Genomic DNA, 95,504 nt, shown 5'->3' on the forward strand with positions numbered 1-95,504 from the left:
TGAAATTCCGTCAACGCGATACTGCAACACTTAGCTCTTGTTCCCTGTGAAATGCTTCAAAGAAAACTCGGTGCAATAAAGCTAAGCCGGATCAATAATCGAGCCAGAAATCGCGGTTCGTCTCGATCGACAGCTGGCCGGTGGTGGGCATGACCGGCAATCGGTGCTGCGCGCAGGCGGCGTCTGCATGCCGGCGCTGGAAATCTGCGATACCCGCTATCGCGAGTATGTATTCAAAGCAGTCGACAATATTGCCGACAACAGTTCCAGTGCGCGCTATGTACTCGGCGCGCCGCACCCAATCAGCAGCGTTGGCGACTTTCGGCGCATTCAGGTTGAACTGTGGGCTGACGGCAAGCTGCTCGACCAGGGATGGGGCAGCAATGCAATGGATGACCCGCTGATTGCCGTTGCCTGGCTTGCCAACAGACTCAATCGTGATGGAGCGCAACTCAATGCAGGAGATATTGTCTTAACCGGCGGCTTAACACGCGGTTATCGCGCACAGCGTAACCAAATGTTTAAAGCGTCTTTCGGCGCGCTCGGTGACGTCACATTGTATTTCAGGTAAATCTCTGCAAAAATGAAATTATCGGTTTTGCAGTCCGCATGTCGGATGAGCAAACAGTATTTTCCAGAAATTATTATTTATTGTATCGTAGGAAAAGCAATATGAGCTGCGATGATCACACATTACAATATCTTTCTACGGTTAAAAATAACCGCAACAACATTGCAAATCAAAAATGAGGCAGTTAAGTGGCAAAGAAAAATGGTACTGTTAATCGAAAAGAAAGCGCCGCGTCTAGCGCTCAAACCGGGCGCCAGCCGCCAGCGCGTTATTGGGAATTGATCCGCGCGGCCGGCAAGCTGTTCGAGGAAAAAGGCTATCAGGGGGCCAGTGTGCGCGATATTGCGGATGCGGTTGGCATGACGTCCGGCAGCTTTTTTTATCATTTCGCCACCAAGGAAGATGTGCTGTTCGCAGTAATGGAGGGCGCCATGCGTCAGGGTTTGGACGTAGTGACAAAAAAACTGGAGGAAGCATGCAGCGCACGCGAACAATTACGCGCTCTGGTATTGGGTCATTTGGAAGGCTTGCACTCGGAATACGGCTACGCGCACAAAGTATGGTTGCGTGAATGGTGCCAGATATCACCTGAAAAACGTGCACCGCTGGAGGCACTTAGTCAGACTTATCGAGATACTTGGCTACAGGTGCTGGCAAAAGTGAAGAATGAAGGCTTGATTGCGGCCGACATTGCGCTATTTCGCAGAATGACGGTAGGCGCTCTCAACTGGACGGTACATTGGGTCCACAATCCGACACCCGAGCAACTGCAGGCCTTGGCGGTCGATTTTGTTCGTGCCTTCCTGAACGAACCAAAGCCGGAAGGTGCGACGGTGACAGAATTTAAAGCACGAAAGTGCAAGGTCAATGATTCATGCTCCGTCGGATAGGTGCTGTTTCCCCAGAATAATAGGAGTACACGATGGCCGGGCCATTACAAGGATTAAAGATCGTCGAAGTCGCCGGCATCGGCCCCGGACCATTTTGCGCAATGATGCTCGCTGACATGGGTGCAGAAGTCTTGCGTATTGATCGCCTGGATGCGGTTGGCAAGGACCGTGAAGTTGGATTCATGAGACCAGGCCGCAACAGTATTCTCAACCGCGGCCGCCGTTCGGTGGCACTCGATCTCAAGTCCGCAGACGGTGTAGAGACATTCCTGGAATTGATCGATTCAGCCGACGCCTTGATTGAGGGTTTTCGACCTGGCGTAATGGAGCGCTTAGGCATTGGCCCCGAGGTTTGCCACGTGCGCAATCCGCGTCTGGTGTACGGCCGTATTACCGGCTGGGGGCAGGACGGTCCGCTTCATCAGGCTGCCGGACACGATATCAATTACATTGCCATTAGCGGCGCATTGCATACGATTGGGCGTGCCGACGGCGGGCCGGTGGCGCCGCCTGCGATGATCGGGGATATAGGCGGGGGGGCCATGATGCTCGCATTCGGGATTGTGAGCGCTCTGCTGGAGGCTCGACAATCAGGGCGCGGACAAGTGGTTGATGCTGCGATTACTGATGGTGCGGCATTGATGGCATCGATCGTGTATGAATTCAAGGCAATGGGGCTGTGGAGTAACGAACGACAAACCAATTTGCTAGACGGCGGCGCGCATTTTTATGACACCTATCAGTGCGCGGACGGTAAATGGATTTCAATCGGTGCGATCGAGCCGCAGTTCTATTCACTCTTAATCGAAAAGCTCGAGATTGATGACCCGGAATTCAGCCGCCAGCTCGATCCCGCAGCTTGGCCAACATTGAAACAAAAGCTTGCCACAAAATTCCGTACCAAGACCCGCGATGAATGGTGTGCAGTAATGGAAGGTACTGATGCTTGCTTTGCGCCAGTGCTCAGTCTGGACGAGGCGCGCCACCATCCACACAATGTAGCGCGCAATACATTTATCGAACGCGGCGGCGTGACCCAACCTGCACCGGCACCGCGCTTTAGCCGCACCACTGCAGAAATCAGTATGCCAGCCCCGTACGCCGGCGAACACAATGATAAAGCGCTTGCCGATTGGGGAGTTGACCGCAGTGCCTTATCGCATCCAAACGGAACTATACTGTCGGGGTAGCAGGCGAAGTGACGCGGCCATTTGCCTCCCATTGGCGAACTGTTTGGTGTCGTCTACGTTGGCAATCATAGCAGTGGGATAACTAACCCTTACAAGCCTTAGCTGCTGCAAGCGCTTCTCGACACCGGATGGTTCGCTGGACAATTCTCCTCCGGACCGACAGGCAGGGTAGCCGGGGCAAGCTCATCAACTGCACCAGCCATTTTGGCGGAAGATAAATTTGTGCGTCTTTAACACGTGAGCATGCCTTGCTGCGCTACACGTGCTCAGTGCTGTCGACATACGCGTCGGATATGTTCTTGGCATGGCTTTGGTGCTGCGACACGAACGTACCCGCGTTTCTGCAAAACGATGCTGGTGCAGCTGCAGAAAGCGCGACGCGTAGTGTGAAGCAGCGAGCGACGCCGCGGAAAAGTCTACGAGCGCCTTGCACACAAAAAATCTGATACTCCGAATCAGTTCGCCATCCTGTCCGGCCAACGCTACACCGGCGCATTGCACCAGCATTTTTTTAACCGACCTTCTGACACAGAATTTCTGACACTACCTCTAGCGGTACATTGTTGAAAGTGGCGTAAGGCGGCCTATAGTGAGAGCAGGAGGTGTTCTACCATGACTGCCCGTCGTCCTTGCCCACCTGCACCGGGGCCGCTCGAAGACTTCGCTTTGCAATTCGATCCGCTCTGGGCGTCCCGGGCACAGCGTGCCCACTTCCGCATCTATCTCAACGGCTTGTTACTGCCGCGTGACCGCGCCAAGACCCTCACAGGGCTGGCCGGTGCGGAACCGGTGGTGCAAGCGCAGGCCGCCCCGGTGCAACGCCTGCAATTCTTTGTGTCCGAATCCGATTGGGATGCGGAAGCGATCAACCGGCGCCGCCTGGAATTACTGATGGCCGACCCTGCGACTGCGGCGACCAGCCAGGGCGTATTGGCAATCGATGACACGGGCGACCGCAAAGAGGGAAATGCCATTGATCACGTCGCGCGCCAGTATCTGGGTTCGGTTGGCAAGGTCGACAATGGCATTGTGGCTGTGACGAGCTTGTGGGCCGATGAGCGCTGTTATTATCCGCTGCATGTCATGCCGTACACGCCGGAATGCCGTCTGGCCGCTGGCAAGCGGGACCCCGCATTTCGCACCAAGCCGAAAATTGCGCTGGAACTTATTGCCCAGGCCGAGGCGGCCGGCGTTCCGTTCAAGGCGATCGTGGCCGACTGTGCCTATGGAGACAATGTCGATTTCGAGGAGGCGCTGGACGAGCACGATCGGCCTTACGTGCTGGCTCAGCGCGGGCACGTGGGTCACTGGGCGCCAGTGCAGGCAGCGCATTCGTTCGAAGAGGCCGCGCATGACGTGCCGCTGTCGGCCTGGACACAGGTCGTGCGCCGCTTTCGCGACGGGCATACCGAACGCTGGTGGGCAACCGACCTGACGCTGCTGGGCTATGGTCCGGACCGGGCGGTGCGCGCCATCTGCGCCACCACCGACCGCCGCAAGCTACCCAACCTGTCCACCTGGTACCTGACCACCAACCTGGGTGTTAAGCAGGCGCCATTAGACGAGATTGTGCGGTTGTATGGCCTGAGGAATTGGATCGAGCAAAGCTACAAGCAAACCAAGGATGAACTCGGCTGGGCCGATTTCATGGTTCGCAGCGACCGTGCGATCCGGCGCCACTGGATCCTGGTGTATTGTGCGTTTAGCTTTTGCTGGTGGCATGAAACCAACCGGGTGCGCGTCATTGACCGATCGGTGCAACCTGCTTCGCCGCCTGCGCCGCCGCCCGCGCGAAAAAAAAATCGGCTACCTCAACCCGTACCCGTGTTGGACAACGACGTTGCGCTCGGTACGCGCCTGGCTAGTCCCGGTGCACTGGCTCACGTGTTGTTGGCGCGCGTTCGTCGACCGGCCCCCGCCATGCGAGCTGGCTATACTCGTTGATAGGATGATGAAACAGGGCGGAATCAACCTCTATCTCTAATATCAACAATGTACCGNCGTCGACCGGCCCCCGCCATGCGAGCTGGCTATACTCGTTGATAGGATGATGAAACAGGGCGGAATCAACCTCTATCTCTAATATCAACAATGTACCGCTAGGGCTCAGCAGTAAACAAGCTGGTCGTATTCATCGATCGTGCAAGGACGTGGATGGATCGTATAACTCCATGCCGGGCAAACGTCATGAGGAGTAATGCTTAACCTTGCCATCTCCTCGTTCGAGACACGTTCGCCTGTCTCATTACCGCCGCGTTTAAGATACGCTTTCACTTGCAGTCCGCTCTCAGTTTCGGTTCCCTCGATATATCGAAGCATCGTATCGAACGAGCGTAGTGGGATGCCTGCCCAGTTGATGCTGATATGGCTGAACAGGCGATGTTCAATGGGATTCCATTTCGAACAGCCTGGCGGGTAGTGGCATACCGTAATGCATAGCTCAGAGATATCACTCAATTCTTGCAATTGTGCTTTCCATACCCTGGACCGACAACTATTGGACCCACCGGCATCCGCCAGAATTAATAAGCGATTGGCTTTACGATAGTGTTTTTGCCCATCACATATCCACCAGTCCCGAATGGCATCGACGGCAAAGCGCGGGGTATCGAAGCAATCGCCAACGAACATATAACCGGTGTTGGAAGTGATTTCAAAGACGCCATAGGGTACGGCCTGAGCAATCGCATCCTGTGGCCAGTCATGGACCAGCACACGGTCAGCTTCCTTGCACCAGGTTCGCCCAGCATTCTTGAAATTGCCGATCATTTCTTTTTTTTCGTATCAACGCTGATGATAGGGTCGCCTGTGGCTTTAAACTGGGTGCGTTGCTCGCTAATATGCTCAAACTGCTCGTTGCGTTCTTTAGGTGATGCGCCTCTTGCTTCGGTACGGCGCGCATTGGCCTTGGGAGAGAACTCCGATTTGTGCAGCAATTTAGCAACCGTCATGCGGCTTGTCGGGTGTCCTTGTGCCGTGAGTGCCTGGCTTAAATGTCGCAGCGAACTGCGCTTGGCCTTGGCGCGGCGCCCCATGGGATCGCCAGCGGTTTCAGATTCGAGCAGTTTGAGCAGTGCCGCTTCAAGTCCAGGGTCCTGGTCTTCAGCGGCGGGCCGGCCTCCACCTGCCGCACGCAAGTGAACCTCAGGAGCCTGAGTTAAATCAGACTCGAGTTCCACGCATCCACGCAGAATTGTCGTTGGACTCATGCCAGTGATCCGTGCCAGCAAACGCTTACCACCATGCCCAATATGTAACGCCTCCACCGCAGCGAACCAGCGCCGCTGTGGCTCGCTGAGCCGGCTCATGAGGACATTAATGTGATGATGATAGGCCCGGTCGGGATGCTGTTTCCCAGATCGACAGCGCCGGCAGGTGCAATGATGAATCGATAACTTTGCCATGGCAGCCTCCTCATCAACGACTGACGCCATGACATTCATTCTGCTCCTGTTCTTACTACTTTACTATGTTGTTTTTGGACAAGTCCCTAGCGCTAGTTTGTTGAAAGAGGATAAATGGTGCCTATACTGGTAGCAGGAGGTCTGCTGCCATGACGACCCGTCGCCCTTGTCCACCGGCACCCGGTCCACTGGAAGACTATGCGCTGCAGTTTGATTCCCTGTTTCATTCACTTGCTCAGCGCCATAACTTCCGCACTTATCTGGCCGGCCTGCTGGCACCACGCCAGCGCAACAAGACCTTAACGGCGTTGGCCGGCACTGAACCGCTGGTGCAGGCGCACGCCGCGCCAGCACAGCAACTGCAATTCTTTTTGTCCGAGTCGAATTGGGATGCCAACGCGATTACCGCTCGCACGTTGCAATTGCTGTGCAGCGATGCCCTGACCGCACCGACTGCCGACGGCGTGTTGGTCGTCGACGATACCGGCGACCGCAAGCAAGGCTGCGCAACGGACCATGTGGCACGCCAGTACCTCGGTTCAGTTGGCAAGATTGATAACGGCATCGTGGCGGTCACGTCGTTGTGGGCCAACGAGCAGCGCTACTATCCTCTGCATGTGGCCCCTTATACACCGGAAGGTCGTCTGCCCGGCGGCAAGCAGGATCCGGCTTTCCACAGCAAACCACAGATTGCGCTGGGGTTGGTCGAGCAAGCCATTGCTGCGGGTGTTGCCTTCAAGGCCATCGTGGCCGACTGCTTTTATGGCGATCACCGCGAACTGGCGGCCACTTTGCTGCAACGGCAATTGCCCTTTGTGCTGTCGCATCGCGGCACGGTCGGACGTGGCTGGGCGCCTGTCGAGGTTGCGCACTCCTTTAACGAGGCCATTGACGATGTGCGTCTTCGTGACTGGCACAAGGTGACACGGCACTTTCGAGACGGCCATGTCGAACACTGGTGGGCAATTGAACTGACATTCCTTGGCTATGGCGCTAACAAACCGGTGCGCGCCATTTGCGCCACCACCGACCGCCGCACTTTGCCTGGCTTGTCGACCTGGTACCTGACGACCAATCTGCCGGTAGATTCAGCGCCGTTAGTCGAAGTCGTGCGCCTGTATGGATTGCGGCACTGGATTGAACAGGGTTACAAGCAGATGAAGGATGAGCTTGGCTGGGCTGACTTTATGGTACGTAACGACCGAGCAATTCGCCGTCATTGGGTACTCGTTTGCTGTGCCTTCGCCTTTTGCTGGTGGCAGGAAGCCAGAGAAGCGCGCATGCATCGTGATGACAGTCCACCTGTGCCGAAAAAAAAACCAACCGGTACGACTGCCAATGCGATGCCGCTGGCCGCGGCTGCTGCGCTCGGTCCGGGCATGGCTGACCCCGCTGGACTGGCTGACGCGTTGCTGGCGCGCCTGCTTCGACAGGGGCCCACCGACCGCACTGGTCACGCTTCTGCAATTCGTGGTGACCGGACACGGCATCAGCCTTCATCTCCGCATTTAACAAACTAGCGCTAGAGCATTTTTGTGTTGAGCTGCACCATTAAAGGTGGTGAACCTACAGCGGGACCAAGGCGTCAGATTGTCACGTCCGGTGAAGCGGAGGCTGTTATGACATGGCATCTTGGTCAAGCCTATGGGCAAGATTTACGGGATCGCGTACTGCACGCCGAGGGTAGTATCCGAGAAGTTGCTGCTCGCTTTGGCGTGAGTCATTCGTACGTGGCGCGAGCGCGTTCCCGGCGACGGCGCCTCGGAGAAGACACGCCCGGCGTGCAGTGCAGTCACAGGCAGCTCAAACTGACCGGTTTCGAACAGGTGCTCATCGACAAGGTCAATGCCGTCAACGATCTCACCCTCAAGCAGCTCTGCGCCTGGCTCGAAGCTGAGCATGGTATGCGGGTCGGGATTTCTACGCTCTGGAAGACACTGGCTCGGCTGGGCATCAGCCTGAAAAAAAGTCGCTCCATGCATCCGAACAAACGCGCCCGGACGTAGCGCTGGCCCGACAGACATGGCAGGCAGAACAACCTCAACTGGACGTCGAGCATCTGGTGTTCTTGGATGAAACCTGGGCCAGCACCAATATGACGCCGACCCGGGGACGTTCACCGATTGGTACACGCTGTCTTGGGCATGCTCCTTATGGACATTGGAAAACAACAACAGTCGTGTGCGGCTTGCGCTGCGATGGCTTGGTGGCACCCTGGGTGATCGATGGTCCGATCAACGGTCAGACGTTCCGCACCTGGGTCGAACAAGTGCTGGTGCCGGTGCTGCACCCAGGCGACATCGTGGTGCTGGACAACCTGGGTTCACACAAGGTGGCCGGCATTGAAGAAGCGATGGTGGCAGCTGGCGTGCAATTGCGTTACCTGCCGCCTTACAGTCCAGACTTCAATCCCATTGAACAGGTCTTCTCCAAGATGAAAACATCTCTGCGAGCGGCAGCCAAACGCACCATCGAGGACCTCTGGTCGGTCATTGGAAAGTTAATGGACGACTTCACTCCAGATGAGTGTGAGCGATATATCCGCCATGCCGGCTATGGCCAGTCAACGTGAAAATGCTCTAGCGGTACTTTGTTAAATCCGGAGATAGAGGTTAATTCCGCAGCCTGACGTGAGGAAGGCCAACAGTGCGGCGATCTCGGGCGGAGGGGGCTTGTCGGAACAAGCCTCCCAGCAGGACATGAGCCAACGTGCCGGGGTCATCCATGCCCGAACGGACCGCAGCAGCCGCGGCCAGCAGCATCGCGTTCGAGGTCGGTCTTGCCTGTTTTTTTTCCACCGCCTTTGGCGTGACTTCCTCGTGCACATGGACTTCATGGGCTTCCTGCCACCAACAGAAGGCAAACGCACAGCAGACCAAGGTCCAATGCCGGCGAATGGCAAGATCGGACCGCACCATGAAGTCAGCCCAGCCAAGCTCATCCTTCATTTGCTTGTAGCTTTGTTCGATCCAATTGCGCAATCCGTACAAACGCACGACTTCCGCCAGCGGTGCCTTTTCCTCGGATAGGGTCGTCGTGAGATACCAGGTAGTGAGATCCGGGAGAGTGCGGCGGTCAGTCGTGGCGCAGATGGCTCGTATCGGTCCGTGCGGTCCATACTTAAACAACGTCAACTCGGCTGCCCACCAGCGTTGCGTATGGCCATCACGGAAGCGGCGCACAATGCGTTGCCATGACCGCAGCGGCAGTTCACGCGCCGCATCTTCAAAGCTATGGGCGAGATGCGATGGTGCCCAGCCGCGACCGATTTTGCCACTGTGCGCTAGCACATAGGGCAAGTGGCGTGCGTTGAGTACACGCACAAAGGGACGGTTATCGCCATAAGCGCTGTCAGCCACTATGGCCTCGAAAGCAATGCCAGTTGCCTTGGCGCGTTCGACCAGGTCGAGAGCCAAGCGTGGCTTGGTATGGAATGCCGGGTCTTGCTTGCCGCCCGGCAGACGGCATTGCGGCGTGTAGGGAACCACGTGTAATGGGTAATAACGTTGCTCGTTAGCCCACAGCGTGGTGACGGCGACAATGCCATTGTCGATCTTGCCCACCGAGCCGAGATACTGGCGAGCCACGTGATCGGTGGCACAGCCATCCTTACGGTCGCCGGTGTCATCGATGACGAGCACGCCATCAGTCGTCGGCGCAATGACCGGCTCGGCCAGCAGCAGTTGCAAGGTGCGCTGGGCAATCCGATTGGCATCCCAATTCGATTCGGAAAGGAAGAATTGCATTTGCTGTACCGGCGCGGACTGTGCTTGTACTACCGGTTCGGCGCCAGCTAAGGCGTTAAGTGTCTTGGCCCTGTCGCGTGGTGCTAACAGTCCAGCCAGATAAGTGCGGAAGCAACGGCGTTGCGCTAGCGAATGAAATAAGGAATCAAACTGTACCGCATAGTCCTCGAGTGGGCCGGGTGCAGCTGGACAGGGACGACGAGCAGTCATGGCAGCAGACCTCCTGCTACCAGCATAAACCTTCAATAATCCACTTTCAACAAAGTACCGCTAGCGGTAGTTTTTTAAAGTCAGAAATACACATTAATACCGACTCCTTTCCTTAACGTATCAAAGAGCATATCGAATTCGCACGGCGGGGGCCGGGTGACGAACGCGCGCCAGCAGTGCATGAGCCAATGCACTGGGACTAGCCAAGCCCGCACCGAACGCAAGGCTTTCGTCCAGCTGGGTAGGCACAACGGTATGGCTAGACCGGTTTTTTTTTCCGATCCTCGTTCTGGTTCGAAGGTAACGCTGGTTGCTGTGCGCGGTCCAACAGGCGTACGCGGTTACCTTCATGCCACCAGCAAAAGCTAAAAGCACAATACACCAGGATCCAGTGACGGCGAATTGCTCGATCACTGCGCACCATGAAATCAGCCCAGCCTAATTCATCCTTGGTTTGCTTGTAGCTTTGTTCAACCCAATTCCTTAATCCATACAAGCGCACGATCTCTTCCAAGGGCCCTTGCGTGATCGTTAGGTTGGTCGTCAGATACCAGGTGGACTTCTCGGGTAGCGTACGGCGATCGCTGGTGGCACAAACGGCACGCACATCCTGTTCTGGACCATACCCTAACAATGACAATTCCGTTGCCCACCAAAGTTCAGTATGCCCATCACGAAACCGACGCACTACCCGCGTCCAGCCTGACAGCGGTACTGCATGCGCCGCCTGCTGGAATGAATGCGCAGCCCGAGCCGGTGCCCAGTACTCGACGCGACCACGCTGGGCCAACACAAAGGGCCAGCCGTGCTTCTCAAGCGCGGCCTCGAACTCGACGTTAGCGCCATAGGCACAATCGGCCACGATGGCCTGGAATCGGATGCCGATGTCCCGCGCCTGTGCGATGAGAGCAAGTGCGATCTTGGGCTTGGTGAGAAACGCCGGATCCTGTCGCCCGCCGGCCAGCCTGCAGGCGGGTGTGTAGGGCGTCACATGCAAAGGATAATAACAACGCTCATCGGCCCACAGGCTAGTGACAGCGACGATACCATGGTCGATCTTACCGACCGAGCCGAGATACTGATGGGCGACATGGTCAGTCGCATCCCCCTCTTTACGATCGCCGGTGTCATCGATTACCAGTACGCCGTCATTGGTGGGAGCGGTCGCAGGATCGGCCATGAGCAATTGCAGGCGGCGCTGGTTGATGGCTTCGGCATTCCAGTCGGATTCAGACAGGAAGAATTGCAAGCGTTGCACTGGGGCCGCCTGTGCTTGCACCAGCGGTTCGGCGCCAGCGAGCGCGGTAAGCGTCTTGGCACGATCACGCGGCAATAATAAGCCATTGAGATAGGTGCGGAAGTGGGCGCGTTGAGCTCGGGAGGACCAGAGCGGATCAAATTGTAGGGCAAAATCTTCCAGCGGCCCTGGTGCTGGTGTACAAGGGCGACGGGCAGTCATGACAGCAGACCTCCTACAGCCACTATAGCCCGTCCTACACTTATTTCAACAAACTACCGCTAATAGCGTATTGCGGGTGCCAATGCTGTTATGCCGATCCGTTTCCAGAAAGACCAAGAAATCGCTCACCGTATCAGCCGTGAAATCTTCCAAATCGAGCCGTTCAGCGCGTTTTTGCTGGCGCCCAACCAGGAATTGCAGCAGCAGTACTAGGCTGTCGCGATACCCTTCGATCGTTCGCGGGCTCAAACCGCGCAATGCCGGCAGGTACTCGTGAAAGAATTGGCTGAGGCCCAATCCCAGCGCATTCGGGCGAGCGGCATTCATGGGGCACCTCCTTGTATCACATGTCCGAACTGCGCACCGAAGCGGACGCTGGCGGCTTCGGCGAGCGGCGGGACAAAGCGTAGGTAATACGCAGTCGAAGCAATTGAGACATGACCCATGTAGAGGGCAAGTCTGGGAAGCATGGCCTGAACATCGACGCCTTCACGATACCAGCGCAGCAATGCCTCAATCGCAAAAACGTGGCGAAAGTCATGGACCCGCGGGACCCGTCCGTGTACATCACGGATGCCGACCTGTTCGATCAGCGTGTGCAAACTGTCGCGCAGACCGCCGCCGCTATAGGCGCGAAGGCGGCCTCCGCGACGTTGGTGTCCCAGCAGCGGTTCGTCCGGGTCCGGGCGGGATGGTGACGCGAGCAGCATGCGTTGCCTGAGATAGCAGTTCAGTTCGTCACAGGCATCAGCTGACAAGGGCACGAAGCGGGACTTGTGGAACTTGGAGTCCCGGATGCGCAGCACACCGGACTGCGCGTCGACATCATGCAAGGTCAAGCGCGCCAATTCCCTGCGACGCAACCCTGCGGTATACAGCAGCACGATCGACAGGCGCATGACCTGCGCGCGCAGCGGCGAGTAAGGATGTGGCTCAAGCGCACTGGCCGCCGCCAGCAATCTCTTTACCGCATCCGGCCCGAACAGGACTGGGATCGCATGAGGCTGGCGCGCTGGCACGCACAGGACGTCAGGGACAAAGCAAGTCGATTCAAAGCGCTGGCGGTAGCGGCAGAGATCCCTAACCATCTGCTGTCGCTGATGCCGCGAGCTTGCGCTGAGATGCTGCTGCGTCTGGCACCAGGCATCGAACAGCGCCGTGTTGATTTCGTCGGCATGATGGACGGCCGCGAAGCGGGAGAGCGTGCGCAGCACCCATGCCGCTTCCTTGCAGCTGCGTCCGAGTGCGCGCTGATGCGCGATATAGCGAGTGATCCACGTGTCCAGCGGAGTGCATGGGGTATCCATGTGAGCCTCCTATGCTGCGCAATGACCGCGACGTGGTAGCGGCAGTCCGACACACCGGAGTGCCTCCACATCCAGCCGCAGATAGACGCAGGTGCTGCGCAGGCTGTGATGCCCAAGCAGATCACCGATGGTCTTGACATTAACGCCGCGCTCCAGCAGTCGCATGGCAAAGCTGTGACGCAGGCTGTAGGGAGCGGTGGTGTTGATGGACAAACCGCTGCGTTTGACGCGGCTCGCGAAGATCGTGCCGACTTCCGAAGCGCTGATGGGGCCTTGCGGGAAAAGTGCGCGCAAGAACAGATGGGCTAGATCGCTCTGCGGGCGGCCGTTGCGCAGATAAGTACGCAACACATGGCAAACGGCCTTGCTCAATGGCAGCACCAGTTGCGAGCGGGTCTTGCGCTGCTCCACGCGAAGCGTTGCTGTGTGCCAGTCGATCGACTCCAGACGCAGTGCGACGACCTCGGAGGGACGCAGCCCCAAATGGGACATCAGAAAGAGGATCGTATAGTCGCGCTGCCCGGTCTTGTCGGATCGGTCAACCGAGCGCAACAACGCCTCGACCAGCGGCCAGTCGATTGCGCGCGGCATGGACTCATCGCGATAGATTCGTGGACAATCAATGGCATCCAGCCGCCGCTCAGTCAGGCCCTGGTCATGACAGAAACGCAGGAACGAGCGCAGCTGGGTGATGATCTGTTGCAAGCTTGGCCGTGCAAGCCTGGGACTGACCGATTCCAGGTAGCGTTCGACCGCCTCGGAGGAGAGCCCATGCAAACTGGCGTCATCAGATGCTTCTCGGGCCAAAAAATCGTGCGCAATGGCAAGACGCTTGTGGACGGTATGAGCGGCCAGTCCACGCATTTGCGCCAGGTGCCGCTCGTAGCGCGCCAGCATATCCGTAAAAGGGCCGTGCTCCTCGTCCAGAGCCCACTGACCTCGTGCTTTGAGGTGCTGTTTGAAGAGCGTGGCGGTTGCCCGCAGTGGTCGAGGCTGGCCGGAAACTGCGGAGAATGCGCGATCCAGTTCCGCGGATGACCACTGCTGTGGCACAGATTGGAGCGCCGCAAGAACACGCTTCAAGCGCTGCACGTGGCCCTGTGTTGCAAGACGCGAATACCCGGTATCGATCAGCCAGGCAGCGAACTGTTCCAAAACGGGCGCTGCGGCGCCGATTTGATATTGGGCGTGGCGAACTGGGAATAGATGTTCGAGCATTTGGGGCCTCCGACAGTCATGGTGGAAACCCTACTATGGCTCAAAAGATGCGCCGTATTATGTGAAGTGAAGCCACCAGCCAGGCCAATCCAGCGGGGCGTTCTCGCCGTCACTCCACATAACAACGTACTCAACCTAAAACCCGATGGATACGTTATGGGGACAAGGCAAGGATGCAATTTGCGCGAATAAGCAGTTCGCCTCAATCGACGAACAGGTCGCAGCGTTCATCGACCACCTTAATGGGCTATCGAACCAAGAAGCACTGCAAACATCAGGCGTGCGATCACGCAAATTCTGGCTCAGGCGCACAGTGATTTGTACACCTGCTTAGCATTTCGCGCGCAATAAGGCCATAAACTATCCCACACCGCTTCGTTTGGTATTCTCTTGTATGCCGGGTATGTATTACACGGAAATCCCCAAACCGCTCCGGCAAAATCACGCCAGGGTATGCCCGCCCGTTACCGGTACAGCACCGCTTCAACAAACAGGCGGTTGTCTTTGGCCGTCCTGCCAACATGCCCGTCCCGTCCGGGCAGCCAATCCTTGATCCGCTCCCACTGGTCGTCCCGTAATCCATAACGTCTTGTCATCACTGCTCGGCGCGCTCCACGTGGCGATCATTGCACACACCGTGCAAATGACCGAACAAGCAGCCTTGAGTTCGGTTACTTTCTTCCGGCTTAGTAAGTCCGGAAAGGCCCGTGTTCAGAAGGGGAGGTGAGCCACTAATTTCGTTCCTCAAGCCACACGACTGCTTGTGTGAGATCGTTATAGAAGACGCGGTAAGTACCCTCTCCAAACTGACCAAAGGCGAGCCGCGCCAGAAATGCAATTCGAGTATTGGGGACCAAAATCGCGCGTCGCAAAGGTATCGGGCCATACTTCTTCCATGCATCTGAGTCCATGTTTTGTTGCAAGATGGCGAGCTGAACTCCGGGATCTTCCATCTCAAGTGCGTCGTACAATACCTTGACTTGCTGCGTATCCTTGACCAGTTCGACGACACGGTCCTGACACTCCCTCAGTATCTCCTCGGTACACTTTCCACGGATGCGCGCCGTAATGATACGGCCTACCGGCTCTACCCAAAGCTGCTGATGATTCATATGGAGACCTACTGTATCTTGTCACTGTGATCATAAGTGTAACAGATGTACCGGTGTCACCAGGGATGCTGTGGAACTGTCCATTTACTGTCCCGTGGCTGCGGGGTGCGACAAAGCTTGCTTTGTGGTCTCTAGCTGCTGTTCCAGTATTGTCCGCTCCTGAGTCCAGGCAAGCTTTTCCTGGGCGAGCACGTCAATCTGCAAGAGCGCGATGTGAAGCTGATCTGCCCTGATTTTGCTTTCGCGTTCATGTGACGATTCAACCAAACGATATTCCAGGACCGACTGCTCCAATTGCTTTATCTGGGAATTGGCATCGTCTCGCGCGCGTGTTGTCTCCTGCAGCTGCTCCGCCAGGCGATCGCGGGCGAACCGCATCGTTTGAGTCTGTTCACGAAGGATGCCCAACTCGTTGCGCAAGCTGTCATGTTCAATGGTCAGAGAGGAGAGAGCAGAGTCTCGTTGCGCCAACGTAGCCTGCAATCCAGCAACCTCTCTGTTGGCTACTATTAGATCATGTTCGTGCCGCGCAATGCGCTGCTCGTAATTCCTTCTTTCGGCCTCACGCTGCGCGGCCGTCGCCTCCTGGTAGTGCGCGAACTGTTCGCGTGTTTCAGACAACTGATTATTGAGCGTCGCAATCTCAGTCGCCCGGTCCGTTAGTCGTTGCTGCAAACCGGCTTGCTCCGCCTGCAAGGCGGCCATGGCGACGTTCTGCGCGTGAAATCGCTCCTGCAATTCCGCCAGTGCCTGTCTGGTACTCACCAGCTCTTCTTGCACGACGAGGTTCTCTGCCAGCGCCTTGTCTTTGTCAGCCTGCAGCTGCTTGGTTTGAACTTGCAATGCCTGTATGGCCTCACTGTGCTTCTGCTCGAGGGATTCACGCTGCTGCGAGAACTCTGCCTGCATATGCTCATGCAAGCCCCGTACGGCACTGAGCAAGGGCGCAGGCAAAGTGACCTCGGCGACAGCCGTGTCTTCCTGCTCGGCTCGCCAGCGTTTCAGAAATGGCGCAAGGGTGCTCTTGCTGCCGGTGCCGCCCAGGGCTTCGCGGACGCTGTCGACGGTCGGGCTTTTGCCGGCGGCAATGAGGTGGGCCGCCGCGCGGGCGACATCGGAATATTGAATGCCGGTTCGTGCCATGACTAACACCCTAAATAGTGTAGTGTATTACGTTCAACGTAATAGTACATGAAATTACGCCGCGCCGATTCGTCGATTCCGTTCAAATTAGGGTGTGATAAATGGGTTTATCGCAACCAATGGTTGTTTTGAAGGTGTTATGCTCGGTATTGGCCGGTACAAACCCGAAAAACCGCGTGAAAAAGTGAATCAGACCCTCCCGACTCTTCCTGACGATCCACAAGACGATACTGGCGTCCCACCTATGTTGCGTACCGCCGGTACATCATTGAATGCGGAACTGACGCGTCAGCATCAGCAGTTGCTTACGGCAGCGACTTCTGACAATACGCGTCGGGCGTACCGCTCCAGCGTCGGTCATTTCCTAAGTTGGGGCGGCAGACTGCCTTCCGATGAATCAATGATAATTCGGTATCTGCTCGCCTATGCCCAGTCGCTCAACCCGCGCACGTTGGCATTGCGCCTGACGGCACTCTCCCAGTGGCATCTTCACCAAGGCTTTCCGAACCCGGCCGCGACGCCGACCGTCCGAAAAACCTTGTCCGGCATCCTGCGCACCCATGGCAAACCCAAGGCCAAGGCCAAAGCCTTGCCAGTGGAAGACCTGGAATTGATCGTCTCGGCGCTGGCACGTCAGCCGACGCTGAGTGCGATCCGGGATAGCGCGCTGCTGCAAATCGGGTTTTTTGGTGGCTACCGCCGTAGCGAACTGGTGCAGCTCAAGGTGGACAACCTGGCGTGGGATCGCGAAGGCCTTGTGATTACTTTGCCACGGTCGAAGACCGATCAGGAAGGGCAGGGAATCGTCAAGGCGATTCCATACGGGGATGATTCATTCTGCCCGGTCAAGGCGCTCAGGACATGGCTGCAGGCGGCCGGCATCGACTCCGGACCACTGTTCCGCCCGATCAACAAGTCAGGCATCGTTGCAGCGGTTGCGCTGCATCCGGCAAGCGTCAATGACATCCTCGAACGAGGCGCCAAGCTTGCCGGACTCGATTACGTGCCGATGCTGTCGAGTCACAGTCTTCGCCGCGGCATGGCCACCAGCGCGTATCGTGCCGGCGCCAGTCCACGAGACATCAAGCGTCAAGGCGGCTGGCGCCACAACGGCACGGTGCAGGGCTATATCGATGAGGCAAGCCAGTTCGCCGAAAATGCTGCGGCCGCGCTTTTGCGCCGCAAGCGAACGCCGTAAGGCGCCTGTCAGCAAGGAATGAAATGCCGGCTGGCGCATCCGGATTCACTCAGCTTCCAGGCTAGGCGCTGGACAGGTGACGGCAATCGCATGCCAGTGGGAACCGCATAGCCATCGGTTTTGCTCAAATTTTAAGCAGAGGGCGGCAAAGTGGCTTCTGCGTTGGGATCAAGAGGAGGGATTGAATCTTTCCCACAAGGTTATCCACTGTTTCTGTGCAGAGTCTGGACCAACAATCTCCATTGGCCGAAGTGTCTGAATATTTCCGTCGGCCTTCTCCGTTGCGTCGGATAGTCGTGTTGGCATTGGAAGATTGGACCGGACAAGGTCGTGTTCACGTCGTGGACGCGCCAACACCACCCTGCACACGTCGTTTTTTCATGGCGTACATTCTGGCATCAGCGGCGGCGATCATCGTGTCGAGATCCGGCAGTCGGTGGCCTTCATAGGAGACCAACCCCAAGCTGCATCCCAGAGGATAGCCACGCGGAGTCAGGTTCGCAAACGCGGAGAACTCCTTTTCGACTCTGACCATCGCGGCGTCAATGGTAGCCGGGTCGGCATTGGTTAGCATCACCACGAATTCATCCCCGCCCAGGCGTGCCAGCACATCGGAACTGCGAAACGTCGAACGCAGGATGCCGGCAAACTGCCTGAGCACATAGTCGCCCTCAAGATGCCCGAACCCGTCATTGATGGATTTGAACCGGTCAAGGTCGCAATACAGCATGGCCACGGGAGTTTGTGTGTGCCGACAAAGTTCAAGCGTCTACCCTGCCACCGCATGGAAGCCCCGCCGGTTCAACAGGCCCGTCAAATCGTCGGTGATCGCGGCGGCGACCGAACGCAGTTCCTGGACCGTGATTGTTCCAAGATCGTGCAGCAGCTGGATATCGCCCGGAGTTAGGTAGCGCGGTACCGTATCGATCACGCACAGCGTACCGATTTGGATGCCGTCTGCCATTTTCAGAGGATAGCCGGCGTAAAAGCGATGCCGGGGCCGCCGGTCACCAGCGGGTTGTCTGCGAAACGCACGTCCTGCTTCGCATCCGGCACCAGCGGAATCTCCTCGCCCAGGATCGCGTGTCCACAAAAGGAGATATCTCGCGGCGTTTCGGAAACGTCGACGCCAATACATGACTTGAACCATTGACGGTCACTGTCAATGAGGCTGACCAGCGCGATCGGGACATCGAACACGCGCCCGGCAATGCGGGTCACCCGGTCGAACCGCTCCTCTGGGGCTGTGTCCAGAAGCGCAAGGCTGCGAAGCGTCGACACGCGGATGTGTTCGTTGGCAGGGAGGGGAGGCGAAATCATGATGAACAGCGACTTTGAGAACGGAAGCGGGTACGAAACCCGTCCATAAGGAAGACCCTGCATCATGCCAAATTTAGTGCCCTATGACAACATTTACAGGAGGTGTGAGACGGCGCAGCCTCGTCTTGAGCAGTTGCGTGACGAGTGGCTCTAGGGCGCGCCTATTTCTTGGATGGAAATGGCCATTGCTGTGGATGATTAATCCGTCCAAACCAAAGCCGAAGGACGAGCGGCATGCCGAAAAGGGCGGCAGCCGGCCACCTGCCGTAAACAGTTTGTCCGCAGTCCTGTATCGGTGCATGGGCGAATCCGGCGTGTTCCTGTGTACTAGAGGTCGTCTCAGAAAACGGAAAATAAAGCACACTAAGCCCTTACCTGGTATCTACCTGGGCGACGGCGTAGCTCAATACCAGCTAAGTTTGCCTGCGTATTGGCCATTGCGGGATGGATCGCGGGCAGACCGTCGGAGACCGCCTTGTTCGTAGCGGACAAGGCATGCTCACCCGTGTCGCACATCGATTCGGCGGCGACATTCGCCAACGCCGTGATCTTTGCGTAGCGTGGGCGGCCGTTTCGGCGGTCGTCGACACCGCCGCCACGAAGGACTGCTTGTTCGGCCTCGAAACGCCGCGCCGGCCAGGGCGTTCGCCGCCCAACACGGCATTGTCGATCGGCTATGGCCGTCATCAGCTTGTACTTGACCAACCAAGCGGTCGGGTAGGAGACGCCAAGCTGGCGCTTCAGGCTCAGCGCCGAATTCCGGTTGCGCCGACGCTCGCCTTGCGTGCCACAAAGTGCTCAATATATAATAAGCAATGCTTACTATTTCGGTGCTTGGACATGGAGCGTGACAGTCTCGGTTTTCTTCTGGCGGACGTCTTTCGCCTGTTTCGGCAGAGCTTTCGGCGGCGCCTTGAAGGGAGTTCTCTTACCCTGGCGCAGGCGCGGGCGCTCGTTTACCTGTCTCGCCATGAAGGTGTTCGCCAAGTCGATTTGGCGGAAATGTTGGAAGTGCAACCCATCACGCTCGCCCGGTTAGTCGATCAACTGGCGGATGCCGGATTGGTCGAACGTCGCGCCGATCCCGCAGATCGGCGGGCATATCAGATGTTCTTGACGCCTGCCGCCGCTTCCCACCTGGCCGCAATCAGGCAGGTCGCTGCGGCGATCCAGGTCGATGCCCTGCGCGATCTCAACAAACAACAAGCCGCCATGCTCTTCGTCGCACTGCGCAAGATGCGCGACAACCTTGGCTCGCGGTGACAACCCGCGAAACAACGCTATTCCTGGAGTCACCCGTTCATGAGCAATGCATTGATCGACAACGAAACAACCATCGCCGAAGTTGTACGACCACCCAAGCGCCGCTTGAAACGGCTGATCCTGCTGGTTGTGGTTCCATTGATCGCCGCGCTTGCAGTCGGAGTTGTGTACCTCAAGGGCGGGCGCTACGTCGAAACCGACAATGCTTATATCAAGGCGGACAAGGTTCCCGTCAGCGCCGAGGTGTCCGGCACGGTCACGGACGTGCTGGTTGATGAAAACCAATCCGTCAATGCCGGCCAGCCGTTGTTCCGGCTCGATCCTGCGCCGTTTCAGGTAGCCGTAGCCAAAGCCGAAGCCAAATTGGCGCAGGTGCGCACCGATCTGGCAGCGCTTAAAGCGAGTTACCGCGAGAAACAGGCGGAAATCGCGCTGGCGCGAACCAAATACGCCTTCTCCCAGAAAGACCAGCGACGCCAAGCCGATTTGGTGGCCAGGAATTTCATTTCCGCTTCCAAGTTCGACGATGCGAAGCAAAGCACCGACCTCGCCGAGCAGCAAATCAGCGTATTGGACCAGGACCTGAAGCGCATTGCGGAAACCTTGGGCGGCAGTGTCGATTCACCAGTGGAGCGCCACCCAAGCTATCGCGTCGCGCTGGCTGAACTGGAGCAAGCCAAGCTTGATCTGGCGCGGGCCGAGGTACGCGCCCCGCTGCCCGGCATCGTGAGCAAGCCACCCAAGCCTGGGCAGTATGTCGCCGCCGGTTCCATAGCGTTGGCCTTGGTGGTCAGCGGCAACTTGTGGGTCGATGCCAATTTCACCGAGACCGATCTCACCTACGTTCATCCGGGCCAACCGGTCACCATCCGTGTCGATACCTACCCCGATGCGGCATGGAAGGGCGTGGTGGAAAGCCTGAGTCCCGCCACAGGGGCGGAGTTCTCGGTTATCCCGGCACAGAATGCCACCGGCAACTGGGTCAAGATCGCGCAAAGGGTGCCCGTGCGGATCAAGATCGAAGCCGCTCCGACCATGCCGCAACTACGCGCAGGGCTGAGCACCATCGTGGAAATCGACACCGGCCATCGCCGTCGCGTGCTCGGTTTCTCGCTCTGAGATCAAGCAATGACTGCCGCCACAGCCGCAAACCCGGAAAGCGCACATCGTGGCTTGGTCACCGGGTCGGTCATGCTGGCGACCATCATGCAGGCTTTGGACACCACGATCGCCAACGTTGCGCTGCCGCACATGCAGGGGACTATGGGCGCGACCCAGGATCAGATTACCTGGGTACTGACCTCCTACATCGTGGCGGCGGCGATCTTCATGCCCCTGACCGGTTTCCTCTCGGCGCGCTGGGGACGCAAGCGCGTTTTCATGTGGTCGGTGGTCGGCTTTACGGTGGCCTCGATGCTGTGCGGCGCGGCGCAAAGCCTGAACCAGATTGTGCTGTTTCGTCTGCTGCAAGGGGTATTCGGCGCGAGCCTCGTGCCGCTGTCGCAGTCTGTGCTCCTCGATACCTATCCGCGCGAGCGCCATGGATCGGCGATGGCGATGTGGGGCGTGGGCGTGATGGTGGGGCCGATTCTCGGCCCCTCGCTCGGCGGCTGGCTAACCGAGTATTACAACTGGCGCTGGGTGTTCTATATCAACCTGCCGTTTGGTGTGCTGGCCTGGCTCGGACTGGCAGCGTTCGTGCGTGAAACGCCGATCGACCGCACGCGACGCTTCGACCTGCTCGGCTTCGCGCTGCTGAGCCTCGGTATCGGCGCGCTGCAGATGATGCTGGATCGCGGCGAATCGCTCGACTGGTTTACCAACCCGGAAGTGGTGATCGAGGCCATGCTCTCCGGCCTGGCGCTCTATCTCTTCATCGCTCACATGTTCACGCACGAGCATCCGTTCATCGAACCCGGGCTGTTCAAGGACCGCAACTTCAGCGTCGGCCTGCTGTTCATCTTCATTGTGGGCGTCATCCTGCTCGCCACCATGGCCTTGCTGCCACCGTTCATGCAAGGCCTGCTGGGCTACCCTGTGATCAATGTCGGCTTTCTGCTGGCCCCGCGCGGCGTGGGCACCATGATCGCCATGATCGCCGTGGGTAAGTTATCCGGCAAGGTGGACGTGCGCTACATGATTTTACTGGGCCTCATGCTGACCAGCCTGTCCCTGTGGGAGATGACCAATTTCAACACGGATATCGACGGCTGGGACATCGTAAAGACAGGCATTACACAGGGGGTGGGGCTGGGGTTTATCTTCGTGCCGCTATCCACCATCACCTTCGCTACCCTGGCGCCGCATTACCGCACTGAGGGCACGGCGCTGTTCAGCCTGATGCGCAACATCGGCAGCAGCATCGGCATCTCGGTGGTGATGACCTACCTGGCGCAACGCACGCAGGCCAATCATGCCGCGTTCGCCGACTACATCAATCCCTTCAATCTGGCGCTGAGGCAGGCGGTTGAGGCCGGCGCCTACAACCTGAGCACGCCTCAGGGGCTCACGGCAATCAACGGCGAGGTGACGCGCCAGGCCGCCACGCTGGCCTATTTGCAGGACTTCCGGCTGATGATGTGGATCACTTTGGCCGCCATCCCGCTGATAATTCTGTTGCGGGCATCGCCGAAGAAAGCTGCAGTGAACGAGGTGCACGCGGCGATGGAGTAACGGCAGCACTGCCGAATGTGCGACTGTAAACGCCTGCTAAATCGCCGACATACTTGTAACGCTATCGGAGGACAATGCGCATGTTTCAGACTATCGTTTTCGCCTATGATGGCAGCGCCGAGTGCCGGGATGCGCTCGAGGAGGGGATCGCACTTGCAAGCCGCTTCAACGCTCGCTGTCACTTGCTCGCGGTCGTGCCGCCACTGTCCCCCTACATCCTGGCCGCCGGCCCGCTGTCTGAAGACCTGTCGGAAAAAGACCGGGCCTACTTCAGCGCCGTCCTCGAGAAAGGCCTCGTACGCCTGCGCGAGGCGGGATTGGACACCGCCGGCTCCATCAGTATGTGGGAAGATCCGGCCGAGGCCATTGGCGCCTTCGCTGGCAAGGTCGAAGCCGACCTCGTTATTGTTGGGCACCACCGCCGCTCAGCCCTTGATCGCTGGTGGCGCGGATCGGTAGGCCATTCCCTCATCGACCAACTGCCGTGCAGCCTGTTCGTTTCCATGCCGCGCGAAGCGGCAAACCACTCTTCTTGACCATTTCTCGTAGAGAGTCGTAATCGAGCGCATCAGTCGATTTACGGTAATCGGAACAGAGCATGATCAAGAAGACCCGCCGCGCGCGTTCCTGCAATCGTCGGAGCAAACCGGGCAGCGGTAGCCTTCCGGCCAGCGCATCGCCATCACGACCGCTTCGCATTGGTCCTCGGTTCCATAGCGCTTCTGAAACTCCGGCATCGACATTCCTGCTTGCATTTGTACTCGGTTGATTCCCACGCCTCCTCAAGAAAATGCGCCTATTTTCAAGGCCCTACTCGCTCACCACGTGAGCCAGCGGAGCTTCGTTGCTAATCAGGCAAAATTGCGTTACTCAAACAACTCGGCATGTGTGCCTGTGCGCACGAAGACAATCAAACCGGTTTTGCCGCTGTCATCAAGCTTATAGGCCAACAGGAAGTCTCCGCCGATGTGACATTCCCGGTGTCCATCCCAATCGCCACCTACTGAGCGTTCACTCTATAGTTGACATCAGATCGTCAAGCCGGATTGCTTCCAGAACGCTGCGATCAAGTTGACACGTCGCTGCATGGATTTGAGTCGCCTGCTAACAAATGCCCGTACTTCGCCAATCGTGTCGCGGCACAGGTTCCCTAACTCACGTTGTTTCATATAAGCCCAGATGTATTCGGAAGGATTGAGCTCGGGCGCATAACCAGGCAAGTACTCGACGATGATATTGCCCCGCGATGAGCGCAGATAGTCGGAGACCAGCCTGCTGCGGTGCTGCGGCAGGCCATCCCAGACGATCATCAGCTTTTGGCCAATCGTCCTGTGCAGCGTGCGCAGGAAGCGCACCAGGTCAGGCTTCTGGATCGGGCCATACACGAATCGGAAATAGAAACGGCGTGCGCCAAGGGCAGCAATCACCGTCAGCTGCTTCCAGTTAAAGCTGTAGCGCAACACCGGCGTGCATCCTTTCGGCGCCCAGGTCTTGATTCGGGTCGGCCGCTCGCTCAAGCCGCTCTCGTCGATGAAGAGGATGATTCTTCGCTCGCGGCGCGCTTTTTTTTAAGCAGTGGCCAGCGTTGAAGCCGCCACTGTTGTATCGCTTGTTCGTTACGCTGGCCGGCGCGGCCGGTGGGACATTGACTGGAAAAGCCCATTGCCCGCAATACCAGCCACACACTCGTCTTGCAATACGAAATGCCAAACTCGCTCTCGATGAGCTGTGCAATCCGGCGCAATGTCCAGACGTCGGTGTCGAATCCATTGGCCTGCGCACCACGCAGCAGCATCCGGCATAGCCGCTTGCGTTGCGTGTCGTTAAGAGCTGGACGGTACCCGAGCGGCTTGCGATGCCACGCCTGTCTGTCAGCCTCTAGCGCTTTGGCCCATACCGACACGCTTTGTCGGCTCACACCCAGTGTGCGGGCAATCTCTGCCTGCCTCATTCCTCTAGCCAATAACTGAGCCGCTTGCTTGCGCCGTTGTTCCAGCGCAGTGAAATCACGACGATATCGCTTCGTTGCCATGACATAACCTCCATCCGTCGCAGGTCATGTCTGAGTTATACCTCAAATTCTTGTCAGGTATAGGCTAAACGCTCAGTAGGAGTCTGCGCGGCAGAAGCCGGTTTGTAAACGAATGGCGATGTTCATGCGTTACTGAGTGATGACGATAAGCTACCTACCCTATGAGCCCAACCAATTGAGGCTCATGCCTGATGCGCTGCAAGATTGGTTGCCGGAAGGCCATCTGGCGTACTTCATCAGCGACGCGGTCGACCAGCTCGATTTGAGCGCATTTCATAGGCGTTACGCGAAAGGCGGACCGCGCAACCAACCATTTCATCCGGCGATGATGGTCAAGGTGCTGGTGTACGGCTATGCCACTGGTGTGTTCAGCTCGCGCAAGATCGCACGGCGGCTGCATGAGGATGTGGCGTTTCGCATGCTGGGGGCGGAGAACTTTCCTGCGCATCGCACGATCTGCGACTTCCGGGCACTGCACCTGGAGGAACTGGGCGGGCTGTTCGTGCAAGTGGTCAAGCTGGCGCGCGAGATGGGTTTGGTCAAGTTGGGCACCGTGGCGGTGGACGGCACCAAGATCAAAGCCAACGCGTCCCGCCACAAGGCGATGAGCTACGAGCGCATGCTCAAAGCCGAAGCCGAATTGCAGGAGCAGATTCGGGCGTTGCTCGACAAGGCCAAGGCGGCCGACGAGGCAGAGAAGAGCCAGCCCGAGGTGGATCTGCCGGCTGAGATCAAGAGCAGGGAAGACCGGCTTAAAGCCATCGCTGCGGCCAAGGCCCGGCTGGAACAGCGCCAGCGCGAAGCCGACACGGCGCGCGGGCGGCGCGAAGGGGACGAGCGAAAACCACGCGACAAGGACGGCAAGCCCAAGGGTGGCCGCTACAAACGCGAATTCGGCATTCCCAAGGAGGATGCGCAGGAAAGCTTCACCGACAGCGACAGCCGCATCATGAAGCGTGCCGGCGGCGGCTTCGATCAAAGCTACAACGCGCAAACGGCAGTCGATGAGCATGCGCATATCATCGTCGCCGCCGAGGTGACCAACGTGGCGGCCGACAGCGGACAGTTGCCCGTCATGCTCGCCGCGATCCAAGTCAATCTGGATGCTCAGCCCGAGCAAGCGTTGGCCGACGCGGGGTACCGCAGCGAGGCGGTATTCGAGCAGTTGAGCACATCGAAGACCGAGGTGATTGTCGCGCTGGGACGGGAAGGAAAAGACGGCGTCCGCTCCGACGCCGACAAATGTCCGCACACGGTGGCCATGCACGACAAGCTGCAAGGCGCCGACGGCCGGCAAGCCTACCGCAAACGCAAGTGGATCGTCGAGCCGCCCAATGCCTGGATCAAGGCCATCCTGGGCTTCCGCCAATTCAGCATGCGTGGTTTGACCAAGGTGCAAGCCGAGTTCAAGCTCGTCTGCATGGCCTTGAACCTGCGTCGGATGGGGGCAATGCGAAGCGCATAAGGGCATTCAAGGCCAGAAACGGCTGGAAAATCGCGACGTGGCGCTCTTGCTTGACCGCCGCGCGGGGTGTGCCGCAACCAAGGCGTGGCCATCCAGCGCATCGGGCGCGATCGAACCGCTTGCTCTGCGCCGGATTGTCAGTCAACAACCGTCTGCCGCGCAGACTCCTAGTGGATGATCCATCCCGTGCTTTGTGGCTACGGTTGGTGTCCAACTGAGCTATACCTTGCTGCATTAACCGCAGCCAATCCTCTCGCCGATCCACCGAAGTCCATCTCGCTAACGGATCCAGGAGCTTCCTGGACGGCCACTGCGGGCCCTGCCTTCTTTGCCTATTCAACTAATTATCTGGTCGATGTAAAGGCCGGCATCATTGTCGATGTTGAGCCATCATCAACCAACCATGGTGCACAAGCACAGGCGACACGTATCATGATCGACCGAGTCGAGCAGCGATTCCAACTGAAGCCGCAACGGTTGATCGGCGACACAGGCTACGGGTCTGCCTCCATGCTTGGCTGGCTAGTTAAACAGAAGGGAATTGAGCCACACGTGTCGGTATGGGACATGTCAGCACGCAAGGATGGAACCTTTGCTGCAAGTGACTTCATCTGGGACGCCACTGCGAACGAATACCGCTGCCTGGGTGGGCAGGTATTGCGCAGTCAATGGCGGGCATTTACCAATCCACGGTCCCACATTACCAAAGCTGACACGATTCTCTATCACTCCAGTAAGCGAGACTGCCAACACTGCAGTCTGAAACCGCAATGCTGTCCCAATACGCCAACCCGCAAGATTGCGCGTAGCATCCACGAAGATGCGCGGGACCTGGCCCGCAGCATTATGGACACACCGCAGTATCAGCAGTCCCGATGCGAGCGCAAGAAGGTGGAGATGCTGTTTGCCCATCTCAAACGCATTGTGAAGCTGGACCGCTTACTCATTAATCAGGAAATAAGTCGACATTTGGGGGAATTTAAAGTTTCAGGTGTTGTCCGACTTTGCATGAAGAAAGATGGACGCAAACTGGATCTAATGGCGGTACAGCGGGTGCGCGAAGGCGAAAGTGCCAGCACGGTGATCGCCAGCTATGGCATGAATCGCACCACGATCCACAAATGGCTCAAGCAGGCTAACGGCAAGGGGGCGGGGATGCGCCGGCTGCAGGCGCGCAAGGCAACGGGCCGACCGCGCACCCTGACTGGGCGTCAGGAACGACAGGTTTTCCGCTGGATCAACGGCAACAATCCGCTGCAGTACGGATTGGACTTCGGGCTGTGGACACGGCAGATTGTGCGGGACCTGGTGGAGCGGGAATTCGGCCACAGGCTGAGCYTGGCATCGATTGGAGCTCTGCTCGCGCGGCTGAACCTGTCCCCGCAAAAGCCGCTGCAACGCGCCTACCAGCGCGATCCCGAGGCAATCGAACGCTGGCAGCGCGAGACCTATCCGGCCATTGCGCGGCGTGCGAAGGCGCAACGGGCCGACATTTACTTCTGGGACGAAGCCGGCTTTCGTGCCGATGCGGTGCAGGGCACGACCTGGGGCGTGAAGGGACAAACACCGGTGGTGCAAGTGCCCGGACAACGGCAAAGCATCAGCGCGGCTTCAGCTGTCAGCGCCAAGGGCGCATTCTGGTTTGCCACCTATGAGGGAGGCTTGACGGGAGAGTCGTTTGTGGCCTTGCTTGACAGGTTGATGCATCGGCGCAAAAAGCCGCTGCATCTGATCCTTGATTCGCTGCCGGCGCACAAGACGAGTGCGGTGAAAGACTATGTCGCGAGCAAGCAAGGCAAACTGACACTGCATTATTTGCCGGGCTATGCGCCGGACCTGAATCCGGACGAACTGGTATGGAGCCATGCCAAGCGCACCGGTGTCGCACGCCGGCCACTGCAAGCAGGGGAAAAACTCGAAGAGCGCGTGACTGCCCAGCTCACCGATATTGCAAACAGGCCCTCATNCCAAGCGCACCGGTGTCGCACGCCGGCCACTGCAAGCAGGGGAAAAACTCGAAGAGCGCGTGACTGCCCAGCTCACCGATATTGCAAACAGGCCCTCATCGGTACGCTCGTTCTTCAAACACCCAAGTGTCGCCTATATTTCTGACTCATGAGGATCGCTACACTCGTCACTGGCATCTTGAAAAACTGGGCTTCCGATTACCCTACGAAGCCCGTCAGGCTTATGCCATGCAAAAGGCCACCTGAGTTGCAAAACCGTGTCCGGACAATCCGAGCCGGTACATCGACGATTACCGATGAGGTGCTCGCCGAAGTCGAGCAATGCCACAGACTGTGCCTGCACCATTCATACAAGAGACAGCTCGCTTACCTGGCAATGGTGAATGAATAGTTGCAGCCTGGCTGACAGATATTTTTTCCTGTGGTAAATAATATAAAACTGACGCGTGAGCTCGGGCAGCGGCGTATCGAGTACTGCAAGCCTTCTACAGGCAAGCTGATCCTGGATTGCCCAGTGTGACAGGCAGCTTAGACCCAAACCGTGCACCGCGCCGCGCTTGAGCGCCTCGGCGCTTCCAAAAACCGTTCCCTCGTTGAGATAGTGCAGATGAGGTAACAGCATCTCCTCAACCACTTCCCGTGTGCCGGAGCCTCTTTCCCGGAGCAGCCAGTCTGCCTTTTGCAACTCCTCTATCGGAATCTTTTGATTCGGATACCGGCGTGTTACCGGGTGGTTGGAGGAGCTCACGATCACAAGTTTATCTAGCATCCAGGTTATCGTTTTGAGTTCCGGCTCATGGCATGGCCCCTCGATGAAACCGACGTCGACGTCGAAATTGGTGACCGCGTTGGCGATCTCGTTGATGTCGCTGATCCGGACCGCCACATGCGTAGCGGGTTGCTGCTCACGAAAGCCTGCAACCAGCGCCGGCATAATGTAGTGACCAATGGTCGCGCTGGTTCCCACCTTGAGCAGCGATGCCGCAGGCCCGCCGCGCGAAGAAAATTCCCTTTCTATGGTTTCCGCGCCATCGACGATCAGGCTTGCCTGTGGCATCAGCATGCGGCCGTTGTCGTTGAGAGCCAGTCGATTGCCTACCCGGTCGAACAATCGCGTATCCAGGCAGGTCTCCAGTTCATGGAGAGCTGCGCTGACTGCGGACTGCGACAACGATATGTTTTCGGCGGCCGAGGTCGTGCTCCCGGTCCTCCCGATCGCGATGAAGATCTGCAGCTGGCGTAGCGTGAAACGCATTTTGCTTATCCCCAACTATCAACAAATTAGGTAGTCATTATAAAGACTATTCATTTCACCACTAGTTACATAAAGGATATGCTGTTAGTAATTGGCCGTATTCATCTAACCTGTAAGGGAACAATATGAAGGAAAATGAGACATTTTATTCCATTCCTTGGGAAGACCTTCCGCCGACTCACTATGTGGACAATCGAATTTTTTGCGACCAAAAAATTTTCGATATCGAGCAGCGCGCCATTTTCTCCAAGGTATGGAAATTCGTTTGCTGCGAATCCGAACTCGCTGGCACAAATGACTTCCGTACCACCACGGTAGCGGGCGTTCCGCTTCTTATTGTACGCGGACCGGATGCGAAGATTCGCGCGATGGTGAATTCCTGCTCGCATCGCGGAGTAAAGCTGGTCGAAGAGCCCGCGGGCAACGCGCGCAAGTTTGAATGCCTGTTCCATCGCTGGACCTATGATGCCCGCGGCAGATGCATCGATATTCCGCGCGAAGAGGGTTATGCATGCGTCAAAATTGACAAGGCGCAATGCGGTCTCAAGCAGGTCCGATGCGAATCCACGCGCGGCTTGGTGTTCGTGAACCTCGACGATGATGCGGCCCCGCTCGAGGACTACTTGGCGGGATGCCTTTCCGTGTTTGACGATGTCTTCGGCCAAGTGGAGCTTGAAGTCTTTCATTTCCATGAGCAGGTGCTCGATACCGATTGGAAGCATTGGCAGGAGACGAACATGGAGCTCTACCATGAATATCTGCATGTGCTCAATCGGAAGACCGGCATGATCGATCCTGCCTATTTCAATAGAACTTGGCATGCGTTTGAAAACGGCCATATGGCGGTCGATCCGCTCATCATCCAGTACGAGAAAATGCAGGGCGGCGCCTCCCGCGAACAGCATACGCTGCCCGGATTGAAGCCGAATGAATTTCGCCTTCTGGATATTTTCCCCGACGTCATGCTCAACTGCCGCGCTTCCGTCCTGCGGATCGACACGCAGATTCCGCTAGCGGCAGGAAAGACCTTGGTCCAATTCCGCGGTCTGGGTGTCAAAGGCGAACCGGAACAGATGAGACGCCAGCGCATCCGGGACCACGCCGAATTCTGGGGGCCATTCGGCAGGAATCTGCCCGAAGATGCCCTGGCGACGGAGAGGCAGAAGGAAACCATGGGAAAAGCCTCCAAATACTCTCTGATGGCCAGGGAGGAAAACCGCTTGACTCAGGATGACTTCCCAGTTCGCGAGTTCTATCGCCAGTGGGAACGTCTTACAGGTTTGCGCGCGGCTTCCGCTTCGATGCTCCCTGAATAGCTGACACGAACCTCTGCAGGAGACGATATGGTACAAACTCACGCAATACCACCGGTCCGGATAACTGAAGCGCCACTTTCCACAGAACCGTTGGAGGCGATACGACGGGTCATCGAACGAGGCTGCCAATTGCTCGACGCCGAAAATTATTTCGAATGGCTGGCCACTTGTGCGGATGACCTCGAGTACTCCATCCGCGCATATAGCCCTGAAATCCGTAATGAAGTCACCTGGCTCGAAAAAGACTATAAGGGGTTGGAGGTGCTCTTCAAGCAGCTGCCCATGCACGAAAGGTACAAGGGCCAGTTCAGGAGAATACTTGGCTGGACTGGCTGGGCCGGCCACGACCCGGAAAATCGGATATTCGCCGTGGAAAGCAGTTTGTGCGTCTACCACACCGACCTGCATGGCGCATCAGTGCTCTACTGCACCGCAAAATACCGGGACAATTTCTGCCTTGAGTCCGGCGTGCCCGTCATGTGCTCAAGGATGGTGCTGATGGACACGCGCAGATTACCCTTCGGATCCCATATTCCGATTTAGGGCTGCTGTCGCGTCAACGCTGTTGCATCAACACACATAGACCGAAAAGACAATTTTGTGACAAAGGAGACAATATGTACACAACGATACTCAAACAACCGATTGCGGGCTTTTTCCTGACCGTGCGTACGCGCCGGAATTCCCTATTGGGCCTGCTGGCAATATCATTCGCGGCATGGAGCGCCAGCGCGGCCGCCGAAACCGTATTGCGCCTTTATACCTATCCGCAAGGAGCCTATGGCCAGGTTGCCGGGGTCACGCTGCAGAAGCTGATTGCGAGAAACAGCAAGTCGCTGCGCATTGAGTCTCTGCCTGCCGCCGGACGGGAACAGTATGCGGACTATGCGGATGCATCGCCCGAGAAGCGCAAACTCATGATCCTGACCATGAGCCATATCGAGCCTGTTCTTGGCGAAAAAGGCCAGATACCTTGGAGCAAGCCGGTGCCGCGCATGAAAGCGTTGATAACCTTTGCGCCGAATAGCGCCGTAGCCATGTACACAAATGACCCGTCGGTCAAGACCATCTATGATCTCGCCGGCAAAAAAGTGGATCTGGGCCTGCCCGGATCCTATGTCTACAACTCGCAGGCTCCACTGTTCACCGCGGCCGGCCTCATGCAAAAAATCCAGCTATTACCCAGCGTAAGCATCAATCAGGGCTGGCAGCGGCTCGGGGACAAGGTGGTCGACGCAACCGGCGCAGGCATCATCAATATGCGTCTTCTGCCGCCCGGTCCATCGGATATTGTAAGGAAAAACAAGATATATCAGGTCCATGTGCCGCAAGAGTTGTTTAAGAAGGCCCAGGACACGACCGGTGTGCCGCTGTTGCCGCTTTCGGTAAAGAAGGGCGCATTCAAGGAAAGCTATGCGCTTGATTATGAAGTCGGGCGCGAGGACTCCGGCACGCTGGCACCGGCCTTCACGCCGGGATTCTGGGCGTCCGCGGACATGCCGGATGAGATTGCCTATGAAATCGTCAAAACTGCACTGAAAAATATTGATCAGTTCGGAAACGACCACGCGCTGGGCAAGCTGCTCAAGGAACAAATCGGGCACATGACTGTTCCGCAGGCCGAATTCCATCCGGGCGCGCGGCGCGCATACCAGGAACTGGGGTTCAGCTATGGACTGGAGGGCATCAAAGCACACACCAAGCAGTGAAATGCAGGGTGCCTGTTCCGGATTCGTCCACAATTCTTTAAACAAGGGCCGGCACACAAGAGCTAAGGAGACATTTAATGAAGAATTTGAAATTGACGATTGCGGAATTGAAATGGACCGAGAAGGCATTGGCGGCGTTAGCTCTTGTCTATGTGGGATTTCATTTCTTGAACCTGTTCATGACTTTCGGGCCGATGGGCTCGAAAGTCATTCACATCTCCATGGGCATCGGCGTGCTGACGCTTGACCTGCTGCGCCGGCATTCAGGCCGGTCCATGAAGATCGTCGCGGCCTTTGCATGGGTGTCCGTGCTCGCGGCATCCGCTTACTTTCTGTCCGATCAGATCGGCGTATTGACCCGATATGGCTTCGCCTCTCCTCCCGACATGCTGGCCGGAGCGGTTCTCGTATTCTGGATGTTTTTCCTGACCGGGCTTTACTTCGGCGCTCCTTTTGCGGTGGTCGGCATTGTTTTTTTCGTCTATGCCTATCTGGGAAGCTATTTGCCTGCGCCTTTGACCGCGCCTGCGTCAGACTTGCTGAGGGTGACTTCAAAGCTGACGGTAGGCGCGTTGGGGGACGTCGTTGAGTTAAGCGTCACAATCATTTTTTTGCTATTAGTCTTCGGAACCTTTCTACAGGCGTCCGGCGCAGGTGCATTCATCTGGCGGGTCGCAGGCAATTTGGCACGCCGCATTGGCGGCGGGACCGGAGCACTTACGGTGGTATCTAGCGGCCTGGTGGCCAGCTTTACTGGTGTTGGCGCGGCCAATGTCGGCATTACGGGGCCGATTGCGATCCCGCTGATGAAACGCGATGGCTATACGTCCGAGCAGGCCGCCGCAATCGAAGCAATAGCGTCTACCGGCGGGCAGATCACGCCGCCGATCCTAGGAATGGTGGCGTTCCTGATGGCCGATTTCATCGGCGTGCCCTACGCCAGGGTTGTTCTGGCAGCCATTATTCCTGCGGCGCTTTTTTATATGGGGCTGCTGCTTTTCGTAGTCTTGATTTATCGCAGGAATGGCGGACAAGGGCAAATTCAAGGAGAAGTCCATGCCGGCCCGGCGCATGGATGGATCAAGGTTAGCATCAGTTTTCTTTTTCCGATCGCGGTGATCGTCGCCCTCATCATCGCTGGCATGTCGGTCCAGCTGGCGGTGTTCTGGTCTATCGTCGCTATCGCGGTGCTGGCGCTCATATTCCGCCTCGAGCGCGATCCGAAGGTTTGGCTGCATGCCGTATTAGAGGCAGCCATCAATGGAGCGGCGCTTGGAATGGCTTCCGGTGTGCTCGATGTCGTGATGGCCTCGCTGGACATTACACAGCTCGGGATGATCGTCGGTTTTATTGTTAGCCAGATCGGCGGCGCCAGCGTGCTGGCGAATTTCCTCCTGGTGCTGGTGGCCGCGTATGTGATGGGTATGGGCATGCCGGGCGTTGCGGTGTATACGGTACTGGCCGTCACCTTGGCTCCGGTGTTGATCGGCCTCGGGGCTGAGCCATTGATGGCGCATTTCCTGATCATGTACATGACCATTCTTTCCAACTTCACGCCGCCGGTCGCGCCAACGCTGATGCTTACGGCGCGGATCGCGGGAGCGAATTATATGCGCGCGGGTCTGGAGGCCATGAAGGCTGGAGCAGGGTCAATGCTGTTGCCTTTCTTCCTCTTTTCCTATCCGGCTCTCCTGTTGCATGACGCATCGCTGGGAGCTGTTCTGGAAGCGGTAATAGTTACGTCGGTAAGCATTTTCCTGTTGACGGTAAGTTTGCTGGGATGGCTGGGGCGCCCGATATCCATGTTCGAAAGGGTACTGCTTGCCTTGCCGCCGATAATCGCATGGAGCGCGGGATTTGCCGGTATAAGGTCGACATACTGGGCCGCGGTAGCCGTATGCCTTGCAGCCTTCATCTGGTCGGTTTTTGCCGGGTATCGTACGCGGCAAAAAACGATTGCTGCACGAGCCATGGAGGTGGAGCGCATATGAAAAAGGAGATTGCGCTGCCGAACTGCCGCCCCGATCGTGCTCGCGCCACGGTCCCGGTCACGCTCGAAACGGAGCATAACTCATATAAGGTGGATGTTGCGGCAGGTGACCTGATTCTCCACGAGGCCTTGCGTGCCGGGATTCCATTGGCGTATTCGTGCGCGAGCGGGACCTGCGGAACCTGCGTGGCGCAGGTGATGGAAGGCGCGCTGGAGAATCGCTGGCCAGACGCGCCCGGCCTTTCAGCAAGGATGCGTCAAGGCGGCCGGGTTCTGTTGTGCCAGTCTGCCGCATCCGTTCCGACCCGGTTGCGTACGGCGGAAAGCGCAGTTAACAGACACGGTCCGTTGCACACGCCGGATTATTGCTCCGCACACGTGCTAAACAAATCCTGGCTTGCGCCGGGCGTCACCGAGCTGCAGCTGCAGCTCGATCGCGGCCTGCTTTTTACGCCCGGGCAATTCATTCTGGTCTGGTTTCAAGGTTTGAACGGGCCGCGCGCGCTCTCGATTTCAAATACCGATCACTCCCCTGTAGACCAGGTTCGCCTGCTAGCAAAACCCCGAAAAGGAAGCGAGCTCGATGCGTTGCTGGGGTCTGATAGCGTGATAGGCATGCCGCTACGGCTATTCGGCCCTCTGGGATCAGCATGTCTTGAAGATGGCGCGGCTTACGATGACATCACCTGCATCGCTGGAAGTACCGGGATAGCGCCTATGCTTCCAATCATGTTCGAGTGGGCGCGTCAGGGTGCGCCTGGTTCCATGCAGCTTATCTACGCGGCGCGCACGCGCGAAGACGTGTTCCTGCTGGAGGAGATTGAGCACATAGTGAAACGTTCCGGCGGCCATTTGAAGGCGATCATTGCTTTATCCGAGCCGCGCGACGACGACGTTGATGTTCTGCGCGAGCAAGTCCGCGGCTTTGCACAGGTATTTGCCGGCTATGCGCACGACGCGGTTCGCGAGCTGGCAAGCGCCAGGCCACTGGGCGGCATTGCGTTTGTCTCCGGGTCGAAACCGATGGTGCAGGCGACGGTTAAAGCGCTGATCTTGCACGGCAAGTTGAGCCCAACAGCAATTCGTTCCGATGATTTTTGTTGAAAGGATAAATGCAATGTCTTGGAAGAAAGTTTGTTCTCTTAATGAACTTGAGCAGAATCAGATCATGGAATTTGATGTGGACGGAACGCCCGTGGCGGTAGTCCGCGGCGACAACCAGACGGTAGTGATTCCTCCGATGTGCCCGCATTTGGAGGAACCGCTATGCCAAGGAATCTGCGATGGTCAGACACTGACGTGCCACAAACATTTATGGCAGTGGAATCTCGAGACCGGCGAGCCGTTGGGGCTGGCGCAAAAACCGCTGAAACGCTACGACAGCAAGGTTGAGGGGGAGCTGCTTTTTGCGTTGATAGATCATGAAATTCTATACGATTATGAATGAGCCAACATTGCTGAAGAGGCGGGCTGTGATCGTCCGTAATCGCAGGCCTTGCGATTAACTTCAGAACTCGCCGACATGAAGCGCTTACCAGCAATTGATAGCGGGGCAGGGGCGACAAACTGCCGTCATGCGATCCGACTGCTGCAGACGGGCGAAGCCTATGTTTGCAGTAGTGCGGAGACATTGTTGCAGGGTATGGCACGGCTTGGCAAAAAGGGCATCCCGGTTGGGTGCCTGAACGGCGGCTGCGGCGTGTGCAAGGTTGTGATTCGCTGCGGCACCGTCCGCAAAGCCGGTGCGATGAGCCGTGCACATATTTCCGAGGAAGAGGAGGGTCAGGGAATAGTGCTGGCCTGCCGCGTCATGCCCGTCAGTGCGATCGACCTGGATGTCATCGGCAAGATGAAGAAGGCGGTCACCCGAACCCTTTGGGGAGGAAACGCGGTTTGAAGTGAAGCATGAAGCAGGCCACGGCGGTTTTCGCGCAAGAGCCGGTGTGATGCCGTGGATCGATGGTAGATAGATACAAGTAACCAGGAGACTGAAATGGGTGTAATGAGAATAGGCCACATTAGCATCAAGGTGATGGACATGGATGCGGCGGTGCGGCATTACGAAAAGGTCATTGGCATGAAAACCACGCACAAGGATGCCAAAGGCAATGTCTATTTGAAGTGTTGGGATGAGTGGGACAAATACTCGCTGGTCCTGACGCCGTCGGAACAGGCGGGTATGAACCATGTCGCGTACAAGGTTGAGAAGGAAGCCGACCTCGATATGCTGAAACAGCGGATCGAGGCTTACGGCATCAAGACGGAAATGCTGGAAGCGGAGAGCCTGCCCTTTGTCGGCCGCATGCTGCAGTTTGCGCTGCCCAGCGGCCACGACATGCGCTTGTATGCAAAAAAGGAATGTGTCGGCACCGATGTCGGTTCCACCAACCCGGACCCATGGCCAGACGATCTGCGCGGTGCTGGCGCGCACTGGCTTGATCACTGCCTGTTGATGTGCGAGCTGAATCCGGGAAAAGGCATCAACAAGGTTGCCGAAAATACCAGGTTCTTCATGGAAGCGCTCGATTTCTTCCAGACCGAGCAAATCGTCGTCGGTCCGGGCGGGGTGATCCAGCTGGCCTCATTCCTGTCGCACTCGAGCAAGCCGCACGACATTGCCTTCGTCGGCGGCGACCGGCCGGGCATGCATCACTTATCATTCTTCCTCGATTCCTGGCACGACATTCTAAAGGCAGGCGACATCATGGCCAAGAACAAAGTGCGCATCGACGTCTCGCCGACCCGGCACGGCATCACGCGCGGCGAGACCATCTATTTCTTCGATCCGTCTGGTAACCGCAATGAGACCTTTGCCGGGTTGGGCTACCAGGCGCAGCGAGACAAACCGGTGATCACCTGGACCGAGGATCAGGCTGCGCGCGGCATCTTCTACCACACCGGCGTGCTGGCAGAAACCTTCACCACCGTATACACCTGATCGGCAGCCAGCTCAACAGGTTTTGCTCTCCCGCCAGCGACGCAGCGTCCGGCGACCACGGACCCATCCATGTCGCCAGGGATGGGGCGGGAGGAGTGTCCGCCACGTGGGGTGGGCAGCACGCGACGCTGGGCCGGGGCCGGAGTGGGACCTCGGCATGACTATCCAGGAGAGTGAGCATGAATCAAGAAATCGGTCAGCCGCAGCTGACCTGGCAGACGGCGCACCAGGCAATAGAAGCTGCGGTGCGCCAGGCGCTGGAGCTGGGTGTCAGAATCAACGTATCGGTGGTCGACGCTGGGGGTGTTCCATTGGCCTTTCTTCGCATGCATGGCGCGCCGCTGCATTCGATTGAAATCAGTGAAGACAAGGCCTACACCGCGGTCAGTTTTGGTCTGGCGACCAGCCAATGGACCGACGCGCTCAAGACGCATTCGGAAGCGGTCAGGCAAGGCTTGCCGCTGCGTCCGCGCTTTGTAATGTTCGGCGGCGGGTTGCCGATGCGATGTGGCAGCGAGCTGATCGGCGGTATTGGCGTGTCAGGCGGCTCCGAGCAGCAAGATGAACAGTGCGCAAAGGCCGGTTTGGCCGCAATAGGATTGCAGCAATAGCGGACATTTAAGGAACAGCAATGAAAGAGATCAGAAACTTTATCAATGGCGAGTATGTCAGTACCGGCGACTGGTTCGACAAGTTCACGCCATATGATGGCCGCTTAATCGCCCGCGTCGCCGAGGCCGGCCGTGCAGAAGTCGATGCTGCGGTGCGTGCGGCGCGCGAAGCCTTGCATGGTCCATGGAGCCGGCTGGCGGTTGCCGACCGCTCCGACCTGTTGTATGCAGTGGCCGATGAAATCAACCGGCGCTTCGATGATTTTGTCGAAGCTGAAATAACCGACATGGGACAGCCGGAGCAATTCGTGCGCCATGTGGATGTGCCGCGTGGCGCTGCAAACTTCAAGGTATTTGCCGACATCGTCAAGAATGTGCCGAACGAATTTTTTGAGATGGCCACGCCGGATGGGCGCGGCGCACTGAATTACTCGCTACGCCGCCCGGTCGGCGTGGTGGCGGTGGTCTGCCCCTGGAACCTGCCATTTTTACTGATGACATGGAAGTTGAGCCCGGCCATGGCATGTGGCAACACAGTGGTGGTGAAGCCGTCGGAAGAGACGCCGCAGGCAGCCGCATTGCTGGGCGAAGTGATGAACAAGGTCGGCATCCCCAAAGGAGTTTTCAATGTCGTGCAGGGGTTTGGCCCGGATNGAAGAGACGCCGCAGGCAGCCGCATTGCTGGGCGAAGTGATGAACAAGGTCGGCATCCCCAAAGGAGTTTTCAATGTCGTGCAGGGGTTTGGCCCGGATGCTGCCGGTGAATTTTTAACCACCCATCCGCAGGTGGCTGCAATTACATTTACCGGCGAGACTCGCACTGGCGCCGCAATCATGAAGGCGGCTGCCGATGGCGCGCGTCCCGTCTCACTCGAAATGGGAGGCAAAAATGCGGCAATCGTGTTTGCCGATTGCGATATGGATGAAGCGATTGCCGGCACGATTCGCTCGACTTTTGCCAACTGCGGACAGGTATGCCTGGGCACCGAGCGGATCTATGTCGAGCGCCCGGTCTTCGAGGAATTCGTCACCCGTTTGAAGAATGCGGTTGAAAAAATGAAGCCCGGCGCGCCAACCGATCCGGAAAGCGGCATGGGCCCACTGATTTCGCAGGAACACCGCAACAAGGTACTGTCCTATTATCAAAAGGCAGTGGAAGAAGGCGCCACAGTGGTGACCGGCGGCGGCATCCCGGAAATGCCCGATGCTCTCAAGGGCGGCTCSTGGGTGCAGCCGACTATTTGGACCGGGCTGCCAGACACGGCCGCGGTCGTGCGTGATGAGATTTTCGGCCCATGCTGTCATATCGCACCGTTCGACACCGAGGAAGAGGTGATCCGCCGCGCCAATGACAATCCCTATGGCCTGGCTTSTGCCATCTGGACCTCGAAGCTGCAGCGTGGCCACCGGGTCGCAGCAGCGATCGAGGCTGGCATTGTATGGGTCAATTCCTGGTTCCTGCGCGACTTGCGTACGCCGTTTGGCGGCGCAAAGCAGTCCGGCATCGGCCGGGAAGGCGGAGTGCACTCGCTCGAGTTTTATACCGAACTAAAAAACGTTTGCATCAAACTGTGACCATGGAAAAAACATTGATTAACGCCCTTGGCGATGAGTTGTATCAGGCCTTGACCACCCGTGCCACGATCGAGCCGCTCACCAATCGCTATGCCGACATGACAATAGAAAATGCCTACCATATCCAGCAGCGCATGATCGAGCGCCGCATACAAGCTGGCGAAAAAATCATCGGCAAGAAAATTGGCGTCACCTCAGCTGCGGTGATGAACATGCTGGGCGTCTATCAACCAGACTTTGGCTACATGCTAGACGGCATGATTTATAACGAAGGCGAATCGATTGACATTGCCTCGCTCATTCAACCCAAAGCCGAAGGCGAAATCGCCTTCGTCCTCAAAAAGGATTTGATGGGCCCGGGGATATCGAATGCCGACGTCTTGGCCGCAACCGAGTGCGTAATGCCCTGCTTCGAGATTGTAGATTCGCGCATCCGCGACTGGAAGATCAAGATTTGCGACACGGTCGCAGACAATGCATCGTGCGGGGTATTCGTGCTGGGCGACCAGGCAGTTGATCCACGCAAAGTCGATCTGTCGCTATGCGGCATGGTACTCGAGAAAAATGGCGAAATCATTGCCACCGGCGCCGGCGCAGCAGCCCTGGGTTCGCCGGTCAATGCCATGACTTGGCTTGCCAATACCATGGGCCGCCTAGGTATCCCATTGAAAGCCGGCGAGGTGATCTTGTCGGGCGCACTGGCAGCAATGTTTCCGGCGAAGGCCGGCGACAATTTTCGAGTCAGTATCGGAGGACTGGGCAGCTGCTCGGTCCGATTCAACTGAGTCACACGACCGTTTAAAGGATAACGTCACCATGGAAAAAATTAAATGCGCAGTGATTGGGCCCGGCAATATTGGCACTGATTTGCTGGCCAAGCTGAAACGAAGTGCCGTGCTGGAACCGGTATGGATGGTCGGCATCGACCCGGCCTCGGACGGTTTAACGCGTGCGCGCGAAATGGGTATCAAGACCACCGCCGATGGTGTCGATGGCCTGCTGCCGCACGTGAAGGATGACCGGATTCAGATTGCATTCGATGCCACTTCGGCGTATGTGCACAAGGAAAACTCGCGCAAGCTAACTGCTTTGGGCGTACTGATGATCGACTTGACACCGGCCGCCGTGGGTCCTTATTGCGTACCGCCGGTCAATCTGCAGCAGCATGTCGGCCAGCGGCAGATGAATGTGAATATGGTCACTTGCGGTGGCCAAGCCACCATCCCGATGGTGGCGGCTGTCTCGCGCGTACAGCCGGTAGCCTACGGTGAAATCGTGGCAACCGTATCATCACGTTCGGCTGGTCCCGGCACGCGACGCAATATTGATGAATTTACTCGCACCACCGCCGGTGCTGTCCGGAAGGTCGGCGGCGCCAAGGAAGGCAAGGCCATCATCATCATCAATCCGGCCGAGCCAGCGATCATCATGCGCGACACCGTGCACTGCCTAACCGAATCGGAGCCCGATCGCGATGCAATCACCGCATCGGTGCATGCCATGATTAAGGAAGTGCAGAAATATGTGCCGGGCTATAAGCTGGTCAATGGCCCGGTATTCGATGGCAATCGCGTGTCGATATTTCTCGAAGTCGAAGGACTCGGTGACTATTTGCCGAAATATGCCGGCAATCTCGACATCATGACTGCAGCTGCCGCCCGCACTGCAGAAATGTTCGCGGAACAAATTATGAATGGCAAGTTCACGCCCGAACCGGTGGAGGCATAAATCATGACACTCAAAGGTAAGCAGGTTACCGTGCACGACATGACGTTACGTGACGGCATGCACCCGAAGCGGCACCAAATGTCGCTCGACCAAATGAAAAGCGTAGCCAAAGGCTTGGATGATGCTGGCGTGCCGCTGATCGAGGTCACGCACGGCGATGGGCTGGGCGGTTCATCAGTCAATTATGGCTTTCCCGCGCATAGCGACGCAGAATATTTAGGCGCAGTCATCCCGTTGATGAAGCAAGCCAAGGTTTCAGCACTGCTGTTGCCCGGTATCGGCACCGTTGACCACTTGCAGATGGCACGTGATCTGGGGGTGCATACCATTCGCGTCGCCACCCATTGCACCGAAGCCGATGTGTCGGAGCAGCATATTGCGACTGCCCGCAAGATGGATTTGGACACTGTCGGCTTTCTGATGATGAGCCATATGGCGCCGCCCGAGAAAATCCTCGAGCAAGCCAGGCTGATGGAGAGCTATGGCGCCAACTGCATCTATTGCACCGATTCGGCGGGCTACATGCTGCCGGAAGATGTGAAGGCCCGCATTGGCCTGTTGCGCGACAAGCTAAAGCCGGATACCGAACTCGGCTTTCATGGTCACCATAATCTGGCCATGGGCGTGGCCAACTCGATTACTGCAGTCGAGTATGGTGCCAACCGCATCGACGCAGCCGCGGCCGGGCTGGGCGCGGGCGCAGGCAATACCCCGATGGAAGTGTTCGTCGCCGTATGCGCGCGCATGGGCATCGAAACCAACGTCGATGTATTCAAGATCGCCGATGTCGCCGAAGACTTGGTGGTGCCAATGATGGATCATTTGATCCGCATCGACCGCGATTCTCTCACGCTCGGCTACGCCGGCGTCTACTCATCGTTCCTGCTGTTTGCCAAGCGGGCCGAGGCCAAATACAAGATACCGGCGCGCGAACTGCTGATCGAGCTGGGACGCCTGGGCATGGTCGGCGGTCAGGAAGATATGATCGAAGACACGGCGATGACGATGGCGCGTACGCGCGGTTTGATGTAAAGGATGCAATTATGAACCTCGATCAGACTACTATCGCCAGGCTCGCCGCGCATCTTGAAAGCTGCGAACTGGATGCGCAGGATACACTGAAAATCACGGATGAGCATCCTGGCATGGATTGGGACGATGCATACGCTATCCAAGATGAAATCCGCCAACGCAAGATTGCGCGGGGCAGCAAGATCATCGGCTTGAAAGCCGGACTGACGTCGCATGCTAAGATGAAACAGATGGGGGTGGAAACGCCAGTGTTCGGCTTCCTGGCCGACTACTATGCGGTCCCGGAAGGCGGCGAATGCAAGGTGTCCGGCCTGATTCATCCGAAAGTTGAACCGGAGATTGCATTCGTCACCAAACGCGCATTGAAAGGGCCGGGATGCCACATCGGTGCCGTGCTGGCGGCAACCGATTTCGTGCTTCCTGGGATCGAAGTGATCGATTCGCGATACCGAGACTTTAAGTTTGATCTGAAAAGCGTTATCGCCGATAACACTTCGGCTGCCCGGTTCGTGATCGGCGGCCAGGCGCTGCCGGTGAGCGGGCTTGATTTGCGCACCGTCGGCATTGTGCTGGAAAAAAATGGCAAGCCGGTAGCGTTTGGTGCCGGTGCGGCGGTGCTGGGCCATCCGGCGGCAGCGATTGCCATGCTGGCCAACCATCTGGGCGCGCGAGGAGAGGAAATTCCGGCCGGAACATTGATCTTGTCAGGTGGCATTACCGAAGCGGTTGCTGTGGAAGCGGGCGACGCGGTCACGTTGCGGGTGCAAGGCATGGGTAGCGTTAGCATGCGCTTTGTTTGATATTGACTATTGAAAGGAATCACCATGCCATTTGCACAACTGTATTTGTTGGAAGGACGCACGGAAGCGCAAAAGCGCGCCGTGATCGAAAAAGTGACCCAGGCACTGGTTGAATCGCTGGGCGCACCCAAGGAGAATGTCCGGGTCTGGATTCACGATGTGCCCAAGGAAAACTGGGGTATCGCCGGCGTCAGTGCGGCGGTGCTGGGCCATCCGGCGGCAGCGATTGCCATGCTGGCCAACCATCTGGGCGCGCGAGGAGAGGAAATTCCGGCCGGAACATTGATCTTGTCAGGCGGCATTACCGAAGCGGTTGCTGTGGAAGCGGGCGACGCGGTCACTTTGCGGGTGCAAGGCATGGGCAGCGTTAGCATGCGCTTTGTTTGATATCGACTATTGAAAGGAATCGCCATGCCGTTTGCACAACTGTATTTGTTGGAAGGACGCACGGAAGCGCAAAAGCGCGCCGTGATCGAAAAAGTGACCCAGGCACTGGTTGAATCGCTGGGCGCACCCAAGGAGAATGTCCGGGTCTGGATTCACGATGTGCCCAAGGAAAACTGGGGTATCGCCGGCGTCAGTGCCAAAGATTTAGGACGCTGATAAAACACTCGCCAAGACCGGGCGCAGCATGGTTTTTCGAAAACAAAGGACTGCTGTGAAAAGAATGAAGGCAACGCCCTGGTGTTCCTGTAGTCACCCACATCCAGAAAACCCGTTCGTTCATCTTTTATCGAGCCTCAAGGCTCTTGCTCCAGGCGTAGCGCTCGGTGCCGTCGTCGCCCTAGCCGCTTCATTTGTGGCATCCACATATGGTGGCCCACATCTTTTGTACGCGCTGTTCTTCGGACTTGGATTTCATTTTCTCTCGCGGAACCGGAAATGCAGGCCCGGAATTGAGTTCTCGAGTAAAACTCTCCTTCGCACAGGTGTCGCCCTTCTGGGCGTAAAGATATCCGCCGTACAGGTCATCGCGCTCGGGTGGCAGACGCTAGCTGTGGCGATCCTGGTCGTACCCGTAACGATTGGCTTCGGTTTGCTGCTGGCGCGGATTTTGCGAAGAACTACTGTTGAAGGAGTTATTTCAGCTAGTTCGGTCGGAATTTGCGGCGCATCGGCGGCCCTTGCAGTAGCCGCCGCGCTGCCGCAATCGAAGGAAAATGAAAGATTTACACTGCTGACGGTCATCGGCGTCACCAGCCTTTCGACACTAGCGATGATCGTATATCCGCTCATCGTCACGATTCTCGAACTGGATCCTACGGCAGCCGGAATTTTTATCGGTGGCACTATCCATGACGTCGCCCAGGTCGTAGGCGCGGGATATCTCATCTCGCCTCACACAGGCGACACCGCCACGTTGGTAAAGTTGACGCGTGTCGCATGTCTCGTGCCCGTAGTCCTCCTTGTTTCAGCTATCTTCAAAGTTCCGGGAAACGACGCGGATGATTCGAAGATGCCGCTGCCCATGCCCACGTTTCTGCTCGGCTTTGTGATATTGGTCGGGGCGAACAGCCTCAATATCATCCCGCCCGTCGCCGTTGAGTGGGCCGCTACTGCTTCGCGGTATTGTCTGGTTATTGCGATCGCCGCCCTAGGTATCAAAACCTCATTGGGGTCATTGCGCTCGTTGGGGTGGGCGCCCCTGGTAATGCTTTTGGCAGACACCTTGTGGATCGCCACGATCGTGTTGGCCGTAATTCTCTTCGCATGACTATGCGGCGCGCGTACCCGCCTTGAAAAGGGTACCGACCTTGATAAAGGTACGGCCTTGATTGTTGACGAGCGCGCAAAATTGACCCAAGGGGGATGCGGACATTTTCTTGGACTGGTTTATGTTGTTAATCCCAGGCTTTCACGGTACTCGATTGGGCTCAAATAGCCAAGCGAACTCTTGATTCGCTTTTCGTTATACCAGCGAATGTAGTCATCGAGCGCTTCCACGAACTGCGCGATCGTCGCCGACCGCCAGTCCCTTGGATAGAACATCTCCGTCTTTAGCCTGCCGAAGAATCCTTCGCATGCCGCATTGTCCGGCGAGCACGCCTTACGCGACATTGATCGGGTCAGCTTTGCATCAGCAACGCGTGATATCCAGCCTGGTGTACCGGCTCGCATTGTCTGGACACGGTTTTGCAACTCAGGCTGCCTTTTGCATGCCATAAGCCTGACGGGCTTCGTAGGGTGTTCTGAAGCCCGGTTTTTCAAGACGCCAATGACGATTGTAGCGATCCTTGAACGCGGTAACTGCCAAGCGCACTTCCTCGACATTGTTGAAGACGCGACCATGGATGGCCTGCTCCTTCAGGGTCCGGTTGAACCGTTCGGCCACGCCGTTGGTTTGTGGCTCGGCGACGAAGGCAAAGCTGGGGGCGATGCCCCAGAACCTGACCTGATTGAGGAAGTCGTCGGCGGTATATTGCGTGCCGTGATCCATGCGTAGCGTCAGGCCGCGACCGGCATCCGCGCCGGTGACGCCAAATTCGGCCTGGAGCCCCTGCGCAATGGGCTGCAGCGCGGCGAACCGATTGCCGGTCTTGACGGCATGGATGCCGACACAGCAGGCATCGAAATGATCAACGGCGGCAAAGACCCAGACCCAGCCTTCATCTACCGTCTCAATCCGGATGCCGTCCGTGCCCCACATCTCGTTCGGGCGGTTCGTTTGCAATGAGCCGTCATGCGACACCGGGTTGCCTTGGGGCCGGCGATGTGGGGAGAGCAAGGCATGCGCGCGCATCAAGCGTAGCACCCGGGCGCGGGAGACGCGCATGTCGTGCAGGATGCGCAGCCGCGCCCACACCTTACGGTGCCCCTCGCCGGTAAAGGGCGAGGTTTCCAGATCGGCGCGGATGGCCACCAGGAGCTCGGCATCCGACACCGTCGGCTTCGGCCCGCGCCGCATCGGGTGCAACGGTGCCACCCTGGTCGATTCCCGAGCCTGCTGTTCGTAGAGTGTCGAGCGGGGAAAGTCGAGTACCCGACAGACCCGCTTCAAACCGTAAGGCTTGCCAGCGCCTTCAGAGATCGCGCGGCTCATCGCGACGACCTCCGGCCGACCAAAGGGCGCTTCGCCCGCCTTTCCTTTTGCAGGATCTCGACTTCCATGACCAATTCGCCAATGCGCCGGTTGGCGTCATCGAGTTGGCTGATGACCGGGTCGTTCTCGCGCTCCTTGAGACCGGCATCTATCCCGGCCAGCGCCCGATCCCGCCACTGTTCGAGCTTGTAGATTGGCACGGCGACTTCCCGGGAGACAGCATCGACCGGCTCGCCGCGCAGCAGACGCAGGACCACTTCCTTCTTCCGGGCGGCCGACCAGCGCTTGACTTCGGCGCGCGCGCCGGGTTCCCCTCCCGTCGCGCTCCGCGCTCCTTCCGCAGACCCCGGCGCAACTCCTCCAGCACTCTTCTCGTTCAGCATTTCCAGCTCCTTATCTCAGACACGGTTTTACCCCAAATTCGTGTCCAGATAAATCGGGGCCAGTTCACGAATATGCCGGATCAGTTTTATCTTGATTGGATTCAGATTGCCAAGGAGGAGGCGTGTCATTTTGGCATGCTACACGCACACCTGAAGTTGTTAAAAAGCGACTATGGGATATTCACTGCGCATAATGGCTTGTGGGATATGGCAGAAAAAACCAAAGGTGATATTTTGGCGCGCCTTGCATTGGTTCCGCGCACTCTCGAGGCGAGAGGCCTTGATGTTTCGCCCAGTCTGCGGGATAAACTTCCATGACGACCCGTCGCCCTTGTCCACCGGCACCCGGTCCACTGGAAGACTATGCGCTGCAGTTTGATGCCCTGTTTCATTCACTTGCTCAGCGCCATAACTTCCGCACCTATCTGGCCGGTCTGCTGGCACCACGCCAGCGTAACAAGACCTTAACGGCTTTGGCCGGCACCGAACCGCTGGTGCAGGCGCAGACCGCGCCAGCACAGCAACTGCAATTCTTTTTGTCCGAGTCGAACTGGGATGCCAACGCGATTACCGCCCGCACGTTGCAATTGCTGTGCAGCGATGCCATGACGACACCGACTGTCGAGGGCGTGTTGGTCATCGACGACACCGGCGACCGCAAGCAAGGCTACGCAACCGACCATGTGGCGCGCCAGTACCTCGGTTCAGTCGGCAAGATTGATAACGGCATCGTAGCGGTCACGTCGTTGTGGGCCAACGAGCAGCGCTACTATCCTCTACATGTGGCCCCTTATACACCGGAAGGTCGTCTGCCCGGCGGCAAGCAAGATCCGGCTTTCCACAGCAAACCACAGATTGCGCTGGCGCTGGTCGAGCAAGCCATTGCTGCGGGCATTGCCTTCAAGGCCATCGTGGCCGACTGCTTTTATGGCGATCATCGCGAACTGGCTGCGACCTTGCTGCACCGCCAACTGCCCTTTGTGCTCTCACATCGCGGCACGATCGGACGTGGATGGGCACCTGTCGAGGTTGCGCACTCCTTTAACGAGGCCATCGACGATATGCGTCTTCGTGACTGGCACAAGGTGACACGGCACTTCCGAGACGGCCATGTCGAACACTGGTGGGCAGTTGAACTGACATTCCTCGGCTATGGCGCTAACAAACCGGTGCGTGCCATTTGCGCCACCACCGACCGCCGCACTTTGCCTGGCCTGTCGACCTGGTACCTGACGACCAATCTGCCGGTAGATTCAGCGCCGTTAGTCGAAGTTGTGCGCCTGTATGGATTGCGGCACTGGATTGAACAGGGTTACAAGCAGATGAAGGATGAGCTTGGCTGGGCTGACTTTATGGTGCGTAACGACCGCGCAATTCGCCGTCATTGGGGACTCGTTTGCTGTGCCTTCGCCTTTTGCTGGTGGCAGGAAGCCAGGCAAGCGCGTATGCATCATGGTAACAACCCACCAGTGCCGAAAAAAAACCAACCGGTACGGCTACCAATGCGATGTCGCTGGCCGCGGCTGCTACGCTCGGTCCGGGCATGGCTGACCCCGCTGGACTGGCTGATACGTTGCTGGCGCGCCTGCTTCGACAGGGGCCCACCGACCGCATTGGTCACGCTCATGCAATTCGTGGCGACCGGACACGGCATCGACCTTCAACTCCGCATTTAACAAACTAGCGTTATGGGCTCAGCAGTAAACAACTTGGTCGTATTCATCGACCCAACACGGCCGCGGACTGAGTGTATAACTCCATGCCGGGCAGATGTCATGAGGGCTGATTATCAACTTTTCCCATTCTTCATTAGTGACTCTCTCGCCCGTTTCATTGCCGCCGCGTTTTAGACATGCCTTCACATGCAGTCCGCTTTCGGTTTGCGTTCCTTCTATATATCGAAGCATCGTATCGAAGGAACGTAGGGGTATGCCTGCCCAGTTGATGCTGATATGACTGAACAGCCGGTGCTCAATCGGGTTCCATTTTGAGCATCCCGGTGGGTAGTGACATACCGTAATCGGCAGTTGCGTGATATCGCTCAGTTCTTGCAATTGTGCTTTCCATACCCTGGACCGGTAACCATTTGAGCCGCCCCCATCGGCAAGAATCAGCAAGCGATGCGCATGGCGATAGCGCTTCTGTCCATCACCGAACCACCAGTCGGTGATAGCATCGACCGCAAAGCGAGGCGTGTCGAAGCAGTCTCCAACATACATGTAGCCTCTGTTGGAAGTAACCTCATAGACACCGTAGGGTACCGCTTGAGCGACTGCATCCTGTGGCCAGTCATGCACCAGCACACGGTCAGCTTCTTTGCACCAGGTTCGCCCTGCATTCTTGAAGTTGCCGATCAATTCTTTTTTTTGGTATCCACGCTGATAATGGGGTCTCCCGTCGCTTTGAATTGGTTACGCTGCTCGCCTATATGGTCGAACTGTTCGTTGCGCTCTTTGGGCGAGGCACCCCTTGCTTCGGTACGGCGTGCATTGGCCTTGGGAGAGTACTTCAATTTGTGCAGCAGTTTGGCTACCGTCATTCGACTTGCACGATGTCCTTCTTCCGCAAGTGCCTGACTCAAATGCCGCAGCGAGCTTTGCTTGGCTTTGGCACGGCGCCCCATCGGGTCTCCGGCAGTTTCCGAGGCCAGCACGTTAAGAAGTGCTTCTTCAAGTTCAGGATCCTTGTCCTCAACGGTTGGGCGGCCTCCGCCTGGAGCGCGCAAGTGGGCCTTGGTGCATTCGGTCAAGTCAGAGTCCAGTTCCACGCAGCCGCGTAAAATCGTCGTCGGACTCATGCCAGTGATCCGTGCCATTAATCTCTTACCGCCATAACCGATATGGTGCGCTTCGACGGCAGCGAACCAACGTCGCTGGGGCTCGCTAAGCCGGCTCATCAGTACATTAATGTGATGATGATAGGCCCGGTCAGGATGCGGCTGATTTGACCTGCAAATTGGACAGGTGCACTGATGAATCGATGACTTTGCCATGGCAGCCTCCTCATCAACGAATGACGCCATGAACCTATTCTGCTCTTATTCTTAGCGCTTTACTACGTTGTTTTTGGACAAGTCCTATACCAATCCCACCGTTAACCGAACCACGCTTGGCGCTGCAGGTCTGAAGAAGACAAGGTTCTGTCTTGGAGGCGACCATGTTGACGCCAGATGCATTGCAGCGACTGCAACAGTACAACTTTGATTTGCTGGCCAGGGAAGAACGCAATGGCCGACGACGGCTGCGCTATATCGCCCTGGCGCACTTGAAGGATGGCAAGAGCTATACTGAGGTGGCCGCCGCCCTGCGTACCACCCGTCATACCGTCGCACGCTGGGAGAAATGGTTCGAACGCGATGGCCTCAAGGGTTTGGGTAGTAAGCCCCGCTACTGGTGTAATCAGCGATTGCCAAGGGAACAGGAAGAAGCGTTTCGGGTGGCCATTGAACAGCTGCAGCAGGAACGTGCTGGCGGTCGCATCCGCGGCGAAGACATCCGTCAATTGCTGACGCAGCAGTTTGACGTGGCCTACTCGCTCAACGGCGTCTACGAATTGTTCAAGCGACTGGGCATTGTGTGGATCTCGGCACGCTCAAGAAGCCCGTATGCCGATCCAGTCAGACAAGCGGATTTCCAAAAAAAAAACTTATCCAGGAAGTGCAAGCAGTCCTGCCCGCTGAAGTCAGCCTGGATCAAGTCGACATCTGGTTCCAGGACGAGATGCGCATTGGCCAGCGTGGTACACAAACACGCCTTTGGGCCCGAAAGGGAACACGGCCGAGAGTCGTACGGCAACAGCAATCGGAGTCAGCGTATATCTTTGGTGCTGTCTGTGCCGAGCGCGATACCGCCGTCGGGCTGGTACTGCCACACGCTGACACGCAAACCATGGCACATCACTTACACGCCATCAGTGCCGCCGTTCCCGAGGGGCGTCATGCGATCGTGTTGCTTGACCGTGCTGGCTGACATACGACAACCAAGCTGCCGCACTTGCCCAAATTGACGCTGTTGCTGCTTCCCACCGGCTCGCCTGAGCTCAATCCCACCGAACAAGTGTGGCAGCAGCTGCGTGATCGCAGCTTAGCCAACCGATGTTACGACAGCTATGAGCAGATCGTCGATGCTTGCTGTGATGCCTGGAATGCCTTTACCGAGATACCCGGTGCGATCCGTTCGTTATGCACCCGCACTTGGGCCAATCTCGGTGTCACCGACGGCATGTTATGACTTGGGATTGGTATTAAGCCGCTGGCCTCTATGGAATTCGCTGACGACTACCCCATTTCTAACGCGAGCTCGAAGCTCATCGCCTTTATCGGGTTTGGGTCGCCCCGGTCTCACCTGTTTGCCATCGCTTGTTTCTTACCTGCGCAACCGATTGACGTGCCTTACTTCGTATTTCTCCTTCAAACCGTGCTGACTTGCCGACCGCTTGCGGTGGGCAAGTCAGCACGGAATTCGCTGCCATGAACCAGCATCTGTGAACCGACAAAATTTAGTGACACAAGCGCTTCTTAAAAATCAGCCACTTACCTGGTTCAGCCATCGCCAGTATCTCTGCCAAATACTGACACAACCAACGCTACTCTCAAATTCGGTGCCAACTTTGCGACAAAAATTATTGATCCGGCATCGGTTTGTCTAATTAAGCATAGTTCATGAGGCATACTTGACGGGGTCGTGCTGGAAGTATTTCTTCACACGATCAGGTGATTTGCTAATCTTGCGCAAATGACGAATCACCGTAAGTCCCCCTTATGGCGCGTCGGCGCCTGTTTCGTAATCGCCTGCTTCAAGTCTGCGTTGAGCAGTTCATCCGGGTTGAGCTCTGGACTGTAGGACGGCAGATAGAACACTTCAATACGGTCTCGATGTCGTTCCAACCAGGCCACCACCGAAGGGCCATGGTGTGCCGGCAGATTGTCCAGGACCAGAAATACCTTGCGTCGTGCATCGCGCGCCAGGCGCTGCAGAAACTTGATTAGNGGCCACCACCGAAGGGCCATGGTGTGCCGGCAGATTGTCCAGGACCAGAAATACCTTGCGTCGTGCATCGCGCGCCAGGCGCTGCAGAAACTTGATTAGTAGCGCCGGATTCATCGCCTGCTTGAGAAGCATCCAACGCACGGTGCCACGATTGGTCACGGCCGACATCAATCCTACGTTCTCTCGCTTGTGGCAAGGCCGTACTACTGGCGCACCACGCGGGGCGTAACTGCGCCCGCGCACGTCATCACTACGCAGGCCGGTCTCGTCACCCCAATAAATCTCGCCACCTTCGGCCTTGGCGCGATGCGCGCCACCACCGAAGGGCCATGGTGTGCCGGCAGATTGTCCAGGACCAGAAATACCTTGCGTCGTGCATCGCGCGCCAGGCGCTGCAGAAACTTGATTAGCAGCGCCGGATTCATCGCCTGCTTGAGAAGCATCCAACGCACGGTGCCACGATTGGTCACGGCCGACATCAATCCTACGTTCTCTCGGTTGTGGCAAGGCCGTACTACTGGCGTATCACCACGCGGGGCGTAACTGCGCCCGCGCACGTCATCACTACGCAGGCCGGTCTCGTCACCCCAATAAATCTCGCCACCTTCGGCCTTGGCGCGATGCGCGATGGCGGGATACTCCTTGTCAAGCCAGGCGCGCACCGCGGTCGGGTTTTGCTCGTATGCACGGTCGAGCGGCCGTTGTGGCGTGAAGCCCCAGCGCTGCAGGTAGCTGCCCATGGTGCGTACCGGCAGCGTCATCCCATATTCCTTCTCGACTAGTGCACTCACCGCTGCACGACTCCATAATGCAAACGGCAGGCCCAATCATCGGGCGTATGGGCATGAATCAAGCCCCGAATCGCTTGTTGTCGCTCTGCATTGAGAATGCAGCCTTCTCCTTTTTGCGGGCCGCGGTGCAGCTGCGCTGGAACCGCCTCCCAGCCCCCGCGTTGGTAAGCCTTGATGACGGCAATGACGGTGGCCCTGGCCAGTTCTGCCAATGTGCATACCTGGGTAATGGTCATCCCACTCAAGCGCAGCATGACGGCACGTCGCCGGCGTTCATTCAGCACGGCAACCGGCAGTCGTCTGGAATCGGTCCACTCCATGGTCGCCTCCATATCGTCAGCCTGTTTCGATTAAGAGAGAAGTACCCTGCCTGAAATTCCGTCAACGCGATACTGCAACACTTAGCTCTTGTTCCCTGTGAAATGCTTCAAAGAAAACTCGGTGCAATAAAGCTAAGCCGGATCAATAATNTGCATACCTGGGTAATGGTCATCCCACTCAAGCGCAGCATGACGGCACGTCGCCGGCGTTCATTCAGCACGGCAACCGGCAGTCGTCTGGAATCGGTCCGCTCCATGGTCGCCTCCATATCGTCAGCCTGTTTCGATTAAGAGAGGAGTACCCTGCCTGAAATTCCGTCAACGCGATACTGCAACACTTAGCTCTTGTTCCCTGTGAAATGCTTCAAAGAAAACTCGGTGCAATAAAGCTAAGCCGGATCAATAATGCAACGGAACCCATAATGCCGCCCAAGGCATGATCCGATCCATCGTCTGCAGAAATTCGTCACGCCGCGTCGGCTTGCGGTATTGCTCGAATCCTCGGTCCTGGGCCATCGTCAGGGTCTGCTGCTTCATCTTCATTCTTACGTATTGAACTCAATAGGGTATTAACGCTTGGCAAAAAATCTCGTTTACCTGTTCAGCGAAGCCTTAGTTCGTTCTTAAATTGTCGCCTAAATTCGGGACTCCTGAGTAATGTCCGCTGGGTTGCTCTTCTCGGTAGAACGCTAATTAGTAATGCGTAACACACGCGTATATCGAAACAGCATGCTCAACCTTGCAAAACAATTTAGCACTCTGAGCAACTGGCGGCCAACCAATACTATCTACGGTACGCTCGTCAAAGCGCGGGAAGATAACGGCAAAAACATGATTGACAAGGGTAAGGGCCGCGAACATAATTGACCGGCGAGTAGAATGAATGTACAATAAGTAAAACATTTTTCCAAGAGGTCGAATGGCGGCGATAAAAGTGCTCCGGAAAGCCTGACGGCATATGGCCCGCATCGATCACTACAACAAGGCGCCGCGAGGCCCCATTCAAAGGAGATATGATGTCCGATACTTCCGCAGTCTTCCTAAGCGAACAGGAAGTCATGATCCGAGACTCCGCGAGAAAGGTGGCCAACGAAGTTGTGGCGACTACCGCGGCCGCGCGCGATCAGTCGCAAGCTTGGCCACATGACGAGCTGAAATCTGTTGGGGCGCTCGGCTTTATGGGGATGTTGGTGCCAGAAGAATATGGCGGGTCGGGCGCAAGCTTTGTCGAATACTGTCTGGCCATTGAAGAGTTCGCGGCGGCGGATGCTGGATTTGCGACTATCGTCCATGTCCACAACAGCCTGGGTCTGACGCTGATGTGGTCGGCAAGCGAAGAACAGAAGCGTAAACACTTGCCAAAGCTTGCCAGCGGTGAACACATTGGCGCCTTCTTGCTTACCGAGCCTCACGCTGGATCCGACACCGCGGCATTTCGCACCTCCGCGCGACGAGATGGCACTGAATATGTCCTGAACGGCAGCAAGCAATTCATTTCCAACGGCAGCGAGGCGGGCTTGGCGATCGTGCTTGCGGTCACCGATCCAACCGCCGGCAAGCGCGGGAAAAGCTTGTTCCTGATCGACCCGAAGCAGCCCGGATATGAGGTCGCTCGGGTTGAAAGTAAATATGGTCAGCACACTGCCCATATCGCGCAGATTGAATTGAAAGATTGTCGTGTGCCAGCCCAAAATCTCATTGGTGTAGAAGGCGCAGGCTACCAGCAAACGATGGCATTACTGTCGCACGGACGCGTCGCAATTGCGGCGCAGGCCGTCGGGGTGGCTCGTGCTGCGCTGGAGGCGGCCTTGCGGTATGCCAAGGACCGGGAAGCGTATGGCGCCCCGATCATCAACTTGCAGGCGGTCAGCTTCGACTTAGCAGACATGGCGATGCACGTAGAAATCGCGCACCAGTATGTTTTGCATGCCGCACGCTTGGTCGATGCAAACGTTCCGTGTGCGAAGGAGGCGTCGATGGCAAAGCTGTTCGCTAGCGAGATGGCTGAGAAGGTGTGCTCTACTGCGCTACAACTCCATGGTGGGTACGGCTACCTCAAGGATTTCCCCGTCGAACGCTATTGCCGGGACGTTCGTGTTTGCAAGATCTATGAAGGCACGAGCCATATTCAGAAGCTCATCATTGCACGTAGCCTGGCCTAGGTCCACCATGAACGCTGAAGACAAAGACAGCGCTGCTGCCAAGCCAGGCTTGATCTATCCGTGTGGGGCGGTTCCCGAGGTGGGAGCCGCCAAGGAAATCGCGCAGGGGGTACAGTGGATACGTATGCCTCTGCCGTTCCAACTCGACCATATCAACATGTGGGCAATCCGTGACGGTGCCGGCTGGGCGCTGGTGGATACCGGCATCTGGTCGTCCGATACGGTGGCAGCTTGGCGCCGGTTATTTTCTGGCGCGCTTGGCGATCCTGTGACGCGTGTCTTTGTCACCCATATGCATCCAGACCATATCGGCATGGCGGGCTGGCTGACCCGGAAGTTTGACTGCAAGCTATGGATTAGTCGTTTGGAGTACCTAAGCTGTTGCGTGCTAGGCGGCGATACCGGTCGTGAAGCGCCGGAGGACGCCGTGCAGTTCTATCGTCGGGCCGGTTGGAATGACGAAGAAATCGATAATTACCGCACGCGGTTCGGTGGTTTCGGCAAAATGATCTATGCTCTGCCCGACAGTTATCGGCGTCTTCGGAGTGGCGAGGAGCTTCATATTGGCGGGCGGCACTGGCGTGTCGTGGTGGGCACTGGCCATTCGCCAGAGCACGCTTGCCTGTACTGCCCCGAGCTAAAGCTGTTGATCTCCGGCGACCAGATATTGCCGCGCATATCGTCCAACGTCTCGGTATTTCCAAGTGAGCCGGAAGCAAACCCACTCTCGGACTGGCTGGATTCGCTTGAGAAATTGAGGTGCGAGGTGCCGGACGACGTGCTGGTGCTTCCTTCACATAATGAGCCATTTCATGGCTTGCACCACCGGATCGACTCTCTTCTGCAGAGCCAGCACCGGGCGCTCCAACGGCTGCGGCAAGCTCTGTGCGAACCGCGGCGTGTGATTGACGTATACGGGGCACTGTTCGCCAGGGCCATCACCTCGGACCACCATTTGATGAGCATGGCGACGGGAGAAAGTCTGGCTCATCTCAACTATCTTGTGGCCCGGGGTGAAGCATCGGTCCGAATCGAGGGCGACGGCTGCGCTTGGTATCAGCTGGCCGCCGCCTAGTAGCCATTCGCTAAGTACCACTCTTGCGATCTACCACCAGTACGGTTTCCGCTGCCAGAGCATCGACCGCCAGCCATTCGATGTGATCGGGCTTGAGACGGGACAGGATCTGGAATTCTTGGGCCACCGTCTGCGCCAGAGCATCACGTCGTGCCGAGGGTTCGACTGCCAAGCGTAGTGTGACCTCCTCGCGGTTCCCGGGACAGGTGATCACCGCCTGAGCGGCGCGCACGCCGGGAACGCGGATGGCCAACTCCTCCAGTTGGCGAGGATAAATGAAAATCTCCCTGGCCTTGACCGCCTGCCCGACTCGTCCCTGTATGAGGCCGAGTCTGCTAACGCATCCATCATCATCGGTTTCGAGCGCGCAGGCGACGTCGCCGGTGCCGAAACGAATCAGTGGCCAGCCTGGCGAAAGCGTGGTAACGACGATCTGACCTGGCGTGCCATCGACCACTGGCAAGCCGGTGACTGGGTCGCAAATCTGCACCAAGCGGTCATCGTGTACTGCATAACCTTCTTGGCCTTCCTGTTCGTAGCCAATCAATCCAAAATCGCCGGTGGCGTAAGCAGAGAAGGTTCGAATGCCGTAGCGTTCCTCGAGGCGGCGGCGCTTGCCGATCCAGTCTCCCATCTCGCCGCCCAGTAGAGCAGACCGGACTTTCCAAGCTCGTGGCAGGTCGTGCCCGACGCCTTCCAATGTCTCGACCAAGGTCATGAAAAAAGCCGTGGAAGCGCAGATGCACGTGACACCCAGGTCGAGCACAATCTTCGCCTGCAATTCAGCGCCGCCGGTCCCGGCAGGAATGACGGTGGCGCCGCAGGCGACAATGCCCTGGTCGAGCAGAAGGCCGGCGGGAACGAGGTGATAGGACCAGGTGTTCAGAACGCGGTCACCCGGGCCTACACCGGCAGCCTGAAACACCCGTGCAAAACCATGCCCATCCCGGTCGGAGTGCAGGTGCGGTTCGTTCAGGGGGCCGGGCGAGACAAAGATGTGCGCGATATCCTCTTCCCGAGCGGCGAGGAACCCGCCGAACGGTGGATGCGATTGCTGAAGCGCTAGCAGTTCGTCCTTGCTGGTGACCGGCAGACGCGTCAGATCCCGAACAGTGCGCAGGTCTACTGGCGTCATCCCGGCTCTTTCATAGATTGCCCGTATGGCTGGTGCCATCTGCCAAGCGGTTTCCTGCGTGGCACGCAGACGGGCGAAGCGGTCGATGGGTGTCATGGTCTCTCTCCTTGCAGACAGGCGTTCCTAGCGACCGGTGAACACCGGCGCTCTTTTTTCGTTAAATGCGGCCAAGCCTTCCTTCATGTCCGCGCTATGGGCATGCACCTCGGAAGCCAGCAGTTCCAGCCGCAAGGCCGATTCGATCGGCTGGGCCATTCCATCATCAACCAGTGCCTTCATTCGGCGCAAGCCGAGAGGGCTCTTCCGGGCTAGCGTGGCAACCAGCTTGCCGGTAGCGGAAAGCAGCTCTGCATCTTCCACCACCTGGTTCACCAGGCCGGCCGCCAGCAATTCCTCGGCCGGCAGGAATTCTCCCGTATAGAGCAGATACTTCGCACGAGTCGGTCCAATCTTTCGCGGCAGTCGTACCGATCCGCCGCCGCCCGGAAGCAAGCCGTAGTTGGAGTGCGCGTCGCCCAGCTTGGCCGAGCGGGCCGCGATTACCAAATCACAGCACAGTACCAGCTCAAGGCCGCCGGCGAGCGCCAAGCCGTTAATTGCGGCAATGACCGGCATCGGAAAGCTCTCCACGCGGTTCATCAGGGCCAGTACCTCGCTCAGGAAGTGCCGTGTTCCATTGTCAGTGTCCCCGACCTGGCTTTGCACGTACTTCAAATCGGCGCCGGCGCAGAAAGCGCGTCCATTTCCGGTCAGCACCACGGCACGTACGCCGTTAGTGTGCTGCGCCTGATCCAAGGCTCGGGAAATTCCGGCCAGCACCCGTGGCGTCAATGAGTTCATTGCTTCAGGGCGGTTTAGGGTGATCCACATGGCGCCGTCGCGCACCTCGGAAATGATCTTTTCCTCATTCATGGGCTGTCTCCTCTGGTTTGGATTGAGTATCTTATCTTGAACTATTTTCTTCCAATTGGAAAGCCAAATAATTATGTGGTAATTTATTTTACCGGGCGGTAGAATTAAAACTCGAATTCTCTGACATGCTGTGGAGTTCACGAGTTCGGATCGGTGGCTTTTTTGTTTCGCATGAGAGGAAAGCAATGATTCTCCCGCTTGAAGGCATACGTGTTCTTACCCTGGCCGAACAGTATCCCGGACCGTTCGCCACTCTGGTGGCCGCCGATCTCGGCGCCGAGGTAATCATCGTTGAACGAAGCTCCGGAGACCCGGCGCGCCAATATCCTGGCTTTCACGCGTCACTGAACCGGAACAAGAAGTCGGTGGTGTTGGATCTGAAGACGGAGCAGGGCAAGGAAAGTCTGCGTAATCTGATACGTGGCGCCGACGTCCTGATGGAGGGATATCGGCCCGGGACTATGGCTCGCCTCGGATTCGATTACGCCGCCACAGCCACAATCAATCCGCGCATGGTCTATCTGTCTATCTCGGGGTTCGGGCAAACCGGCCCTTATCGCGATCGGCCGGCGCACGACTTGTCATATCAGGCGCTGGCCGGCCTCCTGTTTCGCCAAGTGGAAAACGGCCGAATCGAAGCACCGCCGGACCTTGCGATCGGCGACCTATCGTCCGCAATGTTCGCATTGACCGGCATGCTGTCGGCCCTGCTGCGACGCGAGCGCACCGGCCAGGGTACATATGTTGACGTTTCCATGACGGACTGCTTGGTTTCATTGATGACTGCCATGCTGGCGCCGCGCATGAACGGCATGAATGAGGGTTTCGTCAACGATGAGCCAGGTTACGGCACGTTCGAATGCGCGGATGGAAAGTTGCTGACGCTGTCAATCGCGCATGAGGACTGGTTCTGGCAACCGCTGTGCCCGCTGTTGGGTATGGACGACGTGGCCACGTTGCAGCATTCGGAGCGCGTCGCTGAGCAGGCCGTATTGCGAGCGCGAATCGCAGCCGCTTTGAAGCACCGAACGCGAGAAGAATGGGGCGCCGAGTTGGACCGGGCTGGTATTCCGTGGGGGCCGGTCAATTCCCTGGAGGAAGTGGTCGCCGACGAGCATTTCCGGCATCGCGGTATGTTCAGGCAAGTGGCGCGTAACGACGGTGGCTCTTCTTGGCACGTGGCACAGCCGTTGGTATTCGGTGGCTTCCACCCCGGACCGCTGACCGACGTTTCTCCCTTGGGAGCGGACACAGAGGCCGTGCTGACCAACCGCAGAAACTAACCGACAAGTAAATTCTACTTACCCGTTAGATACACAATTTACTATGCGATAACATTTGTGTATCGTGTCTGCAAGACCGTTGTGCAGACAAAGAAAACAATTTGGATGATGGAGGAGTGACACATGGAACCGATTTATGTGGTGGGCGTTGGCATGACGCCGTTTGGACGCTACCTGGATGTCAGCATGAAGGCCCTGACCCGACAGGCGGTCGAAGCAGCGTTGGCCGATGCGGGGCTTGGCAAGGAGGCGCTGGAAGCGGCTTTCTTCGCCAATGCGTCGCAGGGCCACATGGAAGGCCAACACATGATTCGCGGTCAGGTGGCACTACGGGCGATGGGGTTGGGTGGCATCCCGGTTGTCAACGTGGAGAATGCGTGCGCCAGCGGAAGCAGCGCTTTCACTCTTGCGGTTAACCACCTGCGCGCCGGAGCCGCCGATGTGGCGCTGGCAGTCGGCACTGAAAAGATGTACTCAGCGGACCGCGACCGCATGTTCTCGGTGTTTGACAGCGCCTGGGACGTGCACGAGGCCGAGCAGATCCGCGAGCGCTTGCTGCAACTAGGTGAGGGTGTCGCAGTCCCAGAGGGAAGCGTCTCGTCCAAGCCGTACAGTGTTTTCATGGATGTGTATGCTGCGTTCTCCCGCACGCACATGAAGCGCTTCGGCACAACGCAAAGACAGCTTGCCGCGGTGTCAGCTAAGAATCACGCTCACTCCGTTCACAACCCCCTCTCACAATATCGCAATTCATATACGGCCGACGAGGTTCTGGCAGCCCCTCCAATTACCTATCCGCTGACCTTGCCGATGTGCTCGCCGATTTCCGACGGATCTGCCGCTGCCATCGTTTGCACCGCAGCGGGCCTGAAGCGCTGGAATATCGACCCGTCGCGCGCGATCCGTGTACTGGTCTCGATCGTCCATACCGGGTCAGACCGTGACGATGCCGAATACCGCAATCACTGCACCGCTCTGGCTGCGCGCCGCGCATACGAGCTGGCCGGCGTAGGGCCGCGCGACATCTCGGTGGCCGAAGTTCATGACGCCACCGCGATGGGAGAAATCATTCAGATCGAGAATCTCGGTTTCTGCGAGTTCGGTGAAGGCGGCCCATTTTCGGAGCGCGGTGAAACCAGCATTGGCGGTCGGATTCCGGTCAATCCCTCCGGTGGCTTGGAGTCCAAGGGACACCCTGTAGGCGCCACTGGTATCGCCCAGGTGCATGAGTTGGTGACCCAGTTACGCAACGAGGCTGGCGTCCGGCAGGTGGCCGGCGCGCGACTGGCGCTGGCTGAAAACGGTGGTGGGCTTCAGGGCATCGAAGAGGCGGTCGCCTGCGTCACCATCCTGGGTCGCTAAAACATCGATCGCAAGCTGCAAGCTGGCGCAGACCAGCGACGCAGCTTTGACGAGGAGACGACAATTGCGTTTAGCAGATTATTTCGACGCGGCCGCGGCGAACTTTCCGCGGCATGAGGCCTTCTTGGATGGGCAAACGCGCCTAATCTACAGAGAGGCACAGGAAATGGTGCACGCCACGGCGCACGCTCTGGCCCGTGAGCCGGGTCTACGTGACGGTGCTCATATCGCGATTTACGCACCAAACGATTACCGCATCAGCTTGCTTCAGATTGCGGTCAATCGGGCGGAGATGGTTTGGGTCGCGCTACATACGCGCAATTCACCAGCCACCAATCTGGCGATGCTGCGATACGCCGACTGTGACCTGATTTTTTTCCACAGCAGCTTCGAGCATCTCGTGCCGTCCTGGAAGGCTGACCTGCCGCAAGTGCAGCGCTTCATATGCATCGATCGGCCGTCCGAGCACGGGGAGTTCCTGTACACCTGGTTGGCCGCACATCGCGAGCCGTACGTTGCCATGCCGGAAGACCCTCAGCGAGCGACAGTATTACAGCCGACCGGTGGCACGACTGGCCCGTCAAAGGGTGCGCTACATTCCCACCGCTCGCTGGAAATGACGCTGATTTCCATCTTCGATATGCTGAAGATTGACTGGGGCTCTCGTATTCTGGCCGTCGCGCCTCTGACGCATGCCGCCGCTATGATCACCTTGGCCGGCGCCACCCGCGGCGCTTGCACGGTGGTGCTGCCCGGCTTCGACGCGCAAGCGGTTCTGGCCACGATCGAGCGCGAGCGCATCACCCATCTATTCATGCCGCCTACCGTCGTGTACGCCCTGTTCGCGACGCCGCAAGTCGCGATGACGGATCTAAGCTCGCTACGTTGCCTGGCAGTCGGCGCCGCCCCAATTGCGCCGGAAAAGCTCAAGGAAGCGGTGAGGGTGTTCGGGCCAGTGATTTATGAGGTGTACGGCCAGAGTGAATGCCTGTTCCCGGTAGTAGCCAAGCAGCCGGAGGACTACATCCGTGCAGACGGCAGCTTCGATGAGGAGGCGCTACGCTCAGCCGGACGCGCCGTTCCCTATGCCCGCGTCGGAATCATGGACGACGACGGCAAGTTGCTCGCTCCCGGCGAAAAGGGCGAGATCGTGGTGCGATCTTCCATGGTGATGAAGGCCTATTACAAGAAGCCGGAGGAAACGGCGGAAGTGTCTGGATTCGGCTGGCATCACACCACTGACATCGGCATCAAGGATGCGCGCGGGCTAATCACCATTGTCGACCGTAAGAAAGACATGATCGTCAGTGGAGGGTTCAACGTCTTTCCGAGCGAGATCGAAGCCGTGCTCAACACTCATCTTGCTGTTCTGGACTGCGCCGTCGTCGGCGTGCCCGACGAGAAATGGGGCGAGGCGGTGAAGGCGGTAATCCAGCTGAAACCGGGCCATCAGGCTAGCAGCGATGATCTCATTTCGCTCTGCAAGCGCGAACTCGGCAGCGTCAAAACACCAAAAAGCATTGAATTCTGGGACGAACTACCACGCAGCGCTGTCGGCAAAGTGCTCAAGCGCGACATACGGGAAAAGTACTGGCAGGGCCAGTGGCGTTCAGTGTGACCGATCGAGCACCGCGTCGGTAGGAAGGGGCGGTCGACCCGAGCGGTCGTTTCATAGACATCTACCTAAGACAAAAAGGAAATTAGTACATGAACGTCAACAACAAAGTCGCCGTCGTCACGGGAGCCGCATCCGGCCTGGGATTGGCCACTTGCAAGGCCTTGTCCGCAGCGGGGGCCAAGGTGGTGGGCTTCGATCTGGATGGTGAGGCAGTGCAGGCCGCGCTGGGTCCGGATATCAAAGGACTGGCGGTTGATGTCGCCAATGAGGGCGATATAAAGACTGGCATCGACACCGTTCTGGAACTGCACGGCGCCATCCATATCGTGGTCAATTGCGCCGGCATCCTCGGCCCTTGCAAAACATTGTCGAAAGGCCAGATGTTCCCGACCGAATTGTGGGAACGCGTTATCGCTGTGAACCTGAGCGGCACCTTCAATATGGTCCGCCATGCGGCGCTTGCCATGTCGCGCAACGAGTCGGACGAGAGCGGCGACCGCGGAATCTTCGTCAATACTGCCTCCGGCGCCGCCTGGCAGGGGCAGATGGGGCAGGCCGCATACAGCGCCAGCAAGGCCGGCATCATCGGCATGACCCTACCAATCGCGCGCGACCTGGCCGAGCACGGCATCCGCGTGGTCGCGATCGCACCTGGGCTGTTCGATACTGGCATGGCGGCGGGCATGCCGCCCAAGGTGGCGGATAAGCTCATCAATAACATGGTGCTGTACCCAGCTCGCATGGGTCAGCCGGAAGAGTTCGCTGGCTTGGTGCGCCATATCGTGGAAAACCCTTATATCAACGCCACCACCATCAGTATCGATGGAGGCGGTCGGGTGGGCACGCGCTAGCGAACGTACTGAGATGGGCGCAGAATGAACGCTGGCCGCAGCGAATCCTTGGTGCAGGAGCCATGAGCCGGCGCAGCGCAAGAAAAACGACAGGAGACGAGATGAGACAAGGTATCCACGCAGCCGGGGGCGGCGTGAGCGCGCCCCGGGTTGCGGCGCAAGACGCGCCCGTGGTGCTGGCGGCGGAGGGAATTCGCATGGCATTCGGCGGCATCGTCGCGCTCGACAATGTGTCGGTCGAAGTCCGCGCCGACGAGCTGTTCGCCATCATCGGCCCGAACGGCGCCGGCAAGACTTCCCTAATGAATTGCCTGAGCGGATTCTATCGCCCGCAGCAGGGCCGCATCCTGCTCAAACAGCAGGACATCAAGGGCAAGCCAGTACACGAGATCGCGCGATCAGGGCTCGCCCGGACGTTCCAGGGCACGCATATTTTTTCCGGAATGAGCGTGGTGGACAACATCATGGTGGGCCGCCACATCCACATGCGTGCCACATTGCCGGAAGCGTTTTTCTATTTCAACCGGACCCGGCGCGAAGAGTTCGAGCATCGTGAAATCGTCGAAGAAATCATCGAGCTGCTGGAGATCCAGTCGATCCGGCATCAGCCGGTTGGGAGCCTCGGTTACGGTTTGCGCAAGCGGGTCGACCTCGGCCGCGCCCTGGCCCAAGAACCGAAGATCCTGCTGATGGACGAGCCGATGGCGGGCATGAACTCGGAAGAGAAAGAAGACCTCGCCCGTTTTATCCTCGACGTGCGCGAAGCCAAGCGCATTCCGGTCGTGTTGGTCGAACATGACATGGGTGTCGTCATGGATCTGGCCGATCGCATTGCGGTACTCGATTTCGGCCGCAAGATTGCGGACGGTATCCCCGCCGAGATCCAGGTTGATCCGGCGGTCCTGAAAGCCTATCTTGGCGACGGAGGAAAATGATGTTAACCATGTCAACGCTTCCGCAACTGCTCCAGCAGCATGCGGACCGGACGCCGGAGCGCCTGTCTCAACGTCATAAATATCGCGGGATCTGGCGCGATTTCAGCTTCGCCAAGGTCCAGGAAAACGTACGTGAGCTGGCACTTGGCCTGCATCGGCTCGGTATGCAGCGCGGTGAAACGATTGCCATCATCGGTGAAAACGAACCCGAGCACTTCTGGGCTGAATTCGCGGCACAGGCACTGGGTTGCAAGGCCGTCTCCCTTTACCCCGACCTGACAGCGGAGGAAGTTGCCTACGTTCTCGAAGACAGCGAAACGGTGTACCTGTTCGCCCAGGACCAGGAGCAAGTCGACAAGGGCTTGGCTATCAAGGACCGTCTACCGCTCCTGCGAGGGATCACCTATTGGGACGACACCGGCATGTGGTCCTATCGTCAGGATGTGCTGCGCACGGTGACCGCATTGCAGGAGGAGGGCCGACGCCTGCATCGCGAACAGCCCGAGCTGTACCGCGCTTTTTTGCAAGAGGGCAAGCCAGACGACATCGCGGTGCTTTCATACACCTCGGGGACAACCGGCAAGCCCAAGGGCGTGATCCTGAGCCACAAGTACCTGATAGACAATGCACAGCGCGTCATCGACGCTACCGGTGCCAAGCCGGGCATGGAATATCTCACCTATATCGCTCCGGCGTGGGCGACCGAGCAGATCATCGGCATCACGCTCGGCGTAGGCCTGCCCTTCGTGGTGAATTTTCCGGAGGGGCCGGAACAGGTGCTGAGCAATATCCGGGAGCTGGCGGTGGAAGCGATGGTGTTCGCTCCCCGCCAGTGGGAAAGCCTGGCATCGACCATGCAGGCGCGCATGCTTGATGCCGGCAAGATCAGCCGCAGCGTCTACGAGTGGGGCTTGAGTATCGGCCACGAAGTCAATGTCGCGCGCTTGGAGGGGCGGCCGGTCAGCACGCGAGCTCGCCTGGCATTCCCGCTGGCCGAGGCGCTGGTGCTGAGGCCGTTGCGCGATCAACTGGGCCTGACCCGTCTCCGGATTGCCGGCTGCGGCGGTTCGACCATGGCGCCGGACGTGTTTCGGATGTTCCATGCGATCGGCGTGCCTTTGCGTAACATCTACGGATCGACCGAGACCGGCCTGCTGACCATGCATCAGGGCGACTGCTACGACTTGGAAACGGTTGGGCACTGGCTGCGTGCCCATCCCGATGCCGATGCGCCGCTGGAATGGCAACTGACGAAGGAAGGCGAGTTGCAGATTCGCGGTGGCACGCACTTCCGCGGCTACTATCGCCGCTCCGACGCGTCCGCCGAAAAAGTCGTCGACGGATGGTTTTGCACCGGCGATGCGGTCACGCGTAGCAAGCGCGGCGAGTTGGTGTTCCTGGAGCGCATGAGCGACCTGCGGGGTCTCGCGTCGGGGGAAAGCTTCCCCCCGCAATTCGTCGAAACGCGCTTGCGTTTCAGCCCTTTCATCAAAGACATCATGACAGTCGGTGACGCCACGCGAGAGTTCGTCGTGGCCCTGATCAACATCGACATGAACGTAATGTCACGCTGGGCCGAGGAAAAGAACCTCAGCTTTTCCACCTTCACCGACTTGTCGCAGAAGCCCGAAGTGGCGGAATTGCTGCGCACCGAGATCCAGCGCGTCAATTCCTTCCTGCCCGCCCATGCGCGGGTTCGCCGTTTCGCCAATTTTCCGAAGGAGCTGGACCCGGATGAGGGCGAATTGACGCGTACGCGCAAACTGCGACGCGAATTCCTGGAGCAGCGTTACGCCGCCGTGATCGACGGTCTGTACGCCGGGGCCGATGCGGTCGATATCCAGATTCCCGTCACTTATCAGGACGGGCGCCAGGGCAGCCTGGCTGCCCGGGTTGCCATTCACGACAGCGAGACGTCGGCGCCGCGCCGCGGGGAAGCTGTCGTCCAGCGGAGGGTAGCATGATTATTGAGTTTCTGAATTACCTGATCAACGGCGCACTGATCGGATTGCTGTATGCGCTGATCGCCATGGGCTTCGTGGTGATTTACCGCGCTTCCAAGGTGTTCAACTTTGCCCAGGGTGAGCTGGTCGTGTTCGGCGGCTTCCTGGTCTGGTGGATGGTCATGGAGCTCGGCTTGACGATGTGGACCGGTTTGCCCCTGGCATTTGCCGCCGCCGTCGCGTTCGGCCTCTTGATCGAGCGCCTATTTTTCTCGCGCTTAGTAGGCGAATCGGTCTTCTCGATGGTGATGGTAACCATCGGCCTGCTGATCCTGATCCGCGGCGTCATCCTGGTTGCCTTCGGCCCCCAAGTGCGACCATTCCCCATTGTATTCCCGCTGGCGCCCATCATGGTCGGTGACCTGCTGATTCCACGCTCGCTGCTCTATGGGGGACTGCTAACCATCGTCATCGGTCTCGGCTTGTCCTGGTTCTTCAACAAGACCCGGGCCGGCCTGCGCATGACTGCGGTGGCGGAAGACCACCAGGTTGCGATGTCGATGGGAATCTCTGTGCGGCGATCCGTGGCCTTTGCCTGGGCTCTGGGCTCGGTGCTCTCGACCTTGGGCGCTATCGTCTATCTGAGCGGGAAATCACTCAACCTGCTGACATCGGAAATCGGCATGGCCGCTTTGCCTGTCGCACTCTTGGCCGGCCTCGAATCGATTGGCGGCCTGTTGCTGGCTGGGCTGCTGGTTGGCATCGTCCAGGGGCTGGCGATGGCCTACCTCGATCCCCTGGTAGGCGGCGCAGTGGGCTCCGTACTGCCGTTCATCATCATGCTTTTAGTGCTGCTGATCAGGCCGACCGGCATGTTCGGCTGGAAGACTATCGAGAGGGTATAAATCATGGATCCAGCAGGCGTATTTGCAACCAGCTTTGCACGGGATCAGGCGCTGATCCGCACCTCCAAGCAGCGCTTGGCCCTGGTCTTGTTCGCATTGTTCATGGCGGCCCTGCCGCTGCTGTTCGAGCCGCGCATCGTCGCTATCGTGACCACGATGCTGATCACGGCGGTGGTGGTGCTCGGCCTTCAGATCAACACCGGCTTGGGAGGGCAGATTAATCTTGGGCAAGCCGCGTTCATGGGCGTCGGTGCCTACACCACGGCGATCCTAGCCAGCAAGGCCGGATGGCCAATCTGGGCAGCGCTACCGGTGGGCGGCGTGGCAGCTGCCGTTTTCGGCTTCATCTTCGGCATGTCGGCGGTTCGCATCAAGGGCTTCTACTTGGCCCTGACCACCATTGCAGCCCAAATCCTGTTCCACTTCCTGGTGCTAAACCTACCCGCCTCCTGGCTGGGTGGTTCGGCCGGCATCACGGTACAGCCAGCAGAGATTCTGGGGTTCAATCTTGATTCGGACCGCTCTATCTACTACCTCTGCTTAGCAGTGACAGTACTTATGCTATTCGGGGCCTACAGCGTGGCGCGCAGTCGGCATGGACGTGCGTTTCTAGCGGTGCGCGACGACGATGTCGCCTCCGGGATGATGGGGATCAACGTGGTGCGCACCAAGGCGGTGGCTTTCCTGCTAGGCGCCTTCTATGCCGGAATTGGCGGTGGCTTGTGGGCGTACTATGTTCGCTTCGTCGCCGTCGACCAATTCACGCTGTTCCACTCGATCTGGCTAATCGCCATGATCATCGTCGGCGGCATCGGCTCAATCACCGGAGCGCTGATTGGCGTATTCGTGATCAAGCTGTCGCAGGAGATCATCATTTCAGCCGGTTCCACGATTGTGGAGCATGTGCCGTCCCTGGGCGGCGACATCGTCTTCGCCGCCATGAATATCTTCCTGGGAGCGATGATCGCCGGCTTCCTGATATTCGAGCCGCGCGGCCTGATGCACAGATGGCAAATCCTCAAGCGCTCCTACCGCTTGTGGCCATTTCCCTATTGAGAAGAAAACAGGGCGGCGGGATACGACGTCTCCCTTGTCGGTGCGTTTGTTCAATAACTATCAAGGAGATAAAAAGTGGGTACTTTCTACAAAAAGTTCAACAAGCGTCCGCTCCGTGGATATGCCTGGTTGCTCGGAGCGGGTGGCGGCCTGAGCATGCTACTCGCTGCCAGCGGCGCGCAGGCCCAGACCACCTACAACCTCGCCGGTTTGGCCGATTTCACGGGGCCCTACGCTGACATCATGATGGACCTCGCGGGCTGCCGCCGCGGCGTGGTCGACTGGTGGAACGCCGAGGTCGGGAAAGAACTGGGTGTCGCGCTGAAAATCAAGGATTACGACACCCGCTACGACGTGGCGCAGGTGGCAAGCCTTTGGCCGGGGGCTAAATCGGAATTGAATCCGATCCTGGTGTTCGGCATGGGCGGCCCGGATGCCGCCGCGTTGCAGGAGCGTCTGCCGAACGACAAGGTGCCGATGATCATGGCCACCGCTGGTTACGGTTACGGCTGGAAACCGAATCCCTGGGTCTTCAATGCGCGCCCCACCTATCCGCACGAGGCGACGGCTTTCATGGAGTGGTTCCGCAAGAAACGCGGCGGCGACGCTCCGCTGAAGCTGGGCATCATCTCCTCTGAGGCTTCCCCCGCCTACGTAGACATCCATAAGGGTATGGAGAAATACGCTAAGGAGAATCCGAAGCTGCTGGAAGTGGTCGAAACCATCTATACCGAAGTGCAGCCGACCGATCTGACTCAGCAGGTAGCACGACTGGTGCGCAAGGGCGTGGAAGTCATCCAGATCCAGACCAACACGGCTGCCGTGGTGGCGACCCGGCGCGCGCTGCAAAGTCTGGGCAAGACTAATATCCCGATCATGATGAGCGCCCATAACAGCCTGCTGGCTTCTGGCAAGGCCATTGGCGGTCTTACACAAATGGAAGGCAATTACGAAGCTTACGGCATGGCCATCCCAACCGAGGATAAGACCACGGCGCGCGGGTTTTATGAAAAGCTTCGTGACAAATACAAGGTCACTGCTGGCTACAACGTTGCATGTCTCATGGGCCTGAACCAGGCGATCGTGGCGGTGCGCACGATCGAAAACGCGGCGAAGGCGGTAGGCCCGACTAAGCTGACCGGCGAAGTCGTGCGTAAGACGCTGGTGACAACGCCGATCACGGCCGAACAAAGCTTCAGTGTATTGCCGACGTTGACCTATTCCGAAGAGGCTCCGTTTCCAACGCGCGGCTTGACGGTGAACATTGGAATGGTGCAAGGCGGTAAGTACACGATTGTGGATCAGAACGTGGCCGTTCCGATCCTGACCAAATGGTAAGACCTGCGTGACGCGCTCCGCAAGGGGCGCGTGAACTGCTTGGGAGAGAGACTTGCTTGAATTGAATAACGTGGAAGCGCTGTACAGTGACGTCATCCTCGCCGTGAAAGGAATTTCGGCTAAGGTTCCGAGAGGGAAATGCGTGACTTTGCTAGGCGCCAACGGGGCTGGTAAAAGCACAACCCTGAAGGCCATTTCGAACCTGATCAGTTGCGAGGACGGCCGAGTTTCAGGCGGCGGTATTTCCTTCGACGGGGCGCCGCTGACTAATCTGGAGCCGTCGAATATCGTCCGGCATGGCATCGTGCATGTGGCCGAAGGACGGCAGGTACTGCGGCACATGACGGTCGAGCAGAACCTTATCGTCGGCGGCCACATGGTGGGCGGAGCCGAGGCGCGCCGGCGTCTGGACCAGGTGTACCAGCGCATCGGCCGCCTCGCAGCTTTGCGCGGGCGCACCGCAGGTTATCTGTCGGGTGGCGAACAGCAGTTGCTGGTGATTGGCCGTGCCCTGATGGCTGATCCCAAGCTGGTGATGATTGACGAGCCTTCACTAGGTTTGGCGCCGCTAATGATCGAAGAAGTGTATGCCTTGCTGGCGCAATTGAAGGCGAGTGGCCTCACGCTTTTGATCGTGGAGCAGAACACGCGCGTTGCGCTCGACTTGGCGGATTACGGCTACGTGATGGAAAATGGCCGCATCGTGCTTGAAGGCGCCGCCGGCGACCTTAAGACGAACGAGGATGTGCGTGAGTTCTACCTCGGCCTGACCGTGGATGGTGAGCGCAAGAGCTATCGTGACATGAAGCATTACCGTCGGCGCAAGCGCTGGCTCGGCTGAGCTGGGAAACGGTAGAGGAGGAAAGCATGACCGATACGCAGGAGGAACTGGTTACCCGCTCGAAGCGTGACGCGGTGACCTATCGAGCCTGAACCGGCCGCATTACAGCAATAGCCTGCCGGCGGCGATGATCGATGCACCTTGCACCGGCGCCTGCTCGAACTACGCTCAGAAACATGCATCGGCGTGATCGTGCTGAGCGGTGTCGGCCAAAGAATTTTTTGCGCCGGGCACAAACTGAACGAGTTCAATGATGAAAAGGACCCTGAATTTTTCAAGGCCGTTTCTGTGCGGTGCTCGGCCGGTGCAAGCGATGCGCGGGTAGCCGCAAATCGTAATCGCACGCGTGGAAGGCATCGTGGGCCGCCGAGCTGGATGCGGCGATGGCAGCATTGACAAGCGAGATTGAGTGAATTGCGCTGCCTGCTGCTATAAATAATTGCAAGGCGGTGTCCGAAGAAAGGGTTCATGCTGTCTTGATCATTCCGGTTGATGTGGAAATGCAACCACGACGCGGCCAGCCCCGGGCTTTATAATTGAATCTTTGGTAGGATCTTTTATCAACAAATAGATTGTGAACGCACAGCGACAAGGGAACCAAATTGACAAAGGTAGGAAGCATCACCGAACGCGCTGAGGCGAAGAAGGCGGGCACTAAGAGGGGGGCTACAGCGCCCAGAAGATGGAACAATTTGGTCAACAGCCAAGACGAACAATACCAGTTGAAACGGCAGGCGGTGATCGCGGAGGCCGCGCGCGCGTTTGGACATCGTGGTTACCAGAACGTCTCACTGGATGAGATTGCGAAAAGCCTAAATGTGACCAAACCAGCCTTGTATCACTACTTCAAGAGTAAGCAGGAATTGCTATACGAATGCCACAATCTGTCGATGGATATCGGCGATAGGGCACTTGAAGAGGCCATGACAACAGGAAAAAATGGCCTCGAAAAACTTGAAAAGTTTGTGTTGATTTACATCCGCGACCTGGCGAGCGAGCTGGGGGCTTCGGCTGTTCTTCACGAATACAGCGGTATGACACCTAACGACCGCAAGCGGATCATGGCGCGCCGTCGGCAATTCGATCTGCGCCTGCGGGCCTTGATCGAGGAGGGCATAGACGACAAGACTATTGCCGATTGCAACCCAAAACTTGCGGTATTCTGGTTCATGGGCACGATCACCAGCATTCCACGCTGGTACAGGCTTGACGGCGATCACTCCGGCACCGACATCGCCCAAGCTTTCGTCCAGTTTCTAGTGAAGGGAATTCAAGGTCGGAAGTGACGCGCGCCTATCGAGGACGCGGATCGGCGGCGCATCATCCGGCCGTTCTGCTTGGGTTATTGATCTATGGCTACGCCACCGGCGTGCCGTCCAGCCGCAAGATCGAGCGCGCCACCTACGAATCGGTGGCGTTTCGCTACATTGCTGCCAACACGCATCCGGACCACGATACGCTGGCCACCTTCCGCCAGCGCTTCGGCAGCCAGCTCGAACAGCTGTTTGTCCAGGTTCTGGTGCTGGCGCGGGAAATGGGCATGCACAAGGTGGGCAAGATCAGCGTGGACGGCACCAAGATCAAAGCCAATGCCGGCAAACACAGGGCGCTGTCGTGGGGCCATCTGGTGAAGATCGAGAAGCTGCTGCAGGACGAGGTAAAGCAATTGCTGGCGCTGGCCGAAAGCGAAGACCGCAAAAATGTGCCGGACGGGATGAACGTGCCGCAGGAGATTGGGCGGCGCCAGGAACGGCTGGCGGCGCTGGGGGAGGCCAGGCGCAAGCTGGAAGAACGGGCGCGCGAACGCGATGCAATCGAACAAGCAGAATACGAGGGCAAGGTAGCGCGCCGGGATGCGCAGCGCCAGGCGGGCAAGAAGCCGCGCGGCAAGGATCCGGAGCCGCCGGCAACGGGGCCACAGGACAAAGACCAGATCAACCTGACGGATGATGAGTCGCGCATCATGAAGGTTTCCGGCGGCGGCTTTGAGCAATGCTACAACGGCCAGTGCGCGGTCGATACCGGCAGCCTGCTGATTGTCGCCACCGGCGTAACACAGGCGTGCAACGACAAGCAGCAGGTCATGCCGATGCTGGCCACGCTCAAGTCGCACGAAGTCGGATTGGGCTTGCCGCAACAACTGTGCGCCGACACCGGGTTCTTCAGTGCGGCCAACGTGAACGCGTGTGTGGACGCGGGGATTGAGCCGCTGATTGCGATGGGGCGGGAAGCGCATTACCCCGGACTATTGGCTCGCTTGACGGAACCGGCGCCATTGGCTGAAGATGCCGATGCACTGGCGCAGATGGCGCATCGTCTGAAGACGGGTGCGGGCCGGGCGGATTATGCGTTACGCAAGCAGACGGTGGAACCGGTGTTCGGCGTCATCAAGCATGTGATGAAATTCAGGCAGTTCCTGTTGCGCGGCATGGAAAAAGTCCGTCACGAATGGAGTCTGGTCGCGCTGGCATGGAACATGAAGCGCATGAGCACATTGAACAGGGCGTAACGCGAAAAAAAGCGGCCGGGGTCAGTTCAGTGCGCTTGTCAGGCGCAACATTCGCTCCGCCTTGTGCCGATATGCCTGTTTCGGTAATGCGCAACACCCGCAACTTTGCGTTCATTTCCCGTAACGCTGAAAAATTGAATTGAAAACCTGAGTCCGACAGACTCCTGGCCTGTCGTGCAGTGTTTCAATGGGCTTCGATTACCTGGTCGGTCGATTTGGTAGTAAAGATTCTGACGGTAAGTTCGCGCAAGCGCAAACGCGGTATCTTTGTCCGGCCTTCGCCGTTGACCATTTCCACAATCCCGGCTTCGACTAGCTTGGACAGAGTGCGACTGACATTGGGCTCAGCACGCTGAACCAACTCGGCCAGTTGTGCAACCGACTGCGGATGTTGAGTGTCGATAACGTCGAGAAGGTGCCGGTTTTCTTGATTCAACAGGCGTGTGACTGCCTCAGCCGATGAGAAGATCGCTTGGCCAGCGTCTTCCGATGGAGCGCGTTCGCCTTTTGCGACTGAGACCATTTCGTCGCGGAGCGAGCGCAGTGACCGGATACTTGGCTTACGTGTGTTTGTCATCATCTTCTCCCGTGTAGTCATTGGGGATTCCTAATTCCGCTGCCTTTTTTTCCACGGCGGCGAAGAAGTCGACCAATAAGGTGGTGGCGTCCACATATTTATAAGGCCGGCCCTTGTCGGTTTCGTCGCGGTGCCAATGGTCAGCTTCCATTGGACCGCTAATGAATCTGCTTCCTACGTGCGGCACCGGATGGGCGTTGTCGAAACCAAGAATGCGCGCTCCCTCCGGGTCATGCATGGTGAAGCTGTAGTACAAGCCGTGCGGCCTTTCTTCGTTTGGGTTTATTTGGTAGATCACGAAGCGTAGGCTATGGCCGGACGTGAATTCATAACTTGTATTGTTGTAGCTCAGTAGTTGTTCTAGACCATAGTCCGTCATGGAAGTTCCTATCTTGTGATGATAAGATATGATATCTTCCCTTTTGACGCAACCTGAATGTGGTCAAAACGGGCAGAGAAAATGCATATTAATCAATTCTTAGGTATGCTGTTACAGGAACGCTGCATTTTGATTTTTGCAATTCTTTCCAAATTAGTTAGTTGCGCCGACTGTCAAAGCGAAACCTCTTGTCGTGAATGAACAAACGACTTTCCTAAGCGAAATCTAGAACATTTCCATTCTGCCCTGTTTGATGCTATCGGGCGCGTCTATGTCAATCCACGAAACCGATTCCCGAAGAGTTGTGCAAGGGAGCGACCTATTAGAGTAGAGATTGTGGGAGCCCCCGACATGCAGTTCGAATAGAAGATACGCACCAATGAATTAATTGCATTGGTAGTGAGTAATTCTCCATAACAACACCGCCGCTTCAACAGCGGCGTTGGCTTGTATTGCCAGAACACTTACTAATCCGTACATAAGTATGCGAACGTTTATTGCTTTTCATTGTCTGAAGATCATGTGGGCGAGGGAGGCTGAAGATGCGCGAAGACGATGGACGCAAGCTGTCACATGAGACCCTGGAAGAACTGCGCATTCGTGCCGTGCGCGCCGTCGAGGCGGGCGAGTCCCCGGAGCAGGTGGTGGCGGCATTGGGATTTTCTCGACCACGTATCTATGAATGGCTGGCCAGTTATCGGGAAGGTGGCATTGCTGCACTACGCGCCAAACCCATACCCGGACGCCCCTGCAAGCTCGATGCCAACGGACTGCGTTGGGTCTACGACACCGTCACGACGCACAATCCGATGCAGATGAAGTTCGAGTTCGCGCTGTGGACCCGGGACATGGTGCGGGAACTGATTCGTGAGCGGTTCGATGTCCGCCTGTCCGAGGTCTCGGTCAGAAGACTGCTGCGCAAGCTGGGGCTGTCGCCGCAACGGCCATTGGCGCGAGCCTACCAGCGTGATCCGGTGTTGGTCGAGACATGGTTGCGTGAACAATTTCCAGCCATTCAGAAAGAGGCCAAGCGTGTGGGGGCGTCTATTTTCTTTGCCGATGAGGCCAGTGTCCGTTCTGATTATTCACAGCGGTACCACCTGGGCTGCGGTGGGGCAGACCCCAATCATTGAACGCACCGGTGCACGGCACACCTTGAACATGATCTCGGCCGTGAGCCCGCGGGGCGAATTCCGGTTCATGTGCCATGAAGGCAAGTTCAATACCACGCTGTTTATCGAATTCATGCAACGCCTGCTCCACCACCGCAGTACGCCAATCTTCCTCATCGTGGATGGCCATCCCGTGCATCGGGCCGGCGCAGTCAGGAAGTTTGTCACTGACAATCAGGATCGTATCCGCTTATGGCGCCTGCCTTCTTACAGCCCTGATCTCAATCCTGACGAACTCGTGTGGGCGCATCTGAAGCATCACAAGATCGGCAAAGTGGCCATCACCGGCCCTGACAGGATGAAGCAGCGTGTCATTGCATTCTTGCGCTCGCTACAGAAAACGCCAGCATTAGTGCGCGCCATGTTTCAACACCCTAGCGTTCGTTACGCCGCATAACATGTTCGGTTACTTTCTTCCGGCTTAGTAAATGCAGTCGATTCCCACTTCAACATCAAAACGGCAGGTCTTGCAAAACGGAGGGAGTCCATAGATAGTTTGTTGAAATCAGAAATACAGGTTAATGCCGCCCCCTTTCGTCGACAAAAGTAAAATTGGCTGAAACGCGTAAGTAATTTTAGCTACATATCCGTCCTTGAGAAGCTTTTCTTAACTCAATCAATCACTTACGCTGACGCTGAAATGCGCTGAGATCACATGGAAGACCGACTACGAAGTAAATTTAGCTACAAAAATCGTTTTCATCGTGCGCCAAAATATTCATAGGTATAAGCAGCATCATCGAACAAGCTCAATTGCGCTTCGCGTTGGTTCCGTATTGGTCAGCTGTTATCAGCGATGAACAGGAGTGCCTGACGATCTTTGTCTTTGACCCAATACGTAACGAGGTTTTGTCTCCTCATCAAGTCCGAGATAGGCTGTCCGTTCTCATACAACTGGACCGATGGATCAGCTTCATGCAACCCAATGAGTGAAAGCTGTCTCACCAAAGCATTGAAGTCGGCGTTTAATCTTGAGGCCGTAGGTGCCGATTTTCCGTGTTCCACGCGGGCGACCCATTGGCGCAGGCACCTGAAAGAACGTTGTTAGTTTTGTCATGCCGACAACGCACGTACACGAATCGCCAAAGTCAAAGCTACGAATAGCCAGAATTACTTCCCTCTGATACGAAACTCCAAACTTACTTCGTTTTGTGTGCCAGTAAATTTAGCTGAAAATCGGCTGCTACAGGGGGAAAGACCTGCAAAAGCTGTAGCCAAAATTACTTCCATCGACGCCGGTCAGCTCAATGTTAAAGCGATCATTTCCGTCAATACGGCTCAGACCGTACGCTTACGGAAACCCGTCGGTCGCATCCCGCCATATAACGCCTGATTGGACCGCTACGCCGTCTTGCGCGTGTCAACAGAAACGATGAGCGCGGGCTATCAGGAAATCCGACAGGCAGGTAAGGGGCGAACTCGGAAGTTCGTAATCTGACACATCCTGTCAGATCAAGTCACAACTAATACATATCATGCCGTGCATGCTCAACGTCGCTTCGTATCTGCTCGTTGGTTTGGATATTTCTCCGCTTGCATTGTCGATACCGTGGTATCCGGCATGGCTCCAAGCGCCGCAAGCTTTTCCCGTACATCACGATACTGTTCATAAAACTGCGCCCACTTGTTGAAGCCTCCAATGGCGCCAACCGCGCGCAGCATTGCCAAGTGCGAAGCGATCAGGAGCTGCATGTTGTGCTCGAGCTCGACGATACGATGTTCCTTTTGTTCGAGCGCTGCCGCGGCATCCACACCAGACTGCTTTCCAACACGACCACGCCACCGTCGATACTCGGTCTGGCGCTCCTGGTATTGCGCAAGCAGCTGGCTTCGCGCTTGGTTGCGGGTAATGGATGACGCCGCCGTGATTGAAGGATGCAAACGAGCCACCGCACGTGCAGTGATGGCCTGGTCAGTGGCGAGCATCATCTCCAGTATCTCTCGCATCTCGGGATCGTGATCTTGCATCGTATCTCCTCGTTCAGTCATCCAGCACTCCAGACCTCTTGGTTGTCGATAGATCCACACCGTCCGGGAAGACGCGTTCACCCGGCGCTGTTACAAGTAATTTCTGCACACCGGCCAGACGTCTTTCAGCATGGTCCATTTGGTTCTTCCAACCGAGGCTCGTTGTAGGCCGCGATTTTATCGTCTCGATCGCCGCTTTAAACTTTCCTTCGAGCCGCTTTAGGTTTTGCCGGTTTTCAGGCAAGTCGGTTGCCGAGAGATGGCGGCAATTCGCGAAGCACTCCAGGTGTTTGGGGCAGGGATCGACGGTAAACGAGTTCAGGCAATGCCCGTAAGGCGTAGCATGGAATCCGTCTGCTTCTACGCGCAAATATTCAAAAGCGGCCGAATCTCCCTCAGCCGACTGGATACGTCGGAACGCGTCCACAATCGGGCCATTGGCTTTTCCGGCCTTGATCATCCTGGCGACCGTGCCAGATTTCTCACCCAGAATGATCTCAACTTCATGCGGAATCTCTATTTGATCGAGTTCTTCCGCTAGACTGCGGTGATCGTATTCGTAGCTCTGGGCGACACTGCGCCGGTTAAATCTTTTCGAGATTATCGTATCCGCAACGCCCAGCCGGAACAGTTCGGTGTTTTGCAGGTGTCGCAGTGAGTGCGAATTGATGCTTCTGACTCTATCTTCGTCTGTTGCACCGTAACGCTCAAACAATGACGGAATACGCGTCGCATCTCCTAAGGCATAACCAATAAACAATGGGTCAGGGCGGCTCACTGCCATGCAACGTGTAATGTCGCATATCCCTTCATTACGCTCCTCCACAAGTGAACGCTTCGGTTGCAAGAACAGAAACTCCCACGATTGGATAGCGCCATTTTCCGTCGATAACGGAGCCATGTCGGATACCTTTGTCGGTGTTGTCGCTCTGATGTGTTCCTCCAGTTCTCCGACATTGAGATAGGTGTCGCCCCAAGACATGCGACGATCCCTGGCAATGGGTGCACCACCGGCATTACGGAACCACACGACCGTTTCACCATTTTGCATCTGCTTTTGCAAGCGGTTCCCAAACATATAAACCGCCATATCAAGCTTGCTCGATTCGCGTCCGTAATTCTTGTTCTGGTATTGATGCAGCTCCTGAAGCACACTCGGATCGAACGTCTTCCGATATCGTTCCAAGAACGAACTGCAGTCGATGTCCAGCCAGATCGGGTTTCCCGTCACACGTGTATATAGTTCGATGAAGGGAACGACATCATTCTCCCGATACCACGGCAGAAGACGCCCGGTCTCGCATTGCAACTTGAGTGTGTCCCGTAACGGTTGAGTAAGCTGCGCAACGCGGTCAAGCGTCTCGGTCAGCAGCTGACGGAACATGTCTGGTACCGGTTGCGTGTTTTCCCGGAGGATGCGGCTATCCGACTCTTCGGACTGTTGCTTCTCGGCGAAGTGCCGCAGCATCAATGACGTCGAGATGCCGCCAATCTCGCCGGCCGGCTGCCCTTTGGAATCCACATAGACTCGCTCGCGTTTCCAGTCGACCGGCAGCAGGGCGGCTTCTCCAATACGGAAGCCGGATATGACCATGGCACGAATCGCTGCAAACCGCAATTCGTCCATGAACGTGCGCGGCTTTTCGGTCATGACGATGCGGACCAATTCCCAGAACGCACGACGCTCCGGCAGTCGCTCGGCCCGCTTGCGTTCCTCCAGATTGGCACGCAGCTCGTCTTCCGACATGGTGTGCTTCGATTTCGACCTCCTGACCGGTAAGCGGGTTACGTCAAGCGTGGGATACATCTGACCAGCGTCACAGACATGATGCGCATCGAACACCACTTTCACGATGGCGACTACTAGGTCGCCCAGTTTTCCAGATGCCTGAATCGCCTTGCCTACTTGAATTGCCGTGTGCAGATCATCCAAGTTGAGTTGCCATGGTTCCTTGCCGACGCATGTGGCGATGACCCGTAAGGGCCGGACAATATGCTTGTACACGTGTGCTGTGGTGTTCCGCTTGAACAGCAATTGCTCGGCGACGGCTGCCTTAATTATGTCTTGCCAACCAGCAGAGAGCGGTTTGCTGTGCAATGGCTCCAGACCATTCGAGGCGCGCTCCATGTTTAGTATGGCCAAGGCCTTACTATCGGCTCCGAGATCGCGCAGGTAGTAGGTGGGGGGAGGAACGTCGGCTACACAGGCAGTTAGATTCCAACCCACTCCGTCTTGTGCGATTCCCTTGTCGTCCAAAGGAATGTCCCAACGAAGTCCTTTTCCCTCGGCCAGTGTTTGGCCAAGCTCGATGAAGGCTCGGTAATTTCGATTCATGCCTCTCTTTCCTCAATCTCGGTGATGACGATCTGTATCTCTGCAATTGTCCTTTGCAACTGCAGGTAGGCCGGTGATCGAGTGTCACCACGGGAACTTTGGTCGAAGAACAGCACTACGCCCCGCATGTCAGCCAGCACCTGTTCATGGAATGCTTTGTCGTGCACCGGCATGAACTTGCGACAGCCATAGCAGGAAGTTACTGGGTTATAAGGGCAGGCCGGCTGCCCGGATGTGCAGCCGCCGATACCGGCGATCGGAATTCCGTGAGGTACGGCCGCAATCTGTTGCTCGCCTTTCAGCTCTGCCAATTCCTCCGGAGAGATGAAACGATCGTGGGCTATTTTCGCGACGCGCTGGTACACGGCCGAGGCACCGAGAGCGCGGTTAATGCGCTCCGCATGCGATGCCGACGTGGCGTAATACACGAGCCCCGTGCTTGTATGCGCATGACCAAGGAATTCCGCCAGTTCTTCGTGACTTGCGCCGGCATCAACAAGGCGTTGTGCCGCAGTGTGGCGAAGATCTGTCGCCGTGCCGATGTCGTCCGAGTCCAGCAGCGCCCTGACGAGCGTGGAGATTCTATTGCTAACTTCCCAAGTCGATTCAACCTGGAAGAACTTCACTGAACCTGTAATACCCTCAGCATCCAAATGTGCTTTCCATTGAACGAAGAGCGGTGCCCATTCGGCCTTGACTCGCCGGGTCATAGGAATTCTTTTGCCACTGCCGCGTTGCTTGGCCATGTGGAAGGTCAGGTGCACCGCCGGGTAGTCAGAGATGTCATCGTTCCAAATTCGGACATGGCGAACGTCGAGCATCGCAATTTGAATCGGTCGCATTGCAAACTGGTAAGAACAGAGCAGCATTCCGGCATCCGCCAATTCGCTTAGCGAGGGGCGCGTTGCAGCACTTTGCGCCAACCGTTCGACGACATCATCCAAATGCCGGACAATCCGCGCTTCTTCGTCGACAGACAGAAATACATCGCCCGATCGGACACCAGCATATCTATCACTGACGGGTAAGGGCAGTGAGGTGTGGATGTAGGCCACGTAGTCGCTGGCCCAACCATTCAATCGATACGCACATAAAAGTTGCAACAGGTATTTGGCAGCCATATACGCGCTAGTCGGCAGGGCCCGTACGCGCAACGCTTTCCAGACCGAGCCAATCCGTGTGGGGCCGGCGCTTACGAGCGCCGTAACCTCTGCCTGCGTTAAGTGCTGTGCGGAGGCTAGGTACGCCGCTACAGTCCCGACGCTCAAGTCCTCGGCAACGATGAGGGCAAAGACATGTTTGAAGATGACGTTCCTCTCGGGGCCAAGGCGCGCAAAGTCCAGTCGATTTCGACGTCCACCGTACCGCAGCTCGAAAATCGCTTGGCCTTCGGGATTTCTGATCGATCTGATTGCATCATCAAACTCATCGTAGTAACGGAGCACCGAGGGCAGCTTGGGCAACGACGCGCAGAGGTGGGCGAGCACATCATTGTCGTCACCGCCAGCATGGAACCCTAGACGCTGTGACTTTTCCATTTAGCGTCCCTTCGGCAACGCACGTAGTAATGCCGCGCGATCATCAAACGCGTCGTTCCATACGGTAGCGAGACGATCTTCAAACACGGCACGTGCATAACGCGATGGCATCGCTGATGTCTTTGACCAGCCGAAGAATGTACGCAGCTTTTGAAGCGATTCCTCCAGCGAGTCGCCTTGCTGCAGCAGTTGATGCAGCCGCATTACGGCACTGGTATGGCGCAAGTCATGTGGCGTAACGGACCGTTTTCCAGCGCGATCGCTAAGTTGTTTCAGTACATCTGCCGGCAGTCGCTGCGAGACCTTCGTAAACGCCTTCGTCAGCGCTTCCGTTGATAGCGGCATATTTGCCTGCGAATTCAGAAGAAACGAGTGTTGCGGTTGGCCACGGAAGTTTTGGGCGTAGCTATCAATGGTGTGTGCCGTCGCCTCGCTAACAGGAACCTGTCGGATGGAAGCGGCTGTCTTAATCCCAGGCTTCGAATATCGTGGGTCGCTCCCGGTATCCTCATACGGGTTTTCCTGCACATTAATCCAATATCGTATCCTGCCTTGTTTTGGATCGAATGCGCTCTTGATACAGTCCACCGGCAATAGGAGTACCTCGCCGCGCCGCAGGCCCTGATGCAACATCAAGATAAAGGATACAAACACTCGCCAACGTGTCCGGCTTCGCGGAAACGGGTTCAGCGACGATTCCGGATCCAGCAACTCATACAGGGTCTCTACAGTGGTCGCCGGTAGTGATCGGATTGTCTCAATGGGCTTGGCCTTGTGTACATGAAGCTGTCGATAGAGCAGCGAGAGAGGTTGCAGCCGTTCCTCGATGCTGCGTATCAAATGGCCTGCCTGGCTCTTTGAAACCCATGTCAAGACCGAGGAAACGAATCCCAATCCGGTCTGCCAGCGCTTTTCGTCGCCCTCGGTGGTTCGTGGCTGGTTTCGGATCGATACGAACCAGGATTCCAGGATGGTGGCCAGCACGTCGTCGTTCAGAGTTCCCAACGCATCATCCAGCGCAGCCCATCCGAGCAACAGATCAGCGTGCTGGTAGAGATGTTCAATGTGTCGAAGCTTTTTAAGATGGGTGGAATCGGCCAGATGGGCAGCTGACATCGCCGACCAGACAGATGCCCAGTAACGTGGCAATCCGTATTCGTCGACAAGAGCTGGCCCGCGAAGATTGCGTGGTACCGAGTTGTCGAAGAGTTGGATAACCATTTTCGCACGTAGGAAAACGAGCAACGCATAAAAAATACCATTTATACAATTAAAGTTGCAATAGTTTTAAAAATTCACCCTCTAGAACGCAACACTTAATAAGGTGCCAGTCCGGACCATAACTTTATTTATGTTAAATAGATCGCACACTTTTTAATAGCGTGTCACTTTCCTTGCTGCTAGTTTTATTCACCGGTGAATAAAATCATTCCATAACAAATCTACTTTTAGCTCTGCTTCTGTACTTTCCGATTTTTTGGTGCCGCGGTACGTTCCAGTTGTTTTTGGCCCCGCGTGATCACGTTGCGGAAAATCTCTGCCGTGATGCGCATTCTCGCAGCATCGGCAATGCCGTAGCGATTTAAGGGATTGGTACCACCCTTTGAGGTTGTCATTCGCGTTGCCATCATTTGCCTTCGCTGTACATTTATCCAGTGTACCTGTTTTCCCCAAATCCAGTCCATTCCTAGGTAGGCTCGGCTTGATTCCGAGCAGACTCTTTGACGCCATGATCATTTCCATGCGAACGAAGGCGCTGCGCTAGCACCAGCTTGACAGTCGATGCAAATGCCTGTGCACCAATACGATAAGTGCAGTATGAGGTTACCGCATCACTGCCTGGCTGGACTGCATCAAATCCCTCCTCCGGTACCAGTTGCATGCCGAATGACCTGGCAAGAATGGTTGACCGTTCGTTTGACGCCTGTGATTGGATGTTGACGAAGCCAATTTTGGGGATTTCGTTGAAAAGAGCATGAAATGCCAAGGCCGCAAGGAGCTTGGCCAATCCCCTACCCTCCACATCACTAAGCAATGCATAGGCGAGATTGCAGCCATGCTTGCCACTCTCAGCACGAATATGCGTAGCCCAAGCGGCAGCGACCAGTTGACCATGCGAGCTAGCGGTAAAGCAGAATGGAGCTGTCGGCGTGTAATGCCAGCCAGCCTTGTTCACGGCATCGTGGCCTGGGCCAATGACATCGGCAAAGCGTTTGATGTTTGCCCACACCAGCGCCTGTGTGCGTCGGGAAAACAGTCGACGGCCCTCTAGGAAAATGGCAAATTCATCGAAATGACCAATCAGCTCCGGTGCCGGATCCGAAGCGTTCCAACGAATGCGCATGTGACTAAAACATCAAACTCGGGGAATGTGATACAAGGTGTCGCGGCAACGCGCCCAGAATGCTTTTCTGTCCATCGCGAGTTTCAGGTAGCGCTTTAGCGTGCGTCCGCCATAGCCAGAGCCAGCGGATATAAAGACCGCCGCGGTTGATTAACGCGCATTAAGGCTGCATCTTGCCGTTCCATCCGATCCAGTCAGCCTAAATGTCGTATCGGGCAAGCATGGCTTCGACACTCAAGGACCGTCCCGGTTGGGTGATACCGGCCGCTGCATCGCTGTCATCCCTTTTCTTGCGTCGGCCTGTTTGGGGAGCCGTCATGGCCAACAGCTGCTCACGCAGATGCCTGGCCAGGGAAATGCGCTTCTGGGACCGCTTCAGGTCGATGCGGCTGTGGTACTGAAAACCGTCTTCGAAAGTGATCTGGATCTGGCATTGACGTTCACCCTGTTCTGGCGCATCGCTGGCCCAGCGTTCCAGTACCGCGTTGGCTAACGCCAACGTACTGACACGTGCCTGTGCGACGACGCCGTCAATGCGTTCAATCAGAATCCGAGCGATATCGATTTTGTCACCATGTTCAATGACCAATTTCCATCCTTTGGCGCGCCGTTGCGCGCGTCTGCGGAAGCATCAAGACTTCCACTGTCAACCTGTTTACCCCGGCCAGGCAACAGCACAACGAAAAAAGCCCGCACTCCTTGCGGTATGCGGGCCAATCCAATTCCAGGAGAGTTGGAGGAGACCGGGACATCTTACCGTCCAACAGCACCGTCGTCTTCTTTCAAATGCGAATGACAGACATTCCCAAACGACATAACACTCGCCCATCACCGTTTGCACTTACTACGTTGTGCAGTCCGGGTCCGCGGTGTGACAGTGAAATCAGTCCGCGTTCCGGTGTGATAAACCTTGAGCGGCAAATAGAGCCGCACCTTCTCTTCCGAAACCGGGGCGCCAGGTCAAAATCCCTGTACCTCATCACATTCATCTCGGTTTATATGATACCGATCCTCAGACTTTGGACAATACATCGCTGGATCATTATGTCCTCTGCCACAAACAGAGCGCCATGGGTTGCGCAGCAATTCAGATTAACGAGACCGTCGCACTGCTATGCGCTTTGGTTGTTCATCCTGTGACCAAGGGAATAACATGAATCTTCGCTTGCTTTAGGTAGTCGAAGCGTATGCATACAGGCAGGCGCGAGAGAGATCCGGGCGGGCGTATCCGAACACGGGTTTTTAAGCGCGCTCTGCTATCATCGTGAAGCTCTTTGCCAGCGCTTTCCTCTTCTATCTCAGCGCACCGTACCGATCCGGAAAGTCGCGAAAATTGAAGTTTTCTATGCAAGTCTTTCGACGCGGCGGAGGAAGCCTGTTCCGGGTACAGCCTATACGCTAGAGATTTGCCTTTTATTAAGGCTGACAGATGCCTTCTCCATTGGCTGTGAGCGCGCTCCTTTGGCCAGCTGGTAAATGGCGAGCTCGAGCTGGCGCATGTTATAGGGCTTCGGGAGAAGGGCAAATTCGAAGTCCATACGGTCCGCTACCAGAAAGCCGGTTCCGGATGTCAGCAACACTTTAATATGCGGCTGCATGGCCACAGCCTTCGCGGCCAGTTCGAGGCCTGACATGCTAGGCAAGTGAATATCTGCTAGGAGAAGTATGTAATCGTTCTCCACCAGCAATTCCAACGCTTCCTCGGTCGTAGAAACGCTTTGCACCGACATGTTCAGCATCGCAAGCATATCGCTCGTCAGATGCCTTAATGAGAAGTCGCCTTCCACAAGTAAAATCGTTGGTGCATCACGTTTCATTTGATTCTTTACATCCCTGCAAGATGCCTAACCCGATTGAGTAGATACAGGCGATAAAAATCCCTGTTTTGACACTGATCTAAAATATTCCCCAGCATCCACAAATCACCCAACCTTTGCCAATCCTTTTCGGCTTTTCCTTGTGACTAGAATTCCAAACTTCGCCATGACTTCCGTATCGGCGAGCTTTTCGTTAATGATGGCAACCTGCCAGGAGAGGTGGCCCCATTTGGTTGGACACGAATTTGACTTCGTTAAGTGGAGCTTTGCGGATGTAGGGTTATCCACGGCGCCGCTCGCCTCCCGATGCGCAGGGGAAGAGCGTGCGGCGCGGTGGGTAACCTGGCCTGCCATCTACGCCGCCTGTTGCAACGCGGGCAGGTTGGCGAAGTAAAACGCATTCGGCGTGTGGCCGTCAAGCGCGCTGTGCGGCCGCCGGCTGTTGTAGAACTCCAGATAGCGCCCGATGCCACTGCGTGCCGCGCTCATCGTCTCGTAGGCGCGCAGGTACACTTCCTCGTACTTGATCGACTTCCATAGCCGCTCCACGAACACGTTGGAACAAGCAGTCAACTGCGCCTGTTAAGCCCAATCAAATCCGGCGTTTCCGAATAACACATCCCTATCACCCCCTCTTCACACAGGAATTCGAGCTAGTTCTTCACGCGCAAAACTGGCATGAAGACCGGGCTTGGTTTCACGACGCCACAGGTCGTCTGCGCTCCCTCCCAGCCATATGGACTAGCCTGGTGGCCGAGGATCCGTTCAATATGGTGTCTGCCGGACGCGCCGCATTTCGCGTCGAGGAGTTGCTTGAACTGGTGTGTTTGCTTCGTGAAAGTAAGTCATGATTCGGTTTTTCGGGTGCAAACTTGATTATGCCGTAAGTGTTAATGCAATGATGTCCATGGCGCCAAATTGTCTAGGAGCTCCTCGGTCAGTGACGTCGACCGTTTGCCACGTAAAGTCAGATAGATCTTTACACGCGGAGCTTGACATCGGTCCATGCAGGTACATAATTAACATTACACGTACTTGCTTTATCTTCTCTGGAGAAGCGCATGGCTGCAGACCGAGGCAAAGAACAGAAACGACGTGGATTGAAGCAACAATCAACCCTCAATCCTCATCCCGATGCTGTTACCCATGCGCTGTTCCAAGGCAACGATTTCTTCGATCCTCACGACCTGTTGCAGGTGAAGTACGAAATGCTACGTTTGGTCAGCGTCGAGAAGCGGCCGGTCAGCGAAGCCGCCAAGGCATTTGGTTTCTCCCGACCGTCGTTCTATCAAGCGCAAGCGGCCTTTGCACAAGGCGGGTTGGCCGGTCTGATTCCGCAGAAGCCTGGGCCTCGCGGCGGCCACAAATTAACGTCAGCCGTTATGGAATTCCTCGTTCAGGCACGTGTAGCCGAGCCCTCTCTACGCTTCGAACGATTAGCGAGTCTGGTACAAAAGACCTTCGGCGTACAGGTACACCCACGCAGCATCGAACGGCAGTTCTTACGCAAAAAAAAACCGTAATAAATTCTCCCCTGTCATTGCCTGGCAGCGCATCTCGCAACGATGCATTGATCTCGCGTTACGAAGACTTGCGTCGCCAGGTCCTTGAACGCTCACGCTGCACATCCCGCGCTCAGGGGCGTGCGGTCTTGATACGTAGCGGGATGAGGATCTGGATGCAAACCTGGACTCAATGCCCTGTTGAGTTTCCAGCGCCGCCGCGAGCGCCTGTGGGTGATGAAGAAATGCTTCCTTCAGGAATGCGGCAAGATATAACGATGATCTTGGCAGGCATGCTCCTCTATGGTCATCAGGAGTTGAGAGTATGAACAGCGACCCACATCAAAAGGTCCAGATCGGCCACCTTCAGCGTGACGCCTATCTCTATGTGCGCCAGTCGACGTTGAGACAAGTGTTTGAGAATACGGAAAGCACCAAGCGTCAATACGCGCTGCGCCAGCGGGCTATTGCCTTGGGATGGCCTGAGGACAGAATCATTGTGATCGACAATGACCTTGGACAATCAGGCGCTTCATCAGCGGACCGTGAAGGCTTCCAGCGCCTTGTAGCCGAGGTCGGTGTTGGGCATGCCGGGATCGTGCTCGGGCTGGAGGTATCACGTCTAGCGCGCAATTCCACAGACTGGCATCGGCTTCTTGAGATCTGCGCGATTACAGATACGCTCATCCTTGATGAAGATGGCGTTTATGATCCGGCGCACTTCAATGATCGGCTCTTGCTGGGACTGAAGGGGACGATGAGCGAGGCAGAATTGCATGTGCTGAGGGCACGATTGCAGGGGGGAATCCTGAGCAAGGCCAGGCGCGGCGAGTTGGAAATGCGCCCGCCCGTCGGGCTCATCTACAATGCCGAGGGCGCCATCACCCTCGACCCTGATCAACAGGTGCAGCACTGTCTACGTTGGCTGTTCACCACGTTCCGGCGTACCGGATCAGCGATGGCCACGGCGAGAATTGCCCGTCAAGAAGGATTGGCATTCCCGCGCCGGTGCGGCAAGGGAGTTCACAAAGGCGAATTGCTATGGACCGGTCTCGATCACAGCCAGGTACTACGCATCTTGCACAACCCAAGATATGCCGGCGCATTCGTCTATGGCCGCACCCATATGCGCAAAACAGTTGATGGGTCAAGCCATATGCAGCGCCTGCCGCAAGATCAATGGGATACGCTGATTCCGAATGCACACGCTGGATATATCACCTGGGAAGAGTATGAATGGAACCAGAGACGCCTACATGAAAGTGCACAGGCGATCGGTTCCGATCGGCGCCGCGGCCCTCCACGCGAAGGCCCCGCGCTACTGCAGGGATTGGTAGTCTGTGGGCGCTGCGGCGGGCGTATGACGGTTCGCTACCATAGTCGCAACAAACAATTATGTCCTGAATATGTCTGTCAACGCGAAGGCATTGAGCACGCTGAACCCGTCTGCCAACGTGTCTGCGGCGTTGGCATCGACCAAGCCATCGGTGACCTACTCATTGAAGCGGTCAACCCAGTGGCCCTTGAGGTGACACTGGCTGTGCAGCGCGAACTTCAGGCACGCATGGACGAAGCAGAGCGACTGCGTCACAAACAAGTCGAGCGTGCTCAGTATGAAGCCGATTTGGCTCAGCGCCGTTATATGCGCGTTGATCCCGACAATCGACTGGTTGCCGATTCCCTTGAAGCGGACTGGAATCAAAGATTGCGCGTCCTGGCTGAGGCACATGAGGAATATGGGCGTCGCCACGAACAGGATAGGCGCATCCTTACGGACGAACAGCGTACGACCATCCTGGCACTCGCCACAGACTTCCCGCGTCTGTGGCGTGACCCTCGTACGCCAGATCGCGAACGCAAGCGAATGATTCGACTCCTTCTAGAAGATGTGACCTTGAATCGGGATCATCAAATCACCTTGCAGATTCGTTTCAAGGGCGGTGCCCACAAGACGCTTAACCTGCCTCTGCCAATGTCATCCTGGCAAAAAATCGTTACACCTGCAGAAGTAGTCGCTCAAATCGATGAACTGCTTAACCACCATACGTACTTGCAAATTGCGACTATCCTTAATGAGCGAGGTATCGTCTCGGGCGCCGGCAAGCGCTTTAACTCTCATATGATCGCTCGTCTTCAACGTAGCTATGGGCTCAAGTCGCGCTACGATCGATTAAGGGAGACTGGGCTGTTAACGCTTCACGAAATGGCTGATGCGTTGCACCTCTCACCCACTCATGTAAAGATATGGAATCGCCATGGCCTGATTCGTGGACATGCTTACAGTGACAAGAACGAGTGTTTGTATGAACCGCCAGGTAACAATCCGCCACGGAAATCGCTGGGCGTGAAATTCTCCCGGCGGCTTGCCGACTCACGGGTCGTTACTGATCGCACTGGAGAGGTGTAGTATGAAACAAAAGCCTTGTCGCGCCAGCAGCCTTTGCCGTCCATGCTGATGGCGATGTCGTGGTCCTTGAGCAGCTGCGTGAATTCGAGGCTGGTAAACTGACTGCCCTGATCGGTGTTGAAGATTTCCGGCGCGCCGTAGCGCCGGATCGCCTCCTGCACGGCCTCAATGCAGAAATCCGTCGTCAGCGTGTTCGACAGACGCCATGACAGCACGCGTCGGCTGGCCCAGTCCATCACCGCAAACAGGTACACGAAGCCACGCTTCATCGGGATGTACGTGATGTCAGCGGCAAACACCTGGTTGGGCCGACTGATCTCCAGATTGCGCAGCAGGTACGGATAGACCGGATGTGCGGGATGGCGGCGGCTGGTATTGGGCTTCTTGTATAGCGCCTCGATGCTCATCTTCTTCATCAGCGTGGCCACATGCTTGCGGCCGACCTGATGGCCTTCCCGCTTGAGCATGTCGCGCAGCATGCGGCTGCCGGCAATTGGATGCTCCAGATGCAGTTCATCCATGCGGCGCATCAGCGCCAGCTCGGCTTCACTGGCCTCCTGGGGACGGTAGTACGCCGTCGAACGCGCCAGCGACAGAATCTGACATTGCTGCGTCACCGGCAGAGCGTGGGTGCGATCGATCATTTCCTTGCGCTCAGCAATCCCGCTTTGGTGAGCGCGCCGCTTAAAAAATCGATCTCCAATGCCTGCTGTCCGATCTTGGCGTGCAACTCCTTCAGATCCGGCAAGCTCTCTTTCTCGCCGGCCGCAGTGCCGCCGTCAAATACGTCTGCCGCCCGCTCCAGCAACTGCCGCTTCCACTCGGTTACCTGGTTCGGATGGACTTCGTATTGCTGCGCTATCTCGGTCAATGTCTTGTCGCCGCGTAGCGCCGCCAATGCCACCTTGGCCTTGAAACTCCCTGAGTGATTCCGCCTCGTTCTCTTGGTCATGCTGTTGCTCCTGTAATCGGCCTTGCGGCCGAGATTGTGAAGCAAAGCTGCCACTTATCCTACTGTCCGAATTTCTGGGGCCACCTCTGGGATAGCTTTCACGGGCGCTGTCAACTTAACGTCACCGGAGCAAAAAGAGGACTGTCCGACCGTTGCTTAGAATAAGGTAGACGAATGATGGGTGACGCCGGCGAGGTAATGCGAGACGGCGAAGCGTCTGGTCAGCTGAGTGCGATGCTGCACTACGCCCAGATGCTGACGCCTAATCGCAAAATGCTGCCGGATCGGCCCGAAGTTGGACAAAAATTGTTGGGTACGCCCGGGTGTGCGAAAACCCTTCATCCAGCGTTCGCGTTCCCGTGTCGGTTGATGACTATGCTCGGCCCGGTTGTTGACCCTGGTTGCCGCTTTCATGAAGACATGTTTAACCGCCGCGACCGCGCAATTCTCAAATTAAATACAGTACGTTTGACATCTGTAATCATCAAGGCCTCTGTTCATTGAATAAATGTGAACAAAGCTTCAACACAGAAAATCGCTATCGTAGCCCATCTAAAATTGACCCTGCCTCGGTTCTACGTACAGCGTGTCACGCATGTGAACACGTTCATAGCAAAGAGTGGGAAAAGTTAAGAATCAACTTTCGCGACATCCGCCCGACCTGGAGCTATACGATTAAACCAAGACCTTCCTGAATCAATTAATTTGATCAAGTTATTTACCGCTAATTCTTTACCTCTATCCGACGCTATTTCATGGCATCGGTATGTCTATACCAAGAGCAGTAAGACTTGGTGCTTGTCTACGACAAATACAGCCGGGGTCGATTCGTAGTGGCGCATCTTCATTGGTAAGAGCCGGAGTGATGGCGCATAAGCATAGATGGGAGAAAGCCCGATATAACTCAGTTGGCATACGATTTGCATAAACCGTGGCGCAGGGAAAACTGCGAATTATAAACTTTAGGGAGTTAGGAATGCGATCCAGTGAAAAAAACACGCATAAGGATATCGATAAGCGCCCACTTGCTGGAATCCGTGTGCTCGATATGACACGTGTGTTTTCAGGTCCTTGGGGTACGCAAATTCTTGGCGATCTCGGTGCCGACGTTATCAAAATAGAGCAGCCTGGTCGGGGCGATGATCAGCGTCGTCTCGGCCCCCCCTTCCTCCTGGACCGAAGCGGCCAGAAAACCAGCGAATCTAGTTACTATCTTAGCGTAAACCGCAACAAACGTTCAGTCGCTTTAGATATTAAAACACTGGAAGGACAAGAGGCTATCAAAAAACTAGCTGAAAAAAGCGATGTTTTTATCGAGAATTTCAAGGTGGGTAATCTAGCCAAATACGGCCTCGATTATGAAAACCTGGCAAGCATCAATCCGCGCATCATATATTGCTCAATCAGCGGCTTTGGCCAAACTGGACCGCGGAGCCAACAGATGGGTTATGACACCGCAATCCAGGCTATGTGTGGCGTTATGAGCGTAACAGGCAAGCCAGATGAAGAACAAGGTGGTGAGCCGTTGAAGGTCGGGCTTGTTTTATCTGACATGATGGCGGGCACTTATGCAGCGATGGCCATCCAAGCCGCCCTCTATGCACGTGACACACGGGAAGATGCACTCGGTCAATACATTGACATATCGATGTTCGATGCTCAGTTGGCCGCCATGTCACATCAAGCTAGCCATTATTTGGTTTCGGGCCAAATACCCGGTCGGTTTGGTAATGGAGCACCGTCGGTTTCCCCATCAAATGCATTTCGCTGTATGGACGGAAAAATTGTGATTGTTGCAGGAAACGACGATCAATTCCGGCGATTATGCAACGTTCTTGATCTACTCGAATTAGTAGAGGATGAGCGTTACCTAAGTAACAGCATGCGGGTCGTTAATCGCCACTCTCTCCACAAAATAATTGAGGACAAGCTCAGAATTAATACGAAAACCTATTGGTTGAAGATATTGGAAGAGGCGCATCTTGTGGCCGCTCCGATTAATACACTCGATGAAGCGCTTGCGGATCCGCAAGCTCACGCACGAGAGATCGTTCGGCACGTTGAGCATATTAGTGGCGGCACCGTCCCACTTGTTACATCGCCGATGCGTCTGTCGCGCACTCCGCTTGACCGGTATGCAGCGCCGCCAACTTGCGGCCAGCATACCGCAGAGGTGCTTGAAGAATTACTCGGAATATCTCGATAAAGCCAATAATAATCTTATCCTTTAATAGGAGACAAAAGTGATAATACGTTCCATCTTGCCGATAATTTTTGCCTGTATGATGCCACTCGCTTCTTTTGCACAAGGTGTCCCGACCAGGATAATAGTGCCGTTTGCTGCTGGTGGTGCCACAGACGCAGTTGCACGAGGATTGGCCGCACGCTTGGCAGACAGCTGGAATCAAACGGTGATTGTTGAGAACAGACCGGGTGCAGCAGGAACTATAGGTTCACGTCATGTCGCCTCATCTCCGCCAGATGGGCGAACATTATTGATTGTTGCAAGCGGCCATGCGATCAATGAGTTGGTGCATGAAAAGCTGCCCTATAAGACGCTGGATGACTTTACGCCTATTGCACAAGTTGTCGATGTGCCGAATGTATTGCTGGTGCCGAAGGATAGTCCGTATAAAAACGTTATGGAACTGGTATCAGCCTCCAAAGAGAATCCTCGCGTTTTGTCGTATGGTACCTCCGGTGTAGGAACCTCTGTTCACCTGGCCGGCGAACTGCTTAAAGCCATGACCGGTGCAAGTATGGAGGTAATATTTTTCAAGGGAGATTCAGAGTCCCTCATCAATGTCGTCGGCGGGCATATCCCCGTTAGCATAAACACTGTTCCGGGAGCCAAAAAGCAGATTGACGGCGGCAATGTGCGAGCACTTGGCGTGACATCAAGGCAACGCGTGCCAAGTTTGGGAAACATTCCGACAATCGCTGAGTCAGGAGTATCGGGCTATGAGGTCAGCACTTGGTTCGGTATTCTTGGACCCAAAGGCATGAATCCAGAATCGGTAAGGCGTATAAACGCTGACATCCATACTGCCATGGCTTCCCCGAATTTCGCTAAACAATTGACCGATATGGGAATGATTATCAAAGTCGGCACACCTTCTGATTTTGATGATTTAATCCGTAGTGAGATCAACAAATGGCGACCTATAGTCAAGCGCTTGGACTTGCGTGGAAAGAATTAACCGGACGTCGTCTGATCGCATGTCGTTTAACGGCGGAGACTCAAGCAGCGATGCCAACGCGTTGCTCTTGCTTTGCGCTGGCGAACAAATTAATTTGCTCTGTGCCGTCGCCGGTCACCGCCGGGCCTTCAATCCTGTAGTGCTGAAAATTGCCAGTTAAAAGCGTAAATACTGCGTGATTCGTCACTCCAATTACAGAGCTAGTATTATCGGAAAATAACTCGTCCTACCGCCCGGCGATTAAACTTCATTGATGAGACAGGCTGCAATATTGTCATGACGTGCCGCTACGATCGTACGGAGCCTAGGCAGGATTTGCTACTTAAGGACGCAGTACCTGTACGCCAGAACGTGCATAGCGTAGAGCGGCGCGTCGAAGTCATGTTGGAAATTTGGGCCACGTTTGTCAACAACACCGAAGACGTATTTTGTTGTGAGCAATATTCCACGCAGGTCTAGAGGCAGTGGTCGTAGCGAACATGTCACTCGCGTCATGGTCTAGTGGCATTTTAAAGGATGGACAAAGTTGTTCAATGCATTATGTGAACGCACTTAGTTCTTAAACACACTTCGATTCACTTTCGACGTGCAGAGTAACTTACTATCAAATACTGCTTTTATTCTTTATGACCATCGGTTTAAACCTTATAGAACAATACGGCCCGCGCGAAGCGATGGAATACCATGTCGTCATTGTCGGCGGCGGTCCGGCCGGGCTGTCGGCCGCCATTCGCCTCAAGCAGCTGGCCGCCGAACAAGGCCGCGAAGTGTCGGTCTGCGTGTTGGAAAAAGGCAGTGAAGTCGGCGCCCATATCCTGTCGGGCGCCGTCATGGACCCGATCGCCATCAATGAACTGTTCCCCAACTGGAAGGAACTCGGCGCGCCACTCCATACCCCGGTCAGCGAAGACCGCTTCCTGTTCCTGAGCGAAACCAAGGCCACCAAAACCCCCGGCTGGATGCTGCCGGCCTGCTTCCAGAACCATGGCAACTATGTGATCTCGCTGGCCAATGTGGTGCGCTGGCTGGGCCAGCAGGCCGAAGCCCTGGGCGTGGAAATCTTCCCCGGCTTCCCGGCGGCCGAAGTGCTGTACACCGACGACGGTGCGGTCAAGGGCGTGGCCACCGGCAACATGGGCGTGGACCGCCATGGCAATCCCACCGACGCCTTCCAGCTGGGCATGGAACTGCATGCCAAGTACACCTTCTTTGCCGAAGGCGCGCGCGGCCATCTGGGCAAGCAACTGATGACCAGGTACCACCTCAACAAGGACAGCGACCCGCAAACCTATGCCATCGGTATCAAGGAACTGTGGGAAATCGATCCGAAGATGCATCAGCCCGGCCTGGTGATCCACACCGCTGGCTGGCCGCTGGATGCCGATACCTATGGCGGCTCGTTCCTGTATCACCTGGAAAACAACCAGGTCGCGGTCGGCTACGTGGTTGGCCTGGCGTACCAGAACCCGTACCTGTCGCCGTACGAGGAATTCCAGCGCTACAAGACGCATCCGGCCATCCGCACGTTCTTTGAAGGCGGCAAGCGCATTTCCTACGGTGCCCGGGCATTGGTGGCCGGCGGCCTGCAGTCGCTGCCCAAATTCACCTTCCCGGGCGGGGCGCTGATCGGCTGCGATGCCGGCTTTTTGAATGCGGCGCGCATCAAGGGCAGCCATGCGGCGATGAAGACTGGCATGCTGGCCGCTGAAGCGGCGTTTGCGGCGCTGGGGCAAGCGCGCCAGCAGGATGAATTGACGGCGTATGCGGACGGCTTCAAGGCATCGTGGCTGCATGAAGAGTTGCACAAGGCGCGCAACTTCAAGCCGTTCATGGCCCGCGGCTTGTACACCGGCACGCTGATGGTGGGGATCGATCAGGTGCTGTTTCGCGGCAAGGCGCCGTGGACCTTGCGCCACAAGCATGCCGACCATGAATGCCTGCGTCCGGCCTCGGAATTCCAGCCTATTCAGTACCCGAAGCCGGATGGCAAGCTGACCTTTGACCGCCTGTCGTCGGTGTTCATTTCCAACACCAACCATGCCGAAGAGCAGCCGGTGCACCTGACGCTGGAGTCGTCACGAATTCCGGTGGAAATTAACTTGAAGCGCTTTGCCGGTCCAGAGCAGCGCTACTGCCCGGCGGGCGTGTACGAATTCGTCAGGGAAGAGTCGGGTGAGGACCGTCTACAGATCAATGCGCAGAACTGTGTGCATTGCAAGACCTGCGACATCAAGGATCCAACCCAGAATATTGTCTGGGTCACGCCCGAGGGCGGCGGCGGTCCCAACTATCCCAATATGTAATGTTCACTAATACCAATCCCAAGTCATAACATACCGTCGTTGGTAGCCAGGTTGGCCCAGGTACGCGTGCATAGTGAACGGATCGCACCGGGTATTTGGGTGAAGGCGTTCCAGGCATCGCAGCAGACATCGACGATCTGCTCATAGCGGTCGTCACACCGATTAGCCAAGCTGCGGTCACGCAACTGCTGCCATACTTGCTCAGTCGGATTCAGTTCCGGCGAGCCGGTAGGAAGCGGCAACAGCGTTAAGTTGGGCAAGCACGGCAGCTTTGTGGTCGTATGCCAGCCGGCCCGGTCAAGTAGCACGACTGCGTGGCGCCCCTCGGGAACGGCGGCACTGATTGAAGTAGCCCCCTGATTCTCCGGACCATCGGTATTCCTTAAAATTGCAACTAGGAATACTGCTATGGATATGCCTATGCCTTCGGGAAGAAGTCGG

The 95,504-nt window shown here is 56.8% G+C and carries 87 protein-coding genes and 14 pseudogenes; 59 read left to right on the top strand and 42 right to left on the bottom strand.

Annotation, left to right across the window (positions count from 1 at the left end; translation table 11 throughout):
- Positions 1-109: 109 nt before the first annotated feature.
- From ASE07_RS17735 to ASE07_RS29455, 4 genes are all read left to right on the top strand, one after another.
- Positions 110-571: a 2-keto-4-pentenoate hydratase gene (locus tag ASE07_RS17735; protein WP_327196063.1), complete on the top strand. Its 462-nt coding sequence runs from the start codon at positions 110-112 to the stop codon at positions 569-571.
- A gap of 188 nt (positions 572-759) precedes the next feature.
- Complete coding sequence (locus ASE07_RS17740; RefSeq protein ID WP_082584242.1) at positions 760-1,461, top strand: TetR/AcrR family transcriptional regulator; 702 nt, start codon at positions 760-762, stop codon at positions 1,459-1,461.
- 32 nt (positions 1,462-1,493) lie between these two features.
- A complete protein-coding gene (locus ASE07_RS17745) occupies positions 1,494-2,651 on the top strand; it encodes a CaiB/BaiF CoA transferase family protein (protein WP_057292173.1) in 1,158 nt (385 codons plus the stop codon).
- A 612-nt stretch (positions 2,652-3,263) separates the two neighbouring features.
- The gene (locus tag ASE07_RS29455) at positions 3,264-4,595 is read left to right on the top strand and encodes an IS701 family transposase (RefSeq protein ID WP_082584243.1); all 1,332 of its coding nucleotides are present in this window, start codon (positions 3,264-3,266) and stop codon (positions 4,593-4,595) included.
- 162 nt (positions 4,596-4,757) lie between these two features.
- Here the strand turns inward: ASE07_RS29455 and ASE07_RS30755 are convergent.
- Positions 4,758-6,094 (bottom strand): annotated as a pseudogene (locus ASE07_RS30755) (ISAzo13 family transposase).
- A 110-nt stretch (positions 6,095-6,204) separates the two neighbouring features.
- On the opposite strand from ASE07_RS30755, the gene ASE07_RS17765 reads away from it, so the two are divergent.
- On the top strand, positions 6,205-7,575 hold the full coding sequence (locus ASE07_RS17765; RefSeq protein ID WP_082584245.1) for an IS701 family transposase: 1,371 nt from the start codon (positions 6,205-6,207) through the stop codon (positions 7,573-7,575).
- A gap of 99 nt (positions 7,576-7,674) precedes the next feature.
- Positions 7,675-8,627 (top strand): IS630 family transposase gene (locus tag ASE07_RS28175; protein WP_156396734.1). Its coding sequence is split into 2 segments (ribosomal slippage): positions 7,675-8,014 and positions 8,014-8,627, totalling 954 coding nucleotides; the frame shifts between segments, so codons are not numbered across the junction.
- 40 nt (positions 8,628-8,667) lie between these two features.
- On the opposite strand, the gene ASE07_RS17780 is transcribed toward ASE07_RS28175, so the two are convergent.
- From ASE07_RS17780 to ASE07_RS17810, 8 genes and pseudogenes are all read right to left on the bottom strand, one after another.
- Positions 8,668-10,011 (bottom strand): IS701 family transposase, encoded by a 1,344-nt coding sequence (locus ASE07_RS17780; RefSeq protein ID WP_200960965.1) that lies wholly within the window; start codon positions 10,009-10,011, stop codon positions 8,668-8,670.
- 259 nt (positions 10,012-10,270) lie between these two features.
- Complete coding sequence (locus ASE07_RS17785; protein WP_200960966.1) at positions 10,271-11,470, bottom strand: IS701 family transposase; 1,200 nt, start codon at positions 11,468-11,470, stop codon at positions 10,271-10,273.
- 45 nt (positions 11,471-11,515) lie between these two features.
- Positions 11,516-11,797: a site-specific integrase gene (locus ASE07_RS17790; protein ID WP_057292177.1), complete on the bottom strand. Its 282-nt coding sequence runs from the start codon at positions 11,795-11,797 to the stop codon at positions 11,516-11,518.
- A complete protein-coding gene (locus ASE07_RS17795; RefSeq protein ID WP_057292178.1) occupies positions 11,794-12,777 on the bottom strand; it encodes a tyrosine-type recombinase/integrase in 984 nt (327 codons plus the stop codon). Before ASE07_RS17795 ends, ASE07_RS17790 begins: the two co-directional genes overlap by 4 nt.
- A gap of 9 nt (positions 12,778-12,786) precedes the next feature.
- Complete coding sequence (locus ASE07_RS28180) at positions 12,787-13,995, bottom strand: tyrosine-type recombinase/integrase (protein WP_082584246.1); 1,209 nt, start codon at positions 13,993-13,995, stop codon at positions 12,787-12,789.
- 388 nt (positions 13,996-14,383) lie between these two features.
- Positions 14,384-14,591 (bottom strand): annotated as a pseudogene (locus tag ASE07_RS30760) (transposase); the annotation flags it as partial.
- Positions 14,592-14,726: 135 nt separating this feature from the next.
- Positions 14,727-15,107, bottom strand: coding sequence for an STAS/SEC14 domain-containing protein (locus ASE07_RS17805; RefSeq protein ID WP_057292179.1), 381 nt, complete (start codon positions 15,105-15,107; stop codon positions 14,727-14,729).
- An 84-nt stretch (positions 15,108-15,191) separates the two neighbouring features.
- Entirely contained in the window at positions 15,192-16,250 is a 1,059-nt protein-coding gene (locus ASE07_RS17810; RefSeq protein ID WP_082584247.1) for a DNA-binding protein, read from the bottom strand.
- Positions 16,251-16,494: 244 nt separating this feature from the next.
- Here ASE07_RS17810 and ASE07_RS17820 point away from each other — a divergent pair, with 244 nt between their 5' ends.
- Positions 16,495-17,448 (top strand): site-specific integrase, encoded by a 954-nt coding sequence (locus ASE07_RS17820; RefSeq protein ID WP_057292248.1) that lies wholly within the window; start codon positions 16,495-16,497, stop codon positions 17,446-17,448.
- A gap of 334 nt (positions 17,449-17,782) precedes the next feature.
- Here ASE07_RS17820 and ASE07_RS30500 read toward each other — a convergent pair whose 3' ends face one another.
- From ASE07_RS30500 to ASE07_RS30510, 3 genes are read right to left on the bottom strand one after another with little or no spacing between them, the layout of a single operon-like run.
- Positions 17,783-18,178, bottom strand: coding sequence for a GGDEF domain-containing protein (locus ASE07_RS30500; RefSeq protein WP_327196064.1), 396 nt, complete (start codon positions 18,176-18,178; stop codon positions 17,783-17,785).
- 39 nt (positions 18,179-18,217) lie between these two features.
- Positions 18,218-18,412, bottom strand: coding sequence for a hypothetical protein (locus ASE07_RS30505; RefSeq protein ID WP_327196061.1), 195 nt, complete (start codon positions 18,410-18,412; stop codon positions 18,218-18,220).
- A gap of 2 nt (positions 18,413-18,414) precedes the next feature.
- The gene (locus ASE07_RS30510; RefSeq protein ID WP_327196062.1) at positions 18,415-18,834 is read right to left on the bottom strand and encodes a GAF domain-containing protein; all 420 of its coding nucleotides are present in this window, start codon (positions 18,832-18,834) and stop codon (positions 18,415-18,417) included.
- 429 nt (positions 18,835-19,263) lie between these two features.
- Here ASE07_RS30510 and ASE07_RS30765 point away from each other — a divergent pair, with 429 nt between their 5' ends.
- The 4 genes from ASE07_RS30765 (at position 19,264) to ASE07_RS17845 (ending at position 23,240) form a co-directional block, all read left to right on the top strand.
- Entirely contained in the window at positions 19,264-20,031 is a 768-nt protein-coding gene (locus ASE07_RS30765; protein ID WP_442946093.1) for a MarR family winged helix-turn-helix transcriptional regulator, read from the top strand.
- A 39-nt stretch (positions 20,032-20,070) separates the two neighbouring features.
- Entirely contained in the window at positions 20,071-21,150 is a 1,080-nt protein-coding gene (locus ASE07_RS17835) for an HlyD family secretion protein (RefSeq protein ID WP_057292182.1), read from the top strand.
- 9 nt (positions 21,151-21,159) lie between these two features.
- The gene (locus ASE07_RS17840) at positions 21,160-22,704 is read left to right on the top strand and encodes a DHA2 family efflux MFS transporter permease subunit (protein WP_057292183.1); all 1,545 of its coding nucleotides are present in this window, start codon (positions 21,160-21,162) and stop codon (positions 22,702-22,704) included.
- Positions 22,705-22,784: 80 nt separating this feature from the next.
- Positions 22,785-23,240 carry a universal stress protein gene (locus ASE07_RS17845; RefSeq protein ID WP_162256903.1) on the top strand — a complete coding sequence of 152 codons (456 nt, stop codon included), beginning with the start codon at positions 22,785-22,787 and terminating at the stop codon, positions 23,238-23,240.
- Positions 23,241-23,336: 96 nt separating this feature from the next.
- Here ASE07_RS17845 and ASE07_RS28190 read toward each other — a convergent pair.
- The 4 genes and pseudogenes from ASE07_RS28190 to ASE07_RS17855 form a co-directional block, all read right to left on the bottom strand.
- Positions 23,337-23,459: pseudogene (locus ASE07_RS28190) on the bottom strand (transposase); the annotation flags it as partial.
- 111 nt (positions 23,460-23,570) lie between these two features.
- Positions 23,571-23,693 (bottom strand): annotated as a pseudogene (locus tag ASE07_RS28195) (type II toxin-antitoxin system mRNA interferase toxin, RelE/StbE family); the annotation flags it as partial.
- Positions 23,694-23,732: 39 nt separating this feature from the next.
- Positions 23,733-24,221, bottom strand: a complete 489-nt coding sequence (locus tag ASE07_RS17850; RefSeq protein ID WP_235548518.1) for a transposase — start codon at positions 24,219-24,221, stop codon at positions 23,733-23,735.
- The gene (locus tag ASE07_RS17855) at positions 24,218-24,736 is read right to left on the bottom strand and encodes a winged helix-turn-helix domain-containing protein (protein WP_057292186.1); all 519 of its coding nucleotides are present in this window, start codon (positions 24,734-24,736) and stop codon (positions 24,218-24,220) included. The genes ASE07_RS17850 and ASE07_RS17855 overlap by 4 nt, the downstream gene beginning before the upstream one ends.
- A 139-nt stretch (positions 24,737-24,875) precedes the next feature.
- Here ASE07_RS17855 and ASE07_RS17860 point away from each other — a divergent pair, with 139 nt between their 5' ends.
- From ASE07_RS17860 to ASE07_RS17865, 3 genes and pseudogenes are all read left to right on the top strand, one after another.
- Positions 24,876-26,201 carry an IS1182 family transposase gene (locus ASE07_RS17860; RefSeq protein ID WP_057292187.1) on the top strand — a complete coding sequence of 442 codons (1,326 nt, stop codon included), beginning with the start codon at positions 24,876-24,878 and terminating at the stop codon, positions 26,199-26,201.
- 222 nt (positions 26,202-26,423) lie between these two features.
- Positions 26,424-27,143, top strand: a pseudogene (locus ASE07_RS28200) (transposase); the annotation flags it as partial.
- 66 nt (positions 27,144-27,209) lie between these two features.
- On the top strand, positions 27,210-28,167 hold a 958-nt coding region (locus ASE07_RS17865), incomplete at its 3' end, for an IS630 family transposase (RefSeq protein WP_442946095.1).
- Between the two features lie 347 nt (positions 28,168-28,514).
- On the opposite strand, the gene ASE07_RS17870 is transcribed toward ASE07_RS17865, so the two are convergent.
- Positions 28,515-29,423 carry a LysR family transcriptional regulator gene (locus tag ASE07_RS17870; RefSeq protein WP_057292188.1) on the bottom strand — a complete coding sequence of 303 codons (909 nt, stop codon included), beginning with the start codon at positions 29,421-29,423 and terminating at the stop codon, positions 28,515-28,517.
- A gap of 125 nt (positions 29,424-29,548) precedes the next feature.
- On the opposite strand from ASE07_RS17870, the gene ASE07_RS17875 reads away from it, so the two are divergent.
- The 18 genes from ASE07_RS17875 (at position 29,549) to ASE07_RS17955 (ending at position 44,836) form a co-directional block, all read left to right on the top strand.
- Positions 29,549-30,739 carry an aromatic ring-hydroxylating oxygenase subunit alpha gene (locus ASE07_RS17875; RefSeq protein ID WP_057292189.1) on the top strand — a complete coding sequence of 397 codons (1,191 nt, stop codon included), beginning with the start codon at positions 29,549-29,551 and terminating at the stop codon, positions 30,737-30,739.
- 129 nt (positions 30,740-30,868) lie between these two features.
- Entirely contained in the window at positions 30,869-31,282 is a 414-nt protein-coding gene (locus tag ASE07_RS17880) for a hypothetical protein (protein ID WP_156396736.1), read from the top strand.
- Between the two features lie 74 nt (positions 31,283-31,356).
- On the top strand, positions 31,357-32,448 hold the full coding sequence (locus ASE07_RS17885) for a TAXI family TRAP transporter solute-binding subunit (protein ID WP_057292191.1): 1,092 nt from the start codon (positions 31,357-31,359) through the stop codon (positions 32,446-32,448).
- 77 nt (positions 32,449-32,525) lie between these two features.
- Positions 32,526-34,439, top strand: coding sequence for a TRAP transporter permease (locus ASE07_RS17890; protein WP_057292192.1), 1,914 nt, complete (start codon positions 32,526-32,528; stop codon positions 34,437-34,439).
- Positions 34,436-35,542, top strand: coding sequence for a 2Fe-2S iron-sulfur cluster-binding protein (locus ASE07_RS17895; RefSeq protein ID WP_057292193.1), 1,107 nt, complete (start codon positions 34,436-34,438; stop codon positions 35,540-35,542). Before ASE07_RS17890 ends, ASE07_RS17895 begins: the two co-directional genes overlap by 4 nt.
- A 13-nt stretch (positions 35,543-35,555) precedes the next feature.
- Positions 35,556-35,885 carry a Rieske 2Fe-2S domain-containing protein gene (locus ASE07_RS17900; RefSeq protein ID WP_057292194.1) on the top strand — a complete coding sequence of 110 codons (330 nt, stop codon included), beginning with the start codon at positions 35,556-35,558 and terminating at the stop codon, positions 35,883-35,885.
- 75 nt (positions 35,886-35,960) lie between these two features.
- Positions 35,961-36,335 (top strand): 2Fe-2S iron-sulfur cluster-binding protein, encoded by a 375-nt coding sequence (locus tag ASE07_RS17905; RefSeq protein ID WP_057292195.1) that lies wholly within the window; start codon positions 35,961-35,963, stop codon positions 36,333-36,335.
- A gap of 96 nt (positions 36,336-36,431) precedes the next feature.
- A complete protein-coding gene (locus ASE07_RS17910) occupies positions 36,432-37,376 on the top strand; it encodes a catechol 2,3-dioxygenase (protein ID WP_057292196.1) in 945 nt (314 codons plus the stop codon).
- 179 nt (positions 37,377-37,555) lie between these two features.
- A complete protein-coding gene (locus ASE07_RS17915) occupies positions 37,556-37,987 on the top strand; it encodes a GlcG/HbpS family heme-binding protein (RefSeq protein ID WP_057292197.1) in 432 nt (143 codons plus the stop codon).
- A gap of 20 nt (positions 37,988-38,007) precedes the next feature.
- A partial coding sequence (locus ASE07_RS29850; RefSeq protein WP_235548519.1) for an aldehyde dehydrogenase family protein occupies positions 38,008-38,640 on the top strand: 633 nt, incomplete at its 3' end.
- 40 nt (positions 38,641-38,680) lie between these two features.
- Positions 38,681-39,562, top strand: coding sequence for an aldehyde dehydrogenase family protein (locus ASE07_RS29855; protein ID WP_442946096.1), 882 nt, complete (start codon positions 38,681-38,683; stop codon positions 39,560-39,562).
- A gap of 2 nt (positions 39,563-39,564) precedes the next feature.
- Positions 39,565-40,347, top strand: coding sequence for a 2-oxopent-4-enoate hydratase (gene dmpE, locus ASE07_RS17925; RefSeq protein ID WP_057292198.1), 783 nt, complete (start codon positions 39,565-39,567; stop codon positions 40,345-40,347).
- A 31-nt stretch (positions 40,348-40,378) separates the two neighbouring features.
- Positions 40,379-41,290 carry an acetaldehyde dehydrogenase (acetylating) gene (locus ASE07_RS17930; protein WP_057292199.1) on the top strand — a complete coding sequence of 304 codons (912 nt, stop codon included), beginning with the start codon at positions 40,379-40,381 and terminating at the stop codon, positions 41,288-41,290.
- A 3-nt stretch (positions 41,291-41,293) separates the two neighbouring features.
- On the top strand, positions 41,294-42,322 hold the full coding sequence (gene dmpG, locus ASE07_RS17935; RefSeq protein WP_057292200.1) for a 4-hydroxy-2-oxovalerate aldolase: 1,029 nt from the start codon (positions 41,294-41,296) through the stop codon (positions 42,320-42,322).
- Between the two features lie 11 nt (positions 42,323-42,333).
- A complete protein-coding gene (dmpH, locus tag ASE07_RS17940; RefSeq protein WP_057292201.1) occupies positions 42,334-43,122 on the top strand; it encodes a 2-oxo-3-hexenedioate decarboxylase in 789 nt (262 codons plus the stop codon).
- 24 nt (positions 43,123-43,146) lie between these two features.
- The gene (locus ASE07_RS30770; protein WP_082584252.1) at positions 43,147-43,509 is read left to right on the top strand and encodes a 2-hydroxymuconate tautomerase; all 363 of its coding nucleotides are present in this window, start codon (positions 43,147-43,149) and stop codon (positions 43,507-43,509) included.
- A 24-nt stretch (positions 43,510-43,533) separates the two neighbouring features.
- Positions 43,534-43,725 (top strand): 2-hydroxymuconate tautomerase, encoded by a 192-nt coding sequence (locus ASE07_RS17950; RefSeq protein ID WP_057292202.1) that lies wholly within the window; start codon positions 43,534-43,536, stop codon positions 43,723-43,725.
- 64 nt (positions 43,726-43,789) lie between these two features.
- Positions 43,790-44,836 (top strand): YeiH family protein, encoded by a 1,047-nt coding sequence (locus tag ASE07_RS17955; RefSeq protein ID WP_057292203.1) that lies wholly within the window; start codon positions 43,790-43,792, stop codon positions 44,834-44,836.
- Between the two features lie 119 nt (positions 44,837-44,955).
- Here the strand turns inward: ASE07_RS17955 and ASE07_RS17960 are convergent.
- The 3 genes and pseudogenes from ASE07_RS17960 to ASE07_RS17970 all read right to left on the bottom strand — a co-directional run.
- Positions 44,956-45,225, bottom strand: a pseudogene (locus tag ASE07_RS17960) (transposase); the annotation flags it as partial.
- A gap of 37 nt (positions 45,226-45,262) precedes the next feature.
- Complete coding sequence (locus ASE07_RS17965) at positions 45,263-46,162, bottom strand: IS3 family transposase (protein ID WP_057292204.1); 900 nt, start codon at positions 46,160-46,162, stop codon at positions 45,263-45,265.
- A complete protein-coding gene (locus ASE07_RS17970; protein WP_057292205.1) occupies positions 46,159-46,545 on the bottom strand; it encodes a hypothetical protein in 387 nt (128 codons plus the stop codon). Before ASE07_RS17970 ends, ASE07_RS17965 begins: the two co-directional genes overlap by 4 nt.
- 60 nt (positions 46,546-46,605) lie before the next feature.
- On the opposite strand from ASE07_RS17970, the pseudogene ASE07_RS17975 reads away from it, so the two are divergent.
- Positions 46,606-46,857 (top strand): annotated as a pseudogene (locus tag ASE07_RS17975) (DUF455 family protein); the annotation flags it as partial.
- A gap of 2 nt (positions 46,858-46,859) precedes the next feature.
- Positions 46,860-48,221, top strand: a complete 1,362-nt coding sequence (locus tag ASE07_RS17980; protein WP_200960967.1) for an IS701 family transposase — start codon at positions 46,860-46,862, stop codon at positions 48,219-48,221.
- 18 nt (positions 48,222-48,239) lie between these two features.
- Here the strand turns inward: ASE07_RS17980 and ASE07_RS30775 are convergent.
- Positions 48,240-49,567, bottom strand: a pseudogene (locus ASE07_RS30775) (ISAzo13 family transposase).
- A 134-nt stretch (positions 49,568-49,701) separates the two neighbouring features.
- Between ASE07_RS30775 and ASE07_RS30780 the strand changes: the two are divergent.
- Together ASE07_RS30780 and ASE07_RS30785 are read left to right on the top strand one after the other, a co-directional pair.
- Entirely contained in the window at positions 49,702-50,550 is an 849-nt protein-coding gene (locus ASE07_RS30780; protein ID WP_442946094.1) for a helix-turn-helix domain-containing protein, read from the top strand.
- The gene (locus tag ASE07_RS30785; protein ID WP_162256906.1) at positions 50,538-50,774 is read left to right on the top strand and encodes a transposase; all 237 of its coding nucleotides are present in this window, start codon (positions 50,538-50,540) and stop codon (positions 50,772-50,774) included. The genes ASE07_RS30780 and ASE07_RS30785 overlap by 13 nt, the downstream gene beginning before the upstream one ends.
- Before the next feature lie 512 nt (positions 50,775-51,286).
- Here ASE07_RS30785 and ASE07_RS29875 read toward each other — a convergent pair.
- The 5 genes and pseudogenes from ASE07_RS29875 to ASE07_RS28920 all read right to left on the bottom strand — a co-directional run.
- On the bottom strand, positions 51,287-51,532 hold a 246-nt coding region (locus ASE07_RS29875; protein ID WP_235548520.1), incomplete at its 5' end, for a transposase.
- A 1-nt stretch (position 51,533) separates the two neighbouring features.
- Positions 51,534-51,776: pseudogene (locus tag ASE07_RS29300) on the bottom strand (transposase); the annotation flags it as partial.
- Positions 51,737-52,324 (bottom strand): IS630 family transposase, encoded by a 588-nt coding sequence (locus ASE07_RS18010; RefSeq protein WP_162256908.1) that lies wholly within the window; start codon positions 52,322-52,324, stop codon positions 51,737-51,739. The pseudogene ASE07_RS29300 and the gene ASE07_RS18010, both read right to left, overlap by 40 nt.
- Positions 52,321-52,644: a helix-turn-helix domain-containing protein gene (locus tag ASE07_RS18015; RefSeq protein WP_057292211.1), complete on the bottom strand. Its 324-nt coding sequence runs from the start codon at positions 52,642-52,644 to the stop codon at positions 52,321-52,323. Before ASE07_RS18015 ends, ASE07_RS18010 begins: the two co-directional genes overlap by 4 nt.
- Before the next feature lie 420 nt (positions 52,645-53,064).
- A pseudogene (locus tag ASE07_RS28920) lies at positions 53,065-53,181 on the bottom strand (IS5/IS1182 family transposase); the annotation flags it as partial.
- A gap of 192 nt (positions 53,182-53,373) precedes the next feature.
- Between ASE07_RS28920 and ASE07_RS28925 the strand changes: the two are divergent.
- The 3 genes from ASE07_RS28925 to ASE07_RS18025 all read left to right on the top strand — a co-directional run bounded on the left by ASE07_RS28925 (position 53,374) and on the right by ASE07_RS18025 (position 55,881).
- The gene (locus ASE07_RS28925) at positions 53,374-53,511 is read left to right on the top strand and encodes a hypothetical protein (protein ID WP_156396742.1); all 138 of its coding nucleotides are present in this window, start codon (positions 53,374-53,376) and stop codon (positions 53,509-53,511) included.
- Between the two features lie 149 nt (positions 53,512-53,660).
- Entirely contained in the window at positions 53,661-54,806 is a 1,146-nt protein-coding gene (locus tag ASE07_RS18020; protein ID WP_057292212.1) for an acyl-CoA dehydrogenase family protein, read from the top strand.
- A 7-nt stretch (positions 54,807-54,813) separates the two neighbouring features.
- Complete coding sequence (locus ASE07_RS18025) at positions 54,814-55,881, top strand: MBL fold metallo-hydrolase (protein ID WP_057292213.1); 1,068 nt, start codon at positions 54,814-54,816, stop codon at positions 55,879-55,881.
- Between the two features lie 10 nt (positions 55,882-55,891).
- Here ASE07_RS18025 and ASE07_RS18030 read toward each other — a convergent pair whose 3' ends face one another.
- Positions 55,892-57,112, bottom strand: coding sequence for a phenylacetate--CoA ligase family protein (locus ASE07_RS18030; protein ID WP_057292214.1), 1,221 nt, complete (start codon positions 57,110-57,112; stop codon positions 55,892-55,894).
- A gap of 27 nt (positions 57,113-57,139) precedes the next feature.
- On the bottom strand, positions 57,140-57,928 hold the full coding sequence (locus ASE07_RS18035; protein ID WP_057292215.1) for an enoyl-CoA hydratase/isomerase family protein: 789 nt from the start codon (positions 57,926-57,928) through the stop codon (positions 57,140-57,142).
- A gap of 185 nt (positions 57,929-58,113) precedes the next feature.
- On the opposite strand from ASE07_RS18035, the gene ASE07_RS18040 reads away from it, so the two are divergent.
- From ASE07_RS18040 to ASE07_RS18100, 12 genes and pseudogenes are all read left to right on the top strand, one after another.
- On the top strand, positions 58,114-59,211 hold the full coding sequence (locus ASE07_RS18040; RefSeq protein ID WP_057292216.1) for a CaiB/BaiF CoA transferase family protein: 1,098 nt from the start codon (positions 58,114-58,116) through the stop codon (positions 59,209-59,211).
- Between the two features lie 123 nt (positions 59,212-59,334).
- Positions 59,335-60,573, top strand: coding sequence for a thiolase family protein (locus tag ASE07_RS18045; RefSeq protein WP_057292217.1), 1,239 nt, complete (start codon positions 59,335-59,337; stop codon positions 60,571-60,573).
- Between the two features lie 64 nt (positions 60,574-60,637).
- Positions 60,638-62,191, top strand: a complete 1,554-nt coding sequence (locus tag ASE07_RS18050) for a class I adenylate-forming enzyme family protein (protein ID WP_057292218.1) — start codon at positions 60,638-60,640, stop codon at positions 62,189-62,191.
- 89 nt (positions 62,192-62,280) lie between these two features.
- Complete coding sequence (locus tag ASE07_RS18055; protein WP_057292219.1) at positions 62,281-63,042, top strand: SDR family NAD(P)-dependent oxidoreductase; 762 nt, start codon at positions 62,281-62,283, stop codon at positions 63,040-63,042.
- Between the two features lie 101 nt (positions 63,043-63,143).
- The gene (locus tag ASE07_RS18060; protein ID WP_235548521.1) at positions 63,144-63,977 is read left to right on the top strand and encodes an ABC transporter ATP-binding protein; all 834 of its coding nucleotides are present in this window, start codon (positions 63,144-63,146) and stop codon (positions 63,975-63,977) included.
- An 8-nt stretch (positions 63,978-63,985) separates the two neighbouring features.
- Entirely contained in the window at positions 63,986-65,941 is a 1,956-nt protein-coding gene (locus tag ASE07_RS18065) for an AMP-dependent synthetase/ligase (protein ID WP_200960968.1), read from the top strand.
- Complete coding sequence (locus tag ASE07_RS18070; protein WP_235548522.1) at positions 65,938-66,825, top strand: branched-chain amino acid ABC transporter permease; 888 nt, start codon at positions 65,938-65,940, stop codon at positions 66,823-66,825. Before ASE07_RS18065 ends, ASE07_RS18070 begins: the two co-directional genes overlap by 4 nt.
- Positions 66,826-66,828: 3 nt before the next feature.
- Complete coding sequence (locus ASE07_RS18075; RefSeq protein ID WP_057292221.1) at positions 66,829-67,881, top strand: branched-chain amino acid ABC transporter permease; 1,053 nt, start codon at positions 66,829-66,831, stop codon at positions 67,879-67,881.
- Positions 67,882-67,956: 75 nt separating this feature from the next.
- Positions 67,957-69,219: an ABC transporter substrate-binding protein gene (locus tag ASE07_RS18080; RefSeq protein ID WP_057292222.1), complete on the top strand. Its 1,263-nt coding sequence runs from the start codon at positions 67,957-67,959 to the stop codon at positions 69,217-69,219.
- Positions 69,220-69,271: 52 nt separating this feature from the next.
- Positions 69,272-70,060 (top strand): ABC transporter ATP-binding protein, encoded by a 789-nt coding sequence (locus ASE07_RS18085; protein WP_057292223.1) that lies wholly within the window; start codon positions 69,272-69,274, stop codon positions 70,058-70,060.
- A 737-nt stretch (positions 70,061-70,797) separates the two neighbouring features.
- Positions 70,798-71,346 carry a TetR/AcrR family transcriptional regulator gene (locus ASE07_RS18095; protein ID WP_235548525.1) on the top strand — a complete coding sequence of 183 codons (549 nt, stop codon included), beginning with the start codon at positions 70,798-70,800 and terminating at the stop codon, positions 71,344-71,346.
- Positions 71,340-72,569: pseudogene (locus ASE07_RS18100) on the top strand (transposase); the annotation flags it as partial. The gene ASE07_RS18095 and the pseudogene ASE07_RS18100, both read left to right, overlap by 7 nt.
- A 184-nt stretch (positions 72,570-72,753) precedes the next feature.
- Here ASE07_RS18100 and ASE07_RS18105 read toward each other — a convergent pair.
- Both ASE07_RS18105 and ASE07_RS18110 read right to left on the bottom strand, forming a co-directional pair.
- A complete protein-coding gene (locus tag ASE07_RS18105; RefSeq protein WP_200960969.1) occupies positions 72,754-73,167 on the bottom strand; it encodes an HVO_A0114 family putative DNA-binding protein in 414 nt (137 codons plus the stop codon).
- On the bottom strand, positions 73,130-73,525 hold the full coding sequence (locus ASE07_RS18110) for a toxin-antitoxin system TumE family protein (RefSeq protein ID WP_057292226.1): 396 nt from the start codon (positions 73,523-73,525) through the stop codon (positions 73,130-73,132). The genes ASE07_RS18105 and ASE07_RS18110 overlap by 38 nt, the downstream gene beginning before the upstream one ends.
- 542 nt (positions 73,526-74,067) lie before the next feature.
- Between ASE07_RS18110 and ASE07_RS30400 the strand changes: the two genes are divergently transcribed.
- Together ASE07_RS30400 and ASE07_RS30405 are read left to right on the top strand one after the other, a co-directional pair.
- A complete protein-coding gene (locus ASE07_RS30400) occupies positions 74,068-74,658 on the top strand; it encodes an IS630 family transposase (protein WP_200960970.1) in 591 nt (196 codons plus the stop codon).
- Entirely contained in the window at positions 74,585-75,094 is a 510-nt protein-coding gene (locus ASE07_RS30405) for an IS630 family transposase (protein WP_268793443.1), read from the top strand. The genes ASE07_RS30400 and ASE07_RS30405 overlap by 74 nt, the downstream gene beginning before the upstream one ends.
- A 1,091-nt stretch (positions 75,095-76,185) precedes the next feature.
- On the opposite strand, the gene ASE07_RS18120 is transcribed toward ASE07_RS30405, so the two are convergent.
- The 9 genes and pseudogenes from ASE07_RS18120 to ASE07_RS18160 form a co-directional block, all read right to left on the bottom strand.
- A complete protein-coding gene (locus ASE07_RS18120; RefSeq protein ID WP_235548523.1) occupies positions 76,186-76,665 on the bottom strand; it encodes a hypothetical protein in 480 nt (159 codons plus the stop codon).
- Between the two features lie 13 nt (positions 76,666-76,678).
- Positions 76,679-79,000, bottom strand: coding sequence for a hypothetical protein (locus ASE07_RS18125; protein WP_057292228.1), 2,322 nt, complete (start codon positions 78,998-79,000; stop codon positions 76,679-76,681).
- A complete protein-coding gene (locus ASE07_RS18130) occupies positions 78,997-80,538 on the bottom strand; it encodes a site-specific integrase (protein ID WP_057292229.1) in 1,542 nt (513 codons plus the stop codon). Before ASE07_RS18130 ends, ASE07_RS18125 begins: the two co-directional genes overlap by 4 nt.
- On the bottom strand, positions 80,539-81,759 hold the full coding sequence (locus ASE07_RS18135) for a site-specific integrase (protein ID WP_057292230.1): 1,221 nt from the start codon (positions 81,757-81,759) through the stop codon (positions 80,539-80,541).
- A 227-nt stretch (positions 81,760-81,986) separates the two neighbouring features.
- Positions 81,987-82,154 (bottom strand): hypothetical protein, encoded by a 168-nt coding sequence (locus ASE07_RS28930; RefSeq protein WP_156396744.1) that lies wholly within the window; start codon positions 82,152-82,154, stop codon positions 81,987-81,989.
- A 71-nt stretch (positions 82,155-82,225) separates the two neighbouring features.
- Positions 82,226-82,882 (bottom strand): GNAT family N-acetyltransferase, encoded by a 657-nt coding sequence (locus ASE07_RS18140; RefSeq protein ID WP_057292231.1) that lies wholly within the window; start codon positions 82,880-82,882, stop codon positions 82,226-82,228.
- Between the two features lie 199 nt (positions 82,883-83,081).
- The gene (locus ASE07_RS18145) at positions 83,082-83,471 is read right to left on the bottom strand and encodes a hypothetical protein (protein WP_057292232.1); all 390 of its coding nucleotides are present in this window, start codon (positions 83,469-83,471) and stop codon (positions 83,082-83,084) included.
- Between the two features lie 802 nt (positions 83,472-84,273).
- Positions 84,274-84,699 (bottom strand): response regulator, encoded by a 426-nt coding sequence (locus ASE07_RS18150; protein WP_057292233.1) that lies wholly within the window; start codon positions 84,697-84,699, stop codon positions 84,274-84,276.
- Between the two features lie 354 nt (positions 84,700-85,053).
- Positions 85,054-85,257: pseudogene (locus tag ASE07_RS18160) on the bottom strand (integrase core domain-containing protein); the annotation flags it as partial.
- 53 nt (positions 85,258-85,310) lie between these two features.
- On the opposite strand from ASE07_RS18160, the gene ASE07_RS30790 reads away from it, so the two are divergent.
- From ASE07_RS30790 to ASE07_RS18170, 3 genes are all read left to right on the top strand, one after another.
- Positions 85,311-85,550: a DUF5372 family protein gene (locus ASE07_RS30790; protein ID WP_082584260.1), complete on the top strand. Its 240-nt coding sequence runs from the start codon at positions 85,311-85,313 to the stop codon at positions 85,548-85,550.
- A gap of 210 nt (positions 85,551-85,760) precedes the next feature.
- Complete coding sequence (locus ASE07_RS18165; protein WP_057292236.1) at positions 85,761-86,222, top strand: helix-turn-helix domain-containing protein; 462 nt, start codon at positions 85,761-85,763, stop codon at positions 86,220-86,222.
- Between the two features lie 304 nt (positions 86,223-86,526).
- The gene (locus tag ASE07_RS18170) at positions 86,527-88,608 is read left to right on the top strand and encodes a recombinase family protein (protein ID WP_057292237.1); all 2,082 of its coding nucleotides are present in this window, start codon (positions 86,527-86,529) and stop codon (positions 88,606-88,608) included.
- 5 nt (positions 88,609-88,613) lie between these two features.
- On the opposite strand, the pseudogene ASE07_RS18175 reads toward ASE07_RS18170, so the two are convergent.
- Positions 88,614-89,560 (bottom strand): annotated as a pseudogene (locus ASE07_RS18175) (IS3 family transposase); the annotation flags it as partial.
- Positions 89,561-89,716: 156 nt separating this feature from the next.
- A pseudogene (locus ASE07_RS30795) lies at positions 89,717-89,959 on the bottom strand (IS6 family transposase); the annotation flags it as partial.
- Between the two features lie 577 nt (positions 89,960-90,536).
- Between ASE07_RS30795 and ASE07_RS18190 the strand changes: the two are divergent.
- The 3 genes from ASE07_RS18190 to ASE07_RS18205 all read left to right on the top strand — a co-directional run bounded on the left by ASE07_RS18190 (position 90,537) and on the right by ASE07_RS18205 (position 95,063).
- A complete protein-coding gene (locus tag ASE07_RS18190; RefSeq protein WP_057292240.1) occupies positions 90,537-91,766 on the top strand; it encodes a CaiB/BaiF CoA transferase family protein in 1,230 nt (409 codons plus the stop codon).
- Between the two features lie 37 nt (positions 91,767-91,803).
- Positions 91,804-92,760, top strand: a complete 957-nt coding sequence (locus ASE07_RS18195) for a Bug family tripartite tricarboxylate transporter substrate binding protein (RefSeq protein WP_082584261.1) — start codon at positions 91,804-91,806, stop codon at positions 92,758-92,760.
- 626 nt (positions 92,761-93,386) lie between these two features.
- Positions 93,387-95,063, top strand: coding sequence for an electron transfer flavoprotein-ubiquinone oxidoreductase (locus tag ASE07_RS18205; protein ID WP_057292243.1), 1,677 nt, complete (start codon positions 93,387-93,389; stop codon positions 95,061-95,063).
- Between the two features lie 23 nt (positions 95,064-95,086).
- On the opposite strand, the gene ASE07_RS18210 is transcribed toward ASE07_RS18205, so the two are convergent.
- Positions 95,087-95,504, bottom strand: a 418-nt coding sequence (locus ASE07_RS18210; RefSeq protein ID WP_200960972.1) for a transposase, incomplete at its 5' end; no start/stop codon positions are given.

The organism is Noviherbaspirillum sp. Root189, assembly GCF_001428545.1.
In the GTDB taxonomy this organism is placed as follows: domain Bacteria; phylum Pseudomonadota; class Gammaproteobacteria; order Burkholderiales; family Burkholderiaceae_D; genus Noviherbaspirillum.

Coding starts and splice junctions, on each gene's coding strand:
- ASE07_RS17745 (WP_057292173.1), top strand. CDS start 1,494: ATGGCCGGGCCATTACAAGGATTAAAGATCGTCGAAGTCGCCGGCATC.
- ASE07_RS29455 (WP_082584243.1), top strand. CDS start 3,264: ATGACTGCCCGTCGTCCTTGCCCACCTGCACCGGGGCCGCTCGAAGAC.
- ASE07_RS17765 (WP_082584245.1), top strand. CDS start 6,205: ATGACGACCCGTCGCCCTTGTCCACCGGCACCCGGTCCACTGGAAGAC.
- ASE07_RS17780 (WP_200960965.1), bottom strand. CDS start 10,011: ATGACTGCTCGTCGTCCCTGTCCAGCTGCACCCGGCCCACTCGAGGAC.
- ASE07_RS17785 (WP_200960966.1), bottom strand. CDS start 11,470: ATGACTGCCCGTCGCCCTTGTACACCAGCACCAGGGCCGCTGGAAGAT.
- ASE07_RS17790 (WP_057292177.1), bottom strand. CDS start 11,797: ATGAATGCCGCTCGCCCGAATGCGCTGGGATTGGGCCTCAGCCAATTC.
- ASE07_RS17795 (WP_057292178.1), bottom strand. CDS start 12,777: ATGGATACCCCATGCACTCCGCTGGACACGTGGATCACTCGCTATATC.
- ASE07_RS28180 (WP_082584246.1), bottom strand. CDS start 13,995: ATGCTCGAACATCTATTCCCAGTTCGCCACGCCCAATATCAAATCGGC.
- ASE07_RS17805 (WP_057292179.1), bottom strand. CDS start 15,107: ATGAATCATCAGCAGCTTTGGGTAGAGCCGGTAGGCCGTATCATTACG.
- ASE07_RS17810 (WP_082584247.1), bottom strand. CDS start 16,250: ATGGCACGAACCGGCATTCAATATTCCGATGTCGCCCGCGCGGCGGCC.
- ASE07_RS17820 (WP_057292248.1), top strand. CDS start 16,495: ATGTTGCGTACCGCCGGTACATCATTGAATGCGGAACTGACGCGTCAG.
- ASE07_RS30500 (WP_327196064.1), bottom strand. CDS start 18,178: ATGCTGTATTGCGACCTTGACCGGTTCAAATCCATCAATGACGGGTTC.
- ASE07_RS30505 (WP_327196061.1), bottom strand. CDS start 18,412: ATGGCAGACGGCATCCAAATCGGTACGCTGTGCGTGATCGATACGGTA.
- ASE07_RS30510 (WP_327196062.1), bottom strand. CDS start 18,834: ATGATGCAGGGTCTTCCTTATGGACGGGTTTCGTACCCGCTTCCGTTC.
- ASE07_RS30765 (WP_442946093.1), top strand. CDS start 19,264: ATGCTCACCCGTGTCGCACATCGATTCGGCGGCGACATTCGCCAACGC.
- ASE07_RS17835 (WP_057292182.1), top strand. CDS start 20,071: ATGAGCAATGCATTGATCGACAACGAAACAACCATCGCCGAAGTTGTA.
- ASE07_RS17840 (WP_057292183.1), top strand. CDS start 21,160: ATGACTGCCGCCACAGCCGCAAACCCGGAAAGCGCACATCGTGGCTTG.
- ASE07_RS17845 (WP_162256903.1), top strand. CDS start 22,785: ATGTTTCAGACTATCGTTTTCGCCTATGATGGCAGCGCCGAGTGCCGG.
- ASE07_RS17855 (WP_057292186.1), bottom strand. CDS start 24,736: ATGGCAACGAAGCGATATCGTCGTGATTTCACTGCGCTGGAACAACGG.
- ASE07_RS17860 (WP_057292187.1), top strand. CDS start 24,876: ATGACGATAAGCTACCTACCCTATGAGCCCAACCAATTGAGGCTCATG.
- ASE07_RS17870 (WP_057292188.1), bottom strand. CDS start 29,423: ATGCGTTTCACGCTACGCCAGCTGCAGATCTTCATCGCGATCGGGAGG.
- ASE07_RS17875 (WP_057292189.1), top strand. CDS start 29,549: ATGAAGGAAAATGAGACATTTTATTCCATTCCTTGGGAAGACCTTCCG.
- ASE07_RS17885 (WP_057292191.1), top strand. CDS start 31,357: ATGTACACAACGATACTCAAACAACCGATTGCGGGCTTTTTCCTGACC.
- ASE07_RS17890 (WP_057292192.1), top strand. CDS start 32,526: ATGAAGAATTTGAAATTGACGATTGCGGAATTGAAATGGACCGAGAAG.
- ASE07_RS17895 (WP_057292193.1), top strand. CDS start 34,436: ATGAAAAAGGAGATTGCGCTGCCGAACTGCCGCCCCGATCGTGCTCGC.
- ASE07_RS17900 (WP_057292194.1), top strand. CDS start 35,556: ATGTCTTGGAAGAAAGTTTGTTCTCTTAATGAACTTGAGCAGAATCAG.
- ASE07_RS17905 (WP_057292195.1), top strand. CDS start 35,961: ATGAAGCGCTTACCAGCAATTGATAGCGGGGCAGGGGCGACAAACTGC.
- ASE07_RS17910 (WP_057292196.1), top strand. CDS start 36,432: ATGGGTGTAATGAGAATAGGCCACATTAGCATCAAGGTGATGGACATG.
- ASE07_RS17915 (WP_057292197.1), top strand. CDS start 37,556: ATGAATCAAGAAATCGGTCAGCCGCAGCTGACCTGGCAGACGGCGCAC.
- dmpE (WP_057292198.1), top strand. CDS start 39,565: ATGGAAAAAACATTGATTAACGCCCTTGGCGATGAGTTGTATCAGGCC.
- ASE07_RS17930 (WP_057292199.1), top strand. CDS start 40,379: ATGGAAAAAATTAAATGCGCAGTGATTGGGCCCGGCAATATTGGCACT.
- dmpG (WP_057292200.1), top strand. CDS start 41,294: ATGACACTCAAAGGTAAGCAGGTTACCGTGCACGACATGACGTTACGT.
- dmpH (WP_057292201.1), top strand. CDS start 42,334: ATGAACCTCGATCAGACTACTATCGCCAGGCTCGCCGCGCATCTTGAA.
- ASE07_RS30770 (WP_082584252.1), top strand. CDS start 43,147: ATGCCATTTGCACAACTGTATTTGTTGGAAGGACGCACGGAAGCGCAA.
- ASE07_RS17950 (WP_057292202.1), top strand. CDS start 43,534: ATGCCGTTTGCACAACTGTATTTGTTGGAAGGACGCACGGAAGCGCAA.
- ASE07_RS17955 (WP_057292203.1), top strand. CDS start 43,790: ATGAAGGCAACGCCCTGGTGTTCCTGTAGTCACCCACATCCAGAAAAC.
- ASE07_RS17965 (WP_057292204.1), bottom strand. CDS start 46,162: ATGAGCCGCGCGATCTCTGAAGGCGCTGGCAAGCCTTACGGTTTGAAG.
- ASE07_RS17970 (WP_057292205.1), bottom strand. CDS start 46,545: ATGCTGAACGAGAAGAGTGCTGGAGGAGTTGCGCCGGGGTCTGCGGAA.
- ASE07_RS17980 (WP_200960967.1), top strand. CDS start 46,860: ATGACGACCCGTCGCCCTTGTCCACCGGCACCCGGTCCACTGGAAGAC.
- ASE07_RS30780 (WP_442946094.1), top strand. CDS start 49,702: ATGTTGACGCCAGATGCATTGCAGCGACTGCAACAGTACAACTTTGAT.
- ASE07_RS18015 (WP_057292211.1), bottom strand. CDS start 52,644: ATGGAGTGGACCGATTCCAGACGACTGCCGGTTGCCGTGCTGAATGAA.
- ASE07_RS28925 (WP_156396742.1), top strand. CDS start 53,374: ATGCTCAACCTTGCAAAACAATTTAGCACTCTGAGCAACTGGCGGCCA.
- ASE07_RS18020 (WP_057292212.1), top strand. CDS start 53,661: ATGTCCGATACTTCCGCAGTCTTCCTAAGCGAACAGGAAGTCATGATC.
- ASE07_RS18025 (WP_057292213.1), top strand. CDS start 54,814: ATGAACGCTGAAGACAAAGACAGCGCTGCTGCCAAGCCAGGCTTGATC.
- ASE07_RS18030 (WP_057292214.1), bottom strand. CDS start 57,112: ATGACACCCATCGACCGCTTCGCCCGTCTGCGTGCCACGCAGGAAACC.
- ASE07_RS18035 (WP_057292215.1), bottom strand. CDS start 57,928: ATGAATGAGGAAAAGATCATTTCCGAGGTGCGCGACGGCGCCATGTGG.
- ASE07_RS18040 (WP_057292216.1), top strand. CDS start 58,114: ATGATTCTCCCGCTTGAAGGCATACGTGTTCTTACCCTGGCCGAACAG.
- ASE07_RS18045 (WP_057292217.1), top strand. CDS start 59,335: ATGGAACCGATTTATGTGGTGGGCGTTGGCATGACGCCGTTTGGACGC.
- ASE07_RS18055 (WP_057292219.1), top strand. CDS start 62,281: ATGAACGTCAACAACAAAGTCGCCGTCGTCACGGGAGCCGCATCCGGC.
- ASE07_RS18060 (WP_235548521.1), top strand. CDS start 63,144: ATGAGACAAGGTATCCACGCAGCCGGGGGCGGCGTGAGCGCGCCCCGG.
- ASE07_RS18065 (WP_200960968.1), top strand. CDS start 63,986: ATGTCAACGCTTCCGCAACTGCTCCAGCAGCATGCGGACCGGACGCCG.
- ASE07_RS18070 (WP_235548522.1), top strand. CDS start 65,938: ATGATTATTGAGTTTCTGAATTACCTGATCAACGGCGCACTGATCGGA.
- ASE07_RS18075 (WP_057292221.1), top strand. CDS start 66,829: ATGGATCCAGCAGGCGTATTTGCAACCAGCTTTGCACGGGATCAGGCG.
- ASE07_RS18105 (WP_200960969.1), bottom strand. CDS start 73,167: ATGACTACACGGGAGAAGATGATGACAAACACACGTAAGCCAAGTATC.
- ASE07_RS18110 (WP_057292226.1), bottom strand. CDS start 73,525: ATGACGGACTATGGTCTAGAACAACTACTGAGCTACAACAATACAAGT.
- ASE07_RS30400 (WP_200960970.1), top strand. CDS start 74,068: ATGCGCGAAGACGATGGACGCAAGCTGTCACATGAGACCCTGGAAGAA.
- ASE07_RS30405 (WP_268793443.1), top strand. CDS start 74,585: ATGAGGCCAGTGTCCGTTCTGATTATTCACAGCGGTACCACCTGGGCT.
- ASE07_RS18120 (WP_235548523.1), bottom strand. CDS start 76,665: ATGCAAGATCACGATCCCGAGATGCGAGAGATACTGGAGATGATGCTC.
- ASE07_RS18125 (WP_057292228.1), bottom strand. CDS start 79,000: ATGAATCGAAATTACCGAGCCTTCATCGAGCTTGGCCAAACACTGGCC.
- ASE07_RS18130 (WP_057292229.1), bottom strand. CDS start 80,538: ATGGAAAAGTCACAGCGTCTAGGGTTCCATGCTGGCGGTGACGACAAT.
- ASE07_RS18135 (WP_057292230.1), bottom strand. CDS start 81,759: ATGGTTATCCAACTCTTCGACAACTCGGTACCACGCAATCTTCGCGGG.
- ASE07_RS28930 (WP_156396744.1), bottom strand. CDS start 82,154: ATGACAACCTCAAAGGGTGGTACCAATCCCTTAAATCGCTACGGCATT.
- ASE07_RS18140 (WP_057292231.1), bottom strand. CDS start 82,882: ATGCGCATTCGTTGGAACGCTTCGGATCCGGCACCGGAGCTGATTGGT.
- ASE07_RS18150 (WP_057292233.1), bottom strand. CDS start 84,699: ATGAAACGTGATGCACCAACGATTTTACTTGTGGAAGGCGACTTCTCA.
- ASE07_RS18165 (WP_057292236.1), top strand. CDS start 85,761: ATGGCTGCAGACCGAGGCAAAGAACAGAAACGACGTGGATTGAAGCAA.
- ASE07_RS18170 (WP_057292237.1), top strand. CDS start 86,527: ATGAACAGCGACCCACATCAAAAGGTCCAGATCGGCCACCTTCAGCGT.
- ASE07_RS18190 (WP_057292240.1), top strand. CDS start 90,537: ATGCGATCCAGTGAAAAAAACACGCATAAGGATATCGATAAGCGCCCA.
- ASE07_RS18205 (WP_057292243.1), top strand. CDS start 93,387: ATGACCATCGGTTTAAACCTTATAGAACAATACGGCCCGCGCGAAGCG.